At 63.2% G+C, this 111,388-nt stretch carries 107 protein-coding genes and 3 tRNA genes (2 of these 110 running past the window's edge); 71 read left to right on the top strand and 39 right to left on the bottom strand.

What is annotated here, in order from left to right; translation table 11 throughout:
* Window positions 1–825, bottom strand: the 5' portion of a protein-coding gene (guaD, locus tag AC2FNS_RS07910) for a guanine deaminase (protein WP_496685858.1). It extends 465 nt beyond the left edge of the window; 825 of the gene's 1,290 nt are visible here — the first part of the coding sequence; its start codon is at window positions 823–825; its stop codon lies off the left edge, out of view.
* Window positions 826–960: 135 nt separating this feature from the next.
* Between guaD and mgtE the strand changes: the two genes are divergently transcribed.
* Entirely contained in the window at window positions 961–2,355 is a 1,395-nt protein-coding gene (gene mgtE, locus AC2FNS_RS07905) for a magnesium transporter (protein WP_496685861.1), read from the top strand.
* Complete coding sequence (locus tag AC2FNS_RS07900; RefSeq protein WP_496741058.1) at window positions 2,352–2,915, top strand: 5-formyltetrahydrofolate cyclo-ligase; 564 nt, start codon at window positions 2,352–2,354, stop codon at window positions 2,913–2,915. The genes mgtE and AC2FNS_RS07900 overlap by 4 nt, the downstream gene beginning before the upstream one ends.
* On the opposite strand, the gene AC2FNS_RS07895 is transcribed toward AC2FNS_RS07900, so the two are convergent.
* Entirely contained in the window at window positions 2,912–3,136 is a 225-nt protein-coding gene (locus AC2FNS_RS07895; protein WP_496712441.1) for a putative hemolysin, read from the bottom strand. The genes AC2FNS_RS07900 and AC2FNS_RS07895 overlap by 4 nt on opposite strands.
* 130 nt (window positions 3,137–3,266) lie before the next feature.
* On the opposite strand from AC2FNS_RS07895, the gene AC2FNS_RS07890 reads away from it, so the two are divergent.
* The 3 genes from AC2FNS_RS07890 (at window position 3,267) to AC2FNS_RS07880 (ending at window position 6,785) form a co-directional block, all read left to right on the top strand.
* Window positions 3,267–4,079 (top strand): TIGR00282 family metallophosphoesterase, encoded by an 813-nt coding sequence (locus tag AC2FNS_RS07890; protein WP_496685866.1) that lies wholly within the window; start codon window positions 3,267–3,269, stop codon window positions 4,077–4,079.
* 90 nt (window positions 4,080–4,169) lie between these two features.
* The gene (locus tag AC2FNS_RS07885; RefSeq protein WP_496685868.1) at window positions 4,170–5,948 is read left to right on the top strand and encodes an SLC13 family permease; all 1,779 of its coding nucleotides are present in this window, start codon (window positions 4,170–4,172) and stop codon (window positions 5,946–5,948) included.
* A gap of 99 nt (window positions 5,949–6,047) precedes the next feature.
* A complete protein-coding gene (locus AC2FNS_RS07880) occupies window positions 6,048–6,785 on the top strand; it encodes a YbaY family lipoprotein (protein ID WP_496712440.1) in 738 nt (245 codons plus the stop codon).
* Window positions 6,786–6,798: 13 nt separating this feature from the next.
* Here the strand turns inward: AC2FNS_RS07880 and AC2FNS_RS07875 are convergent, their stop codons facing one another.
* The 4 genes from AC2FNS_RS07875 to AC2FNS_RS07860 all read right to left on the bottom strand — a co-directional run bounded on the left by AC2FNS_RS07875 (window position 6,799) and on the right by AC2FNS_RS07860 (window position 11,949).
* Complete coding sequence (locus tag AC2FNS_RS07875; RefSeq protein WP_496712438.1) at window positions 6,799–8,460, bottom strand: FAD-binding dehydrogenase; 1,662 nt, start codon at window positions 8,458–8,460, stop codon at window positions 6,799–6,801.
* Window positions 8,461–8,471: 11 nt separating this feature from the next.
* Entirely contained in the window at window positions 8,472–9,329 is an 858-nt protein-coding gene (locus AC2FNS_RS07870; RefSeq protein WP_496712437.1) for a bile acid:sodium symporter family protein, read from the bottom strand.
* 72 nt (window positions 9,330–9,401) lie between these two features.
* Window positions 9,402–10,136, bottom strand: a complete 735-nt coding sequence (locus AC2FNS_RS07865; protein ID WP_496712435.1) for a glutamine amidotransferase — start codon at window positions 10,134–10,136, stop codon at window positions 9,402–9,404.
* A gap of 40 nt (window positions 10,137–10,176) precedes the next feature.
* Complete coding sequence (locus tag AC2FNS_RS07860; protein ID WP_496712434.1) at window positions 10,177–11,949, bottom strand: SLC13 family permease; 1,773 nt, start codon at window positions 11,947–11,949, stop codon at window positions 10,177–10,179.
* A gap of 110 nt (window positions 11,950–12,059) precedes the next feature.
* Between AC2FNS_RS07860 and AC2FNS_RS07855 the strand changes: the two genes are divergently transcribed.
* Window positions 12,060–12,800 (top strand): YebC/PmpR family DNA-binding transcriptional regulator, encoded by a 741-nt coding sequence (locus AC2FNS_RS07855; protein ID WP_496678717.1) that lies wholly within the window; start codon window positions 12,060–12,062, stop codon window positions 12,798–12,800.
* A gap of 48 nt (window positions 12,801–12,848) precedes the next feature.
* Here AC2FNS_RS07855 and AC2FNS_RS07850 read toward each other — a convergent pair whose 3' ends face one another.
* Window positions 12,849–13,727: a LysR family transcriptional regulator ArgP gene (locus AC2FNS_RS07850; protein ID WP_496712433.1), complete on the bottom strand. Its 879-nt coding sequence runs from the start codon at window positions 13,725–13,727 to the stop codon at window positions 12,849–12,851.
* An 85-nt stretch (window positions 13,728–13,812) separates the two neighbouring features.
* Between AC2FNS_RS07850 and AC2FNS_RS07845 the strand changes: the two genes are divergently transcribed.
* The 7 genes from AC2FNS_RS07845 (at window position 13,813) to AC2FNS_RS07815 (ending at window position 20,314) form a co-directional block, all read left to right on the top strand.
* The gene (locus AC2FNS_RS07845) at window positions 13,813–14,412 is read left to right on the top strand and encodes a LysE/ArgO family amino acid transporter (RefSeq protein ID WP_496712432.1); all 600 of its coding nucleotides are present in this window, start codon (window positions 13,813–13,815) and stop codon (window positions 14,410–14,412) included.
* A 40-nt stretch (window positions 14,413–14,452) separates the two neighbouring features.
* Window positions 14,453–15,361, top strand: a complete 909-nt coding sequence (locus tag AC2FNS_RS07840) for a DMT family transporter (RefSeq protein WP_496685883.1) — start codon at window positions 14,453–14,455, stop codon at window positions 15,359–15,361.
* Window positions 15,362–15,445: 84 nt separating this feature from the next.
* A complete protein-coding gene (gene betI / locus AC2FNS_RS07835; RefSeq protein ID WP_496678724.1) occupies window positions 15,446–16,018 on the top strand; it encodes a choline-binding transcriptional repressor BetI in 573 nt (190 codons plus the stop codon).
* A complete protein-coding gene (gene betC / locus AC2FNS_RS07830; RefSeq protein ID WP_496712431.1) occupies window positions 16,015–17,523 on the top strand; it encodes a choline-sulfatase in 1,509 nt (502 codons plus the stop codon). Before betI ends, betC begins: the two co-directional genes overlap by 4 nt.
* Window positions 17,524–17,609: 86 nt before the next feature.
* Window positions 17,610–19,268, top strand: coding sequence for a choline dehydrogenase (gene betA, locus AC2FNS_RS07825; protein WP_496712429.1), 1,659 nt, complete (start codon window positions 17,610–17,612; stop codon window positions 19,266–19,268).
* Window positions 19,269–19,322: 54 nt separating this feature from the next.
* Window positions 19,323–19,967, top strand: a complete 645-nt coding sequence (locus AC2FNS_RS07820) for a thermonuclease family protein (protein ID WP_496712428.1) — start codon at window positions 19,323–19,325, stop codon at window positions 19,965–19,967.
* Window positions 19,968–20,068: 101 nt separating this feature from the next.
* Window positions 20,069–20,314, top strand: coding sequence for an HP1242/YdcH family protein (locus tag AC2FNS_RS07815; protein ID WP_496678730.1), 246 nt, complete (start codon window positions 20,069–20,071; stop codon window positions 20,312–20,314).
* Window positions 20,315–20,353: 39 nt separating this feature from the next.
* Here AC2FNS_RS07815 and AC2FNS_RS07810 read toward each other — a convergent pair whose 3' ends face one another.
* Window positions 20,354–21,754 (bottom strand): helix-turn-helix domain-containing protein, encoded by a 1,401-nt coding sequence (locus tag AC2FNS_RS07810; protein ID WP_496712426.1) that lies wholly within the window; start codon window positions 21,752–21,754, stop codon window positions 20,354–20,356.
* 64 nt (window positions 21,755–21,818) lie between these two features.
* Entirely contained in the window at window positions 21,819–23,024 is a 1,206-nt protein-coding gene (locus tag AC2FNS_RS07805) for a multidrug effflux MFS transporter (RefSeq protein WP_496712425.1), read from the bottom strand.
* 172 nt (window positions 23,025–23,196) lie between these two features.
* Between AC2FNS_RS07805 and AC2FNS_RS07800 the strand changes: the two genes are divergently transcribed.
* The 5 genes from AC2FNS_RS07800 to AC2FNS_RS07780 all read left to right on the top strand — a co-directional run bounded on the left by AC2FNS_RS07800 (window position 23,197) and on the right by AC2FNS_RS07780 (window position 28,595).
* Entirely contained in the window at window positions 23,197–24,729 is a 1,533-nt protein-coding gene (locus AC2FNS_RS07800; RefSeq protein WP_496712424.1) for an acyl-CoA carboxylase subunit beta, read from the top strand.
* A 65-nt stretch (window positions 24,730–24,794) separates the two neighbouring features.
* Entirely contained in the window at window positions 24,795–25,280 is a 486-nt protein-coding gene (locus AC2FNS_RS07795; RefSeq protein WP_496712422.1) for a DUF6497 family protein, read from the top strand.
* 130 nt (window positions 25,281–25,410) lie between these two features.
* The gene (locus AC2FNS_RS07790) at window positions 25,411–25,764 is read left to right on the top strand and encodes a hypothetical protein (RefSeq protein WP_496685896.1); all 354 of its coding nucleotides are present in this window, start codon (window positions 25,411–25,413) and stop codon (window positions 25,762–25,764) included.
* A gap of 464 nt (window positions 25,765–26,228) precedes the next feature.
* The gene (locus AC2FNS_RS07785; RefSeq protein ID WP_149774774.1) at window positions 26,229–26,432 is read left to right on the top strand and encodes a hypothetical protein; all 204 of its coding nucleotides are present in this window, start codon (window positions 26,229–26,231) and stop codon (window positions 26,430–26,432) included.
* Between the two features lie 117 nt (window positions 26,433–26,549).
* Entirely contained in the window at window positions 26,550–28,595 is a 2,046-nt protein-coding gene (locus AC2FNS_RS07780; RefSeq protein ID WP_496797410.1) for an ATP-binding protein, read from the top strand.
* Window positions 28,596–28,710: 115 nt separating this feature from the next.
* On the opposite strand, the gene AC2FNS_RS07775 is transcribed toward AC2FNS_RS07780, so the two are convergent.
* Window positions 28,711–29,157: a DUF4174 domain-containing protein gene (locus AC2FNS_RS07775; RefSeq protein ID WP_496685900.1), complete on the bottom strand. Its 447-nt coding sequence runs from the start codon at window positions 29,155–29,157 to the stop codon at window positions 28,711–28,713.
* A 159-nt stretch (window positions 29,158–29,316) separates the two neighbouring features.
* Here AC2FNS_RS07775 and AC2FNS_RS07770 point away from each other — a divergent pair, with 159 nt between their 5' ends.
* From AC2FNS_RS07770 to AC2FNS_RS07740, 7 genes are all read left to right on the top strand, one after another.
* Complete coding sequence (locus AC2FNS_RS07770; RefSeq protein WP_496712420.1) at window positions 29,317–30,132, top strand: hypothetical protein; 816 nt, start codon at window positions 29,317–29,319, stop codon at window positions 30,130–30,132.
* Window positions 30,129–32,255, top strand: a complete 2,127-nt coding sequence (scpA, locus tag AC2FNS_RS07765) for a methylmalonyl-CoA mutase (RefSeq protein WP_496712418.1) — start codon at window positions 30,129–30,131, stop codon at window positions 32,253–32,255. Before AC2FNS_RS07770 ends, scpA begins: the two co-directional genes overlap by 4 nt.
* 156 nt (window positions 32,256–32,411) lie before the next feature.
* On the top strand, window positions 32,412–33,014 hold the full coding sequence (locus tag AC2FNS_RS07760; protein WP_496712417.1) for a VOC family protein: 603 nt from the start codon (window positions 32,412–32,414) through the stop codon (window positions 33,012–33,014).
* Window positions 33,011–33,499, top strand: a complete 489-nt coding sequence (locus tag AC2FNS_RS07755; RefSeq protein ID WP_496712416.1) for a GNAT family N-acetyltransferase — start codon at window positions 33,011–33,013, stop codon at window positions 33,497–33,499. The genes AC2FNS_RS07760 and AC2FNS_RS07755 overlap by 4 nt, the downstream gene beginning before the upstream one ends.
* 45 nt (window positions 33,500–33,544) lie before the next feature.
* On the top strand, window positions 33,545–34,225 hold the full coding sequence (locus AC2FNS_RS07750) for a TerB family tellurite resistance protein (protein ID WP_496678751.1): 681 nt from the start codon (window positions 33,545–33,547) through the stop codon (window positions 34,223–34,225).
* A 3-nt stretch (window positions 34,226–34,228) separates the two neighbouring features.
* Entirely contained in the window at window positions 34,229–35,242 is a 1,014-nt protein-coding gene (locus AC2FNS_RS07745; RefSeq protein ID WP_496712414.1) for an endonuclease/exonuclease/phosphatase family protein, read from the top strand.
* A 38-nt stretch (window positions 35,243–35,280) separates the two neighbouring features.
* Window positions 35,281–35,664 (top strand): hypothetical protein, encoded by a 384-nt coding sequence (locus tag AC2FNS_RS07740; protein WP_496712413.1) that lies wholly within the window; start codon window positions 35,281–35,283, stop codon window positions 35,662–35,664.
* Window positions 35,665–35,673: 9 nt separating this feature from the next.
* On the opposite strand, the gene AC2FNS_RS07735 is transcribed toward AC2FNS_RS07740, so the two are convergent.
* The 3 genes from AC2FNS_RS07735 to AC2FNS_RS07725 are packed head-to-tail and all read right to left on the bottom strand — an operon-like array spanning window position 35,674 to window position 39,031.
* Window positions 35,674–37,215, bottom strand: a complete 1,542-nt coding sequence (locus AC2FNS_RS07735; protein ID WP_496803810.1) for a Ppx/GppA family phosphatase — start codon at window positions 37,213–37,215, stop codon at window positions 35,674–35,676.
* A gap of 52 nt (window positions 37,216–37,267) precedes the next feature.
* A complete protein-coding gene (locus AC2FNS_RS07730) occupies window positions 37,268–37,957 on the bottom strand; it encodes an HdaA/DnaA family protein (RefSeq protein WP_496712412.1) in 690 nt (229 codons plus the stop codon).
* Window positions 37,958–39,031, bottom strand: a complete 1,074-nt coding sequence (locus tag AC2FNS_RS07725) for an AI-2E family transporter (RefSeq protein ID WP_496712411.1) — start codon at window positions 39,029–39,031, stop codon at window positions 37,958–37,960.
* 237 nt (window positions 39,032–39,268) lie between these two features.
* On the opposite strand from AC2FNS_RS07725, the gene proS reads away from it, so the two are divergent.
* Entirely contained in the window at window positions 39,269–40,609 is a 1,341-nt protein-coding gene (gene proS, locus AC2FNS_RS07720; RefSeq protein ID WP_496727573.1) for a proline--tRNA ligase, read from the top strand.
* Window positions 40,593–41,486, top strand: coding sequence for a glycosyltransferase family 2 protein (locus AC2FNS_RS07715; protein WP_496711519.1), 894 nt, complete (start codon window positions 40,593–40,595; stop codon window positions 41,484–41,486). Before proS ends, AC2FNS_RS07715 begins: the two co-directional genes overlap by 17 nt.
* Here the strand turns inward: AC2FNS_RS07715 and AC2FNS_RS07710 are convergent.
* On the bottom strand, window positions 41,483–41,842 hold the full coding sequence (locus AC2FNS_RS07710; RefSeq protein ID WP_496711518.1) for a hypothetical protein: 360 nt from the start codon (window positions 41,840–41,842) through the stop codon (window positions 41,483–41,485). The genes AC2FNS_RS07715 and AC2FNS_RS07710 overlap by 4 nt on opposite strands.
* Window positions 41,843–42,155: 313 nt before the next feature.
* Between AC2FNS_RS07710 and AC2FNS_RS07705 the strand changes: the two genes are divergently transcribed.
* The 3 genes from AC2FNS_RS07705 (at window position 42,156) to AC2FNS_RS07695 (ending at window position 45,207) form a co-directional block, all read left to right on the top strand.
* A complete protein-coding gene (locus AC2FNS_RS07705; protein ID WP_496711522.1) occupies window positions 42,156–43,160 on the top strand; it encodes a DUF6492 family protein in 1,005 nt (334 codons plus the stop codon).
* Between the two features lie 81 nt (window positions 43,161–43,241).
* A complete protein-coding gene (locus AC2FNS_RS07700) occupies window positions 43,242–44,528 on the top strand; it encodes a lipoprotein-releasing ABC transporter permease subunit (RefSeq protein ID WP_496678769.1) in 1,287 nt (428 codons plus the stop codon).
* Window positions 44,521–45,207 (top strand): ABC transporter ATP-binding protein, encoded by a 687-nt coding sequence (locus AC2FNS_RS07695; RefSeq protein WP_496711517.1) that lies wholly within the window; start codon window positions 44,521–44,523, stop codon window positions 45,205–45,207. Before AC2FNS_RS07700 ends, AC2FNS_RS07695 begins: the two co-directional genes overlap by 8 nt.
* Here AC2FNS_RS07695 and AC2FNS_RS07690 read toward each other — a convergent pair.
* On the bottom strand, window positions 45,191–45,628 hold the full coding sequence (locus AC2FNS_RS07690) for a DMT family transporter (RefSeq protein ID WP_496797408.1): 438 nt from the start codon (window positions 45,626–45,628) through the stop codon (window positions 45,191–45,193). The two genes, AC2FNS_RS07695 and AC2FNS_RS07690, sit on opposite strands and share 17 nt — an antisense overlap.
* 97 nt (window positions 45,629–45,725) lie before the next feature.
* Between AC2FNS_RS07690 and AC2FNS_RS07685 the strand changes: the two genes are divergently transcribed.
* A complete protein-coding gene (locus tag AC2FNS_RS07685; protein ID WP_496678774.1) occupies window positions 45,726–46,121 on the top strand; it encodes a c-type cytochrome in 396 nt (131 codons plus the stop codon).
* Window positions 46,122–46,124: 3 nt separating this feature from the next.
* Here the strand turns inward: AC2FNS_RS07685 and AC2FNS_RS07680 are convergent, their stop codons facing one another.
* Together AC2FNS_RS07680 and AC2FNS_RS07675 are read right to left on the bottom strand one after the other, a co-directional pair.
* A complete protein-coding gene (locus AC2FNS_RS07680; protein ID WP_496711515.1) occupies window positions 46,125–46,811 on the bottom strand; it encodes a hypothetical protein in 687 nt (228 codons plus the stop codon).
* Window positions 46,812–46,852: 41 nt separating this feature from the next.
* Window positions 46,853–47,515 carry a DNA-3-methyladenine glycosylase I gene (locus AC2FNS_RS07675; RefSeq protein ID WP_496685941.1) on the bottom strand — a complete coding sequence of 221 codons (663 nt, stop codon included), beginning with the start codon at window positions 47,513–47,515 and terminating at the stop codon, window positions 46,853–46,855.
* A gap of 398 nt (window positions 47,516–47,913) precedes the next feature.
* On the opposite strand from AC2FNS_RS07675, the gene AC2FNS_RS07670 reads away from it, so the two are divergent.
* The 7 genes from AC2FNS_RS07670 to AC2FNS_RS07640 all read left to right on the top strand — a co-directional run bounded on the left by AC2FNS_RS07670 (window position 47,914) and on the right by AC2FNS_RS07640 (window position 55,806).
* Window positions 47,914–48,864 carry an ABC transporter substrate-binding protein gene (locus AC2FNS_RS07670; protein ID WP_496685942.1) on the top strand — a complete coding sequence of 317 codons (951 nt, stop codon included), beginning with the start codon at window positions 47,914–47,916 and terminating at the stop codon, window positions 48,862–48,864.
* Between the two features lie 9 nt (window positions 48,865–48,873).
* Window positions 48,874–49,926 (top strand): quaternary amine ABC transporter ATP-binding protein, encoded by a 1,053-nt coding sequence (locus AC2FNS_RS07665; RefSeq protein WP_496795690.1) that lies wholly within the window; start codon window positions 48,874–48,876, stop codon window positions 49,924–49,926.
* A complete protein-coding gene (locus tag AC2FNS_RS07660; RefSeq protein WP_496797407.1) occupies window positions 49,923–51,989 on the top strand; it encodes an ABC transporter permease in 2,067 nt (688 codons plus the stop codon). The genes AC2FNS_RS07665 and AC2FNS_RS07660 overlap by 4 nt, the downstream gene beginning before the upstream one ends.
* Before the next feature lie 103 nt (window positions 51,990–52,092).
* Window positions 52,093–52,758: an NnrU family protein gene (locus AC2FNS_RS07655; RefSeq protein WP_496711513.1), complete on the top strand. Its 666-nt coding sequence runs from the start codon at window positions 52,093–52,095 to the stop codon at window positions 52,756–52,758.
* 70 nt (window positions 52,759–52,828) lie between these two features.
* A complete protein-coding gene (locus AC2FNS_RS07650) occupies window positions 52,829–53,350 on the top strand; it encodes a DUF2478 domain-containing protein (protein WP_496678947.1) in 522 nt (173 codons plus the stop codon).
* 90 nt (window positions 53,351–53,440) lie between these two features.
* On the top strand, window positions 53,441–54,688 hold the full coding sequence (locus tag AC2FNS_RS07645; RefSeq protein WP_496711512.1) for a D-arabinono-1,4-lactone oxidase: 1,248 nt from the start codon (window positions 53,441–53,443) through the stop codon (window positions 54,686–54,688).
* Window positions 54,685–55,806: an alanine racemase gene (locus AC2FNS_RS07640; RefSeq protein ID WP_496711511.1), complete on the top strand. Its 1,122-nt coding sequence runs from the start codon at window positions 54,685–54,687 to the stop codon at window positions 55,804–55,806. The genes AC2FNS_RS07645 and AC2FNS_RS07640 overlap by 4 nt, the downstream gene beginning before the upstream one ends.
* A gap of 3 nt (window positions 55,807–55,809) precedes the next feature.
* Here the strand turns inward: AC2FNS_RS07640 and AC2FNS_RS07635 are convergent, their stop codons facing one another.
* The 6 genes from AC2FNS_RS07635 to AC2FNS_RS07610 all read right to left on the bottom strand — a co-directional run bounded on the left by AC2FNS_RS07635 (window position 55,810) and on the right by AC2FNS_RS07610 (window position 61,524).
* Window positions 55,810–56,565, bottom strand: coding sequence for an ABC transporter ATP-binding protein (locus AC2FNS_RS07635; protein ID WP_093964811.1), 756 nt, complete (start codon window positions 56,563–56,565; stop codon window positions 55,810–55,812).
* Between the two features lie 9 nt (window positions 56,566–56,574).
* Window positions 56,575–57,330: an ABC transporter ATP-binding protein gene (locus AC2FNS_RS07630; RefSeq protein WP_496685956.1), complete on the bottom strand. Its 756-nt coding sequence runs from the start codon at window positions 57,328–57,330 to the stop codon at window positions 56,575–56,577.
* Window positions 57,331–57,342: 12 nt separating this feature from the next.
* A complete protein-coding gene (locus AC2FNS_RS07625; RefSeq protein WP_496678790.1) occupies window positions 57,343–58,548 on the bottom strand; it encodes a branched-chain amino acid ABC transporter permease in 1,206 nt (401 codons plus the stop codon).
* A 3-nt stretch (window positions 58,549–58,551) separates the two neighbouring features.
* On the bottom strand, window positions 58,552–59,583 hold the full coding sequence (locus AC2FNS_RS07620) for a branched-chain amino acid ABC transporter permease (RefSeq protein WP_170340251.1): 1,032 nt from the start codon (window positions 59,581–59,583) through the stop codon (window positions 58,552–58,554).
* Window positions 59,584–59,687: 104 nt separating this feature from the next.
* Complete coding sequence (locus tag AC2FNS_RS07615; RefSeq protein ID WP_496711510.1) at window positions 59,688–61,034, bottom strand: substrate-binding protein; 1,347 nt, start codon at window positions 61,032–61,034, stop codon at window positions 59,688–59,690.
* Window positions 61,035–61,440: 406 nt separating this feature from the next.
* Window positions 61,441–61,524, bottom strand: a tRNA-Tyr gene (locus AC2FNS_RS07610).
* A gap of 116 nt (window positions 61,525–61,640) precedes the next feature.
* Between AC2FNS_RS07610 and rlmB the strand changes: the two genes are divergently transcribed.
* From rlmB to AC2FNS_RS07590, 4 genes are all read left to right on the top strand, one after another.
* Window positions 61,641–62,414 (top strand): 23S rRNA (guanosine(2251)-2'-O)-methyltransferase RlmB, encoded by a 774-nt coding sequence (gene rlmB, locus AC2FNS_RS07605; RefSeq protein ID WP_496711509.1) that lies wholly within the window; start codon window positions 61,641–61,643, stop codon window positions 62,412–62,414.
* Window positions 62,415–62,426: 12 nt separating this feature from the next.
* Window positions 62,427–62,717 carry a hypothetical protein gene (locus AC2FNS_RS07600; protein WP_496678949.1) on the top strand — a complete coding sequence of 97 codons (291 nt, stop codon included), beginning with the start codon at window positions 62,427–62,429 and terminating at the stop codon, window positions 62,715–62,717.
* Window positions 62,718–62,862: 145 nt separating this feature from the next.
* Window positions 62,863–63,270, top strand: coding sequence for a YHS domain-containing (seleno)protein (locus AC2FNS_RS07595; protein ID WP_496678798.1), 408 nt, complete (start codon window positions 62,863–62,865; stop codon window positions 63,268–63,270).
* A 201-nt stretch (window positions 63,271–63,471) separates the two neighbouring features.
* The gene (locus tag AC2FNS_RS07590) at window positions 63,472–63,942 is read left to right on the top strand and encodes a CoA-binding protein (protein ID WP_496678799.1); all 471 of its coding nucleotides are present in this window, start codon (window positions 63,472–63,474) and stop codon (window positions 63,940–63,942) included.
* Between the two features lie 4 nt (window positions 63,943–63,946).
* Here the strand turns inward: AC2FNS_RS07590 and AC2FNS_RS07585 are convergent, their stop codons facing one another.
* From AC2FNS_RS07585 to hisA, 4 genes are all read right to left on the bottom strand, one after another.
* The gene (locus AC2FNS_RS07585) at window positions 63,947–64,522 is read right to left on the bottom strand and encodes a hypothetical protein (RefSeq protein WP_496678800.1); all 576 of its coding nucleotides are present in this window, start codon (window positions 64,520–64,522) and stop codon (window positions 63,947–63,949) included.
* 85 nt (window positions 64,523–64,607) lie between these two features.
* On the bottom strand, window positions 64,608–64,925 hold the full coding sequence (locus AC2FNS_RS07580; RefSeq protein ID WP_496711508.1) for a phosphoribosyl-ATP diphosphatase: 318 nt from the start codon (window positions 64,923–64,925) through the stop codon (window positions 64,608–64,610).
* Window positions 64,922–65,683, bottom strand: coding sequence for an imidazole glycerol phosphate synthase subunit HisF (hisF, locus tag AC2FNS_RS07575; RefSeq protein WP_496678803.1), 762 nt, complete (start codon window positions 65,681–65,683; stop codon window positions 64,922–64,924). The genes AC2FNS_RS07580 and hisF overlap by 4 nt, the downstream gene beginning before the upstream one ends.
* 122 nt (window positions 65,684–65,805) lie before the next feature.
* Entirely contained in the window at window positions 65,806–66,528 is a 723-nt protein-coding gene (hisA, locus tag AC2FNS_RS07570) for a 1-(5-phosphoribosyl)-5-[(5-phosphoribosylamino)methylideneamino]imidazole-4-carboxamide isomerase (RefSeq protein WP_496711507.1), read from the bottom strand.
* 135 nt (window positions 66,529–66,663) lie between these two features.
* On the opposite strand from hisA, the gene AC2FNS_RS07565 reads away from it, so the two are divergent.
* Window positions 66,664–67,071, top strand: a complete 408-nt coding sequence (locus tag AC2FNS_RS07565) for a DUF2147 domain-containing protein (RefSeq protein ID WP_496678805.1) — start codon at window positions 66,664–66,666, stop codon at window positions 67,069–67,071.
* A gap of 4 nt (window positions 67,072–67,075) precedes the next feature.
* Here AC2FNS_RS07565 and hisH read toward each other — a convergent pair whose 3' ends face one another.
* Both hisH and hisB read right to left on the bottom strand, forming a co-directional pair.
* A complete protein-coding gene (hisH, locus tag AC2FNS_RS07560; protein WP_496685963.1) occupies window positions 67,076–67,714 on the bottom strand; it encodes an imidazole glycerol phosphate synthase subunit HisH in 639 nt (212 codons plus the stop codon).
* Entirely contained in the window at window positions 67,715–68,302 is a 588-nt protein-coding gene (gene hisB / locus AC2FNS_RS07555) for an imidazoleglycerol-phosphate dehydratase HisB (RefSeq protein ID WP_496711506.1), read from the bottom strand. It lies immediately after the preceding gene.
* Window positions 68,303–68,457: 155 nt separating this feature from the next.
* Here hisB and AC2FNS_RS07550 point away from each other — a divergent pair, with 155 nt between their 5' ends.
* Window positions 68,458–68,697, top strand: coding sequence for an Lrp/AsnC ligand binding domain-containing protein (locus tag AC2FNS_RS07550; protein ID WP_149774720.1), 240 nt, complete (start codon window positions 68,458–68,460; stop codon window positions 68,695–68,697).
* 70 nt (window positions 68,698–68,767) lie between these two features.
* Here AC2FNS_RS07550 and AC2FNS_RS07545 read toward each other — a convergent pair.
* Together AC2FNS_RS07545 and AC2FNS_RS07540 are read right to left on the bottom strand one after the other, a co-directional pair.
* Window positions 68,768–68,842, bottom strand: a tRNA-Gly gene (locus AC2FNS_RS07545).
* Between the two features lie 34 nt (window positions 68,843–68,876).
* Window positions 68,877–68,951, bottom strand: a tRNA-Gly gene (locus AC2FNS_RS07540).
* Between the two features lie 413 nt (window positions 68,952–69,364).
* Between AC2FNS_RS07540 and AC2FNS_RS07535 the strand changes: the two genes are divergently transcribed.
* Window positions 69,365–70,345, top strand: a complete 981-nt coding sequence (locus tag AC2FNS_RS07535; RefSeq protein ID WP_496797404.1) for a hypothetical protein — start codon at window positions 69,365–69,367, stop codon at window positions 70,343–70,345.
* A 58-nt stretch (window positions 70,346–70,403) separates the two neighbouring features.
* Here AC2FNS_RS07535 and AC2FNS_RS07530 read toward each other — a convergent pair whose 3' ends face one another.
* Both AC2FNS_RS07530 and AC2FNS_RS07525 read right to left on the bottom strand, forming a co-directional pair.
* The gene (locus AC2FNS_RS07530) at window positions 70,404–73,841 is read right to left on the bottom strand and encodes a pyruvate carboxylase (RefSeq protein WP_496711504.1); all 3,438 of its coding nucleotides are present in this window, start codon (window positions 73,839–73,841) and stop codon (window positions 70,404–70,406) included.
* A gap of 120 nt (window positions 73,842–73,961) precedes the next feature.
* Entirely contained in the window at window positions 73,962–75,122 is a 1,161-nt protein-coding gene (locus tag AC2FNS_RS07525; RefSeq protein ID WP_496711503.1) for an alpha-hydroxy acid oxidase, read from the bottom strand.
* Between the two features lie 161 nt (window positions 75,123–75,283).
* On the opposite strand from AC2FNS_RS07525, the gene AC2FNS_RS07520 reads away from it, so the two are divergent.
* Window positions 75,284–77,917, top strand: coding sequence for an ATP-dependent helicase (locus AC2FNS_RS07520; RefSeq protein ID WP_496711502.1), 2,634 nt, complete (start codon window positions 75,284–75,286; stop codon window positions 77,915–77,917).
* Between the two features lie 514 nt (window positions 77,918–78,431).
* Here the strand turns inward: AC2FNS_RS07520 and AC2FNS_RS07515 are convergent.
* On the bottom strand, window positions 78,432–78,656 hold the full coding sequence (locus AC2FNS_RS07515) for a DUF1127 domain-containing protein (protein WP_496685980.1): 225 nt from the start codon (window positions 78,654–78,656) through the stop codon (window positions 78,432–78,434).
* 159 nt (window positions 78,657–78,815) lie between these two features.
* On the opposite strand from AC2FNS_RS07515, the gene AC2FNS_RS07510 reads away from it, so the two are divergent.
* The 10 genes from AC2FNS_RS07510 to AC2FNS_RS07465 all read left to right on the top strand — a co-directional run bounded on the left by AC2FNS_RS07510 (window position 78,816) and on the right by AC2FNS_RS07465 (window position 89,263).
* Entirely contained in the window at window positions 78,816–79,181 is a 366-nt protein-coding gene (locus AC2FNS_RS07510; protein ID WP_496711501.1) for a hypothetical protein, read from the top strand.
* Between the two features lie 388 nt (window positions 79,182–79,569).
* Window positions 79,570–80,073, top strand: coding sequence for a division/cell wall cluster transcriptional repressor MraZ (gene mraZ / locus AC2FNS_RS07505; protein WP_496711500.1), 504 nt, complete (start codon window positions 79,570–79,572; stop codon window positions 80,071–80,073).
* A 4-nt stretch (window positions 80,074–80,077) separates the two neighbouring features.
* A complete protein-coding gene (gene rsmH / locus AC2FNS_RS07500) occupies window positions 80,078–81,073 on the top strand; it encodes a 16S rRNA (cytosine(1402)-N(4))-methyltransferase RsmH (protein ID WP_496711521.1) in 996 nt (331 codons plus the stop codon).
* A complete protein-coding gene (ftsL, locus tag AC2FNS_RS07495; RefSeq protein WP_496685989.1) occupies window positions 81,070–81,438 on the top strand; it encodes a cell division protein FtsL in 369 nt (122 codons plus the stop codon). Before rsmH ends, ftsL begins: the two co-directional genes overlap by 4 nt.
* Complete coding sequence (locus tag AC2FNS_RS07490; protein ID WP_496678824.1) at window positions 81,435–83,222, top strand: peptidoglycan D,D-transpeptidase FtsI family protein; 1,788 nt, start codon at window positions 81,435–81,437, stop codon at window positions 83,220–83,222. Before ftsL ends, AC2FNS_RS07490 begins: the two co-directional genes overlap by 4 nt.
* Window positions 83,223–83,243: 21 nt before the next feature.
* Window positions 83,244–84,725, top strand: a complete 1,482-nt coding sequence (locus AC2FNS_RS07485; RefSeq protein WP_496711498.1) for a UDP-N-acetylmuramoyl-L-alanyl-D-glutamate--2,6-diaminopimelate ligase — start codon at window positions 83,244–83,246, stop codon at window positions 84,723–84,725.
* On the top strand, window positions 84,722–86,116 hold the full coding sequence (locus AC2FNS_RS07480; protein WP_496711497.1) for a UDP-N-acetylmuramoyl-tripeptide--D-alanyl-D-alanine ligase: 1,395 nt from the start codon (window positions 84,722–84,724) through the stop codon (window positions 86,114–86,116). Before AC2FNS_RS07485 ends, AC2FNS_RS07480 begins: the two co-directional genes overlap by 4 nt.
* A 34-nt stretch (window positions 86,117–86,150) precedes the next feature.
* Window positions 86,151–87,233 (top strand): phospho-N-acetylmuramoyl-pentapeptide-transferase, encoded by a 1,083-nt coding sequence (mraY, locus tag AC2FNS_RS07475; protein ID WP_496678829.1) that lies wholly within the window; start codon window positions 86,151–86,153, stop codon window positions 87,231–87,233.
* 150 nt (window positions 87,234–87,383) lie between these two features.
* Window positions 87,384–88,778, top strand: a complete 1,395-nt coding sequence (gene murD / locus AC2FNS_RS07470) for a UDP-N-acetylmuramoyl-L-alanine--D-glutamate ligase (protein WP_496711496.1) — start codon at window positions 87,384–87,386, stop codon at window positions 88,776–88,778.
* Between the two features lie 110 nt (window positions 88,779–88,888).
* Window positions 88,889–89,263: a glycine zipper family protein gene (locus tag AC2FNS_RS07465; RefSeq protein ID WP_496678832.1), complete on the top strand. Its 375-nt coding sequence runs from the start codon at window positions 88,889–88,891 to the stop codon at window positions 89,261–89,263.
* Here the strand turns inward: AC2FNS_RS07465 and AC2FNS_RS07460 are convergent.
* The gene (locus AC2FNS_RS07460) at window positions 89,260–90,441 is read right to left on the bottom strand and encodes a BaiN/RdsA family NAD(P)/FAD-dependent oxidoreductase (RefSeq protein WP_496711495.1); all 1,182 of its coding nucleotides are present in this window, start codon (window positions 90,439–90,441) and stop codon (window positions 89,260–89,262) included. The genes AC2FNS_RS07465 and AC2FNS_RS07460 overlap by 4 nt on opposite strands.
* 129 nt (window positions 90,442–90,570) lie before the next feature.
* On the opposite strand from AC2FNS_RS07460, the gene ftsW reads away from it, so the two are divergent.
* The 9 genes from ftsW (at window position 90,571) to ftsA (ending at window position 99,145) form a co-directional block, all read left to right on the top strand.
* Window positions 90,571–91,734 (top strand): putative lipid II flippase FtsW, encoded by a 1,164-nt coding sequence (gene ftsW / locus AC2FNS_RS07455; RefSeq protein WP_496685996.1) that lies wholly within the window; start codon window positions 90,571–90,573, stop codon window positions 91,732–91,734.
* Window positions 91,734–92,831: a UDP-N-acetylglucosamine--N-acetylmuramyl-(pentapeptide) pyrophosphoryl-undecaprenol N-acetylglucosamine transferase gene (locus tag AC2FNS_RS07450; protein WP_496711494.1), complete on the top strand. Its 1,098-nt coding sequence runs from the start codon at window positions 91,734–91,736 to the stop codon at window positions 92,829–92,831. The genes ftsW and AC2FNS_RS07450 overlap by 1 nt, the downstream gene beginning before the upstream one ends.
* Window positions 92,828–94,237: a UDP-N-acetylmuramate--L-alanine ligase gene (murC, locus tag AC2FNS_RS07445; RefSeq protein WP_496711493.1), complete on the top strand. Its 1,410-nt coding sequence runs from the start codon at window positions 92,828–92,830 to the stop codon at window positions 94,235–94,237. The genes AC2FNS_RS07450 and murC overlap by 4 nt, the downstream gene beginning before the upstream one ends.
* 75 nt (window positions 94,238–94,312) lie before the next feature.
* On the top strand, window positions 94,313–94,561 hold the full coding sequence (locus AC2FNS_RS07440) for a DUF2484 family protein (RefSeq protein WP_490359448.1): 249 nt from the start codon (window positions 94,313–94,315) through the stop codon (window positions 94,559–94,561).
* Complete coding sequence (locus AC2FNS_RS07435) at window positions 94,558–94,800, top strand: DUF2484 family protein (protein ID WP_170371537.1); 243 nt, start codon at window positions 94,558–94,560, stop codon at window positions 94,798–94,800. The genes AC2FNS_RS07440 and AC2FNS_RS07435 overlap by 4 nt, the downstream gene beginning before the upstream one ends.
* A 55-nt stretch (window positions 94,801–94,855) precedes the next feature.
* Entirely contained in the window at window positions 94,856–95,782 is a 927-nt protein-coding gene (gene murB / locus AC2FNS_RS07430) for a UDP-N-acetylmuramate dehydrogenase (RefSeq protein WP_496711492.1), read from the top strand.
* A gap of 104 nt (window positions 95,783–95,886) precedes the next feature.
* A complete protein-coding gene (locus tag AC2FNS_RS07425; RefSeq protein ID WP_496686006.1) occupies window positions 95,887–96,807 on the top strand; it encodes a D-alanine--D-alanine ligase in 921 nt (306 codons plus the stop codon).
* Window positions 96,795–97,802 carry a cell division protein FtsQ/DivIB gene (locus tag AC2FNS_RS07420; RefSeq protein WP_496711491.1) on the top strand — a complete coding sequence of 336 codons (1,008 nt, stop codon included), beginning with the start codon at window positions 96,795–96,797 and terminating at the stop codon, window positions 97,800–97,802. Before AC2FNS_RS07425 ends, AC2FNS_RS07420 begins: the two co-directional genes overlap by 13 nt.
* Window positions 97,803–97,810: 8 nt before the next feature.
* The gene (gene ftsA, locus AC2FNS_RS07415; protein ID WP_496678843.1) at window positions 97,811–99,145 is read left to right on the top strand and encodes a cell division protein FtsA; all 1,335 of its coding nucleotides are present in this window, start codon (window positions 97,811–97,813) and stop codon (window positions 99,143–99,145) included.
* A 6-nt stretch (window positions 99,146–99,151) separates the two neighbouring features.
* Here ftsA and AC2FNS_RS07410 read toward each other — a convergent pair whose 3' ends face one another.
* The gene (locus tag AC2FNS_RS07410; RefSeq protein WP_496803809.1) at window positions 99,152–100,030 is read right to left on the bottom strand and encodes a LysR family transcriptional regulator; all 879 of its coding nucleotides are present in this window, start codon (window positions 100,028–100,030) and stop codon (window positions 99,152–99,154) included.
* A 152-nt stretch (window positions 100,031–100,182) separates the two neighbouring features.
* On the opposite strand from AC2FNS_RS07410, the gene AC2FNS_RS07405 reads away from it, so the two are divergent.
* The 6 genes from AC2FNS_RS07405 (at window position 100,183) to AC2FNS_RS07380 (ending at window position 108,029) form a co-directional block, all read left to right on the top strand.
* Window positions 100,183–100,446, top strand: a complete 264-nt coding sequence (locus AC2FNS_RS07405; RefSeq protein WP_068347630.1) for a DUF4242 domain-containing protein — start codon at window positions 100,183–100,185, stop codon at window positions 100,444–100,446.
* A gap of 380 nt (window positions 100,447–100,826) precedes the next feature.
* Entirely contained in the window at window positions 100,827–102,434 is a 1,608-nt protein-coding gene (gene ftsZ / locus AC2FNS_RS07400; protein ID WP_496711489.1) for a cell division protein FtsZ, read from the top strand.
* A 211-nt stretch (window positions 102,435–102,645) separates the two neighbouring features.
* A complete protein-coding gene (gene lpxC / locus AC2FNS_RS07395; RefSeq protein WP_496711488.1) occupies window positions 102,646–103,566 on the top strand; it encodes a UDP-3-O-acyl-N-acetylglucosamine deacetylase in 921 nt (306 codons plus the stop codon).
* 125 nt (window positions 103,567–103,691) lie between these two features.
* Window positions 103,692–104,555 carry an outer membrane protein assembly factor BamD gene (locus tag AC2FNS_RS07390; protein ID WP_149774745.1) on the top strand — a complete coding sequence of 288 codons (864 nt, stop codon included), beginning with the start codon at window positions 103,692–103,694 and terminating at the stop codon, window positions 104,553–104,555.
* Window positions 104,556–104,591: 36 nt separating this feature from the next.
* A complete protein-coding gene (gene recN / locus AC2FNS_RS07385; protein WP_496711487.1) occupies window positions 104,592–106,241 on the top strand; it encodes a DNA repair protein RecN in 1,650 nt (549 codons plus the stop codon).
* A 102-nt stretch (window positions 106,242–106,343) separates the two neighbouring features.
* Complete coding sequence (locus AC2FNS_RS07380; protein WP_496797402.1) at window positions 106,344–108,029, top strand: chloride channel protein; 1,686 nt, start codon at window positions 106,344–106,346, stop codon at window positions 108,027–108,029.
* A gap of 13 nt (window positions 108,030–108,042) precedes the next feature.
* Here AC2FNS_RS07380 and AC2FNS_RS07375 read toward each other — a convergent pair whose 3' ends face one another.
* From AC2FNS_RS07375 to cobT, 3 genes are all read right to left on the bottom strand, one after another.
* Entirely contained in the window at window positions 108,043–108,387 is a 345-nt protein-coding gene (locus AC2FNS_RS07375) for a DUF427 domain-containing protein (RefSeq protein ID WP_496678854.1), read from the bottom strand.
* Window positions 108,388–108,463: 76 nt separating this feature from the next.
* Window positions 108,464–110,254, bottom strand: a complete 1,791-nt coding sequence (locus AC2FNS_RS07370) for an aminopeptidase P family protein (RefSeq protein ID WP_496711485.1) — start codon at window positions 110,252–110,254, stop codon at window positions 108,464–108,466.
* A gap of 85 nt (window positions 110,255–110,339) precedes the next feature.
* Window positions 110,340–111,388, bottom strand: the 3' portion of a protein-coding gene (cobT, locus tag AC2FNS_RS07365) for a cobaltochelatase subunit CobT (RefSeq protein ID WP_496711484.1). 829 nt of this gene lie beyond the right edge of the window; only the last 1,049 of its 1,878 coding nucleotides appear in the window; the start codon falls outside the window, past its right edge; its stop codon occupies window positions 110,340–110,342.

Raw genomic sequence — 111,388 nt, 5'->3', positions numbered from 1 at the left:
GCGCGGCTCCAGATGGATGGCGTGTCCGTACAGCCCACGCGGGCCCAGCAGGCCGAATCTTTCGTAGGTGTCCAGATAGTCGCGGGCCTCGGGAAACAGCGACCGGACCCATTCTATCTCGTCGGTCTGCTCGCTCAGATGGGTCTGCATCAGGCAGTCGGGATGCTCGGCCCAAAGCGCGCCCATCGCTTCCAGTTGCTCGGGCGTCGACGTGGGTGAAAACCGCGGCGTGATGGCATAAGAAATCCGGTCCACGCCGTGCCATCGGCCGATCAGCGCCTTGGACTGGTCATAAGCCGTCTGGGCGGTGTCTCGCAGGCCGTCGGGTGCGTTGCGGTCCATGCAGGTCTTGCCGGCCACCACACGCTGCCCGCGGGCCTGCGCTTCGGTGAAGAACGCGTCGACGCTTTCAGGATGGATCGTGCAGAAACTGCACATGGTGGTGGTGCCATGCGCCGTGGTCAGGTCCAGATAGCGCCCGGCGATTTCGGCGGCGTGGTTCGGGTCGCCGAAGGTCATCTCTTCGGGGAAGGTATAGGTGTTAAGCCAGTCGATCAGCCGCTTGCCCCAGCTGGCGATGATCGCGGTCTGGGGGTAGTGCACATGCGGATCGACGAACCCGGCCAAAATCAGGCGCGCGCCATGGTCATGGGTTTCGGCATCGGGATGCGCGGCCGCCAGCGCTTCGGCCGAACCGAGCGCACCGATCCGGCCGTCTTCGATCAGAACGGCCTCGTGCAGCCGGGCGGCCCGGTCGGGGTCAGCCTGGAAGGGCGACTGCTCGAAACTCAGAACACGCCCTTTCAAAAGCGTTTTTTGCGCCATCGGCTTCGATCTCCGGCTGATTGGAACGGTGTCGCAGCATAAGCCTGCGAAAGATGCGGGTAAATTGCGCCATTGTCATTGTTTTCCTGTAGCTGCTTCTTTTATTAGGGGCCAATCCAACGGACGGGGCAGCGCATGACCACAGGCAATGACGAAATCGTGATCGACCAGCCCCGCGACGAAGATGCCTACGCGCTGGATCGCAACACCGTGGCGGCAATCCTGCAGGCTGTCGAGGACGGAGACCGCGATCGGCTGGTCGAGCTGATGGAGCCGCTGCACGCAGCCGACATCGCCGACCTTCTGGAACAGATCAGCCCCCATGACCGCTCGCAGCTTCTGCATCTGTATGACCGCGAGTTCGACGGCGACATACTGTCCGAGCTGGACGAATCCGTGCGTGAAGAGGTCATCGCCGAATTGCGGCCGGACGTGCTGGCCGAGGCCGTCCGTGAGCTGGAAAGCGACGATGTGGTCGATCTGCTGGAAGACCTCGAACAATCGCAGCAAGAGGCCGTTCTGGAGGCGCTCGAACACTCGGAACGGATTGCGGCGCAAAAGGCGTTGTCCTACCCCGAACACTCGGCCGGCCGCCTCATGCAGCGCGAAGTGGTCATGGTGCCCGAACACTGGACTGTGGGGCAGACCATCGATTTCATGCGCGCGCACGAGGATCTGCCGGACCAGTTCTATCATGTCGTGCTGGTCGATCCGCGGCTCAAGCCGGTGGGGCAGGTCACGCTGGGCCGGTTGATGGCGGCGCGGCGCGATACGCCGCTGCGCGACATCGCCGAGGAAGAATTCCACATCATCCCGCTAACCCAGGACGAAGAAGATGTCGCCTATGCCTTCAAGCAGTACCACCTGATCTCGGCGCCGGTGGTCGATGATGACGGGCGGTTGGTCGGGGTCATCACCATCGACGACGCGATGGAGGTTCTGGACGACGAGCACGAGGAAGACATGCTGCGCATGGCCGGCGTGGACGAGGACTCGAGCCTGTCTGACACCATTCTCGAGACGGCGCGCGGGCGGGCGACCTGGCTGTTCGTCAACCTGCTGACCGCGATCTTTGCGTCGCTGGTGATCAACATGTTCGCGGAAACCATCGACCAGATGGTCGCGCTGGCGGTACTGATGCCGATCGTGGCGTCAATGGGCGGCAATGCCGGCACCCAGACGATGACGGTGACCGTAAGGGCCATCGCCACCCGCGACCTGACAGCGAATAACGCCCTTCGTGTTCTGTTCCGCGAGATTTCGGTGGGCGCGTTGAACGGCCTGTTTTTCGGATTGCTGATGGCAGTCGTTGCGAGCTTTTGGTTTGGTATCCCGATGCTGGCGGCGGTCATCGGTCTGGCGATGGTGCTGACGCTGGTGGCGGCGGCGCTGGGCGGCATTCTGATCCCGCTGGCGCTGGACCGTCTGAACATCGACCCGGCCTTGGCTTCGGGGCCGTTCGTCACCACGGTGACCGATGTGGTCGGGTTCTTCGTGTTTTTGGGTCTTGCCGCGCAGGTGCTGCTGTGACCGGGTTGGCCGAGATCAAGGCCGCGGCGCGCAAGGCCGCCTTTGCCCGGCGCAAGGCTGCATTCGATACTCGTCCGCCGGGCACGGCCGGCCGCCTGTCCGAGGTGCTGGCGGGGTATCGCGGCGTGCCCCTGTCAGGCTACATGCCGATCCGCACCGAGATCGACCCGCTGCCCGCCATGGCCGAGGCCGCGGCCTATGGGCCGGTCGGCGTTCCGGTTATCCAGGGGGCCGGGCAGCCGTTGCAATTTTCGCGCTGGACACCGGACAGTCCGCTGAAGGACGGCCCGTTCGGTGCGAAGGTGCCCGACGTCGATGACTATTTCGATCCCGAGATAGTGATCGTACCCCTGGTGGCCTTCGATGCCCGTGGCGGGCGGCTGGGTTATGGCGGCGGGTTCTATGACCGGACGCTTCAGCGGTTGCGCGCCCGGCGCGCGACCTTGGCGATCGGTTTCGCCTTTGACGCGCAAGAGGCCGACAATCTTCCGTTGGAACCCACCGATCAGCCCCTGGACATGGTCGTCACCGAGAGCCGGGTTCTGAGTTTTCGAACCTAGTTCTCGAAATGGGCGCGCAGATAGTCCCAGGCATCGACTTCGGTTCCGTCCGCCAGCACGCAGACACCGTATTCCGAGCCGTCGGCGTTCTTTCGGATTTGATAGTCGCCGCCGTTTTCTATGCAGAAGGTGGCCGCCGGATTGGCCATCGTGGTTTTGGTCTGCGCCTGGGCGAAGGTTGCAACAAGAACCACGGTTGCCGTCACAATAAGTTTTTTCAATGATACCTCCCGAGGTTGCAAATCAATGAGGGCACGTTTGCACGTTTCTGAAATATTGCAAGCTGGTGATGGTCGGGCTTTTACACGGTTCCGCCTTGTTATTGCCGTCTGCTGCGCCTAGGACCGCGATATGAGAATTCTGTTTTTGGGCGACGTCATGGGGCGCGCTGGTCGAACCGCCATCAAGACCCATCTTCCACGCCTGCGCGAGGAATGGCGGCTGGATTTCGTCGTGGTCAATGGCGAGAACGCCTCGAACGGCATGGGCCTGACTGGCGACCATGCCAAGCTGTTGCTGGACTCTGGCGCCGATTGCGTCACGCTGGGCGATCATGCCTTCGACCAGAAGGACATGCTGCAATTCATCGAAAGCGAACCGCGCGTCGTGCGGCCGGTGAACTTTGCCAAGGGCGCGCCGGGGCGGGGCCACCGCCTGTTCACCGCACCCGGCGGCCGCAAGGTTCTGGTGGTTCAGGTGCTGGGGCAAGTCTTCATGAAACGGCCTTTCGACGATCCGTTTTCGGCCGTTGAACCGATCCTCAAATCGCACCCGCGCGGCGGGCAAGCGCAGGCCGTCATCGTCGACATGCATTGCGAGGCGACCTCGGAAAAGATGGCCATGGGGCATTACTGCGACAAACGCGCCAGCCTTGTGGTGGGCACCCATACGCATGTGCCCACGGCCGACGCGCAGATCCTGCCGGGCGGTACCGCCTATCTGACCGATGCAGGCATGTGCGGCGACTATGACTCGGTGATCGGCATGGACAAGCAGGAACCGATGCGGCGGTTCATCACCGGCATGCCCAAGGCCCGGTTCACCCCCGCCAATGGCGAGGCCACGCTGAGCGGCGTTTTCGTGGAAACCGATGACCGGGACGGCCAGGCGAAATCGGTCTGCATGGTGCGTGTGGGCGGGCGGCTGCAACAGGCCGGGCCGTGATCGCATGGCGGGCTTGCCCTGTCCGCTGCAATGCTGGAAACTGTGGCTCAGGCACGGTGGCCGGTTAAGGGTTCGGACAGAAGACCACGAATGAATCTCCTTACTTTGTCAGAAACAGGCAGCGCGATTCTGGCGCTGCTGGTCGTCGCGGGCATGTTCATCATGTTCCTGCGCGAGGTCTACCCGGCCGAGGTCGTCGCCATCGGCGGCGTTTCGGTGATGCTGGTCACCGGGATCCTGCCGTATCAGAATGCGCTGGCCGTACTTTCTAACCCTGCGCCGTGGACTATTGCGGCCATGTTCATCATCATGGGCGCGCTGGTGCGCACAGGGGCTTTGGACGCTTTTACAGTGACCGCGCAGAAACAGGCCCAGGTCAACCCTCGCATCGCGATCGGATTGCTGATGACATTCGTGGTGCTGGCCTCGGCCGTGGTGTCGAACACTCCGGTCGTGGTGGTGATGATCCCGGTCTTCGTCCAGATTGCGCGCACGCTGAACGTGGCCCCGTCCAAGCTGCTGATCCCGCTCAGCTATGCGGCAATTCTGGGCGGCACGCTGACCCTGATCGGCACCTCGACCAACCTGCTGGTCGATGGTGTCGCGCGGGCGCAGGGTCTGCAGCCCTTCACGATCTTCGAGGTCACGCCCCTGGGCATCATCCTGGTGATCTACGGTATGGTCTACCTGCGGTTCATCGCGCCCCGGCTGCTGCCGGACCGCGACAGCATGGCCAGCCTTCTCAGCGACCGGTCCAAGATGAAATTCTTTACCGAGGCGGTCATCCCCCCCGACAGCAACCTGATCGGGCGCGAAGTGACCGGCGTGCAGTTGTTCAAACGCCCCGGCGTGCGGCTGATCGACGTGATCCGCGGCGACGAGTCGCTGCGGCGCAACCTTCAAGGTGTCACCCTGCAGGTCGGCGACCGGGTGGTGTTGCGCACCCAGATGACGGAACTGTTGAGCCTGCAGCGCAACAAGGAGCTCAAGCGCGTCGATCAGGTCTCGGCGGTCGAAACGCGCACCGTCGAGGTTCTGATCACGCCGGGCTGCCGGATGGTGGGGCGCACGCTGGGCGCGCTCCGGCTGCGCCGCCGCTACGGGGTCTATGTGCTAGCGGTGCATCGACGGAACCAGAATATCAGCGGTCAACTGGACGACCTCATCGTCCGGGTGGGTGACACGCTGCTGCTGGAAGGCGCGCCGGCCGATATTCAACGTCTGGCAGCCGACATGGACATGGTTGATGTCACTCAGCCGTCAGCGCGTGCATTCCGGCGTGGACATGCGCCGATTGCGATCGCCGCATTGCTGGGGATCGTGCTGCTGGCGGCGTTTGGGGTCGCGCCCATCCTGTTGCTGTCGATCCTCGCTGTTGCATTGGTTCTGCTGACCGGCTGTATCGACGCGGACGAAGCGTTCTCGTTTGTCGAAGGCCGTCTGCTGGCGCTGATATTCGCCATGCTGGCCATCGGGGCCGCGCTGGACAGTTCGGGCGCGGTTTCGCTGATTGCGAATGCGATTGCCCCGTCCTTTGCCAAACTGCCGCCCTTCCTGATCGTCTGGGCCGTCTACCTGCTGACCTCGGTTCTGACCGAGCTGGTCTCGAACAACGCCGTGGCGGTCGTGGTCACGCCGATTGCCATCGGTCTGGCGCAGGCGGTGGGGGTCGATCCGCGCCCGCTGGTGGTGGCGGTGATGGTCGCGGCGTCGGCCTCGTTCGCCACACCGATCGGGTATCAGACCAACATGATGGTCTATGGCCCCGGCGGGTACCGTTTCACGGACTTCATGAAGGTCGGGATTCCGCTGAACCTGACGGTCGGGCTGCTGGCCTCGTTGATCATCCCGTTTCTCTGGCCGCTTTGAGTTTTGGCGTTATTTCGCCGTTTCTGGACAGCTAGGCTTGCAAACGGCTGCGGCGCCACGATCTTCTAGACAGGAAACCGGCGACGAGGGGATCGAAGAATGAAAATCGCACATACCCTTCTGGCGGGCGCTGCGTTGTGGGCTGTCGTTCTGGGCGCTGCCCAGGCCGGGACCGTCGAGGGAACCGCCACCTACCGCGAACGGATCGCCGTTCCGCCGGGGGCGACCCTGTTCGTCGAGCTGCAGGATGTGTCGCGGGCCGATGCGCCCGCCGTTACTCTTGCCGCGCAACGCTATGCGTTGACGGGCGTGCCTGTGCAGTTCGAGCTGACTTATGACGACGCGTTGATTCAAGACCAGCATCGCTATGTGGTGCGGGCCTCGGTGCATCAGGACGGCAAGCTGCTGTTCACCACCGATACCGCTTACCCGGTTCTGACCAATGATGCCGGAAACTCGGTCGATCTGGTCATGGTCAAGGTTCGGGAACGGGGCGCGGCGATGCTTGAGAATACGCAGTGGATCGCAACCGAGGTGAACGGCGTTGCGCTGGACACCGAGAAACGCCCGCAGATTACCTTTGCCGAGGGCGGAGCCTTTGGGGGAACGGGCGGCTGCAACCGGTTCAGCGGACAGGCCGAGATATCGGGCGAGTCGATTTCCTTCCCCGACAACATGGCCGCCACGCTGATGGCCTGCCCGCCGCCGCTGGACGAGGTTGAGCGGGAATTCCTTGCCGCCCTGCCAAAGGTCGCAAGCTTTGTTCAGCGCGGGGACACGCTGGTTCTGCTTGATGCGACAGGCGAGCCGGTTCTGCAGTTCCGCCGCGACCAATAGTGCCCAAGGGCCGTCAGGCGACGGCCCGCGACCGTCCCGCGTTGCGCCCCGAGAAGATGCAGCCGCCCAGGAACGTGCCCTCCAGCGCGTTGTAGCCGTGATAGCCCCCGCCTCCGAAGCCTGCGACCTCTCCGGCCGCGAACAGGCCCGGCACCACCTGGCCGTCCGCACCGATCATCTGACTGTCCAGATTGGTCTGCAAACCGCCCAGCGTCTTGCGGGTCAGCACATGCAGCTTGACCGCGATCAGCGGGCCGTTTTTCGGATCAAGGAACTTGTGCAGTTTGGCGGTGCGGATCAGCTTGTCACCGCGATAGTTCCGCGCCGCCAGGATCGCCATCATCTGCGCATCTTTCGAGAACGGATTGTCCACCTGTGAATCGCGGGCTTCGATCTGGGCGCGCAGATGTGCCTCGTCGATCAGGCCACCGCCCAGATGGTTCATCCCGTTCACAAGTTCGGTCAGCGTGTTGGCGACCACGAAATCCTCGCCCTTTTCCTTGAACGCTTCAACCGGCGCGGTGGCCTTCGACCCGGACAGGACCCGCTGGCGGATGACCTCCTTCCAACTGCCCGAGGTGAAATCGGGGTTCTGTTCAGACCCGGACAGGGCGAATTCCTTTTTGATGACCTTCTGGGTCAGGACGAACCAGCTGTATTCATAGCCGGTCTTCAGAATTTCGCGCAGGGTGCCCAGCGTGTCGAAGCCGGGCAGGCAGGGGGGCTGCAACCGGTTGCCGCGCGCATCGAACCACATGGAACTGGGACCGGGCAAGATGCGGATGCCATGCTCGGGCCAGATCGGGTCCCAATTGCGCACGCCTTCGGTGTAATGCCACATGCGGTCGCCGTTGATGACGTGCCCGCCGGCCTTTTCGCTGATGGCGATCATTCGACCGTCTACGTGGAAAGGCACACCCGCCACCATGTCCTGGGGCGGTTCGCCCAGACGGTCGCGGGGCCAATTCTGGCGCACCATCTCGAAATTGCCGCCGATCCCGCCGGAGGTGACGATGACCGACGGGGCGTAGACTTCAAACTCGCCAATCTCGTCGCGATTGGTCCTGGCGCCGCGCTGCGCCGTATCGTCGGCCAGAACCTCGCCCGAGACGCCCTTGGCCTCGCCGTTCTGCATGATGATGTGGCTGACCTGATGACGGAACTTCAACTGGACCAGGCCGGCACTGACATGGTCGCGGACCCGGCGAATGAAATGCTCCAGCACGCCCGGGCCGGTGCCCCAGGTGATGTGGAACCGTGGGACCGAGTTGCCGTGACCATCGGCATAGGAGCCGCCGCGTTCCGCCCAGCCGACCACGGGAAACCAGCGCAGGCCCATCTGGTGCAGCCAAGGGCGCATTTCGCCGGCGGCGAATTCGACATAAGCCTCGGCCCATTTGCGGGGCCAGGCGTCCTGGTCCCGGTCGAACTGGGCGCTGCCCATCCAGTCGCGCAGGGCTAGGTCGCGGCTGTCGCGGATTCCCATGCGGCGCTGCTCGGGGGTGTCGACCATGAACAGACCGCCCAGGCTCCAGAAAGCCTGACCGCCCAAGAAATGCTCGGGTTCCTGGTCCAGCACGATCACCTTTTTGCCGCGGTCACCCAGCTCGGCCGCCGCGGCCAGCCCGGCCAACCCGCCGCCCACGACGATCGCATCAGCAGTGTTTTCGGTCATGCTCTGTCCTTTCAGCGGTGGCGGTACCAGGCGATGAACGGGATCGCGACGGCGTACATGGTGATCCCATAGACGGCCGAGGGCAGGGCCAGCGGGCTGAAGCCGCTTTCGGTTCCGGTGATCAGAGCCGCCAGCGTGATGCCCAGGGTCGAGTTCTGGATGCCGGTTTCGATCGAGATGGTCTTGGCCTCATTCCACGACAGTTTCGCCGCCCGCGCCAGCCCCAATCCGATCAGCAGCAGCGCGAGGTTCAGCGAGATCAGCCCGGCGCCCATGATGCCCAGATTGTCGACGAACAACTGCCAGTTTCCAGCCAGCGCAGCGATCACGATCAGCACGAACAGGATGGTTGCCAGTTTCGAAAGGGGGCCGTCGATCCGGTTGGCAAAACCGGTTGCAAAATGGCGCAGGCCAACGCCGATGGCGACGGGCAGTGTAGTGATCAGGAACATCGCCAGCGCCAGACCGCTGATCGACACTTCGGGTGCGTCCTCGCCCATGAAGTTGTCGATCGACCAGGCCGCCAGAACCGGCACCGTGACGATCGACAACAGGCTGATCACCGCCGTCAGGCTGACCGACAGCGCCACATCGGCCTTCGCCAGTTTCGACAGGATGTTGCTGGTGACACCACCCGGGCAAAAGCTGAGCAGCATGAACCCGACCGCAATTGCCGGCGGCAGCGCTAACATCTTGACCGTGACGAAGGCCGCGACCGGCAGCAGAACGACCTGGCAGACCGCGCCGATCGCAAACGGATAGCGCCGGTTGATCACGCGCCGGAAATCTGTTGCCTCAAGTCCGATGCCCAAAGACAGCATGATGATGGCCAGCGAAACCGGCAGGCCTACGTTGATAAGAAGATCCAAAACAACCCCTCCCAAAGTCGTTTCGGACCAACCTAAGCGTGCGGTCCCCGGTCAGGCAACCGCGCCGTTGGGTCACCCGTAGCGCTGGGCGAAACGGCGCAGGATTTCGCCGGGCTGCGTGACCTCGGCGGCATGGCAGCGGTCGATCAGCAGTTGGGCGTCCTCGGGGCGGAAATAGCCGTGGTCCTTGTAGATGTGGATGCGCTGTTCAAAGTCTTTGGCGTCGGCTTCGGGGTGGAACTGTGTGGCATAGACATTCTGGCCCCAGCGGATCATCTGGAACGGGCAGGGATCCGACGCAACCAGATGCACGCAGCCCTCGGGCAGGGCCTGCACCGCCTCTTTGTGGCCGACGAAGGCATCAAAGTCGGACTCTAGACCGGCGGTCAGCGGGTCGCGGGCGCCATCCTCGGTCAAGTGGCAGCGCGACGGGCCGACCGGCTCGCCATAACGGTCCTTGCTGACCGGTGCGCCCAGATGCGCGGCCAGAATGCCCAGGCCATAGCAACAGCCCATGAACGGATGATCGCGCGCCGTGATCTGCGGCATCAGCCCCATAATCGCGCCCTCGATCCGGGCATCCATTTGCGATTTTCTGGCCGGGTCGTCGCTGACGCAGCCCGGTCCGCCACCCACGATCACACCAGCATAGTCGGTGACGTCCAGCGCCTCGGGCAAGGCCTCGCAATCCAGACGGATGCGGTGGGTGCGCTCGGGAGTCAGACCGGACCGGTTCAGGATCGAAGCATATTCGGCGTCCGAGGCATCGGTTTCGGGGCGCAGCTGCAGGATCAGAAAGCATTTCATGCGCTGCCCTTAGCGCGCGGTCCGGCGGTCACGCAAGCCCTCACAGCGGCCAGAACACAAGGATCGCCGGGACCGAAACCGCCACGATCAGAATTTCCAGGGGCAGGCCCATGCGCCAATAGTCGCCAAAGTGATAGCCGCCGGGCCCCAGGACCAGAGTGTTGTTCTTGTGTCCGATCGGTGTGAGGAATGCCGCCGAGGCGGCCACCGCCACCGTCATCAGGAAGGGATCGGGCGAAACCTCGAGCGTGCGCGCCATCTGGATGCCCACCGGCGCGGCCACGATGGCGGTTGCGGTGTTGTTTAGCACGTCCGACAGCGTCATGGTCACGACCATCAAAACCGTCAGAATAGCCCAAGCCGGCAGGCCGTCGGTCAGTTGAACCAGCGCATTCGCGATCAGTTCCGTCCCGCCCGAGCTTTCCAGCGCGCTGCCCAGCGGGATCATCGAGCCCAGCAGAACCACGACCGGCCACTCGATCTGATTGTAGATCTCGGAGATCGGGATGATCTTGGTCAGCACATAGGCGATCACCACAAGCCCCAGCGCGATGGGCAGATAGATCAGCCCGACGCTGGCGGCCAGAACGGCAGCGGCGAACAGGCCGATGGCCAGCCATGCCTTGTCATTGGCGGTCACGTTCAGGCCGCGTTGGGCCAGAGGCAGGCAGCCCAGCCACTCGGTCACGTCCGCGCCTCGGTCGCGCGGGCACAGCAGCAGCAGAATGTCGCCCGGCTGCACCTCGGTCTTGCGGACCTGTTCGGTGATGCGCCGACCCTGGCGGGAAATGCCCATCAGGATCGTGTTCTGCCGCCAGGCCAGCCCCAGCCCCTGTGCGGTACGACCCGCGATGCGGGCGCTTTCGGGTACGACGACTTCGATCACTTCCAACCCGTCGCCGGCAGCCGTTAGCAGCTCTTGCCGGCGGGCATCCGAGAAATCCAGGTTCAGCGCGGCGCGGAATTCATCCAGCGCCTCGGGACTGGCTTCCAGCACCAGCGCGTCGCCTTCCTGAAGGATCGCGTTTGCCGCGCGGCCATAGCGGCGTTTGCCGTCCCGGATCAGGCCGATGATGGCGACGTCGGATTTCTCGGCCATCTCGTCCAACTCGGCGACGCGCTTGCCGATATGAGGCGACCCGGCCGGGACCGTCAGTTCAGCGATGTACTCCGCCAGCGTCTCCGAACTCTCGGTCTGTTCGCCGCGGTTTGGGATCAGCCGCCAGCCGATCAGGGCGACGAAGGCCAGACCTGCGATGGCCGCCAGCCCGCCAACAGGGGCGAAATCAAACATCTGGAACGGCTCGCCCAGGGTCTCCTGCCGGATTGACGCGATGATGATGTTGGGCGGTGTGCCGATCAATGTGGCCATGCCGCCCAGAATGGTGGCAAAGCTCAGCGGCATCAGCGACAGACCAACGGGGCGCCCGGCCTTGCGCGCGGTCTGAATATCGACAGGCATCAACAGCGCAAGCGCCGCCACGTTGTTCATGAAGGCGGACAGAACGGCTCCGATCCCGCCCATCAGAGCGATATGCGCACCCAGGCTCCGCGAGGCATCGACCAGCGTGCGGGTGATCAGGAACACCGCCCCCGACCGCACCAGCCCGGCCGAGACCACAAGCACCAGCGCCACGATGATCGTGGCCGGATGGCCGAAGCCGGCAAAGGCGCCTTCAACCGGTACAACGCCCAGGATCACGCCGACCATCAAGGCGGCGAAGGCCACGAGGTCATAGCGGAACCGGCCCCACAACAGCAGACCGAATACGGTAATGAACAGTGCAAAGAGAATGATCTGATCCGTTGTCATTCGGCCACCATAGCGGCGCCGGACCGACGGGCAAGTGGGTGTCTTGATCCTTTGCCCCGCAAACGTCTATATGTGCGCCGAATACCCAATCACGATTACGAGGACGCAACATGGCAGGCCATTCCAAATGGGCCAACATCCAGCACCGCAAGGGGCGCCAGGACGCCGCGCGGTCCAAGCTGTTTTCCAAGCTGTCGAAAGAGATAACCGTGGCCGCCAAGATGGGCGATCCCGATCCGGAAAAGAACCCGCGTCTGCGTCTGGCCGTGAAAGAAGCGAAATCGCAGTCGATGCCCAAGGACAACATCGAACGCGCGATCAAGAAGGCCACCGGTGGCGATGCCGAGGCCTATGAGGAAATCCGCTATGAAGGCTACGGCCCCAACGGTGTCGCGGTCATCGTCGAAACCATGACCGACAACAAAAACCGAACCGCATCGAACGTGCGCTCGACCTTCGCCAAGAACGGCGGCAACCTGGGCGAGACCGGCTCGGTCGGCTTCATGTTCGAGCGCAAAGGCGAGGTGGTTTATCCGGCGTCCGCGGGCGATGCCGACACCATTTTCGAGGCCGCCATCGAGGCCGGCGCCGAAGATGTCGAAAGCTCGGAAGACGGCCACATCATCTGGTGCGCCGACACCGACCTGAACGAAGTCGCCAATGCACTTGAAGCGACGTTGGGTGAATCGGAATCGACGAAGTTGGTCTGGAAGCCGACCACCACGACCGAGCTGGGGCTGGAGGACATGCAGCGCCTGATGAAGCTGGTCGAGGCGCTGGAAGACGATGATGACGTGCAGCGCGTCACCACCAATTTCGAAGCCTCTGACGAGGTGATGGCGCAGCTCTGACGCCACCGCATCACGTTGCCAGAAAACCCGGCCCTTGGGCCGGGTTTTTCAGTTCAGAACCTGCTTTGCGACCTGTTGCACGGCGCGGGTCAGCGGGGTCAGCGCCGGTGCCAGAATACGCCCGACCTGCCAGGTCAGCGGCACGTCCAGCGGGGCGTCCGGCTCGATCTCGCACAGGCGGCCGTCGGCAATGGCGGACCGTACCAGAGGTTCCGGGTTCATTCCCCAACCCAGACCGGCGGCAGCCGCCGTGACGAAGCCGCTCGACGAAGGCAGAAAATGGGTCGGTGGCGACAGGCGCTTGCCGGTCCGGGTCTCGATCCATGCCTTTTGCAGCATGTCCTTGTGGTTGAAGGTCAGGCAAGGCGCGCGAGAGAGGCTGTGCGGCGTCACACCGTCTGCGAACCAGCGCGCGATGAAGGCCGGGCTGGCCGTGGGCAGGTACCTGAGCGCTCCCAACGGCGTTGCCGCGCAGCCGGGAACCGTCTGGCCGCCCACCGTGATAGCCGCGCTGACCTCGCCGCGCCGCAGCCATTCGGCCGAGTGATCCTGGTCGTCGATCTCCAAATCAAACAGCATTCCGTCCACCGCCGCCATGGCCTCGATGAAAAAGGCCGACAAGCTGTCGGCCGGGACGGCGATGCGGACCCGGGCCGGGCCGTGCCCTGCATCCAGGGCCAACTCACGCCGCAGTTGCGCTTCGAGCAGACCGATATCCTCGGCATGTCTGGCCAGTCTTTGCCCGGCCTCGGTGCCCGTGCAAGGAGTTCCGCGTCGGATCAGGGACAGCCCGATCCGATCTTCCAGCGCCTTGATCCGTTGCGAGATCGCCGAAGGGGTGACCCCCAGTTCATCGGCCGCGGCCTCGAAGCTGCCCCGCCGCAGGATGGCCGCAAGCGCCGCCAGGTGATTCCGGTCGATTTCCATTAGAAGTTCTAATTTATAGTTAGCATCTTTAATTTGATAAAAGGCCACTCGGGCTGTAGTCAACACCTGCGACACAGGAGGTTCCATGACGGCATCCATGTTTTCGGGCTTTGCGCTGGGCTTCAGCCTGATCCTCGCCATCGGTGCGCAGAACGCGTTCGTGCTGCGCCAGGGGCTGCGGCGCGAACACGTCTTTGCCCTGTGCCTGACCTGTGCCATCTCGGATGCGATCCTGATCGCCGCCGGTGTTGCGGGCTTTGGCAGCCTTGCGCAGGCCGCACCCTGGTTCGAGCCCATGATGCGTTATGGCGGTGCGCTGTTTCTGACGTGGTACGGGCTGCGCAGCCTGGCCTCGGCCTGGCGTGGCGGAGCGGCACTGGAACTGGCCGAGGTACAGCGCACCAGCCTGCGGGCGGCACTGCTGACGGTTTTGGCCTTCACCTGGCTGAACCCGCATGTCTATCTGGATACGGTGGTGCTGATCGGGTCGATCTCGGCACAATATCCCGACCGGCTGGGGTTCGCGGTGGGGGCGATGTCGGCCAGCTTCGTGTTTTTCTTTTCGTTGGGATACGGGGCGCGGGTGCTTTCGCCAATTTTCGCCCGCCCGCGGGCGTGGCAGGTCCTGGACCTGCTGATTGGGTTGGTGATGCTGGCCATCGCGTGGAAACTGGTGGCGATGTAAGGGCTTGTTCCCCAGCGGCTTTCGGTGTTCAACCAAATCCATGACAGCTCTCGCCGCCCAATCCCGGCCCCTGGCCGGCATGTTCTGGATGTTCACTGCCGGCCTGTCCTTTGTCGGGATGACCGCCCTGGTCAAGTCGCTGGGCACCACGATGGACCCGATCCAGGCCGCCTTCCTGCGCTATGCGTTGGGTCTCGTGTTCCTGCTGCCGGCCGCGCGGGCCATCCTGACGACCCGACTGAACCGCCGCAACCTGACGCTGTTTTCGGTCCGGGGCGCCATCCATGCGGTGGGCGTGATGCTGTGGTTCTTTGCCATGACCCGCATCCCGCTGGCCGAGGTGACGGCCATGAACTATCTTACCCCGGTCTATGTGACGCTGGGTGCCGCGCTTTTTCTGGGCGAAACCATGGCCTTTCGCCGCATCGCCGCCGTGCTGGTGGCCATCATCGGGGCCGCGATCATCCTGCGGCCGGGATTTCGCGAGATTTCCGCAGGCCACCTGGCCATGCTGGGCACCTCGCTGATGCTAGGGGGGTCATACCTGCTGGCCAAGGCGATGGTGCGGGATGTGCGGCCCTCGGTCGTGGTGGCACATCTGTCGATCTGGACGACGATCTTCCTGATCCCTTTTGCGATCGCAGTCTGGACACCGCCCAGCCTTCGTGACATCGGCGTGCTGTTCCTGATCGCCAGCTTTGCCACGGCCGGGCATTACTTCATGACACTGGCCCTGCAGGCCGCACCCGTCGCCGTAACTCAGCCGGTCACCTTCCTGCAGTTGATCTGGGCCACCCTGCTGGGCGCGCTGGTCTTTCACGAAGGTGTGGATATCTGGGTGGTCGCGGGCGGCACCTTGATCCTGGGGGCGGTCAGTTTCATCACTTGGCGCGAGGCCGTGCTGAACCGCAGCGGCTTGACGCCGCCCAGCCTTGCGCCCAAGCTTTGACGGAGGTCGCCTTCCCGTTATTGATTGACGAGTCAATAAAAAGGTCTTAGCGTTTTTCCGACATGGGTCATGTTGGGGGCGCGTATGCCGAAGCTTGGAATGGAGCCGATCCGGCGCGATGCGATCGTCAGGGCGACGATCGCCGAGTTGGGCGCGAAGAAATCGCTGGATGTGACCGTCAGCCAGATTGCCAAGCGGGCCGGCATGTCCAGTGCGTTGGCGCATCACTATTTCGGCGGAAAAGACCAGATATTCCTGGCCGCCATGCGCCGCATCCTGGGCGATTTCGGAGCCGAGGCCCGGTCGGAGCTGAAATCCGCCCCGCCGGACCAACGCGCCCAGGCCATCATCCGCGCCTGTTTTGCGCCGTCCTGCTTTACCCCCGACGTGATCGCCGCGTGGATGACCTTTTACGTTCTGGCTCAAACCAACGATGACGCGCTGCGCCTGTGGCAGATCTATCAGGCACGGATCCGGTCGAACCTGATCCATGCTTTGCGCCCGCTGATGAGGGACCCGGTCGAGGCGGCCGAGAACATGATCGCCCTGATCGACGGTCTGTACATCCGCGCCGCTCTTTCCGCGCCCGAGGAACCGCAACTGGCCGTTTCCCACGCCATGCGCGTCCTGACGACCTTGCTCGAGGCCGAAAAATGACACAGCCCAACATTCTGATCCTGATGGTGGATCAGCTCAACGGAACCCTCTTTCCCGACGGTCCCGCAGATTGGCTGCACGCGCCCAACCTCAAAAAACTGGCCGCGCGATCAACGCGGTTTGCCAACGCTTACACGGCCTCGCCGCTGTGCGCGCCGGGGCGGGCCAGCTTCATGTCCGGCCAGTTGCCTTCGCGCACGGGGGTCTATGACAACGCGGCCGAGTTCCGCAGCGACATCCCCACCTATGCCCATCACCTGCGCCGCGCGGGCTATTACACCTGCCTGTCGGGCAAGATGCATTTCGTCGGCCCCGACCAACTGCACGGGTTCGAGGACCGCCTGACCACCGACATCTATCCGGCCGATTTCGGATGGACCCCGGATTACCGCAAACCGGGCGAGCGCATCGACTGGTGGTACCACAACATGGGCTCGGTCACCGGGGCCGGCGTGGCCGAGATCACCAACCAGATGGAGTATGACGACGAGGTCGCATTTCACGCCAAGGCCAAGCTGTATGATTTGGCCCGTGGCAAGGATGACCGTCCGTGGTGCGTGACCGTCAGCTTTACGCATCCGCATGACCCCTATGTTGCGCGGCAAAAGTACTGGGACCTGTACGAGGATTGCGAGCACCTGCTGCCGCAGGTCCCGGATCTGGGCTACGACAACCAGGACCCGCACGCCAAGCGCATATTCGACGCCAATGACTGGCGCAGTTTCGACATCACCGAAGAAGACATCCGCCGCTCGCGCCGGGCCTATTTCGCCAATATCTCGTACCTGGACGACAAGATCGGCGAGATCCTCGACGTGCTGGAAACCACCCGGCAAGAGGCGATCATCCTCTTCGTCTCCGACCACGGCGACATGCTGGGCGAGCGAGGCCTGTGGTTCAAGATGAACTTCTACGAAGGCTCGGCCCGGGTGCCGCTGATGATCTCGGCGCCGGGCCTGCCGGCCGGCCGCATCAACACCCCGGTTTCGACCGTCGATGTGACCCCGACGCTGGGCGCGCTGGCGGGTGTGGACATGGCCGAGATCGCCCCCTGGACCGATGGTGAAAGCCTAGTGCCGCTGGCCAATGGCGCCGAGCGGACGGCGCCGGTCCTGATGGAATACGCCGCCGAGGCCTCCTATGCACCCTTGGTGTCGATGCGCTATGGTAAGTGGAAATACAACCGCTGCGCGCTGGACCCCGAACAGCTCTTCGACCTCGAGGCCGACCCGCACGAGTTGGAAAACCTGGCCGGCAAGCCCGAACACGCCGGCACGTTGCAAACCTTGCGGGCCAAGTCAGAGGCGCGCTGGGATCTGGACCGGTTCGACGCCGAGGTGCGCGCCAGCCAGGCGCGCCGCTGGGTGGTTTACGAGGCGCTGCGGCAAGGCGGCTATTACCCGTGGGACTACCAGCCGCTGCAGAAAGCGTCGGAACGCTACATGCGCAACCACATGAATCTGGACAACCTCGAGGAAAGCCAGCGCTTTCCGCGCGGCGAATGACCTCTTTCAAGATTTGAAGAAAAACCCACTGGTGGCAACGCACGGGACATCCCGCGCCACCGGTCGGGGCCAATGGAGACACGACCATGGAAGCAGATTTCGTCATCGTCGGCGCCGGATCCGCCGGATGTGCGATGGCCTATCGTCTGAGCGAGGCGGGGGCCTCGGTATTGGTGATCGAGCATGGCGGCACCGATGCCGGGCCGTTCATTCAGATGCCGGCGGCGCTCAGCTATCCGATGAACATGTCGATCTATGACTGGGGCTATCAGTCCGAGCCCGAACCCTACCTGAACAACCGGCGGCTGGCCTGCCCGCGCGGCAAGGTGATCGGAGGGTCGTCCTCGATCAACGGGATGGTCTATGTGCGCGGCCATGCGCGCGACTTTGATACCTGGGCCGATATGGGCGCAGATGGCTGGTCCTTTGCGGATGTTCTGCCTTATTTCAAACGGATGGAGAGCTGGCACGACGGCGGTCACGGCGGTGACCCGAAATGGCGCGGCAGCGACGGCCCGCTGCATGTGTCACGGGGGCCGCGCAAGAACCCTCTGTTCAAGGCCTTCGTCGAGGCCGGGCGGCAGGCTGGCTACGAGCTGACCGATGACTACAACGGCGAGAAACAGGAAGGTTTCGGCCCGATGGAGCAGACCGTCTGGAAGGGGCGGCGCTGGTCGGCGGCCAATGCCTATCTGAAGCCCGCGCTGAAACGCCCGAACTGCGATATCGTACGGGGCCTCGCCACACGCGTGGTGATCGAGGATGGCCGCGCAACCGGGGTCGAACTGATCCGTGGTGGCCGCACGCAGATCGTGCGCGCCCGGCGCGAGGTGGTGCTGGCGGCCTCGTCGATCAACTCGCCCAAGCTTCTGATGCTGTCGGGGATCGGACCGGCTGCGCATCTTGCCGAGCTCGGCATCGACGTGGTCGCCGACCGGCCCGGCGTGGGCGCGAACCTGCAGGATCACTTGGAACTGTATATCCAGCAGGCCTCGCTGCAGCCGATCACGCTGTACAAGTACTGGAACCTGTTCGGCAAGGGCCTGATCGGGGCGCAATGGCTGTTTACCAAGACCGGCCTTGGCGCGTCGAACCAATTTGAAAGCGCGGCGTTCATCCGCTCGAGGCCAGGGGTCGAGTATCCGGATATCCAGTACCACTTCTTGCCCATCGCGGTACGCTATGACGGCAAGGCCGCAGCCGAGGGTCATGGCTTCCAGGCGCATGTGGGGCCGATGCGCTCACCCTCGCGCGGGGCGGTGACGCTGCGCTCGGCCAAGCCCGAGGACGCGCCGGTGATCCGCTTCAACTACATGAGCACCGAGCAGGACTGGGAGGATTTCCGTACCTGCATCCGCCTGACCCGCGAGATTTTCGGGCAGGACGCGTTCAAGCCTTATGCGGGCAAGGAGATCCAGCCCGGCGCTGACGTGCAGACCGACGAAGAACTGAACGCCTTCATCGCCGAACATGCCGAAAGCGCCTATCACCCCTGCGGCACCTGTCGCATGGGGCGGGCCGACGACCCGAACGCGGTCGTCGACCCGCAGGGCCGCGTCATCGGGGTGGATGGGCTGCGCGTGGCGGACAGCTCGATTTTTCCGCAGATTACCAACGGCAACCTGAACGCGCCGTCGATCATGGTGGGCGAAAAGATGTCGGATCATTTGCTGGGCAAAGACCCGCTGCCCCGGGCCAATGACCGGCCTTGGATCCACCCGAACTGGCAGACCGCGCAGCGTTAACCTTTCGTAGCAGCATGGGTTGAATGTCCGGCACCGGCCGGGCATATCGTGCCCATGTTAAGAATTTGTTTAGCATTTGTTCTTTTTGCTGCGACTGCGAATGCCGCTGACATGCTGACGGGCCGTATCAAGGTCATTGATGCCGATACGTGGGACGTGGGCGGCTTGCGTGTCCGCCTGCACGGGATCGACGCGCCTGAACTCGACCAGACCTGCGAGGACCCAAGCGGAGCGATCTGGTCTTGCGGCGCTTGGGTCACGCATGTGGTCCGGCAGAATTTCGGCGACATGCAAGCGGTCTGCATGCGGCGCGATACCGACCGCTATGGCCGGGTCGTCGCGTCTTGCACGGTGCAGGGCGCCGATGCCGGCGCAATGTTGGTGCAGGCTGGTCTGGCCTTCGCCTATCGAAAATACTCGGTTGACTACATCGCCGACGAAAACCGTGCCGCCGCCGCGGGGGTCGGCCTGCACGCCGGAACGGTGCAGGCGCCCTGGTTGTACCGCGGGCAAAAGCGCAAGGTCGCCAGCAAGGGCTGCGACATCAAGGGCAACATTTCATCCAAGGGCGTGCGAATCTATCACATGCCCGGACAAAGGCATTATGCGCGCACCAGGATCAGCCTGGCAAAGGGCGAACGCTGGTTCTGCTCACCCGCAGAAGCGCGCGCGGCCGGATGGCGCGCTGCGCGGCAGTGAAAAAGTCTGCCAGACAATCCGCATCTTGATCCGCGTCAAAGATGAGTCTGATCAGAGGCTTTAGACGTTGATGGCAATATCAAGACAAGGAGCGAAAACATATGTCACATACGCCACATGAACTGGCCGAAGAATTTCCCGACAAGGTCAAGTTGATGAGCCAGCTCAAACAGTCGGACGCGCATTTCGCCCGACTGGCGGATGAATACCATGAGGTCAACCGGGCGGTGCATCGCGCCGAAACCAATATCGAACCGATGGAGGAACTGGCCGAAACCGAGTTGCGCAAGAAACGCGCCGCGCTGAAGGACGAGATTTGGGCGATCCTGTCCAAGGCCACGGCCTGACACCGCGCGGGGCGGGTGACCGACCCGCCCCTCGTATTTTCATGTCACCTCGTAGGGCAGAGTGCCGCGGCTGTTCGCGTCGATTGTCAGGCGCCGTTCCAGCGGCGGCACCGACCGTTGGTGGCACGTCTTGCGTTCGCAGATCCGGCAGGAAATGCCGATCGGCTCATAGGCGCTGGCATTGTTGATGTCGAGATGATCGGCATAGACCAACGCCTCGGCGTGGCGCACCTCGCATCCCAGCGCGATGGCATAGCGCCGCACCGGCGCGCCGAAGGACCCCCCTGATTTCGACACGTCCCGCGCCAGCGAGATATAGCGCACCCCGTCCGGCGTTTCGGCCAGCTGCCGCAGGAAATGGCCCGGAGTCTCGAAGGCCCGGTGCACGTTCCACAGCGGGCAGGCCCCGCCGAACCGCGCAAATTGCAGCCGCGTGGCCGAGTGGCGCTTGGTGATCGTTCCCGCCTGATCGACCCGCACGAAGAAGAACGGAATGCCCTTGGCGCCCGGACGCTGTAGCGTGGACAAACGGTGGGCCACCTGCTCGATCGAGGCGCCGAACCTGTTGCTGAGCAATTCCAGATCGTGCCGATAGTCCCTGGCAGCGTTCAGAAAAGCGCCGTAGGGCATCAGGGATGCGCCGGCAAAGTAGTTCGCCAGCCCGATCTTGGCGATTGCGCGGGCCTCGCCGCTTTGGAACTTGGCAAAATCCAACGTGGCCTCCAGCAGCTTGTCCTGGCTGATCAGGGCGACCTGAAGCAACAACTGAAAGACCTGCGTCTGCGGCGCCGCACGCGATGACAGGCGCAGGGTCTTGGTCTGACCGTCATAGCTGCGCAAGGCCCGGATGTCCTCGAACGCGACTTGAATGCCGCGCTCTGCCAGGCTTTCCAGCGCGGCCTGCCGAATGCCGCCGGGCCCGTCGGCACGGGCGGCAAAGCGTTCAGCGGCACGGTCCACCGCATCGATGTAGTTGTCGCAATAGTGGAAGAAATCGCGAACTTCCTCCCACGGGCTGGCCTGAATACGCGCATCTTCGCGGCCGAGTGCTTCGTCCAGCGAGGCCAGCCGCTCGTGAGTCTGCCGGTAGGCTCTGTGCAGTTCGATGAAGGCCCGCGCCAGGGCAGGGGCGTTAGAGGCCGTCAGGCGCAGATCGGCCAGCGGTGGCGTGGCATCGGCAAAGACCGGATCGGCCAGCGCCTCGCGCATGTCCGAGACCAGACGCTCGCTGTCGCCAGTGCTCAACTCGGTCACGTCCATGCCGAATTCCTGCGCCAGCGCCAGAACGACGGTGGTCGAGATCGGCCGGTTGTTGTTCTCCATCTGGTTCAGATAGGGCAGGGACACGCCCAGCTTGGCGGCGAATTCCTTTTGCGTCAGTGTCAGGCGTGTGCGCATTTCGCGCAGCTTGGCGCCAGCATAGAGTTTCCGAGTGGCCATTGGGTGTCTTTGCAATTATTCTGCTTGGTCAGCCTAACTTTGCAAAGCGAGTCTCGCAAGTCTCTCACAAGCCGATTTGCCTTTCGCGCCAGATGACCGAACTGATGGCGATGATGGCGAGGACCGAGGTGGCGAGCATCAGCCAAAGCAGAGGCATCGCGCCGGTTTCATGCGTCAGCAGGGCTCCAGCCAGCGCGCTGAGTGCCGCCCCGCCGCCCAGCATGATCGCTCCGCTCAACCCCGAGGCGGTGGCCGCCAGGTGTGGGCGCACCGACAGGGCGCCGGCGGTTGCGTTCGGGATGGACATGCCATTGCCGAGGCCTACAAAGGTCATGAAGCCGAAGAAGCTGAGCGCCGAGCCTTTGTCCAAAAGGAACAGGCCCGCCGAAAGGGCGACCCCGATGGCATTCAGCCAGCACCCCCAGCGCACCATCCGGTTGACACCAAAGCGGACCGAGAAGCGCCCACTGATGAAGTTGCCGAAGAAATAGCCCACCGCCGGTGCGCCGAAATAGATGCCGACCTGGGCTGCCGTCAGGCCGAACAGTTCCGAGCCGATGAAGGGTGCGCCCCCCAGATAGGCAAAGAACGCCCCCGAGGAGAATGCCGAGGACAGCGAGTACCCCCAAAAGCGGGGCGACATCAGCAGTTCGGGATACTCTCGGAACTGCTGGAGCAGGGTTTTACCGCTTTTGGCCGAAGTTTCCCCGAAATCCAGATAGGTCAGCCCGAGCGCCAGCGCCGCTAGCCCGAACGGCAACCAGAAATTGGCTTTCCAGCCAAAACTCTCTTCGAGAATGCCGCCGATGGCCGGCCCGATCATGGGGACCACGGCCATGCCCATGGTGACATAACCGATCATCGAGGCGGCCTGATCCTGATCGTACATGTCCCGTACTGCAGCCCGGCTGAGCACGATGCCGACCACGATGACCGCTTGTGCCATGCGAAAGGTCAGGAAGGTCTCGACATTCGGGGCATAAATGCACCCCAGCGTCGCCAGCAGAAACAGCGCGAGCCCCCACAGCAGCACAGGCCGCCGACCGGCCTTGTCCGCGATCGGTCCGATCACGATCTGCAGCACCGCATTGACCAGCAGGTACAGCGCGATCGACAACTGCATGATCTTGTAGTCCGCCCGGAAATACTCTGCCATGAAGGGCAGGCTGGGCAGGAAAAGGTTCATGCTGAGCGCACTGAGGCCGGACAGCAGGACCAGTGTCGCAAGTGTCGGAGGGGAACGATCAGCGGTGGTGAATCTGAACTGCATGGTTCACTCTTAGATCGAAGGTCGCGCAAAGGCCATGCCGCGCTGGTGAGGTTAGCCAATTTGCAATTTAGTTGCCACGCATTGCCAATGGTTTGCAAATTTGCCGAAAAGGGCTTTGGGTGACGCAGAGCTGTCTATATTGTCCCTGCAAAATTCACAGGGGACGATCGAGATGAAGGATATCCTGGCCGAGCTGGAAAACCGCCGCGAGAACGCGCGCCTGGGAGGGGGGCGGAAGCGGATCGACGCGCAGCATGCCCGCGGCAAGCTGACGGCACGCGAACGGATCGAGCTGCTGCTGGACGAAGGCAGCTTTGAGGAGTTCGACATGTTCGTGACCCACCGCTGCACCGATTTCGGTATGGAAAAACAAAAACCTGCCGGAGATGGCGTCGTCACCGGCTGGGGTACGATCAATGGCCGCATGGTCTATGTGTTCAGCCAGGACTTTACCGTGTTCGGCGGGTCTCTGTCGGAAACGCATGCGCAGAAGATCTGCAAGATCATGGATATGGCGATGCAGAACGGCGCGCCGGTGATCGGCATCAACGACTCGGGCGGGGCGCGAATCCAGGAAGGTGTCGCCTCGCTGGCGGGCTATGCCGAGGTGTTCCAGCGCAATATCATGGCCTCTGGCGTAGTGCCGCAGATCTCGGTGATCATGGGGCCCTGTGCCGGTGGCGCGGTCTACAGCCCGGCGATGACCGATTTCATCTTCATGGTCAAGGACACCTCGTACATGTTCGTGACCGGCCCCGACGTGGTGAAAACTGTCACCAACGAGGTCGTCACCGCCGAGGAATTGGGCGGTGCGTCGACGCACACCAAGAAGTCCAGCGTGGCTGACGGCGCTTTCGAGAACGATGTCGAGGCGCTGGCCGAGGTGCGCCGTCTGGTGGACTTCCTGCCGCTGAACAACCGCGACAAGCCCCCGGTTCGCCCCTTTTTCGACGAGCCGGACCGCGTCGAGATGTCGTTGGACACCTTGGTGCCGGAAAATCCCAACACGCCCTATGACATGAAGGAACTGATCGTCAAAGTGGCGGACGAGGGCGATTTCTACGAAATCCAGGAGGATTTCGCCAAGAACATCATCACCGGGTTCATTCGGCTTGAGGGGCAGACCGTGGGCGTGGTGGCCAACCAGCCGATGGTGTTGGCCGGCTGTCTGGACATCGACAGCAGCCGCAAGGCCGCGCGATTCGTGCGCTTCTGCGACTGTTTCGAGATCCCGATCCTGACCTTCGTCGACGTTCCGGGCTTTTTGCCCGGCACCAGCCAGGAATATGGCGGGGTCATCAAGCATGGCGCCAAGCTGCTGTTTGCTTATGGCGAGGCGACCGTTCCCAAAGTGACCGTCATCACCCGCAAGGCCTATGGAGGTGCCTACGACGTGATGGCGTCGAAACACCTGCGTGGCGACTTCAACTATGCGTGGCCCACCGCCGAGATCGCGGTGATGGGGGCCAAGGGCGCCACCGAAATCATTCACCGCGCCGATCTGGGCGACCTAGAAAAGATCGCGCAGCACACCAAGGATTACGAGGATCGCTTTGCCAATCCTTTCGTGGCGGCCGAGCGTGGCTTCATTGACGAGGTGATCATGCCGCATTCGACCCGCCGCCGGGTGTCACGGGCCTTTGCCAGCCTGCGCAACAAGCAGCTGAAAAACCCGTGGAAAAAACACGACAACATTCCGTTGTAGGTTGCGGGGCGCAAGCCCCTTGTCCGCCAGACATTCAGGATTGACCGACACCGCAAAACCATATCATGATCCGCCCGACCCGAAACAGAACCGCGCAGGCAGGCTGCCTTGCGCACGCGACCTCGGAAGGAGGAGCCCGCCCACAGCGGGTCCGAGGTCGCGCTCTGTTCGTTCTGCTTTGGGGGTTGGCTGGCCCCATTCAGGCGCAGCCGGGCAACCCGCTGCCCGTACCTTCGGGGCAACCGGTTGAGTTGAGCGAGGTCCTGCTGGACAACAACCCAGGCGAGCTGTGGCTTCGGTTCCGGTTCATCGCACCCAAGATCGGGGGCGAGGTGGGGCGCATCGGCTATGACGTGGCCGCCAAGGACATGCTGCACCTGTGCCAGACGCTGGTTGTTCCCTATGTCGCGCATCACGATTTGCACCCTGCGCGGGTGGTGATTTCGTTGTCCGACAGGCCGATTCAGTTCGGGGATGTCGCCCCGGACGCAACCCAGTTTTTCGAAGCCTACCGGTTGGAACGATCCACCTGTATCTGGGAGGAGCTTTGACCATGACTCGCCCGATTCATCTGCGTCGAGCCCAACTTTGCACTCTTGCGGCTTTGGAGTTGCCCATGACCCATTCTTCCCGATGTGGACGCCCGCACCGGATTCGCTTGACCGCGGCCCAGGTGCCGCCATGTTGAAACACCGCGGTTTTCCCGGCCGGTTGCCCGGCACCGATTTCCAGTTCACGATTCGGCGCGCAAACCCCAAGGGGGTTACGCCCCTAACGCGGCGCGAGCGGTTCCGTGATCGCAAACCGGCCGATCGTCGCGCCGACGCGGCTTTCATGGAGGCCCTGTGGGAGCATTTCGGGGATCAGCCGTTCGAGCGCGGCAATCTGGATGCCGGTCGCCTGAGCTGGCTGTTCGGCCGCGAAGTCGTTCCGGCCGAAGATCCGTTTGATCCTGCCAGTTATGACGCGTTGTTGAAAATAGATGTCGATGTTGCGCGGCAGTCATTTCCCGACATCTTCGACGGAGCGTCCTAGCTGGTGGATCGGGGTGCCACATATCTGACCCGGGACCATACGCGCGGGTTGGCCTTGGACTGTCTGCCCGGGGCCGGTGCGCGCGCCGTGATCCTTCAGCGCGGACGCAGTCCCTTCGGCGCAAATTCGCGCCCCTGCGCAGCGGATGGGCAGGTTTCAGCCGGAAATGAAATTGGAAACAATGATCGCTTGGTGATCAGAATTGTCCAATGCAGAATTATGGGGCCGTGCGGCTCGACTTTGCCTGCGTCGCACAAGCACCTACTATTCCGTACCCCTTCCTTCCGCGGGCAGGCCGATCCTTCCCAGTTCGACCTGTCCGCGGTCTTCTCCTCGTTACCGGCGCGCCCTTCGCGGCAAATTCCTGCGCAGGATCCCTGCGGGGCAAGTCTGATATTGAATAGCAGGCCCGGTTTCGGGCAACTGAAGGGCAGTTCGTCAAGAAACCAAAAGGGGCAGATCGAATGCGAGCTTCACGAGTCATTCTTGCGTTGGCGGCATGCGCCGGCATCACCGCCTGCGGTGAAACAATCGGAGAACAGGCGATCCTGGGTGGCGGAGTCGGGGCCATCGGCGCCGCCGTCGTCAGCGCGGACCCGATCGTCGGGGCCGCGGTCGGTGCGGCGGGTAATGTGCTGTACTGCAAAACCCAGAACAACTGTTACTGAAACCTTCATTGCGGGGCGCGCGCCGTCCCGTCCACCATTTGACGGCACGCCGTTGCGGGGCACCAGCCCGGCAGCGGCGTTTTCGTTTGTCCAGAACACAAAGACAGAGGACGTTCCATGTTCAACAAGATCCTGATCGCCAACCGAGGCGAGATTGCCTGCCGGGTCATCAAGACCGCTCGGAAAATGGGAATCGGCACTGTCGCCATCTACTCGGATGCCGACAAGCACGCGTTGCATGTGGAAATGGCCGACGAGGCGGTTCACATCGGCCCCCCGCCGGCGAACCAGTCCTATATCGTGATCGACAAGGTGATGGACGCCATCCGCCAGACCGGCGCGCAGGCGGTTCACCCCGGCTATGGCTTCCTGTCCGAAAACGCGAAATTCGCCGAGGCGCTCGAGGCCGAAGGCGTCGTATTCGTGGGCCCTCCGAAAGGGGCGATCGAGGCGATGGGTGACAAGATCACATCGAAGAAGATCGCGCAGGAGGCCGATGTCAGCACCGTTCCCGGATACATGGGCCTGATCGAGGATGCGGACGAGGCGGTGAAGATCAGCCAGCAGATCGGCTATCCGGTGATGATCAAGGCCAGCGCCGGCGGCGGCGGCAAGGGCATGCGCATCGCCTGGAACGACGACGAGGCGCGCGAAGGCTTCCAGTCGTCCAAGAACGAGGCCGCAAGCTCGTTTGGCGATGACCGGATCTTCATCGAGAAATTCGTGACGCAACCGCGCCACATCGAAATTCAAGTTCTCTGCGACACGCACGGCAACGGCTTTTATCTGGGCGAGCGTGAATGCTCGATCCAGCGTCGCAACCAGAAAGTGGTGGAAGAGGCCCCGTCGCCCTTCCTGGACGAGGCGACCCGCCGTGCGATGGGCGAACAGGCCGTGGCGCTGGCCAAGGCCGTGGGCTATGCCAGCGCGGGCACGGTAGAGTTCATCGTGGATGGCGACAAGAATTTCTACTTCCTGGAAATGAACACCCGCCTGCAGGTCGAGCACCCGGTGACCGAGCTGATCACCGGTGTCGATCTGGTCGAACAGATGATCCGCGTCGCCGCGGGCGAGCCGCTGTCGATCACCCAGGACGACGTCAAGCTGACCGGCTGGGCGATCGAGAACCGGCTGTATGCCGAGGATCCCTATCGCAACTTCCTGCCCTCGATCGGGCGGCTGACCCGCTATCGTCCGCCGCAGGAGGTGGCCGCGGGCCCGCTGCTGGAAAATGGCAAATGGCAGGGCGATGCGCCCAGTGGCGAGACAGCCGTGCGCAACGATACCGGCGTCTTTGAGGGCGGCGAGATCAGCATGTATTATGACCCGATGATCGCCAAGCTGTGCACCTGGGCGCCGACCCGCGAGCAGGCGATCGAGGCGATGCGCGTGGCACTGGACAGTTTCGAGGTTGAAGGCATCGGCCACAACCTGCCGTTCCTGTCGGCGGTGATGGATCACCCCAAATTCGTCAGTGGTGACATGACCACCGCTTTCATCGCCGAGGAATACCCCGATGGGTTCAACGGTGTCGAACTGCCCGAAGGCGACCTGCGCCGAATCGCGGCCTCGTGCGCGGCGATGCACCGGGTGGCCGAGATCCGCCGCACTCGCGTTTCGGGTCGGATGGACAACCACGAACGCAAGGTCGGCAAGCGCTGGGTGGTCACGCTGCAGGGGCAGGAATATGCCGTGCAGGTGAATGCAGACCGCGACGGTGCTACGGTCAAGTTCGAGGACGGCGCCGCCCTGCGCGTCAGCTCGGACTGGACACCCGGTGACCAGCTGGCGGTTCTTGACGTGGACGGCAGCCCACTTGTGCTGAAGGTCGGCAAGATCTCGGGCGGGTTCCGCATCCGCAACCGGGGGGCGGACCTGAAGGTGCATGTGCGCCGGCCGCGCGCTGCCGAACTGGCCAAGCTGATGCCCGAGAAACTGCCGCCAGACACCTCGAAAATGCTGCTGTGCCCGATGCCGGGCCTGATCGTGAAGATCGATGTCGAGGTCGGGCAAGAGGTGCAGGAAGGTCAGGCGCTGTGCACGGTCGAGGCGATGAAGATGGAGAACATCCTGCGCGCCGAGCGCAAGGGGGTGGTGTCCAAGATCAACGCCGGTCCGGGCGACAGCCTGGCCGTAGATGACGTGATCATGGAGTTCGAATAACGCCCATGTGCGCTTGCCCGGAAAATGTGGGTTTTGCCCGTTCGGCCGCCATCTGCACCGTCGGTGCGGATGGTGCGGGCGTGGCAGACCCCCTCTGCCGGGCGGGTCTGAGTCGTCAGCGCCCCTCGCGCCGCTCGCGGACTTCGCGTTCGCGCAGGGGGGTCTTGTCGATGGACCGGCTGATCTCGCGCACGCTCCACGGCGTGGGTTTGCGCAGTTTCACCACCCCGTCCTTGTCGACGAAGACCATCGCGAACCCGCGCGGGCGCAGTTGCGTCCGGATTGGGGATCGCGCTGAAGGGTCGGTGTCGGTCAGAACGACGACGTCACGTTCGCGCATCATGTCTTCGCCGTCCTTCAACATCTCGATCTGCTGTTGGAATCGCGGATCGGCCGGGGTGTCTGCAAACACCACGATGGGCCGGTGGGTCCAGAGAAACTCGCTCAGCTCACTGTCGCCGGCGGGGCGGATGAAGGCGTCTTCTTCCGCGGCCGCGCCGTCCGCCGCCCAGGCGGCGAGGGGCAAAAGTGCTGAAAAAACCAAGGTAATCAAGCGTGTCATTGCGTCTCCCGTCATCCTGAATATAGCCTTTGTCCCGGCGAATGCGACCGACGAAATGACTTTGGGCATCAAAAAAGCATGCGCAGCAGCGCAACGATTGCGTGATCGCGGCAGGCACCAATCCAACCGGATGGAGTTTCCTGGTGGCGGGGTGTTGGCATGGAAGTGATTCTGCACTGCGGTGCGCATCGGTGCGCCACGACGAGTTTTCAAGGTTTCATGGCCGCACATGCCCAGGGACTGGAGAACCAGGGGCTAGTGTACTGGGGGCCTGAACGCACGCAGTCCAATGGTCTCAACAGTCTCGACAAACTGACGCCCGACATCTGCGCGGGTTTGCACCAGGAGTTGGATGCATGCAGACGCCAGGGCGCTCGGCAGGTTCTGATCAGCCAGGAGAACTTTGTCGGTTCCATGGTTCGGAACTTCGCCTACGCCTCGCTGTATCCAAACGTACTGGAGCGGGGGCAGCTTCTGGCCCAGGCCTTTGGCGGACGGGTTTCGAAGATTGCGCTGAACATCAGGTCGCTGGACATGTACTGGGCGTCGGCTGCGGATTATTTGCTGACCCGCAAGAACACATCGATAGAACCCGAGCGCTGGCAACGCATCGCAAACGGCAAACGGAGTTGGCGCAATGTCATCGCGGATTTGAGCCGTGCGTTCCCGGGCATTCCTTTTCTGGTTTTGCCCTTCGAGGAGTTCTGCGGGCAACAGCACGCACAGCTTGAGGTTCTGACCGGTCTGTCCGTGCCGGACACGGGCCGGCGCTTTGCGCTCAACGGCACATCCCGGCCGGCCGGGCATGGGCTGAACGCCCAGCAGGCCATGAAGCTGTGCATCGACTATGCCGACGATCTCGCCTGGCTGGCCTCGGGCGCCGACGGCCTTGCCGAATTGATAACCCACACGGGAACACATGATCGCGGGACCGCGCCCGCGCAAACAGGATTGGAACAGAGGATATCGACATGACCGATATGAAGGACTGGCGCGCGCTGGCCGAAAAGGAACTGCGGGGGCGCCCCGTCGAGGACCTGACCAAGACAACGCTGGAAGGGATCGCTGTCAAGCCGCTGTACACGCAGGACGACACCGCCGACCTGCCGCACATGCATTCTTTGCCGGGGTTCGCGCCTTTCACCCGAGGGGTGCGGGCCACGATGTATGCAGGCCGCCCGTGGACCATCCGCCAGTATGCCGGCTTCTCGACGGCCGAAGAATCGAATGCCTTCTACCGCCGCAACCTCGCGGCCGGTCAGCAGGGCGTGTCGGTGGCCTTCGACTTGGCCACGCACCGCGGCTATGACAGCGACCACCCGCGCGTGGTGGGTGACGTGGGCAAGGCCGGTGTCGCCATCGACAGCGTCGAGGACATGAAGATCCTGTTCGATGGTATCCCGCTGGATCAGGTCTCGGTCTCGATGACGATGAACGGCGCGGTGATCCCGATCCTGGCCAATTTCATCGTCACCGGAGAAGAGCAGGGCCATGACAAATCGGTCCTGGCGGGCACCATTCAGAACGACATTCTGAAGGAATTCATGGTCCGTAACACCTATATCTATCCGCCGGAACCGTCGATGCGGATCATCTCGGACATCATCGAATACACCTCGAACGAGATGCCTAAGTTCAACTCGATCTCGATCTCCGGCTACCACATGCAGGAAGCCGGCGCGAACCTGGTGCAGGAGCTGGCGTATACCCTGGCCGACGGGCGCGAATATGTCCGCGCGGCCATCGACGCCGGCATGGACGTGGACAAGTTCGCAGGCCGCCTGTCGTTCTTCTTTGCCATCGGCATGGATTTCTTCATGGAAATCGCCAAGCTGCGCGCCGCGCGTACCCTATGGCACCGGGTGATGACCGAGTTCGGGGCCAAGAACGAACGCTCGAAGATGCTGCGCACCCACTGCCAGACCTCGGGCGTGTCGCTGCAGGAGCAGGACCCCTACAACAACGTGATCCGCACGGCCTATGAGGCGCTGAGCGCGGTTCTGGGCGGCACCCAGTCGCTGCACACCAATGCGCTGGACGAGGCGATTGCGCTGCCCACCGATTTCTCGGCCCGGATCGCCCGCAACACCCAGCTGATCCTGCAGGAAGAGACGGGCATCACCAACGTGGTCGATCCGCTGGCGGGCTCCTACTACGTCGAAAGCCTGACCAACGAGTTGATAGAAAAGGCCTGGGCCCTGATGGAAGAAGTCGAGGAGATGGGCGGCATGACCAAGGCGGTGGCCAGCGGCATGCCCAAGCTGCGGATCGAGGAAAGCGCCGCGCGCCGCCAGGCGATGATCGACCGCGGCGAAGAGGTGATCGTCGGCGTCAATAAGTATCGCAAGGAAAAGGAAGACCCGATCGAGATCCTCGAGGTCGACAACAAGGCCGTTCGCGAGGCGCAGATCGCCCGGCTGGAACGCATCCGCGCGACCCGGGACGAGGCCGCCTGTCAGGCCGCGTTGGACGAACTGACCCGGCGCGCGAAAGAGGGGGGCAACCTGCTGGACGCTGCCGTCGAGGCCGCGCGTGCCCGCGCAACTGTAGGAGAGATCAGCATGGCTATGGAAAAGGAATTCGGCCGTCATCGGGCCGAAGTGAAAACGCTGGCTGGTGTCTATGGCGCAGCTTACGAAGGTGACGAAGGCTTTGCCGCCATCCAGAAATCGATCGAGGAATTTGCCGAGGAAGAGGGCCGCCGCCCGCGTCTTCTGGTGGTCAAGATGGGCCAGGACGGTCACGACCGCGGGGCCAAGGTGATCGCCACCGCGTTCGCCGATATCGGTTTCGACGTGGACGTCGGTCCGCTGTTCCAGACCCCGGCCGAGGCCGCGCAGGACGCGATCGACAATGACGTGCATGTGGTTGGAATTTCCAGCCAGGCGGCAGGTCACAAGACACTGGCGCCGCAATTGGTGGAAGAACTGAAGAAGGCTGGCGCCGAGGACATCATCGTTATCTGCGGTGGTGTCATCCCCCAGCAGGATTATCAGTTCCTGTATGATCACGGGGTCAAGGCGATCTTCGGGCCGGGGACCAACATTCCCGAGGCGGCGCAGGACATCTTGCGCCTGATCCGCGAGGCGCGCCGCTGAACTGTGACTTGGGGGGCTGTCTGCCCCCTCTGCACGATGCCTTCGGCCTCGTGCATTCACCCCCGAGGATATTTGGGGCCAGATGAAGTGTTGGTGTCTGGCGTTTCGTGGTATCAAGTGGGGATGAGGTCGGGGCTGGAAGTTGGAGGCTCGGTCATGGAACTGGATCATCTTGCGGTGGCCGCCGCGACGCTGGAAGAGGCCGTGGCCCATGTTGAGCAAGCGCTGGGCGTGCAGATGGCGCCGGGCGGCAAGCACGCGGCCTTCGGCACGCACAACTATCTGCTTGGGTTGGACGAAGGCCTTTATCTTGAGGCGATTGCGGTAGACCCGCAGGCCCCCGATCCCGGGCGGCCGCGTTGGTTTGATCTGGATCGGTTCGCAGGGCCGCCCAAGCTGAGCAACTGGATCTGTCGGGTTTCCGATTTGCAGGCCGATCTGGATGCGTTTTCGGTTGATGTGGGGCAGGTCCATGACCTTGAACGGGGCGCCTTGCGGTGGAAGATGGCCGTTCCAGAGTCGGGCCGGTTGCCATTTGACAATCTGTTCCCGGCGCTGATCCATTGGCAGGGCGATCTGCACCCGGCGGGGATGCTGCAAGCCAGTGGATGCCATCTTCGACGATTGGTCGTTTTTCATCCGGACGCGCTGACGATGGCGCGATTGCTAGGTCAGCTTGATCGGGTTGTGTTCGACACCGGGCCGGTCGCGTTGCGGGCCGAGTTCGATACACCCCACGGTGTGCGTGTGCTGGAATGATCGTCCGACCGGCTCGGACCCGGGATGCGGTGGCGATCGCGGCGATCACCAATCAGGTGGTTCGGGACACCCTGGCGACCTTTACGACCGAAGAGCGCAGCCCGGCCAGTATTGCCGAGGACATCGCCGCGCGAGGGCCGGCGTTCCAGGTTGCCGAATGGCGGAACCAGGTGGTCGGGTTTGCCACCTATGGCCGGTTTCGCACCGGTCCCGGCTATGACGCCACGCGTGAACACACGATCATGTTGGACCCGCAGGCGCAGGGGCAGGGGGGCGGTCGAAGATTGATGGAGGCTCTGGAACGGGTCGCGCGGGCGGATGGGGTTCATGTTCTGGTTGCGGGGATCTCGGCCGAGAATCCCGCGGCGGTTTCCTTTCATTCGGCTTTGGGGTTCACGCAGGTCGGACGCATGCCCGAGGTGGGGTTCAAATGGGGCCGATGGCTGGATCTTGTGCTGATGCAGAAAATTCTTCGTCCGAAATGATTGGTCGCACCTGACAGTCCGGTTTGGGCGCGTTAGGGTGCGCCCATGTCGATCTGGTCCCGCATATCCGAGGCGCTGAGCGCGCTGGCCAAGGGCGAAAGCTTGGCAAAGGTTTTCGAAAAGCTGCGCACTCCGCCCGAAAAGTCCGTGGCCTTCGCCATCGCCGTGATCGCGCTGGGGGCGAAGATGGCCAAGGCCGACGGTCAGGTGACGCGCGACGAGGTGACGGCCTTCCGCGAGGTATTCCGCATTCCGCCCGAGGAGGAAGCCGGCGCCGCCCGCGTCTTCAACCTGGCCCGTCAGGACGTGGCCGGCTACCAGGAATATGCCAGCAAGATAGCTCGGATGTTCTCCGAGGACAGCACGACCTTGTGCGACCTGATGGAAGGGTTGTTCCACATAGCCATGGCCGACGGGTTTTATCACCCCAACGAAAACCGGTTTCTTGAGGATGTGGCCCAGATCTTCGGCCAGTCCGAGGCGCAGTTCAAGGCGCTGCGGGCCAGGTTCGTGCCCGATGCGCCCAAGGATCCCTATACGGTTCTGGGCGTCACCCCGGATATGCCGTTGCCGGAAATCCGCAAGGTCTGGCGCAAGCTGGTGAGGGACACCCATCCCGACGCCATGATGGCGCGCGGTGTGCCGGAAGAAGCGATCCGTCTGGCCGAGAAGAAGATGATCGACATCAACCGCGCCTGGGACGAAATCAACGGCGCGCGGGCCTGAGCGATGCGGCTGGCGACCTATAATATCGAATGGTTCGCCAACCTGTTCGATCGCCACGACAAGCTGGTCGTCGATGATAGCTGGTCGGGGCGGCGCAACGTCACCAAGGCACAGCAGGTCGAGGCCATCGCGACGGTTCTGACCGCGATCGACGCGGACGCCATCCTGATCGTAGAAGCGCCCAATACCGGCAGCAGCCAAAACACCGTGCGCGCCCTGCAGGAATTTGCCGAGGTGTTTGGCCTGCGCACCTCGCAGGCGGTGATGGGTTTCCCGAATGACACCCATCAGGAGCTTGCCCTGATGTACGACCCAGACAGGCTCAGCGCCCGTCACGACCCGATCGGAGACCGCGAGACGGACGGGTTCGCCGGCGACGCGCCCCGGTTTGACGGTGAATTTCGCATCGACCTGGATATCGACGCGACCGAAGACATCGTCCGGTTTTCGAAACCACCGGTGGAACTGGCCGTCAAAACGGCGGACGGGCTCGAGTTTCGGATGATCGGCGCGCATCTGAAATCCAAGGCGCCGCATGGGGCGGACACGCCCGAGCAGGCGATGCGGATTTCGATTGCCAATCGACGCAAGCAGTTGGCCCAGGCGGTGTGGCTGTCGCATCGGGTCAAGGCGCATCTGGCTGCGCACGAACCGGTGGTTCTGCTGGGCGATCTGAATGATGGGCCGGGGCTGGACGAGTTCGAAAACCTATTCGGGCGATCCTCGGTCGAGATCCTGTTGCAAGCAGGCCTGTTTGACCCCCACGCGGCCCAAGCCTGCCGGCCCCGACCGGGGTGGATCCCGTCGACCGCCCGCTTTCCGCGGCCTGAAGAGGGCCAATATCTCGAGGCGCTGCTGGACTACATCATGGTCAGCCCCGATCTGAAGGCACGTCGCCCGGTCTGGCGCATCTGGCATCCGTTGCGGGACGAGCATTGCTGGAGCGTTCCCGAATTGCGCGAAGCATTGGTCACCGCGTCCGATCATTTTCCGGTCACTCTGGATATCGACCTCTAGCCCTTTCAACCTGATCGTCCGCCCCTTATCTTGGACGCATGAAGCATCTTGTTCTGACCGTTTCGCTCGCTTTGGCTGCCCTGCCTGCCGCCGCGCAGGAGCCTCAAGGCAAATCCCTGATGGAGCAGGGGGCCGAATTGTTCTTTGAGGGGTTGCGCCGGGAACTGGAACCGGCGCTGGAGGATCTGCGCGATCTGGCCGAACAGTTCGGCCCGGCGATGCAGTCCTTCCTGCAGGAGATGGGCCCGGCGCTGGCCGAACTGGCGGCGCAGGTTCAGGATTGGAGCGCCTATGAGGCGCCCGAAATGCTGCCCAATGGCGACATCATCATCCGCAAGAAGCCCGAGCCGCCTTTGCCGGAAAGCCCCGCACCCGAGGCTGAAGAAGACCGACCCGAGGGCGAAGACGTCACGGATATCTGACCGCCCGGGTCATTTCTGGATGATGACGCGCGGTTCGGATTCCAACGCATCGGCCAGCGAGTTGAACCGTGCCTCGGCGACCTCGTTGAACAGCGGGCTGAGCGAACCGGGCAGATACAGTTCAAGCTCGCGTTTCTTTGGGTAGAACCGTAGCTTGCCGATGGCGGCGTCATTCTGCATCCACAGCATTGCCCCGAACCGCATGGCCTTGCCCAGAATCTCGGCCTGTTGCTGGTCTTTCTCGTCGAGCAGCTCATAGAGCGGCGCGAACCGGTTGCCGTGGCGTTTGTTGCGGTATCTGTGTTGCAGCGCCAGACCGATGAAGACCCGTTCGGAATGTTTCAGCCCGCCAAGATTGGCACGGGTCACGTTGTCAAAGCAGACCTCGGCCCGGTAATCAGGGTGGGCGCGCCAGCTGACGTCATGCAGTAGACAGGCGGCCTTGATCAATCGGATTCGGGATTGTGGCGCCGACCGGAACAGCGGCATCACGAAATCGAACAGGTGGCGGCCGAAACCCGGCAGTCGGGCGTCCTTCTGCTCGGAAAACCGGCAGGCCTCGATCAGCGGGTCCCGGTCGCGCAGGATCTGGGGCATCTGTTCATACAGAAGCCCTTCGCGTATGCCATAGCTCGAGATGGCGATGTCCTTGGGTTTGAAGGTGCGGATTAGGCGCGACAGCACATCCATCGCATAGGGAACCAGCGCCATGCGCGAGGCCGACACCCCGGCCCGCGACCGCAGCTTTTCGGCGTCGTTTTTTTCGATGAACTTGATCGTCTCGCGAACCTGCTTGGTGGTCATGCGGTATTCATGCAGCACGTTCAGCGGATAGCCACGGCGCAGCATGTCCAGCCGAGCGAAGGCCCGCCAACTGCCCCCCACAAGGAACAGCCGGTCGCGCTGCGGCCCCAGCTTGTCACGCAGGGCCTCCATGGTTTCCTTGATATGTGCCTTGCGCGCCCGTCGCCCGCCCTTGATATCGCGCAGCTTCAGCGGCCCCAAGGGCGAGGTCACGCAGCGCCCGACAGAGTTGCCGCCGATCTCGGCCAGTTCCATAGAGGCGCCACCGATGTCGCAGATCAGCCCGTAGGCGCCGGGCCAGCCCAGCAGCACGCCCTGAGCGGACAGCCGGGCCTCCTCCTCGCCGTCGATGACCGACACGTGCAGGCCAGTCTCGGCCCAGACCTGGTCGCAGAAATCGGGGCCGTCCTCGGCCTCGCGCACGGCGGCGGTGGCCACCACATGAAGGCCGGGTAGGTCCAGATCGCGCGAAAGGTGTTCGAACCGGCGCAGGGCGGCCAACGCACGTTCACGCCCGCGCGGGTTCAATCGCCCGGTTTCCGACAGCCCGGCGCCCAGTTCGCACATCACCTTTTCGTTGTAAAAGTAGGCCGGCGAGCGCGCCGCGCCGTCAAAGATCACCATCCGCACCGAGTTCGACCCGACATCGACCACTCCGACCCGCGACAGGTCGCGAATCCCCGGGTCGTCGAACAATGGTCTTCCGAATGATCCCCAATCCGGAATCCTGGCTGCAATCTGTTCCATGTTCTTCCCCGGGGTCCCTTCCTGCGCAGGATGCGAAATCAGACCCAAACGGTCAATCGCCGGTGATGGTTTCGTCGACGTCCTTGTTCAGCACGCGGACGGCCAGTGCCCGGGTGATTTCGCGCTTTTCCATCAACGCGACGTGATCCAGTTGGGCCACGACCTCGGCGGCGGTCTCGAACCGGCGGTCCATGTGCTTGACCAGATAGGCGATCACCTCGGGGCCGGGGTTCAGTTGCCGGTCCACGAACAGCTTGGCCAGAACCGCGCCCAGCAGCGCATCGTCGGGCGGGTCCAGGGCCACGTGATGCGCGCCCTCGACCCGGCTTTGCAGATCGGCCAGGGGCAGTTCCCAGAACCTCGGCGCCAACCGTCCGGTCATCAGCAGCGCATGCCCTTCCGCCAGAACAAGGTTGTGCAGGTGAAACAAGGTTTTCTGCCGTTCGATGTCGCCCGCGATCATCGGCACGTCCTCGACCGCGACCGGCGACCGCGCCAGGGCGGGCACCAAATCATGGCGCAGGTCTGCCGCCGACACGATCCGCCCCCCGGTTTCGGCCGCCCAGACATGGGCCAAATGGGTTTTGCCGGACCCGGCTGGGCCGGACAGGACCAGCTTGTTGCCTGGCCATGAATTGGCCGAGATCATAGCCACCGCCAGCGCATTGGCCGGTGATACAAAAAAATCCTCGCGTCCCAGCGCGGTCTTGGCTGGAAGATCGAAACTCAGTTGTCTGGCCATTTACTCGCTTTCCCGGTCCAGCTCGTCATGCCCCCGGTAGAGGCGGCCTGCCAGATATTGCGAAGTGGCGAAACGTGCAAGCACGCCCAGCGACGCCGCGACCGGAACCGCGATCAACATGCCCACGAATCCGAACAGCGATCCGAAGACCGACAGGGCCAGAAGCAGCCACACCGGGTGCAACCCGACCGAGCTGCCCACCAGCTTGGGGGTCAGTAAATTGCCCTCGACCACTTGGCCGATGGCGAAGATCCCGGCCACCAGGCCGATCGATGCCCAGTCGCCCCAGAACTGGAACAGCGCCAGGCCGATGGCCAGCGTTCCGCCGATCAGGGCGCCCAGATAGGGAATGAAGGTGACCAGCCCCGCGATGAAACCCACGATCAGGCCGAACTGCAGGCCTACGATCATCAGCGCTACCGCATAGTAGGTGCCCAGAATCAGGCAAACCGACCCCATTCCGCGCACGAAAGACGCCAGCACCGCGTCGATTTCCGAGGCCAGACGGCGGATGGTCGGCGCATGGTCACGGGGCAGAAGCTGGTTGATGCGGGCAATCATGTGATCCCAGTCCAGCAGCAAATACACCGCCACCACGGGCACGATCACCAACAACAGTACCACGTTCACGGCCGATCCCACCGAGGCGACGACCGTTTCGAGGATGTCGCCGGACTTTGCCTTGAGGGTTTCGCTCAGCGACATCAGGAATTGATGCGTGTTTGACTCACTGTCCAGAAGCGCGGGAAACCGCTGTTCGACAAAGGTGCGTAGTTGTTGGAACAGGGTGGGCAGGGTTTCGACCAGATCGGCCAGTTGCGTGATCAGCGCCGGAACCACCATCAGGATTATCAGAAGAAAGGTCAGCACGCCGATAATCGTGATCGTTGCGGTCGCCGCCGCACGCGACAGACCCAGGCGCTCTAGCCGATCGGCCAGGGGGTCGAGGAAATAGGCGATCGCGCCGCCGATGACGAAAGGCAGCAGGACATCTCCCAGCAGCCAAAGCACCAACACGAAAACGGCCGCGGCCACGCCCCAATATTTCAGCTGGTCCCGAACCGGCAACGCCATCATGGTCTCCTGTCTGCAGGCTTGTGGTTGTTCTTGGACGATGCAACCTTGTGATGCAAGCGCTTCATGAGACGGGATTTTGGCGTGGCGGACAAGCGGTGCACCGGTTTCGACGTGGTTTGATCAAAGGCACAGCCGCCTGGCCACGAACCGGCGATTGGGTCATTGTCCGATTGCCCCCGGCGGGGCTTTCGCATAATCACGTGTCCGTGGAATTCTCACCTGCAAGGTAAAAACATGCGCCTCAGCCGTTATTTTCTGCCCGTTCTCAAAGAGAACCCCGCCGAAGCCCAGATCGTCAGCCACCGGCTGATGCTGCGCGCCGGGATGATCAAGCAGGCCGCCGCCGGGATCTATTCGTGGCTACCGCTTGGCTTCAAGGTGCTGCGCAAGCTGGAAAACATCGTGCACGAGGAGCAGATCCGCGCCGGGCACATCCCGATCCAGATGCCGATCCTGCAATCGGCCGACCTGTGGCGCGAATCCGGGCGTTATGATGACTACGGCCAGGAAATGCTGCGCATGAAGGACCGGCACGGCCGCGACATGCTCTATACGCCCACGGCCGAGGAACTGGTCACCGACATCTTCCGCGGCCATGTCAGTAGCTACAAGGACCTGCCGCTGACGCTCTACCAGATCCAATGGAAGTTCCGCGACGAGATCCGCCCGCGTTTCGGCGTGATGCGCGGCCGCGAGTTCTACATGAAGGACGGCTACAATTTCGACCTGACGAAAGAGGACGCGCTTCACGCCTACAACCGCCACCTGGTCAGCTATCTGCGCACCTACGAACGCATGGGCCTGCAGGCGATCCCGATGCGTGCAGACAGCGGCCCGATTGGCGGTGACGACACGCATGAATTCCTGGTGCTGGCCGATACCGGCGAATCCGAGGTGTTCTATGACAGCGCGGTCACCGACATCCGTCTTGGCGCGCGCGACATCGACTATGACGACAAGGCTCAGTGTCAGGCGATCATGGAGGAGTTCACCTCGCTCTATGCCCGCACCGACGAGACCCATGACGAGGCCCTGTTCCAGCAGGTGCCCGAGGAACGCCGCCGCAGCGCGCGTGGCATCGAAGTGGGGCAGATCTTCTATTTCGGCACCAAGTACTCCGAGCCTATGGGCGCCACCGTGCAAGGTCCCGACGGCAAGCAGGTTCCGGTGCATATGGGCAGCCACGGCATCGGCGTCAGCCGCCTGATCGGTGCGATCATCGAGGCCAGCCACGACGACAAGGGCATCATCTGGCCCGAGGGCGTGACTCCGTTCCACTGCGGCATCGTCAACCTGAAGCAGGGCGATGACGAGGCCGACGCGGCCTGCGACAAGATCTACAAGGCGCTGACCGCGCTGGGGCTCGAGCCGCTCTATGACGACCGCAACGAGCGGGCAGGGGGCAAGTTCGCCACGATGGACCTGATCGGCCTGCCCTGGCGTATCACCGTCGGCCCGCGCGGGCTGAAGAACGGAGTGGTCGAGCTGACCAACCGCCGCACCGGCGAAAGCGAAGAGCTGAGCCCCGAGGCCGCCGTAACCCGCATTGCCGAGATCTATGAGCGCACCGCCTGATACCGGTGACTCGCCGCTGATCTCGGTGATCACGGCAACTTGGAACCTGCTGTCCCAAGGGCGTCAGGGCACGTTTCGTCGCGTCATCGAATGCATGGCGCGGCAGAATTGCGACCGTTCCGAGCACATCATTCAGGACGGAGCATCGTCGGACGGGACGGTCGAATTTATTCAGGACTTGATCGTCAACGCTCCGCGCACGCGCCTGATCAGTGAACCGGACCATGGCCTGTACGACGCAATGAATCGCGGCGTCGAAGCGGCACGCGGCGAATATGTCCTGTTCCTCAATTCCGACGACTCGTTGGCCGCGGATGATGTTCTGAACCGGGCGGCCGAGCGATTGACCGCGACCCGTCCTGACTATCTATTCGGATCAACCCTTCATCGGTCCGCGGACGGCGGCGAAAAGATGGAAAAACGGATGTCGGTCAAGGCCATCCTTCAGCGTATGCCGTTTTGCCATAACTCTGTTTTTCTGCGGCGAGATGTTTTTCAGGAATTGGGGGGACACGACACTCAGTTCCGCATCGCTGGTGATTATGACCTGATGCTGCGGTTGGTTGCCGGGGGCTATCGCGGCGAAAGGATGGATGAACCGATTTCATTGTTCTGGGACCGCGGCGAGACCAGCGACCAGCAAGCGACGGGACGGGATTATGCCCGCGTCTGGCAACGGTTCTTTGCCGATTATCGCGCGGCACAAGGCTTGGATCTGGATGATTTTGCAGAGTTCTATCGCCGCGGGCATATGCCGGCAAACCTGCTTATCGAGGTGCTGAGGCGCCAGGAAACGCCGCTGCCGATCCGGCGGGCCGCAAAACACAGCCTTGCCAAATCTCTGCGCCGGTCCGTCCAGTTCTGGCGGCGATACTAGGACCCGCCCGTCGCCGGACGCGCGCGAAGCAGTTCACCATCCGCCCTGTCACCTCGGGCGACTACGACGGGGCGACCCATACGACGGACCAGATCCTTCAATTCGATGTCCAGAAACCGCAACCCGCAAAGCCGTTTTCCGGTCGCTCGGTCCATCAGGCACATGCGCCCGCTTTGGAATGCCAGGCGATAGCCTTTTTCGCGCAGCGTGTCGGCAAGACCGGCCCAACTGGCCGCGCCGGCAAATAGCGGTCGGATGACGGCCCGCAACAACGCTGCGGTTTCGCAATCCATGTCCTGAGATATGATCGTCGTGGCTGGCGCACCAACCTGTTCAATTTCCTCTTCAATATTCATGAGCGACCCCCCGCTCTTCAAAATGTATTCCCCCACAATCAGGGTGCCAAAATTTCTCAAAAGAAGCAAAATGCGAAACAAAGTTGCTGTGAAAATGTTGCATTTCAAGTTCAGTATAATGCCTGAGCCTCACATTGACTTCATACCTGAAACAATTAAGGCCTGTCTGAGATGGGCTTCACAACCAGCGGTATAATCGTCTTTCACATATCATCTGTTACTGGAATTTGCGCCCGACGGCTGATTCTGCGCCAACGCGGAAAAGCAGATTTGGCGGCAGGTCGAGAAGCTGATACAGCGGCGCCGAGTGATTATGAAAGGCAACCCGACCGTGCTGAGTTTTGCCACGATAGTGTATTCCAAGGATTACCCGCTGCTCGAGTTGCAGGCGCGTTCCTTTGCGCGATTTGCTGATCCGGCCAAGGTTGCTTCCATCCATGTGGTTCTGAACGACGTGGACGAAACCGCATTGCGGGCGCGTATCGAGCCCATATTAACGGCCTATGGCCCTTTGCAATCCAAGGTTCGGGTCGTCGGGGGCGATGACATTCTGCTTGGGGCTGGTCAATGCGTCAGGCGTTCACTGGGCGACCGGCTTCTGATTGAAGGACGGCACCGTATCCCTTTCGTGCGAAAGGGGGGCTGGCGCGGCAACAACGGATATCGCACGCAACAGGTGCTCAAGCTGGGCGCCGCACGGATCGCCGAGGCGGAGCAGATGGTTATCCTGGACACCAAAAACCTGTTTCTGCGGTCTTTCAATGAGGCAGAATTCTTTGCGGATGGCGGAGCCGCCCGGATCCCGTTCATATCGGTCAACAGCGACTTTCACCGCAACTGGCTGCGGCAGAGCCTGGACGCTTTGCAGGTCACCGTCCCGGACATTGAGGCGTTGAAGACCACGACGTTTTCGACGCCGTTCCCAGTGCGCAGGTCGTTGGTGTTGGAGGTGTTGGACGAGATCAACGAACGCTACGGTTCGGTGCAGTCGCTCTTCGGGTCGCGCCGAAGACCCTCGGAATTCATGCTGCTGAATGCGTTTTGCCTCCGGTCGGATCTGACTTTGCGCCCGTGGTTCGAGGACGCACCCAGCACCGCGCTGGGGCTGTGGCCGACCTATTCGCAACAGAAGCTGGAAGGCCTGATTGCCAGGATCGACGAACCGGAACTGTTGAGCCTCGGCCTGCACAACCGGGCGGTTTCCATGCTGACACCTGAAACCCGAGATCGCTTGTTCGAGGCCTTGGCGCGACGAGGGATTAGTGATCGTGAGACGACCCAGTCTGTGCTGGATGCAACTTCGTCGCTAACCGGTTGAACGGGCGCGCGCATCCAGAACCGGCTTGACCATCCAGCCAAATCCCGAAAATGTCCCCACCACAGATTTGCCGGAGCAGGAATGGCCAGAACACCCCCTCCCTTTGCCGCCTTCGAATGGAAGATCGCCTGGCGCTATCTGCGCGCCCGGCGTGCCGAGGGCGGTGTAAGTGTGATGACATGGATCTCGTTGATCGGGATCACTCTGGCCGTTTTCGCGCTGATCGCAACGCTGGCGGTCCGGTCCGGGTTCCGGTCCGAATTCGTGGGCACCATTCTTGGGGCCAACGCTCACGTTACAGTTTACTCGGCCGGAGAACTGGACGCGCACGGGCAGGTGGATCGCACCATCGTTGAATACGACGCCATGGCCGAGCGCATCGCGCAGGTGCCGGGCGTTCAACGCGCCGCGCCGTTGGTCAAGGGGCAGGTCCTGATCACAAACCGAGATCGCAGCAGCGGCGCCGAGGTGTTCGGCATCCGCCCCGATGACTTGCTCAACCTGCCCGGCATCGCCCAAAGCGACCAAGCCTATGGCGATCTGTCCCGGTTCGAGGAGGGAATCGCCATCGGCTCGGGCGTGGCCCGCGCCATCGGCGCCACGGTTGGTGATAGGGTCAAGCTGACCACGCCCAACGGGGTCAAAACCGCCTTTGGCACCTCGCCCCGTGTGAATGCCTATGAAGTCGTCTACGTGTTTTCGGCCGGGCGCTATGACATCGACCGCACCCGCGTCTACATGCCGTTTTCCGAGGCGCAGAGCTTTTTCAATCGCGAGGGCGTCGCCGACGAGATCGAGGTTATGGTCGACGGTCCCGAGGACCTGAACCCGATCCTGATCCCGATCCTCGAGGCGGCGGGCGAGCGGGTGCAGATCTGGACGTGGCTGGATGCGTCGGGTGGTTTTCTGCGCGCGCTCGAGGTCGAGGACAACGTGATGTTCATCATCCTGTCGATACTCGTGCTGATCGCGGCGATGAACATCGTGTCAGGCCTGATCATGCTGGTCAAAAACAAGGGCCGCGACATCGGCATCCTGCGCACCATCGGCCTCAGCGAGGGCTCGGTGCTGCGCGTGTTCTTCATCTGCGGTGCGTTCACCGGGATCATCGGCACCGCGATGGGCGTCATTCTGGGCTGCCTGTTCGCGCTCTATATCGACCCGATCTTCTCTTTCGTGAACTACGTGATGGGCGGTGGAGTTTGGGATCCAGCGATCCGCGGCATCTATGCCTTGCCGGCCGAGCTGCACCTGTCGGACGTGCTCAAGGCGGTTGGGATGTCGCTAGGCCTGTCCTTCTTCGTCACCTACTTCCCGGCCCGCCGCGCGGCGCGGCTGAACCCGGTCGAGGCGCTGCGCTATGAATGATGTGACCCTGCGTCTGACCGGCCTGACCAAGACCTATCTGAAAGGCACGCCCGCCGAGGTGCAGGTGCTGCGCTGCGCCGATCTGGAACTGCGCGCCGGCGAGGCGGTGGCACTTGTGGCACCCTCGGGGGCGGGCAAGTCGACCCTGCTGCACATCGCCGGTCTGCTGGATACGCCGGATTCCGGGACGGTCGAAATCGGCGGGCAGGACGCGACCGGCAAAGGCGACCGCACCCGCACCGCGATGCGGCGGCGGGATGTGGGTTTTGTGTACCAGTTCCACCACCTGCTGCCGGAATTCACCGCGCTGGAAAACGTTGTGCTTCCGCAATTGGCGAATGGCGTATCCGAAAGGGCGGCCAAGGCCCGCGCGATGGATTTGCTGGGCCTTGTCGGTGTCGCCGAACGTGCCGACCACCGCCCGGCGGCCCTGTCGGGTGGCGAGCAGCAGCGGGTGGCCTTCTGCCGGGCCCTGGCCAATGAACCGCGTGTCCTGTTGGCGGACGAGCCAACAGGGAATCTGGACCCGGATACCTCGGATCAGGTCTTTGCCGCGCTGATGGATCTGGTGCGCGAGTCCGGCCTGTCGGCGTTGATCGCCACGCACAATGTTGACCTGGCGGCGCGCATGGACCGGATGCTGCGGCTGGACGGGGGTGTGCTCAGGCCAGCTGAGTGATCGCGACACCCACGGCCATCACCGCGATCCCGCCGGCGCGCAATAGGGTCAACGGGGTGATCTGCGCACCGAAAAGGCCGAAATGGTCGATGGCCGCGGTGCTGATCAACTGCCCCAGCAGCACGAAGAACACCGCGTTGCCCACACCGAAATGCGGCGCGACATGGGTGATCGACAGGACGTAGAAGGCAATAAGAACCCCGGCCAGCAACAGGTGCTTCGGCGTGTGCGCGACTTTGGCCACAGCCTGCGTGCCCGGCCCCAGCAGCATCACCATCGCCGAGGCGGCAAAGGCCACGGCAAACAGGATCACCGCCGCGACGGTCGGCGACCCGATCAACTTGCCAAAGGCCGCATTCAGCGCCGCAAGGATTGGCACGCCGATCCCGGCGGCCAGCATGATGGTTGCGTATTGTGTCATTGCCCCGGTCCTTGTCGCCTGTTTCGTTGATCTGGATCATTGCGGCTTGCACCGGTCCGGGCAAGTCTGCATTTGCCGGACTGGATGGAGGAACGCGATGAAACTGCTGACATTTGCAACGCTGGCTCTGTTGGCCGCCCCGAGCGTCTGGGCGCAGGACGTCGGGACGGGCGAAGAGCTGTACCTGCATCACTGCGCCACCTGTCACGGGCTGGATGCAACCGGCCATGGCCCGATGGCCGGCGTGCTGGTCATCCAGCCCACCAATCTGACGGCGTTGAGCGGCTCGGACGGCGTTTTTCCCACCGAACGGGTGGTTAAACGCATCGACGGGCGCGATCCGCTGGTCAGCCATGGCAGTCCGATGCCGGTCTATGGCCCCTATTTCGAAGGGCAGGACACCGCGATCAAGGCGCCGACCGGCCAACCGATCCTGACCAGCAAGCCCATTGCCGACCTTGTGGCCTATTTGGAGACTTTGCAGGGCGGATGATTCTCAGCGGCAGATGCCCTGAACCTTTGCGCCGCTCCAGGGAAGGATCACGTCGCTCTCGCGCCGGTCGCCGGGCAGGGCGGCAAGGTCGAGATACTTGTCCAACATCTCGTGCAGGCGTCGGGTGCGCGGCGCGTTAGGGTCCAGCGCGCGGCAGCAGACATATTCCTCGACGATGGCCCCCTGCTGTTCAAACCCAAAGTCCAGAAAGTCCGCCGAGTTGTCCAGGTCGAACAGGTATGGATCCTTGCGCCCGCCATGCTCGGCCGCGGCGCGCAAGGGGTTATAGCCTGTCACCGCGCGGTTCTGCCACTGCCAGACATGGGTCAGCTCATGCGCCAGCAGCATCGCGGCCACCAGGTTGATCCGATCGGGATAGCTGGCCATGTAGTCTTCGAGATACCAGTCCCGCGTAAAATACACTTGGTTGAACAGGGCCACGGCCGCGGGTTTTCCGGTAACGGTCTCGGTCTTTATGGGGGGCAGAATGCGTTCGCGGCAGGCCAGCCGAGGGCGGGCCTTGCGCTCATAAGTGATCGCAGCCACCGGGGCACCCTGGACCAGCCGCACTCGATCCAGGTCCAGCGTGTCGCCCTGCACCTGTGCGGCAAAGGCCTTTTCCCGCTCGCTCAGCGGACGACCGCAGGACAGAAGCGTCAGCGCGACAAGGATCAGAGCCAGCCGGATCATGATGTAAGCCTAGCCCGGCAGGGCAGGGCCGCAAGCGGTTTTCAAAGGCTCATGGCCAGAACCCGGCTGATTTCCGTCAGCGACCGGCCCGATTGATCCATCCATGTGTTGAACGCCGTTTGCACGGCGGTCATCGCCCTTTTCGAGGTGGTGGGCTTGTCAATCACCCCTTCGGCGATCAGGCGGGCCGTGACGTCGCGCGACAGGATGAAACTGTCGCGCCCGGCGAACCGCATCGCGTACTGGGCCGAGGCACCGCCCAGCCGAGATCCGCGCCGGGCCAGCATCTCGAGCAATCCGACATAGTCGGTCGAGGGCCAGCCGCCCAGCACCTTGCCTGCGCCGCCCTCGGCGCGTAGTTCCAGCAGAAAGGCGGCGTTGTCGCGCACCGTGGCGATCTTGGCTCCATTGCGCACGATGCGGGTATCCTGCAGCAACGCGTCGAATTTTTCGTCATCCATGAAGGCGCAGCGCCCTACGTCGAACCCATTGAAGGCGGCTTCGAATCCGTCCCACTTGGCCTCGATGACCTTCCAGTTGAACCCGGCCTGAAAGATGCATTTGGTCAAGATCGACAACCAGCGATCATCGGGCATCCGGGCCAGTTCGTCCGTTGATTTGGGGCGGGTCAGCTTCTGCTCGAGCGCGTCGATCCCGCCGTGCCGATCAGCCGCCAGACCATAGATTTCGTCGAAATGGTGCATGTGTCGACCCTCCGGCCAGAATGTTGCCCGTTTGTTCCTATTTGTGCAACCCTGGCCTGAATAGGGAGGATATTCAAACGGGCTGAGTCCGGGAAAACCCGGTATTTTTTCATGCGCTGCGAAAGAAATGCTCGACAAATGACGGGAATCGGGTTTGTGATTGACTGGTCAATCAATAACTTGCCGTACCGAAACCGGACGCGCGCGGCAGGATCTTGATGTTCCAACCGGCACGGAGGGGAGGCGGGACCGGCAAATGTTTCAAGTCAGTCCAAGTGTTCACTTTTCTTTTCCGGCCAAATTTGTGCATGTTGCGACATGGTAATGTCACCAAGCATGTCAGCCGGCGGGCCAATCCTGCCGGGGTGGGCAAAACAAGGAAGACAGGGAGCAAATCCATGAAAAAACTCAGTGTTAGTCTGCTGGCGGTGGTTGCCGCAGGCGCAGTTCACGCGGCCGAGATGGGCGCGGTGGACGAGCCGATCAAACTGGCCATCAACGAATGGACCGGCCAGCACGTGACCACGCATGTCGCGGGCGAGATGCTCGAGGCCGCCGGCTACAAGGTCGAATATGTGACCGCAGGCATGATGAACCAATTCCAGGCGCTGGCCGATGGTGACATCGACGCAACGCTCGAAATCTGGTCGTCGAACGTGTCGGACGAGTATGCCAAGAAGATCGCCGAGGGCACCGTGGTCGAGATCGGTGATCTGGGCCTGGATGCCAAGGAAGGCATCGCGTATCCGGCGCATGTGGCTGATCTCTGCCCGGGCCTGCCGGCTTGGGAGGCGCTGAATGACTGTGCGCAGGTCTTCGCCACCGCAGAAACGCTGCCGATGGGCCGTCTGGTCGACTATCCGGCCGACTGGGGCACCCCTGGCGCCGATCGTATGGCGGGACTGGATGTGCCGTTCAAAGCCGTGCCCGCCGGATCCGAAGGGGCGTTGATCGCCGAGCTTCGTGCCTCGACCGAGCGCAAGTCGCCGTTGTTGATCACCTTCTGGCAGCCGCATTGGGCGATGTCGGCCTATGACGTGAAATTCGTCGATCTGCCGCCGGGTGAAGAGGCCTGTTTCACCGATCCGGCCTGGGGCCCGAACCCCAATGCCGTGAATGACTGCGACTTTGCGCCCTCGCGCATCTTCAAGGCCGCCTGGAACGGCATGGCCGACAAATGGCCGGCGGCCTATGAGATCCTGTCGAACTATCAACTGAGCGTCGAGGATCAGCAGCCGATGATGGGCGCGATCGATGTAGATGGTGGCAAGGTCGAAGAGGTCGTGGCCGACTGGATGGCCCAGAATGAAGACAAATGGCGTCCGGTCGTGGACGCGGCAACCAAGTGAGCCGCCTAAGTGACTGACGCGAATACGCCAGCCATTGCCTGCCGGAATCTCTGGCAGGTCTTTGGCCAAGGTGCAGAGAAAGCCCTGACCGACGCGCTGGCTCGGTCAGGGGACGACGCTGAAAAGGCCGCCGCCGAGCTGCGCGAACACGGGTTCATTCCCGCCGTGCAGAACGCCAATTTCGACGTTCGCGATGGCGAACTGTTCGTCATCATGGGGCTGTCGGGGTCGGGCAAGTCGACCCTCATCCGCTGCATCTCGCAGCTGTTGCCAGGGACGGGCGGTGAAATCCGCATTGACGGCGACAACGTCCGCGGTGCGCCCAAGAAGAAACTGACCGAGCTGCGCCGCAGGAAGATGGGCATGGTGTTCCAGCATTTCGGCCTGTTTCCGCACATGACGGTGGCCGAAAACGTGGCCTATCCGCTGCGCGTGCAGGGCGTGGGGCGCAAGGAACGTTTGGCCCGCGCGCAGGAGGTCATCTCGCTGGTCGGTCTCGAAGGCCGCGAAGAGAGTTTCCCGCGGCAATTGTCGGGCGGGCAGAGGCAGCGCGTGGGCATCGCCCGCTCGTTGGCGGTGAACCCCGATATCTGGTTCCTGGACGAGCCGTTCTCGGCGCTGGACCCGTTGATCCGGCGGCAGCTGCAAGACGAATTCCTGCGCATTCAGGCGACGCTGAAAAAATCCATCGTCTTCATCACCCACGACATTGCCGAGGCGCTGAAGCTGGCCGACCGCATCGCGATCATGCGCGACGGCAAGATCGTGCAGATCGGCACGCCCTCGGACATCGTTCTGCGCCCGGTCGACGATTATGTGCGCGAGTTTTCCAAGGACGTTGCCAAGGGCCAGCACGCCAAGGTCGCCTCGGTCATGCATCCAGGCGATGCCGAGCGCGGTCCGGATGACCCTGGCCTGACCGTCAACATGACGCTGGACGCGGCGTTGGCCCGCTGCATGGCCTTGTACGAGCCGGTGCCGGTGCATGACGAAACCGGCGCGATCGTCGGCACGGTAAATCCTTTGGACCTTGCCGCCGCTTTGCAGGTGGATGACGCATGACCGTTGCAGCTGATGTTCCCACGCCCGCGCGGGCGCACCTGACGGCAGGGGCGCAGGCGGCGCTGATCACGCTGATCATCGGAGCGCTGTGCCTTGCGCTTGAGCCGCACGCGCCCTGGCTGGTCAAATGGCCCACGTCGTGGGAGGTGCCGGCCACGCAATGGGTGGGTGCCTTCCTCGACTGGTTTCTGAACGCAATCAAACCGGCGGCCCGGCTGTTTTCCGACCTGATGGCCTATCCGATGAACTGGGCCAATTTCGTGCTGGGCCACACGCCCTGGCCGATCCTGATCGGGCTGGTGACGGCACTCGGCTGGTATCTGGGTGGGTTGCCCATGGCGGCGCTGGGCTTTCTGGGCCTAAGCTTCGTGCTGGCCTCGGGCTATTGGGCCGAGAGCATGAACACCTTGGCGCTGGTGGCTGTTTCGGTCCCGGTCGCGCTGATCGTTGGCAGTGCAATTGGCATTCTAGCCAACGAAGTGCCTCGGGTGAAATCAGTGGTTCAGGCGGTGTTGGACATCATGCAGACTGTACCGACCTTTGCCTATCTGACGCCGTTGCTGCTGCTGTTCGGGTTTGGCCCGGTGGTGGGGCTGATCGCCTCGGCCATCTATGCAGCGCCGCCGATGGCGCGCAACGTGATGCTGGGGCTGGAGCGCGTGGAGCCCGAGATCAAGGAAGCCGCCATCATGTCGGGCGGCACCCGGTTCCAGCAGCTGTTCCAGGTGGAAATCCCGGCGGCGGCGACGCAGATCATGGTGGGTGTGAACCAGTGCCTGATGGCGGCCCTGTCGATGGTGATCATCGCAGCGGTCATCGGCGGGTTCAATGACATCGGTTGGGAGGTCCTGCTGACCATGCGCAAGGCGCAGTTCGGTGAATCTCTGCTGGCCGGCATGGTGATCGTTGTCTTTGCCGTGGTGATTGACCGCATGAGCGGCACCCTAGCCACTGAACGCAATCGTCACGACAACCGCGTTGTCTGGGCGGTTATTGGCTTTGCGGTCCTGTTTACGCTGCTGTTCTGGGCGCGGCTGCCCAACCCGTCCGAGCTGACGCTGCTGGATCCGGTCGCGAAGGCGGTGGACACCGGCCTGACAGCCTTTACCCAGAATAACGGGCCGTGGCTGGATTCGCTCAAGAACAACTCGATGTTCTATGTGCTGCTGCCGTTGCGGATCGGTCTGAGTCAGGCGGTTCTGCCCTTTACCTGGGGGTTCCAGTGGACCCCGGGCATGAGCTATGGCCTGTTCGCCGCCGGTGCGGTGATCGCCTTGCTGATGGCGTGGCGTGGGCACCTGACCGGCGGTCTGGTCACGCTGATCCTGATCGGCATGCTCGAGACGGGCATCGCGAATCTGCCATGGCCCTTCGTCCTGACTGGCGCGGCGGCGTTGGGCTGGGTGGCGGGCGGTTGGCGTCTGGCGGCGCTGTCTGTGGCGCTGCTGAGCACGATCCTGATCTCGGGCCTGTGGGAGAGGGCGCTGCTGTCGCTCTATCTCAGCGGTGCGGCGGTGTTCTTCTGCGCCGTTGTCGGCGGGCTGATCGGCCTCGCCAGCGCGGTCTGGTCGCCAGTCTGGAGGATCGTGCGCCCGATCTGCGACATGCTGCAGACGATTCCCCTGTTCGTGTTCCTGATCCCGGTGCTGATGGTGTTCCAGATCGGCGAGTTCTCGGCCTTTCTGGCGATCTGCGCCTATGCGATCGTGCCGATGATCCGCTACACCCGTCACGGGCTGGTCAACACCCCGGACGAGATGATGGAGGCCGCGATCGCCAGTGGAGCGACCGAGTGGCAGATCATGCGCGACGTGCGTGCGCCCTATGCTGCGCCCACGATCCTTCTGGGGCTGAACCAGACCATTCTCTATGCCTTTGCTATGCTGGTGATCGCGGCGTTGATCGGCACGACCGGTCTGGGCCAGTCGATCTATCTGGCGTTGGGGCAGGCGGATGTGGGGCTGGGCATTTCGGCCGGGGCAGCGATGGCCATTCTGGCGCTGATCGCCGACCGCATGGTTCAGGGATTTGCCGAGGAACGCCGCAAGGCGCTGGGCCTGTAACCCCGGATCGGGGGCGGCGCAGCTGCCCCCGACCACACTTGATTTCGGACAAGGCGGGGCCGTTTTCCCCGGTATTCCGGGTGCAAAACAGGCGGATATGACCATGGCCGGTTGGGGCGCTTTTGTTGCTGCACTTCTGATCTTTCTGCTCAGCCACGCCATTCCGGCGCGTCCGGCAGTGCGCGGGCGGCTGATCGGGTTGATGGGGCGCGGACCCTATTTCGCGGTCTATTCCGCGCTGTCGCTGGCGGTTCTGGCCTGGCTGATCGTGGCCGCGGCCAACGCGCCCTATGTCGAGGTCATCCCGCCGCTGGCGATCCTGCGCTGGGTGCCTCTGCTGGTGATGCCCGTCGTCTGCTGGCTGGCGGTGGCCGGGCTGGCGGCGACCAACCCGTTTTCCTTCGGCGGGCTGGGAGGTCGCCCGTTCAACCCCGAGCTGTCCGGTCTCCTGCGGACCACCCGCCACCCGATCCTGTTGGCGATAGTGTTGTGGGCGCTGGCGCATCTGCTGGCCAATGGCAGCTTGGCACATGTGGTCCTGTTCGGCCTGTTCGCGGGTTTCGCCTGGATGGGCATGGTCCTGATCGACAGGCGCAAGGCGCGCGAGATGGGGGCCGATTGGCCGCACCTGTCGCGCAACACAGCACGCCTGTCGCTGCGGCTGCCGCGCCCCTGGCCGAGGCCCTGGGTCTGGTTGGTGGCAGGGCTGGCCTATGCCGCGCTGTTGCACCTGCACGCGCCGGTGATCGGAGTGTCTCCGCTGCCTTGATGCGGTGCTGGAAGGGGCGCCTCATGCGTGCTAATTGAAACAACACGATGAAACCCAGAGAGGTCTGCCGATGCACCTGGCCTATGTCACCACTACCGATCGCGGCGCAACCGACCGCCTGCTGAGCGCGGTTGCTGAACGTCTGCTGGCCAAGGGCGCCCGTCTGGCCGGTGTGGTTCAGACCAACTCCGAATGCGCCGACAGCAGCAAATGCGACATGGACCTGCGCGTGCTGCCGGATGGCGAAACCATCCGTATCTCGCAGTCGTTGGGCAGCCAGTCGCGCGGGTGCCGACTGGACCCGGCGGCGTTGGAGCAGGCGGTGGGCTATGTGACGGCGTCTTTGGCCAACCGTCCGCAATTGCTGATCGTCAACAAGTTCGGCAAACACGAGGCCGATGGCCGCGGGTTCCGCCCCGTCATCGCCGAGGCGCTGTCGCTTGACATCCCGGTTCTGGTCGGGGTCAACGGCCTGAACCGTGACAAGTTCGTGGAATTCACCGATGGTGCGGCGCAGGCGCTAGAACCCGATCTGGACGTCATCGAGGCCTGGTTCGACAGCGTCGCCAACCTGCGGCCTGCCGCCGAATAACAGTTTTCCCGACGTAACGTCCTGAAAACCGGTATTGTTCGGTTTCGCCCCGGCTGCAATCCTCTGCTCCGGATGGGAGGAGGATCAGCCATGTGGCAGAACTGGGCAGGCAACCAGACCAGCCAAATACGGCCCAAGCGGCTGACCACGACCGAAGACCTTCAACAGTTGATCGCCTCGGCCGAAACCCTGCGTCCGGTCGGGGCAGGGCATTCCTTCACCCCGCTGGTTCCGGGCGCGCAGCATATCATTGACCTGACAGCCTTGAACCTGCCCCCCGTGACGCGGGTCGAAGGGGAGCGGGCTTGGGTCAACGCCAATGCCCGGCTGCGCGATCTGTCGCCGGCACTGGCCGAGCACGGCAGGGCCTTCCGCAATCTGGGTGATATCAATGTGCAGACCCTGGCCGGCGCGGCAGCCACGGCGACCCACGGCACCGGGCGCACCCTGCCGTGCCTGTCTGCCGAAATCACCGCGGCCCGGCTGATCGGCGCTGGCGGGCAGACCCTGACCACCGACGATATTCCGCTGAACATGGTGCAGGTTTCGCTGGGTCTGCTGGGCATCGTGATCGAGGCACAGATCAACGTCCTGCCGAAATACAATCTGCGCCGTCGGGTGCGTCTGTCCGACCTGCAGGACACACTGGAGCGCATGCACCAGCATTGGGACGAGAACAGGAATTTCGAGTTCTTCTACATCCCCTTCACCGGCAAGACCGTTGAAATCCGGCACGATATCACCGACGCGCCCAAGACCCGCGCGCCGCGCGATCTGGACATGATCGCCGTCAAGGTTCTGAAGCTGGCGCGCAATGCGGGTCGGTTCAGCCCCGGCTCGCGGCGCGCCCTGCTGCGTCTGCTGACGCTGGCCCAGTCCGACGAGGACTACGTCGGTGAAAGTTGGCGCGTTCTGTGCAGCGACCGGCACATCCGGTTCAAGGAAATGGAATACCACCTGCCGTCCGAAACCGCGGGGGACGTGCTGTCCGAACTGATCCGACGGTTGGAGTGCGACCATGGCAACATCTATTTCCCGATCGAGGTGCGGCAGACCGCAGGCGACGACGCCTGCCTGTCACCTTTCCAAGGGGGGCCGCGCGTATCGGTTGCCATCCACACCGATGCGAAGGAAGGCCATCTGCGCTATTTCGAGGCGATGGAGCCGCTGTTCCTGCAGGCTGGCGGCCGCCCCCATTGGGGCAAGCTGCACAGCCTGACCTATTCCGATCTGTCGCGCCTCTATCCCGATTTCGATGCCTTCTGCGCATTGCGCGAAAAGCTGGACCCAAAGGGCAAGTTCCTGACACCAGCGCTGGCCCGGATGTTTCGCCCATGACCGAGGGCTATCTCGAACATTTCGCTCAAGCGCTGCGCGATCACGGTGTCGACCGGCCGGTCGCCGTCGTCGATCTGGACCGGGTCGAGGCGAATTGTGACGCCGCCCGCGCAGGGTTGGGCCACGGCCTGCAGGCCCGGTTGGTGGCCAAGTCTCTGCCGTGCCTGCCACTGCTGGATCATATCCGTAGCCGGACTCAGACATCCGGCCTGATGAGCTTTTCCGAATCCATGCTGTCGGCCCTGCTGGCCGCCGAGCCGGACACCGATCACCTGCTGGGCAAACCGCTGCCGGTCACCGCCGCCCGGCGGATTCTTGAGACGCATCCCGACGCCACCCGGCGGGTGCAGTGGCTGATCGACACGCCACAGCGGCTGGACGCGTATCTGTCGCTGGCCGCTGACACGGACCAAACCCTGCGCCTGTCGCTCGAGATCGACGTGGGCCTGCACCGCGGTGGCTTGGCCGCCGATCAGGTCGCAGGCGTTGCGGCGCGGATCGCGGGTCATGCCCATGCCGCTCTGTCGGGGCTGATGGGGTACGAGGTGCATTTGGCCAAACTGCCTGCGTTGCTCCGACGCCGCGCGCGGCGAGCCAGTGCGAAAGCCTATGAGCAGGCGGTCGCTGCGCTTGGGCAGGGGGCGCAGGGGCTGTGCCTGAACACCGGCGGCAGCCTGACCTTCCAAGATCCGGCCACGCGGAGCCTGGCGACCGAGGTCGCCTTTGGGTCGGTTTTGGTGAAACCTTCGGATTTCGACCACGCATCGACGCAGGCGTTTTCGCCCGCTCTGTTCCTGGCCACGCCGGTTCTCAAGGTGATGCCGCGCAACCCGGTGCCGGGGATCGACCTGCCCGGACTGCGCCGGACCAACCTCGCCATTTCCGGTGGGCACTATCTGGCCAGCCCCGTCTGGCCCGACGGGTTCGGCTATTCCGGCGTGTTCGGGCGTTCAAGCAATCAAGAGGTCTGGGTGGGTCCCAAAACAACCAAGGCGCAGCCCGGAGATATCGCCTTGCTGCGCCCCAGTCAGAGTGAAGCGGTTTTGAACCAGTTCGGCACGGTTCTGGCCCTGCGGCAGGGGCAGGTCGTGGCCGAATGGGCCTGCCTGCCCAATTGACGGTCAGATCGCCAGATATTCCTCCCGCAGCTGGGTGTTTTCCAGCACTTCGTCCGCGGTGCCGTCAAACACGATGCAGCCGGTGTCCAGAATGATTGCCCTGTCGGCCAGTTGCAGCGCGCGTACGGCGTTCTGTTCGACGATGATGGTGGTCATGCCCTGCTGCTTGATGTGGATCAGCGTCTTTTCGATCTCGTCCACGATCACCGGGGCCAAGCCCTCATAGGGTTCGTCCAGCAGCAGCACCTTGATGTCCCGGGCCAGCGCGCGGGCGATCGACAGCATCTGCTGTTCGCCGCCCGAAAGAGTCACACCCTCTTGCTTGCGCCGTTCGCCCAGACGCGGGAACAGCTCGTAGATCCGTTCCAGCGACCAGCCGATCGGGGGGGCGATCTGGGCCAGCTGCAAGTTCTCCTCGACCGTCAGGCCTGGGATGATCCGCCGATCTTCGGGCACAAGACCCAACCCGGCGGCGGCGGCCTCGTAGCTGGTCATGTTGTGAAGAGGCTTGTGGTCCAGCCAGATTTCGCCGTGGCGCACCTCGGGCTCGCCCACGCGCGCGATCGAGCGCAGAGTCGAAGTCTTGCCGGCCCCGTTGCGCCCCAGCAGGGCGAGGATCTCGCCCTCGTGGACGTTGAAGCTGACGCCTTGGACGATGTAGCTTTCGCCGTAGTACGAATGCATGTCCCACACCGACAGGAACGCGGGCGCGGTGCTGGCCATGTTGGCGTTTTTCGAAAAGTCAGGTTTCTCGTTCATAGCTTTTCCTCACGCCGCCTCGCCCAGATAGGCTTCTCGGACCTTGGGGTTTCCGCGGATGTTTTCGGGGGTGTCTTCGACCAGCGGCGTGCCCTGCGCCAGAACGGTGATCCGCTCGGCCAGGCTGAACACCACATGCATGTCGTGCTCGATGATCGCGATGGTGATGTCGCGCTCATCCTTGATTTGCTTCAGCAGGTCGATGGTGTTGTTGGTGTCGGCCCGTGCCATACCGGCTGTGGGCTCGTCCAGCAGCAGCAGGCGAGGCTTCTGGCTGAGACACATGCCGATCTCGAGTCGCCGCTTGTCACCGCGCGAGAGCGAGGCTGCATGCATGTGCCGTTTGTCGGCCATGTTCATCTCTTCCAGCATGACCTCTGCCTGTTCGACCACCTCTTTCTCGTTGGCGATGGTCTCGTAGGCGTGCATGCGGAATGCCCCGTCTCGCATCGCGAAGATGGGGATCAGCATGTTCTCCATTACGGTCAGTTCGCCAAAGATCTCGGGGGTCTGGAACACCCGGCTGATGCCCATCTGGTTGATCTGGTACGGCTCGCGCCCCAGCACAGACTGGTTGTCGAACAAGACCGAACCGGTATCCGGGATCAGCTTGCCCACCAGGCAGTTCAGCAGGGTGGACTTGCCCGCCCCGTTGGGGCCGATGATCGCATGGACCGAGTTCTCCTCGACGCTCAGGTTCACGTCCGTCAGGGCCTTGAGGCCGCCGAAGCGCTTGCTGACATCTTTTACTTTCAGAATTGCCATTGACGCGTTCCCTTATTCTGCCGGCTCGGTTTTGCCTTCGCGGGTGTCGTCCCCGCCAACGCTTTTGCGGCGGATCCAGTTCAGCAACCGCTGACCGCCCTCGACCAGCCCGCCGGGCAGGTAGATCACCACCAGCATGAACAGGATGCCCAAGGTCAGGTGCCAGCCCTTGCCGATGAACGGGTGGATGATGAACACCACCGCGTCCTCGAGCCCGTCGGGCAGGAAGGCGAACCAGCCGTGCAACACGTTGTCGTTGATCTTCGAGAAGATGTTCTCGAAATACTTGATGAAGCCAGCACCCAGAACCGGTCCGATCAGAGTACCGGTGCCGCCCAGGATGGTCATCAGAACGACCTCGCCCGAGGCGGTCCATTGCATCCGCTCGGCGCCGGCCAGCGGGTCCATCGCGGCCATCAGGCCACCGGCCAGGCCGGCATACATGCCCGAGATCACAAAGGCTGCCAGCGTGTAGGGCTTGGAGTTCAGCCCGGTATAGTTCATCCGCTGCTGGTTCGACTTCACCGCTCGCAGCATCATGCCGAAGGGCGAGCGGAAGATGCGGATCGCCAGGTAGAACACCACCATCATGATCACCGCGCACAGATAGTAGCCCGCGTTGAAGTCAAAGCTCCACGCGCCGACATCCATCGTGTAGGTCGCGCGCATCGGCAGGCCGAACAGATGCGGCAGATCGGGCGCATTGGCCCCCTGCAGGATCTGCGGATCGTCGGCATAGACCTGCAGGCCGGTTTCCCCGTTGGTCAGGTTGAACTTGGGGTTCGACAGCACCGAATAGGCCAGCGCAAAGCTCATTTGCGCGAAGGCCAGCGTCAGGATCGAAAAGTAGATCCCCGACCGGCGCAGGCTGACATAGCCGATCAGAACCGAGAACAGCCCGGCGACCACGACGCTCAGCGCGATGGCTGGAATGACGTTGTAGCTGAGCAGCTTGAACATCCAAACGGCCGAGTAGGAACCCACACCCAGAAAGGCCGCGTGGCCAAAGGACAGGTATCCGGTCAGGCCGAACAGAATGTTGAACCCGATCGCAAAGATGCCGAAGATCACGAACCGCTGCATCAGGTCCGGATAGCCCGCGTTGAACTGCGCCATGGCGCTGTCAGTGGGGAAGGGGTTCAGGATGAAGGGGGCCAGCAGCGTCAGGATTGCGACGACGATCAGCAGGCTTGTGTCTTTCTTGTTCAGTCCCAGCATGGGTTATTCCTCCATCACGCCTTTGCGGCCCATCAATCCCCGCGGACGGGTCAGAAGAACGATGATCGCGACCAGGTAGATGATAATCTGGTTGATGCCCGGGATCGTGGTGGTCGCCCAAGTGGTCGAGGCAAAGCTTTCAAGGATGCCCAGAAGGAACCCGGCCAGAACCGCACCGGGTAGCGAGCCCATGCCGCCGACGACCACGACCACGAAGCTGAGCACCAGAAAGTCCATTCCCATGTGATAGTTGGGCGGGTTCAGCGGCCCGTACATCACGCCCGCGAGGCCAGCCACCGCGGCGGCGATGCCGAACATGATGGTGAACCGGCGGTCGATGTTGATGCCCAAGAGGCCCACGGTTTCTCGGTCGGCCATGCCGGCGCGCACCACCATGCCGAAGGTGGTGAACTGCAGGAAAGAGAACACGCCTCCGATGATCACGACCGCGAACAGGAAATAGACCAGTCGCCAGATCGGATAGATGATGGCATTCGGGTCAAAGCCAAGCGCCACGCCCAGATCGACAGACCCGCTCAGCGCGGCAGGCGGCGGGGTCTGGATCGGGTTGGCGCCGAAGAAATACTTGATGATTTCTTGCAGAACGATGGCCAGGCCGAAGGTCACAAGGATCTGATCTGCATGGGGACGCTTGTAGAAATGCTTGATCAGGCCGCGTTCCATCACGTAGCCGACCATCAGCATGATCGGGATCGCGAACAGGATGGCCAGTGGCACGGACCAGTCGATGATGGTCGCGCCCAGCTCGGGGCCGAACCAGCTTTCGACATAGGGGGTCTTCACCTTCAGCGGGTTGCCCAGAAAGTCGGTCTGGGTCTCATCGACAACCTCGTAGCTGAGGTTGAAGATCTTCTGAAGCGTGACGGCACAGAAGGCGCCGATCATGAACAGAGCCCCGTGGGCGAAGTTCACCACGCCGAGCGTGCCGAAGATCAGCGTCAGCCCCAGCGCGATCAGCGCATAGGCCGAGCCCTTGTCCAGCCCGTTCAGAATTTGCAGTAGGATTGCGTCCATTGTCCTTACCTTTGACTGGTCCCGGCAGCTCTTCCCGGTCATGAGACCGGGAAGAGCCGTGTTGCGGACTCAGAGATTTCCTTGTGGAAAATCTCGTGCCGTGGTTATGCGCCCGGGTTGCACTTGCCCAGGTCGCCGCCGGCGAACATCGGGTGATCCGGTGCGTACTCGACCTGCGCCCGCGGGGTGATCTCGACGATCTCCAGCGTGTCATAGGCGTTGGTCGGGTTCATATTGCCACGCACGACCAGCACGTCCTTGAAGCACTGGTGGTCGTCGGCGCGGTACAGGGTCGGACCATTGCCCAGCCCGTCGAACTCAAAGCCTTCCAGGGCCTCGACGACGCCGCAGGGGTTGAAGGTGCCGGCGCGCTCGCACGCATCCGCGTACAGCAGAACCTGGGCATAGCAGGTCTGGGCCGAGTTCGACGGCGGTTTGCCGTATTTCTCGCCGAAGGACTTCACGAAGGCCTTGGTGCCCTCATCCTGCAGCTGCCAGTTCCAGTTCATCGAACCCAGCACGCCTTTGATGTTCTCGCCCGCACCGGCGGCCATCAGTTCCGAATACAGCGGAACGACGATCTTGAAGTCCTTGCCGTTCACGACCTTGTCGAGCAGGCCGAACTGGATCGCGTTGGTCAGCGAGTTGACCATGTTGCCGCCGTAGTGGTTCAAAACCAGCACGTCCGCGCCCGAGTTCAGAACCGGCGCGATGTAGGACGAGAAGTCGGTCGATGCCAGCGGGGTCTTGACGGTGTTGACCGTCTCCCAGCCCATCGCCTCGGTCGAGGCCACGATCGACTCTTCCTGGGTCCAGCCCCAGTTGTAGTCGGCGGTCAGGTGATAGGCCCGACGGTCGGAACCCATTTCCTTGGCCAGCACCGGCGCCAGCGCCGCGCCCGACATGTAGGCGTTGAAGAAGTGACGGAAGCCGTTCGCCTTCTTGTCCTTGCCGGTGGTGTCGTTGGCGTGGGTCAGGCCGGCCATGAAGATCACGCCCGCCTCTTGGCAGAGGCCCTGAACCGCCACGGCCACGCCCGAGGACGAGCCGCCGTTGATCATGATCGCGCCATCTTTTTCGATCATCGACTTGGCCGATGCGCGCGCCGCGTCCGACTTGGTCTGCGTGTCGCCGGTGACGAACTCGACCTTCTTGCCCAGGATGCCGTTGCCTTTCAGCGCCTTCGACGTGAAGGTGTTCAGGCAGCCGCCGTCGCCTTCGCCGTTCAGATGCTCGACCGCCAGCTGCTGCGCCAGCAGTTCGTCATTGCCTTCTTCGGCATAGGGGCCGGTCTGCGGCACGTTGAAGCCCAGCGTGACCGATCCGCCCGTGGGTTCGTTGGTATAGGCCGCGGCCGACGAGGCGGTGAAGATCGTCGGCAGAGCCAGACCGGCGCTTGTGACGGCACCAGATTTCAGCACGCCGCGACGCGTGACAGATTTGTTTGACATGAATTCCTCCCATTCAGCGGGTTGCGCCCTCGGGCTCCTCTTCCGTCGGGTAAAACACAACCTCGCAAGCCGAGTATGGGGGGCAGAAGGAAAATTCCCCAACAAGTGGCTGGAAAGGAAATATTATTTTGTAAAAAAGTGAACTGTCCATCGAGGAGAGTTGTAAAGATCGGCAAGAGGATTCGGATTATCCCGCTGTTGCAAATCGGTTTCCTCGAAAACTTTTGTGCCGTCCGGCGACAGAACGGTCGGTGCCTTCCTACAAGCTTGGCAGGCATTTTGCGGTGTGCAACCGCATGCTTTGCCGCGGCGCGCATGTTTTCCCGGCCATTGACGCAGTGTCGGGCGGATTCGCGTCATCCAGACGGGCGCCCCGGACACCATTTCCAACAAGCTCGAGTGGAGATGGTGGGCGACCCTGGAATCGAACCAGGCGTGCGTCTCCGCGAGGGAGTTACAGTCCCCTGCCACACCTTGCGGCCTGTCGCCCACTGTCAGGCGTTGCACCTGACGTGGAGGCGTGATTACTAGCGCTCAAAAGCAGCGTCAACAGGAAAATTTCGCGTTGGCGCAGGAAACATCCTTCCCGGCCCGGAGGCCAGCAAAATGAAGAAACCGAAGTGGGTGATCGAGAAAGAACAGGCGCGCAAAGCGGCGGCGTCTGAAACAGTCTGGCTGTTCGGATTGCACGCCGTGCGCGACGCGCTGATGAACCCCAAGCGGCAGAAACTGCGCCTAATCGTGACCCGCAACGCGCAGGACAAGCTGGCGGATGCGATCTCGGAGGCCGGACTGCAGCCCGAGGTCGTCGACCCGCGCAAGTTCACGGCACCAATCGACCCGGGCTCGGTGCATCAGGGCGCGGCGCTTGAGGTCAAGCCGCTGGAATGGGGGGGGCTTGCCGAGAATTGCATCGGGCGCAAAAACCCTCGGGTGCTGCTGCTGGACCGCGTGACCGATCCGCACAATGTGGGCGCGATTCTGCGCTCGGCCGAGGTTCTGGGCGCCAGCGCGGTCATCGGCACACGCCATCACTCGGCGCCGGAAACCGGTGCCCTAGCCAAGACCGCCAGCGGGGCGCTGGAGCGCCAACCTTACCTGCGGGTGCGCAACCTTGCCGACGCGATCGTCGAGTTGCAGAATATGGGGTTCCTGGTTCTGGGCTTGGATGGTGAGGCCGATCAGACCATCGAGGCGGCGCTGGACGGCCGGCGCGATCAGCCCGTGGCCCTCGTGCTGGGGGCCGAGGGGCCGGGGTTGCGGCAAAAGACCAAGGAAACCGTGGATAAACTTGTCAAAATCGATGCGGCGGGCGGTTTTGGTTCGCTGAACGTCTCAAATGCTGCGGCGATTGCCCTATATGCGTCTCAGCCGCACTGAAAGGAGACAGCCATTCCCGCCCCGTCCAAGATTGCCACATGCTGTTACTGCGGCACACGCGCCGCACTGGTCCTGAAAGGCCGCGAGCGGCATGAGTTGAGCTGTTCCAGTTGCGGCGCCCCGCTGCATGAGCTCAAGATGCTGCCGCGCAAGAAAGCACCGGAACCCGAGCCGCGCAAGACGGACAGCGTGGCAGTGCGGCGCAACGTGCCGATCAAAAACAAGCGCCGAAAAAAGAAAAAAGGCCTGCTGTATCGTGTGCTCGACGAAGCCTGGGATGTTATCGAGGACGTTTTCGATTGAACGCAGCGTGACACGCGGCTTCACAACTGCGTCAAGGGGGTTTCGCGGCGCGAAAAAAGTTGCATCTTGAAGCGCCTATTGCCCTCAAACTGTGACTGCTATGCTGACTCGACGCTCTGTCCTTACCGGTCTTTCCCTAGCCTGCATGGCCCCGACCACGCTGTGGGCGCAAAAGCGACCGGTGTTCTTTGAAACTGCAAGCGGCGCGATGGCGGGCTTTGATACCGTGTCCTATTTCCGGGATGGTCGCCCCGTACGTGGCAAGCCAGACATCGTGGTGATGTGGAAGGGAGCGGCGTGGCATTTTGTTTCTCAAGAGAATCGAGAGGCGTTCGAAAGCAATCCACGGGCCTTCGCTCCGCGGTTTGGCGGCTATTGCGCCTTCGCCATGGCACACGGTCAGCTTAGCAGCACGGACCCGACAGCCTGGAAAATTGTGGACGGGCGCCTGTACCTTACACATTCACCCGAGATCGAGAGGGTATGGGAGGCGAACATGGCGGAATACATCCGCAAGGCCGAAGTGAACTGGCCTGACATCTTGTATCGATGACTGGAGAACGTGCGCCGAGATCAAGCTGTCATCACAAAATTGTTCGCAGCCCCTTTTTTTTCCTCAACTCGTGCCTAAATGTCACAGTGACCGCGGAATGGAACTGCCGCGGGTCATTTCACTGTCCCTCGTTCCAACAACTGGCGCTCAAGGTATCCTTGGGCGCTTTTTTCTTTTCCGAGTCACGGCTAGGCTGCAGCCATGACTGACTATTCCGATGACTTCCTCAGATCCGTCCTGAAACGCACCAAGGTGGTAGCGGTCGTTGGCGTGTCGATGAATCCGGTGCGGCCCAGCTATTACGTCGCGCGCTACTTGTCGCTCAAGGGGTACAGGGTGATTCCAGTCAATCCCGGCCATTCCGGAGCTGATCTTTTCGGTGAAACCGTTCGGGCTTCGTTGGCCGAAATCTCGGAACCTGTTGACATGGTGGACATTTTCCGCAGGTCCGAAGCCGTTCCCCCGATCGTGGACGAGGCATTGGCCACTTTTCCCGACTTGCGCACGATCTGGATGCAGATCGGTGTCGAAAACGCCGAGGCCGCCGCGGTGGCGCAGGCGCGCGGGGTTGATGTGGTGATGAACCGCTGCCCCAAGATCGAATATCAACGCTTGTTCGGAGAGCTGCGTATGGGCGGGTTCGCCACGGGGATCATCTCGTCCAAGCTCTAGCTGCTCAGTTGACCGCCGCCGGTCTCAGCCGGGCCACCTGCTCTTGCCGTCGTTTCTCCAGCACGATGTCGCGCGGGACCCATTCGTACCGCGAGTCCTTGCGCAAGGGCGCCCAGAAAAGAATCCCGCCATAGCGCCAGGGGTCCAGGACGACTCCATCATACATCGAAGTGCCGCGGCGGCTGATGATCGCCGTGCTGTGATCTATTCGGAACGGGTTGTCGGCATTGGCGATCGCGCGGTGGAGGGTCAGCGTGTGAAACTTCTCTTGGTTCAGGCGGCGTTCCATGTCCTCGGCCCAGTGCCAGCACAGCCCGCGCGGCCGCAGCCCCTTGTTGACCTTGGCATTGTGGATCAGCGGCGGATCGGTGATCTGGTATTCCTGCGCCAGCTGCGCGGTGTAGGCGTAGGCGATTCGAGCCGCGCGCTGGGCCTCTTCGGGGTCCACCTCGGGCCCCAGCGCCCGGATCTGGGCTGCCAGACGCGCGACATCGTCGCTGCGGGCGGGCGGCGCGGACGTGCATGCGCCCAGCCCCAGAATGGCCAGCATCGTCATTGTCCAGATCATGGGTTTGAACATGCCTGCGTCCCTTGTCGACCCTGCGCCCGACGGGCGCTTCGGTCAACCAGTATAGGGCGCGGACGCTATTGGTGAAAGCCGGGTGTCAGCCCCGGTCGCGTGCGGCCTTTTCGGCGATGCCGCTGGTGCCTTGCCGCCTGGCAAGCTCGGCCAGAACGTCTTCCAGCGCCACGTCGCGCGCGGCCAGCATGACCAGCAGGTGATACAGCACGTCGGCGGCCTCGGATGTCAGCCGGTCGCGGTCGCCCTTCACGGCTTCGATGATCGCCTCCAAGGCTTCCTCGCCGAACTTCTCGGCGCATTTCTCGGGGCCTTTGGACAGCAGCTTGGCAGTCCAACTGGATTCGGGGTCCGCGCCCTTGCGGGATGCGATCGTGGCGGCCAGATCATCCAGTATGCTCATGTCAGCCTCATGGGGATACCCGCAGCGGCCATGTGTTCCTTGGCCTCGCGGATCGTGTATTCGCCGAAATGGAAGATCGACGCCGCAAGCACCGCGCTGGCCCCACCTTCGGTCACGCCTTCGACCAAGTGGTCCAGATTACCCACGCCGCCCGAGGCGATCACCGGCACGTCGACCGCGTCCGAGATCGCGCGGGTGAGGGGAATGTTGAACCCCGCCTTGGTGCCGTCGCGGTCCATCGATGTCAGCAGAATTTCGCCAGCGCCCTTGGCGACGACGGTTTTGGCAAATTCGACGGCGTCGATGCCGGTAGGTTTGCGCCCGCCGTGGGTGAAGATCTCCCATTTGCCGGGGCTGACGGTTTTGGCGTCGATGGCGCAGACGATGCACTGGCTGCCGAACTGGTCGGCAGCTTCGGCGATCACGTCGGGGTTGGACACGGCGGCCGAGTTGAAGCTGACCTTGTCGGCCCCCGCCAGCAGCAGCGCGCGCACGTCATCCTTGGTACGCACGCCTCCACCCACTGTCAGCGGTACGAAGCACTGCTCGGCCGTGCGCTGAACCACGTCGAACATGGTGCCGCGGTTTTCGTGGGTGGCGTGGATGTCAAGAAAGCAGATCTCGTCAGCGCCGGCGGCGTCATAGGCCTTGGCCGATTCCACCGGATCGCCCGCGTCGCGCAGGCCCACGAAGTTCACGCCTTTGACTACGCGGCCATCGGCGACATCCAGACAGGGAATGATGCGGGTTTTCAGCATGGGGTGGTTATAGCCCTGGGGATTCTGTCGGCGCAATTTGTTTTGGCGGGGCAGAGGGCTGTCGGCCCCCTCTTGGCCTGCGGCCAATTCACCCCGAGGATATTTCGGGCCAGAGTAAGCGGTCAGTCGCGCAATGCTGCCAGCGCTTGGCGCAGATCCAGCGCTCCGTCATAAAGCGCGCGACCTGAAATCGCGCCGTTCAAGTTTGCGCCGCAGTCGCGCAGGGCGATCAGGTCGTCCAGCGAACTGACCCCACCGCTGGCGATCACCGGGATCGAGACTGCCCGGGCCAGTTCGGCCGTGGCCTCGACATTGGGGCCTTGCATCGCGCCGTCGCGGTTGATGTCGGTGTAGATGATCGCCGCCACGCCCGCGTCTTCAAAGCTGCGCGCCAGGTCGGTCACCATCACGTCGGTTTCCTCGGCCCAGCCCTTGGTGGCGACGCGTCCGTTGCGTGCGTCGATGCCGACGGCGACCTGGCCGGGAAAGGCCTTGGCCGCCTGACGGACCAGATCGGGGTTTTCCACCGCAACCGTGCCCAGAATCACCCGGGCCAGCCCTTTGTCCAGCCAGGTCTCGATCGTGGCCATGTCGCGGATGCCGCCGCCCAGCTGGGCCGGTACCTCGCAGGACTTCAGGATCGCCTCGACCGGGGCGGCGTTCACGGGTTCCCCGGCGAAAGCGCCATTCAGGTCCACCAGATGCAGCCATTCACAGCCGGCTTCGACAAACGCGCGGGCCTGGGCGGCGGGGTCCTCGTTGAAGACTGTGGCCTTATCCATCTCGCCGCGCAGAAGGCGCACGGCCTGGCCGTCTTTCAGGTCGATTGCGGGGTAGAGGATCATGTCGGGCGGCCTTCTCGTGACTGGTACTGGCGCGGGATATGGCACAGGCGGGGCAGGGGATGCAACGCGACGCAAAGTCAATCTTGCCGGAACGGGTGCCGGCGGTCAGACTGCCTGCAAAACAGGGAGGACACCATGAACAAACTTGCTCTGGCCGCTGCTGCGGCGCTGGTCACCATGGCCACTGGCGCACGTGCCGATGACCCGGTCGACGGGCTTTGGAAAACCCAGCCGGGGGATACCGGCGGATATCTGCACGTTTCGATCAGCCCTTGCGGCAGCGCCGTTTGCGGCATCATCGACAGCGCGTTCGACAAGGACGGAAACCAGCAGCTGGATTATGAGAACCTGGGCAAGAACATCATCTGGGACATGGTCGCGGATGGCGGAGGCAGCTACAGCGGCGGCAAGATCTGGGCACCGGACCGGGACAAGACCTACAACTCCAAGATGTCGCTGGACGGTCAGAACAAGCTGACGGTCAAGGGTTGCGTTGCGGGCGGCCTGATCTGTCGCGGCCAGGCCTGGACCCGCGTGCAGTAACCGGTCAGGGGGCCCAAGTCAGGAAGTTTCCGATCATCCTCAGGCCCACATCCTGGCTTTTTTCAGGGTGAAACTGCATCCCGATCATCGTGTCGCGGCCGATTACGGCCGTGACCGGCCCGCCATAGTCCACATGGGCCAGACGCTGCGCCGGATTGGCGACGCGGAAATGGTAGGAGTGGACGAAATAGACGTGATCGCCTGAGTTGACGCCGTCGAACACCGGGTGCTCGCTCTCGATCACCAGATCGTTCCACCCCATATGCGGAACTTTAAGCGCTCGGTCCGTGGGCTCGATCCGCACCACGTCTCCGGTCACCCAATTCAGGCCTGGCGTGTCGGTATATTCGCGGCCCGTGGTCGCCATCAGCTGCATGCCGACGCAGATACCTAGGAATGGGCGGCCTTTCTGCTCGACCGCTTCGACCATCGCATCGTGGATGCCCTTGTGCCCGCGCAGCTCGGCCGCGCAGGCGGGAAAGGCGCCGTCGCCGGGCAGCACCAGCCGATCGGCGCGCGCCACCACATCGGCGTCCGAAGTCACGACGACCTCGCCCGCGTCCAGCTCGCGCGCCATGCGTTGAAACGCCTTTTCCGCCGAGTGCAGGTTGCCGCTTTCGTAGTCGATGATCGCGGTCAGCATCTAGAGCGCGCCCTTGGTGGATGGAATCGCATCCCCCTTGCGCGGATCGGTCTCGACCGCTTGGCGCAGGGCGCGGGCGACGGCCTTGAACGCCGCCTCGGCGATGTGGTGACTGTTGAGGCCGTGCAACTGGTCGATATGGAGGGTGATGCCGCCATGGGTGGCCAGCGCCTGAAAGAACTCGCGCACCAACTCGGTGTCGAAACTGCCGATCTTGGGTGTCGGCAGGTCCACGTTCCAAACCAGAAACGGTCGGCCCGACAGGTCCAGCGCGCAGCGCACCTGCGCGTCATCCATCGGCAGGTGGCACTCGCCATACCGCCGGATGCCTTTCTTGTCCCCCAGCGCCTGCGTCAGCGCCTGACCCAGCGCGATGCCGGTGTCTTCGACGGTGTGGTGGTCGTCGATGTGATAGTCGCCCTTGGCCCGGATCGTCATGTCGATCAGGGAATGCCGCGCCAACTGGTCCAGCATGTGATCGAAGAACCCCACGCCGGTCTGGTTGTCATAGGTGCCGGTGCCGTCGAGGTTGACCTCGACCGAAATCGCGGTCTCGGCGGTCGTGCGGCTGATCGAAGCTGTGCGCATTGGCGAAATCCTCTTGCTACAGGGGCGCTTATAGACGGGGACGGGCGGGGGATTCCAGTCAGATCGTTTCGGTCGCGGCCAACTGTTGCAAGGGATTGCACCCGGCTGCCCGGCGTGCCAGCTTGCGCGCAAGGAAACAAACAAGGTCATTGCAAATGTCCACCTGCGTCTTCATCCAGATCCGCTGCAAACCCGGCACCACCTACAAGGTCGCCGAAGAAATCGCGCTGCGCGAGATTCATTCGGAGCTGTATTCGACCAGCGGAGAATGGGACTTGCTGCTCAAGCTCTACATCCCCAAGGACCAGGACGTGGGGCATTTCATCAACGAACGGCTGCTGGACATTCCCAACATCGAACGGTCGCTGACCACGATGACGTTCAAGGCGTTCTGAAAACGCACACCGATCCGGCCTATATGCGGCTGGGTCGGACCCGACTATGTGTTCGGAAAAAGCTGACATCTGGAGCGGGCGATGAGATTCGAACTCACGACCCTTACCTTGGCAAGGTAATGCTCTACCCCTGAGCTACGCCCGCAAACAGATATCTTGTATGACCTTTCGGTCCTCGTTGGAGCGGGCGATGAGATTCGAACTCACGACCCTTACCTTGGCAAGGTAATGCTCTACCCCTGAGCTACGCCCGCGCCGTCGAGTGAGGCGTGAACTATAAATTCTGGCGGAAAGCTGCAAGAGGAAAAACGCACGAAAACCGAAAAAATTTTCCGACGGAACAGCGCCGCGCGGCCGTTCAAAACCTGAAACACCCGGCTGAGACGATAGTGGAGGCGAAATGAGGGGCAGGGTCGAGAATTTGAAGCTTGTGGCCTTGGCAGGCGCAATCCTGCTGGCGTTGATGGCCGGTCAGCCGGACAAACACCGCCAAGAGCACAGGGAGTCAATGGTTGTGATGCAAGTCCGGACACTGGCGTCCAACGGCTGACAGGGTTTCGTCGTCAGACTTTTGCCACTTTCTAAATTTAGTGTATTCGTTAATCTCTATTTGTCCGCAATCCGTGTCGTGATGCGTTCGTCCCGGATAGCTCGGAAGGAGTTAGTGATGCATAAGATTTCTTCAATTTCGCGGGTCGTGGCGACATCGATATTGCTGGCCGGGGCGGTCGGCTTCGTTGCGGTTGTGGCCACGCCTGACATTGCGATTGCCAAGAACGGAAATGGCAACGGCAACGGTGGGGGCAAAGGCGGCGGCAACGATGGCGGCAACGGCAAAGGAGCCGACAAGGCCGGCGACCGCGGAAGCGCCAAGAGCGGCAATTCCGGGCGCAGCAACGCCAGCAAAGGCAAATCGGGTCAGGGCAAAGGTTTCCTGTCCGGATTGGGGCTGTCCAAGCCCAAAACCGAGCGCAAGTCAGCCAAATCGAATAACCGCAGCACCGGGCAGAACGGGTTCGTGGCGAAACTGGACAACCTGTTCAAAGGGAAAAAGAAGGCCGAGATACCGGTCCGGAAGGCAAGAGCCGCGCCCGTGACTACGGTGGTGGAAGAACCCTATGTCAAACCCAGCAAACACGGCAAGATCGCGTCCGAACTCAAGGGATTGAATGCTGCTCATGCCAGCCAGACGGCTTTGATGAACGCGGCCCCGAACAGCATGCCGGGCAAGCTTTACAGCTATCAGCAGAGTATACTTGGTTTCTCTGGCGCGGCCGAGGATCTTGAACAGCGCGAACGGGAATTGGCCGACCTGCAAGGCTTGACCGACTCCGAGATCGAAGACCAGTTCGCGCCGACCGAGGAAGAAGCCGCCGAAGGCATCACCGCGCAGGAAAAGTATGAAGCCGCCGTGGCCGAGGCCGAACAGGCCGTGACCGAGGCCGAAGACGCGCTGGCCGAGGCTGATGATCCGCGAGAGGCGCTGGACACGCTGACCGGCGGCCGCGACCTGTCGGATCCGGCGTTGCATGAACTGCACGACCTGTTGGGCCTGCCTGCGCCGATCGATCAGGAGGACGAGGTTTCGATCGACGACACGCCGGACCAGTTGCCGCAACAGCCCGTCGCGGAAACCAGCGACGGCTGAACGGGTAGAAACGAAAAAAGGCGCGCCGTGGGGCGCGCCTTTTTTGTGACGATACTGGTCACTCCAGTTCGATCAGCAGGTCCTTGGCGTCGATCTGGCCGCCGGGCTGGACATGCACCGCCTTCACGGTGGCGTCGCGCTCGGCATGGATGCCGGTTTCCATTTTCATCGCCTCGATGGTCAGCAGAAGGTCGCCTTCCTTGACTTCCTGGCCTGCGGTCACGGCCACGGTCGACACCACGCCCGGCATTGGTGCGCCGACATGGTTGGCGTTGCCCGGCTCGGCCTTGGGCCGCTGAATGGTCGAGGCCTGGACCATCCGGTTGGGCACCCGGATCACGCGGGGCTGACCGTTCAGTTCGAAGAACACCTTCACCTCACCCTTTTCGTCGGTCTCGCTGATCGCCTGGCACCGGATTTCCAGCGTCTTGCCGGGGTCGATCTCGGCCGAGATCTCCTCGCCCGGCTCCATGCCGTAGAAGAATGTCTTGGTCGGCAGGGTGCGCACCGGGCCATAGATCCGGTGACGGCCCATGTAGTCCAGGAACACCTTGGGATACATGAGGTATCCGTTCAGGTCCTCGTCATCGACCTCCTTGCCCTCCAGTAGTTTCGATAGCTCGGCGCGGGTGGCCTCCAGATCGATCGGCGGCAGGTGTTTGCCGGGGCGCTCGGTATTGGGTTTTTCAACCTTCAACACCTTCTTGACGATCTTCTCCGGGAAGCCGCCCGGTGGCTGGCCCAGGTTCCCGCGCATCATGTCGATGACCGAGTCGGGGAAGGCGACATCGACATCGGGGTCTTCGACCTGCTCACGGGTCAGGCCCTGGCTGACCATCATAAGCGCCATATCGCCCACCACTTTCGAGGACGGCGTCACCTTGACGATGTCGCCGAACATCTGGTTCACGTCCGCATACATCTGCGCCACCTCGTGCCAGCGTTCCTCCAGCCCCATCGACCGCGCCTGCGCCTTGAGGTTGGTGAACTGGCCGCCTGGCATCTCGTGCAGATAGACCTCGGAGGCGGGGGCCTGCAGCCCGGATTCGAAGGCCGCGTATTGGCCGCGCACCGCCTCGAAATAATCGCTGATCTCGCGGATCGCCTTGATGTCCAGCCCGGTGTCGCGGTCGGTGTGGCGCAGGGCCTCGACCACAGTGCCCAGCGTCGCCTGGCTGGTATTGCCCGAGAAGCTGTCCATCGCGCAGTCCACCACGTCCACGCCCGCCTCGCTGGCCGCCAGGATGGTGGCGCTGGCGATGCCGGCGGTGTCGTGGGTGTGGAAATGGATCGGCAGGCCGACCTCTTCTTTCAGTGCGCGGATCAGAACCCGCGCGGCGGCGGGTTTCAAGAGACCGGCCATGTCTTTAAGGCCCAGAACATGGGCACCGGCATCGCGCAGTTCCTTGGCCATGCCGACATAGTATTTCAGGTCATACTTGGCGCGGTTCGGATCAAGTATATCGCCGGTATAGCAGACGGTGCCTTCGCAGATCTTGCCGTTCTCGATCACCGCGTCCATCGCCACGCGCATGTTCTCGACCCAGTTCAGAGAGTCGAACACGCGGAACACGTCGATATTCTTGGCGGCCTGGCGCACGAACTCCTGCACCACGTTGTCGGGATAATTGGTATAGCCCACCCCATTGGCGCCGCGCAGCAGCATCTGGGTCATCAGGTTGGGCATGGCCTCGCGCAGGTCGCGCAGGCGCTGCCACGGGCATTCCTGCAAAAAGCGATAAGCCACGTCGAACGTTGCCCCGCCCCAGCATTCGACAGAGAACAGCTGCGGCAGGTTCGCGGCATAGCTGGGTGCCACGCGGATCATGTCGATCGAGCGCATGCGGGTGGCCAGAAGCGACTGGTGCCCGTCGCGCATGGTGGTGTCGGTGATCAGCAACTGGCGCTGGGCCTTCATCCAGTCGGCCACGGCCTGCGGGCCTTTCTGTTCCAGCAGGTTGCGTGTGCCCATCAGCGGTTCGGCCTTGGGCGCGGGGGGCTTCGGTTCTTTCAGGTCGGCACGCGGGCGCGGGCGATCCTTGGTCTCGGGATGCCCGTTGACCGTGATGTCGGCGATATAGGTCAGAACCTTGGTGCCCCGGTCGCGGCGCTTCTTGAACTGGAACAGCTCGGGCGTCTCGTCGATGAACTTGGTGGTGTATTCGTTCGACAGGAAGGTCGGGTGCTTCAGCAGGTTCTCGACAAAGGCGATGTTGGTTGAAACGCCGCGCACGCGGAACTCGCGCAGGGCGCGGTCCATGCGGGCGATCGCCTTTTCCGGCGTGGGCGCCCAGGCGGTGACCTTGGTTAGCAGCGAGTCGTAATACCGCGTGATCACCCCGCCGGCATAGGCCGTGCCGCCATCCAGCCGGATGCCCATGCCCGTGGCCGAGCGATAGGCCGTGATGCGTCCATAGTCGGGGATGAAGTTGTTGAGCGGATCCTCGGTGGTCACACGGGTCTGCAGCGCGTGGCCGTTGAGGCGAATCTCGTCCTGGCTGGCCTTGCCGGTGGCCTCGGCCAAGGTCTTGCCCTCGGCGATCAGGATCTGCGCCTGCACGATGTCGATGCCGGTGACCTCTTCGGTCACGGTGTGTTCGACCTGGACGCGGGGGTTCACCTCGATGAAGTAGAACTTGCCGGTCTCCATATCCATCAGGAATTCCACCGTACCGGCGCATTCATAGTTCACATGCGCGCAGATGCGGCGGCCCAGGTCGCACAGTTCGACGCGTTGTTCTTCGGTCAGATATGGGGCAGGGGCGCGTTCCACGACCTTCTGGTTGCGGCGCTGGACCGAGCAGTCGCGTTCATACAGGTGATAGATCTGCCCGTGCTTGTCGCCCAGGATCTGCACCTCGACATGGCGGGCGCGAGTGATCATCTTTTCCAGATAGCCCTCACCATTGCCGAACGCGGCCTCGGCCTCGCGGCGGCCTTCCAGAACCTTCTCCTCCAACTCGTCTTCGGAATAGATCGGGCGCATCCCGCGGCCGCCGCCGCCCCAGGACGCCTTGAGCATCAGCGGATAGCCGATCTCGGCCGCTTCCTTGCGGATTGCGTCCATGTCATCGCCCAGCACCTCGGTCGCCGGGATCACCGGCACACCGGCGGCAATCGCCACCTTGCGGGCGCTGGCCTTGTCGCCCAGGGCGCGCATGGTTTCAGCTTTGGGGCCAATGAAGGTGATGCCGTTTTGCACGCAGGCATCCACGAAATCGGGGTTTTCCGACAGCAGGCCATAGCCCGGGTGGATGGCGTCAGCGCCGCTTTCCTTGGCGACGCGGATGATCTCGTCGATCGACAGATAGGCCGCGACCGGGCCCAGACCCTCGCCGATGCGATACGCCTCGTCCGCCTTGAACCGGTGCAGGCCCAGCTTGTCCTCCTCGGCATAGACGGCAACGGTGCGTTTGCCCATCTCGTTCGCGGCGCGCATTACGCGAATGGCAATCTCACCCCTGTTGGCGATCAGGATTTTCTTGAAGTCAGTCATGGCAAGTCCCGGTCTTTTGCATTTGGCCGTGTTAATAGACCGAGTTTGCACGCAGATATATCTGTAGTTCTGGGTAGAACCGGCATGTTATCGCTCGCAAACGCCGCCTATTGCGGCGTTTTATGGCACGTGCTGCATCGCGGCATCAATGTTTGCGGTAACATCCGGAAGATCTTTTAGCGTTGCGGCGCCCAATTGTCCCATATTTGCAAGCATATCCTGCCGCAGAATGTCGATGACATGGGCCGGGCCGCGCGCGCCCAATGCTGCAACGCCATAGAGGAAAGCCCGCCCCAGCATGACCAGATCGGCGCCCAAGGCGCGCGCCCGCAGAATATCCAGCCCGCCCGAAACGCCGCCGTCGAAGATCAGCGGCAGGTCGGTCGCAGCGCGGATTGCGGGCAGCATGTCGATGCTGGCCGGCGCGCCATCGAACTGGCGGCCACCGTGATTCGACACCCACAGAGCGTCGATCCCGGCCTTCTTCAGCCGCTCGGCATCATCGGGGCGCAGCACGCCCTTTATGATGAGCGGCCCCTGCCAGTGGTCGCGCAACCACTTGACATAATCCATGCCCGGAGAGGTCCTGAGCAGGTATCCGATATGCGCCGTGGGCGGCAGGTTGGCGGTGCCGTCGATATATTTGTCCAGCGTGCGCATCCGGGGCTTGCCGTGACGCGCCATGCCCCAGGCCCAAGCCGGGCGGGCGGCGATCTGCGCCAGCAGGCGCGGCGTCAGGCGCGGCGGATGGGTCAGGCCCGAGCGGGTCTGCCGTTCCCGGCGCGAGGCCACGGGCACATCGACCGTCAGCACAAGAGTGCCGAACCCGGCGGACCGGGCGCGGTTCAGCAGGTCGGTACGAATCTCGGGGTCCTTGGGCGGGTACAATTGGAACCAGGCGTCTGGGCCGATATGCGGGGCCATGTCCTCGGGGCTTTGGCTGGCGACAGTGGACAGAACATAGGGAATGCCCGCCTGCGCGGCGGCGCGGGCCATCAGCGCTTCGGCCCCAGGCCAGACCAGCCCGCACATCCCGATCGGAGCCATGCCGAAGGGCAGGGGGTAGTCGCGCCCCGAAAAGCGGGTGCCGGTGTCGAATTCCAGCGGGCCTTTCAGGATGGCGGGCAGAAACCCGATGCGGTCCAGCGCCGCCCGGTTGCGTCTGAGCGCGGTCTCAGCCCCGGTGCCGCTGTCGACATAGTCCCAGACAAAGCGCGGCAGCCGACGGCGTGCGCGGCGCTTCAGATCCTCGATCCCCGGATAGGTGCTGTGCAGGTCCATGTCGATTGATCCGACCTGAGGCCCGATTCGGCAAGGGTTTCAGACAGATGCACCCCAAGCCCCGCAGCAATGCAGCCATCGGGTGGAAAATCTGAAAGATCGTGCGAACAAGCCGTGAACAAACCCTTTCCCTCGGCGCGCTTCCGGCTTAGTTTGGGCGCATGAGCAGTTTCGATGAAAATGACGCCTTCGAAGGCGCTTCGCTGTCGGCCCGCGCCATGGCCGCGCTTCGGCCCGAGGCGGACTACTTGAATGAATTGAACCCGGCCCAGCGCGAGGCGGTCGAGCTATTGGATGGCCCAATCCTGATGCTGGCCGGGGCGGGCACCGGCAAGACCAAGGCCCTGACCACCCGCATCGCACATCTGCTGAACACCGGGCGGGCCCGCCCGAACGAGATTCTGGCCGTAACCTTCACCAACAAGGCCGCGCGCGAGATGAAGGAACGGGTCGGCCGCCTGCTGGGCCAGCCCGCCGAGGGAATGCCGTGGCTGGGCACCTTCCACTCGATCTGTGTCAAGCTGCTGCGCCGCCATGCGGAACTGGCGGGGCTGAAGTCGAACTTCACCATTCTGGATACCGACGATCAGCTGCGCCTGCTCAAGCAGCTGGTGCAGGCGGCGAACATCGACGACAAGCGCTGGCCCGCGCGGATGCTGGCCGGCATCATCGACGACTGGAAGAACCGTGCCCTGACGCCCGACAAGGTCCCCACCGCCGATGCCGGGGCCTACAACAACAAGGGCGTCGAGCTTTATGCCCAATACCAGACCCGCCTGCGTGAGCTGAACGCAGTGGATTTTGGCGACCTGCTGTTGCACATGGTCACCATCTTCCAGACCCACGCGGACGTGCTGGAGCAATACCAGCGCTGGTTTCGCTACATCCTCGTGGACGAATACCAGGACACCAACATCGCCCAATACCTGTGGCTGCGGCTGCTGGCGGGCGGGCACAAGAACATCTGCTGCGTGGGCGACGACGACCAGTCGATCTATGGCTGGCGCGGGGCCGAGGTGGGCAACATCCTGCGGTTCGAAAAGGACTTTCCCGGCGCCCATGTGGTGCGGCTGGAACAGAACTACCGCTCGACCCCGCACATTCTGGCTGCCGCCTCGAACGTCATTCGCGGCAATGAAAGCCGTCTGGGCAAGGAGTTGTGGACTGCTGCAAAAAACGGCGAAAAGGTCCGACTGATCGGCCATTGGGATGGCGAAGAAGAGGCCCGCTGGATCGGAGAACAGATCGAAGACCTCGTTAGTGGAAATTCTTCAATAGCTAAACGCAGGCAAAACTCTCGATCAGAACAAATGATGAGGGAAGTGGAGCGTCTTGATGAGCTGGGTGCACTGCGAAAGCTAAATAGCAGAGAGCAGGTACTTGAGCAGTTAAAGGAGCACGACAGCTTCTTTGCGGACGAAGGCTTTTGGGCGGAAGAAAACAACAAGGACCTCGTTTGGGAATTAACAATGCGGAAACGGGAAGGGCTTTCTTTGGAGGAGCCTTTCCAAAAATTTGATCTCGATGAAATCGCCATCCTCGTGCGCGCCAGCCACCAGATGCGCGCCTTCGAGGACCGATTCCTGACCATCGGCCTGCCCTACAAGGTGATCGGCGGCCCGCGATTCTATGAACGAATGGAGATCCGGGATGCCATGGCCTATTTCCGGCTGGTGGTTTCCCCCGAGGACGATCTGGCCTTCGAGCGGATCGTGAACACCCCCAAGCGCGGCCTGGGCGACAAGGCGCAGCAGACGATCCAGCGTACCGCGCGCGAACATGGCGTGTCACTGGTTCAGGGCGCGCGGATGGCGGTGGAACAAGGGCTGATCAAGGGCAAGGGCGCCGCTGCCCTGCGCGAACTGGTCGACGGGCTGGCGCGCTGGAACGCGATGACCCGCGGCCCGCGGATCGAGATCGAGGATGATGCGGTCATCGACGACGGCACTGCACCTGTTCGCTACGGCCCGCCCGAGGTGTCGCATATCGAACTGGCGCAGATCGTGCTGGACGAATCCGGCTATACCGCGCACTGGCAGAACGACAAGACACCCGAGGCGCCGGGCCGGCTGGAAAACCTCAAGGAACTGGTCAACCAGCTGGACAATTTCGAGAATCTGCAAGGCTTCCTGGAACATGTCAGCCTGGTAATGGACAACGAACAGGACAGCGGTGGGCCCAAGGTCTCGATCATGACCCTGCACGCAGCCAAGGGGCTGGAGTTTCCGGCCGTGTTCCTGCCGGGGTGGGAGGACGGGCTGTTCCCCTCGCAACGGTCGATGGACGAATCCGGTCTCAAGGGGCTCGAGGAAGAACGGCGGTTGGCCTACGTCGGCATCACCCGCGCCGAAGAGGTCTGCACCATTTCCTTCGCCGCCAACCGGCGCGTGTTCGGGCAATGGCAGAACGCGATGCCCTCGCGCTTCATCGACGAGTTGCCCGAGGATCATGTCGAGGTGCTAACGCCTCCGGGCCTCTATGGCGGCGGTCAGATGTCGGCAGGCATCGAAACGCGCGCGGCGCAGGCCAACGTCTACAACTCGCCCGGCTGGAAACGGATGCAGGCGCGGCAGGGCCAATACGGCATGTCGCAGCCGCGCGAATCCCGCGACACCGTGATCGACGTGACGGCCGTGGCCAGCTTCACGCTGGGCGAGCGGGTGTTCCACCAGAAGTTCGGCTATGGCGGCGTGGTCGGGATCGAGGGGGACAAGGTTGAGGTCGAGTTCGACAAGGCCGGGACAAAGAAGGTCGTCGCCCGCTTCCTGACCGCCAAGGACGACGTGCCGTTCTGATCCAGCGGAATGTGCCTGCCGGCACATGCTAGATTTGTTGTTTTGCGCCCGGGCATGCCCGTGGCGCCTTTTTCATGCCCGAAATAAAAAACGGCGGTTCCCAGGGAGGAGGAGGGGAACCGCCGTTCTTGGCAACATCAGAGCAGGGAGGAGGAGAGCCCTGATGCATCCGAACCCGGGTTTTGCCCGGTATCTGAAGCGCGCGGTGACACCAGGGAGGAGGAGGGGTGCCACCGCGCTCTTTTCACATCGGGAAGGGAGGAGGAGAACCCGATGCATCCGTTCCCGGGTCTTGCCCGGTATCTCGAAGTGCGCGGCGACGTCAGGGAGGAGGAGGACGCCGCCGCGCGCTTTCAACATCAGGGCAGGGAGGAGGAGAGCCCCGATGTATCGGCTTCCGGCAGGTTGGGGCCGGTATAGGGTGCGGCAGCACCAGGGAGGAGGAGAGATGCTGCCGCTGAAATACAGGTCCTATGGGAGGAGGAGTGGACCTGATCTCGGTATTTCGTTGCGCTCAGCGCGCGTACTGTTCCTCGGCGGCCTGCATGGCCAGGCGACGGATCATCGAGCGGTGCAGGCCCAGGTCGGCCAGTTCGCGATCCGACAGCTCGGACAGTTCGTTCAGAGTCTGGCGGTACAGGCGGTACCGTGCGAAACGGGTTTTTGCAGCTTCGATCAGCGACGCGAAGCGGAATGCCGAGGCGCTTTTGACTGCGCTGTTGGTGGATGCGACTGCCATGTTCGTTACCTAATCCGTTTGAGTGACTGCCGCGTGTCCACGGCGTTTTCTTGAAACCGAAAATAAGCGAATGCTGCGGGTGCACAATACCGAGCACCCTCAATGCCGCTATGCAGCAAATGCATAGATTGACGGGAGAATCCTCACTGCAGCCCAAAGATGCCAATAAAATATGGGTTTTTCGCAGATGCCCTGTGTGTGTCACGACGTGGGGCAAAAGCCGCCTTGTCAATTTTGCCAAAAATTTACGCGCGAAAAGTTGAGATTTCAGCGTTCTTGAGATGCCTTGAACTCGGGCAGGCCACATCAATGGGTGTGCATGGGATCAAACGGGAGATGCGGGATTTCGTGGGATCGACCTGGAAAACGGCTTGGTCTGCCGGGCTGAGAGGCGCAGTGATTCGGGTCGATCAGGGAGATTTCGCTAAAAAATCCGGTTTTGGTGATGAGCATCCGAAAAAAGTTGGGAATTCATGGGAAAAAGTCTTCAGTGAAGAAATGGTCTATATATTGTGTGCGTTTTGAAGATAGCTACAACTAGCGGTGCAAATGAGCTGTTTGTAGATTGGCGGAATGAGTGGTATTCCAGTGTGGATCTGGATTCGGGGAAAATTTCTCATTGATTTCCATGAATTCCCATGGCATCCCTTATTCATCCGATGAGGACGAGGCACATGGGGCGCCAAACGACCCCGAACCAAATAACAAACAGGTTTCATACAGGCATCTCGCTTTCATCACTCAACAGATCCGGCGCGCGGGCGAGCAGACATCCCCCCAGGTGGCGCGCGCAGCTGGACATCCCGCAAAGCGGGTCAATGCGGCGGGTTGATCAGTGGCAGCAGATCAACCCGCCGTTTTTCATCCGGGGGATGCGATTTTTGGTGGGGCGCAAGCGAAAGGGACAGTCGTCTTGGCGCGCAGGTTCAGAGGTGAAAGCCACCACAAGGTGGACGCGAAGGGCAGGGTGTCGATCCCGGCCTCATTTCGCCGCGTGCTCGAGGCCTCGGACCCCAACTGGCAGCCCGGCGGCAATCCCGAACTGGTGATCGTCTATGGCGACCATCGCCGTAAATACCTTGAATGCTATACGATGGAGGCGATCGACGAGGTCGATGCCAAGATCGACGCGCTGCCGCGCGGTTCGATGCAGCGAAAGATGTTGCAGCGCCTGTTCCACGGACAGTCCTTCCCGACCACAGTCGATGAAACCGGACGCCTTGTTCTGCCGGCCAAGCTGCGCAACAAGATCGGGCTTGAGGGCGAGGCGTTCTTCATCGCCGCGGGCGACACGTTCCAGATCTGGAAGCCTGAGACTTACGAGGCGGAGGAACTGGCCGCTACCGAAGAATGGCTGGACGACCTGCCCGAGGATTTCGATCCGATGCAGTTACTTGATGGCATCGAAGGTGCGTGACGGCATGGCCGGCGCGGATCACACTCCCAGCGACAAGCCCCATATTCCCGTTCTGCTGCGCCCCTTGCTGGACGCGGTCCAGCCGGTTTCGGGCACTTGGCTGGATGGTACCTTTGGTGCGGGCGGATACACGCGAGGGCTGCTTGAGGCCGGCGCCGACAAGGTGATCGGTGTCGATCGGGACCCCTTGGCGTTTGAAATGGCGGCGGATTGGGCAGCGGAATATGGCGACCGGCTGGTGATGCAGCCGGGTGTTTTCTCTCGAATGGATGAATATGCCAGCGACCTTGACGGCGTGGTGCTGGATCTCGGCGTCTCGTCCATGCAGCTGGACCAGGCCGAGCGTGGCTTTTCCTTCATGAAGGACGGCCCGCTGGACATGCGCATGAGTCAGGAGGGCGAAAGCGCAGCCGATCTGGTCAACACCGCCACCGAGACGCAACTGGCCGACATCCTGTTCCACTATGGCGAAGAGCGCGCCAGCCGTCGCATCGCGCGCGCCATCGTCAAAGCCCGTGCCGAGGCACCCATCACCACCACCCTGCGTCTGGCCGAAATCGTCGAATCCTGTCTGCCGCGCGCCAAACCCGGGCAGTCCCACCCGGCCACGCGGTCATTCCAGGCGCTGCGCATTGCGGTGAATGCCGAATACGAGGAACTGTTTCAGGGCCTGATGGCCGCCGAGCGAGCGTTAAAGTCGGGCGGGCAACTGGCCGTTGTCACCTTCCACTCGGTCGAGGACCGCATGGTCAAACGTTTTTTTCAATCGCGCGCGGGCAAGACCGGCCGTGCCAACCGCTATGCGCCCGAGATCCGGCAGGATCAGCCGCAATTCACGTTGAAGACCCGCAAGGCCATCGGCCCCGATGCGCAGGAGTTGCAGGACAACCCGCGCGCACGCTCGGCCAAGTTGCGGGTTGCTGTTCGTACCGATGCTCCGGCGGGGGAAATTGATGCCCGCGCCATCGGCATGCCCATAATCGGGGGAAAGGCAAGATGAAGAGTATTCTGTTTGCGTTGACTGCCTTGGGCGTTTTCGGGTTGGCCCTGTGGGCCTATCAGGAAAACTACCGCACCCAGCAAGTATTGAAGGAAACCCAGTCCTTGCAGCGCCAGATCGGCGCGGCGCAGGCGCGACTGGCAATATTGCAGGCCGAATGGGCCTATCTGAATCGCCCCGACCGCCTGCGTGAATTGGCCGACTTGAATTTCGAGCGTCTGGGCCTGCTGCCGCTGCGCGCCGAGCAATTCGGGCGCGCCGACCAGATCGCCTATGCCGAGGATCCCGACCTACCCATCGCCGACCCGATCGAACTGCAGGCGATCACCGACACTCAGGCCCTGGGCGAGGTGCAAATCCCATGACACGCACACCCCTCCGCCCGCTTGCCCGCATCCTTGAGGCCCGCGCCCGCGGTGAAAACCCCAAGGTGATCGAGCGCGAGAACATCCGCCGCCGCCATGAAGAGATGAAAGACCGCGCCCGCGCCCGCGCCGAGGGGCGGTTGTTGGTTCTGGGCGTGTTCTTCTTTTTGGCCTTCGGTGTCGTGGGGTTCCGCATGGGCGTTTTGGCCACGTCCGAGGCGCAGGAACCCGTCGCCAGCGCCCCCGGCGCCTCGATCGCGATGCAGCGGGCCAATATCGTCGACCGGCACGGGCGGATCCTGGCCACCAATCTGGATACCTATTCCGTTTATGCCCAGCCGCCGCTGATGATCGACCCGATCGGCGCCGCGGAAAAGCTGGCCGCGATCTTTCCCGATCTGGACAAGGACCGCCTGATCAAGGACTTCACCGGCAAGCGCAAATTCCTCTGGATCAAGAAACGCATCTCACCGGAACAAAAGCAGGCAGTTCATGACATCGGCGATCCGGGGATCCTGTTCGGCCCGCGCGAGATGCGGCTCTATCCCAACGGCCGGCTGGCCGCGCATATCCTGGGCGGGTCGGGCTTTGGGCGCGAAGGCGTCTCGGCTGCCGAGGTGATCGGTGTGGCCGGGGTGGAAAAACAGTTCGATGACTATCTGCGCGACCCGGCCAACGGCAACAAACCGCTACAGCTGTCGCTGGACCTGACCGTTCAGGCGGCGGTGGAACAAGTTCTGGACGGCGGCATGAAGATCATGAACGCCAAGGGCGCTTCGGCCGTGCTGATGAACGCCCATACCGGCGAAGTGATCGCTGCTGCGTCGCTGCCATCGTTCGACCCGAACGACCGTCCGCGCCCGCCGACCTCGGGGTTCGATCCTTCGGACAGCCCGCTGTTCAACCGCTATGTGCAGGGTGTTTACGAGCTGGGCTCGGTTTTCAAGATCTTCACTGCCGCGCAAGCGGTCGATCTGGGTCTGGTCAATGCCGACACGATCATCGACACCTCCGGTCCGATGAAAATCGGGCGTTTCCCGATCGGCGAATTCAACGGCAAGAATTACGGCAAGATCAGCGTCGCCGATGTGATCGTGCACAGTTCGAACCGCGGCACGGGGCGGTTGGCGCTGCAGATCGGTGCCGAGCGCCAGCAACAGTTCCTGGACGCGCTGGGCATGTTCGACCCCACGCCGTTCGAGATCGTCGAGGCCAAGGGCGGTGTACCGCTCAAGCCCAAGAAATGGGGTGAACTGAGCACCGTCACCATTTCCTACGGCCACGGCCTGTCGACCAGCGCGATGCATCTGGCGGCGGGCTATGCCGCAATCGCCAATGGCGGGCATTATGTCAGCCCCACGATCCTGCGCCGCAATGGGCCGCAATACGGGCCGCGCGTGATGTCGGAAAATGCCGCACAGCAATCGCTGATGATGCTGCGCAGGGTGGTAACGGACGGAACCGCCAGCTTTGGTGACGTGCCGGGTTATGCCGTGGCCGGGAAAACCGGAACCGCCGACAAGCCCAAGCCGCGCGGCGGTTACTATGATGACAAGGTGATCGCTACCTTCGCCTCGGTCTTTCCGGCCTATGATCCGAAATATGTACTGATCGTTGCGCTGGATGAACCGTCGATCCTGGCCTACGGCGAAAAGCGCCGCACGGCAGGCTGGACGGCGGTGCCCGTGGCGGCCGAGCTGATCGGCCGCATCGCGCCGCTGCTGGGCTTGCGTCCGCGGCTTGAGCCTGAGGATCGCGCTGCTATAACGCTGACCTCGAATTAGGCAGTCCGACAGAGGTGGGTCATGGGCGCAAGGTCAAAGAAACTCAGCCAGCTGGCCCTGACCGCGCGCGGCGGTGCCGACCCGGAGATTACCGGGCTGGCCGTGGACAGCCGTCAGGTCAAGGACGGCTTTCTGTTCGCGGCGCTGCCGGGGACGCGCGTGCATGGGGGCGAATTCATCCAATATGCCCTGCGTATGGGGGCTGCCGCCATCCTAACCGATGCCGAGGGCGCGCGGATCGCCGCTGATGAACTGGGCGCCTCGGACGCCGCCCTAGTGGTGGTGCAGGACCCGCGCCAGACGCTGGCATATAGCGCCGCATTGTGGTTCGGGGCGCAGCCGCGCACCATGGTGGCGGTCACCGGCACCAACGGCAAGACCTCGATTTCGACCTTCGTGCGACAGATCTGGACCGAGCTGGGCCATATGGCCGTCAATCTCGGCACTACAGGAGTCGAAGGCGCCTGGACGGCACCGCTAGCCCATACCACGCCCGAACCCATCACCCTGCATCGCTGTCTGGCCGAGGCCGCCGAGGCGGGCGTGACCCACGCCGCGATGGAGGCCTCGTCGCATGGGCTGGACCAGCGCCGGCTGGACGGCGTGCATTTGACGGCGGCGGGGTTTTCGAATTTCACCCAGGATCACCTGGACTATCACGCGACGTTCGAGGCGTATTTCGCCGCCAAGGCCGGCCTGTTCGACCGGGTTCTGCCGCAGGACGGAACGGCGGTCATCAACATGGATGACCCGAAAGGGGGCGCGATCCGTGATATGGCGCAAGCACGCGGTCAGACAGTTCTGACCGTGGGCAGCGGGGATGTTGACCTTTGCCTTTTGAATCAACGGTTTGACGCCACCGGGCAGGATTTGCGCTTTGCCTGGCGCGGCAAGACCTTCCAGACCCGGCTGAACCTGATCGGCGGGTTTCAAGCCGAAAACGTTCTGCTGGCCTGCGGGCTGGTCATCGCCAGCGGAGACGAGGCTGAGCATGTCTTCGACACCCTGCCGCATCTGACTACGGTGCGGGGGCGGATGCAGTTGGCCGCGACGCGCAGCAGCGGCGCGGCGGTGTTCGTCGATTACGCACACACGCCCGACGCTGTGATCACCGCCTTGCAGGCGCTGCGCCCGCATGTGATGGGCCGGTTGATCGCCATCGTCGGCGCGGGCGGCGACCGGGATGCGACCAAGCGCCCGCTGATGGGCCGCGCCGCGGCCGAGAACGCCGATATCGTCTTTGTCACCGACGACAACCCGCGCTCGGAAGACCCCGCCGCCATCCGCGCCGCGGTGATGGCCGGGGCCCCCGACGCGACCGAGGTTGCCGACCGGGCCGAAGCCATCCTGCGCGGCATAGATGCATTGCAACCGGGCGATGCGCTGCTGATCGCGGGCAAGGGGCACGAGACCGGGCAGATCGTGGGTGACCAGGTTCTGCCGTTCGATGACGTGGAACAGGCTAGCATCGCCGTGGCCGCACTGGACGGGAGGGTCGCATGACACTCTGGACTGCATCCGAGGCCGCCGCCGCGACGGGCGGACGGGCCACGACCGATTGGCAGGCGCGCGGCGTGTCCATCGATACGCGCACGCTGCAACCGGGCGACCTGTTCGTGGCGTTGAAAGCTGCGCGCGACGGGCATGATTTCGTGGCGCAGGCGCTGGAAAAGGGGGCCGCCGCCGCGCTGGTCTCGCGGGTGCCCGATGGTGTGGCCCACGATGCGCCACTGTTGATCGTCAATGACGTACAGACCGCCCTCGAGGCGCTGGGCCGCGCCGCCCGTGACCGGTGCAAGGCCCGCGTGGTCGGGGTGACGGGCAGTGTCGGCAAGACCTCGACCAAGGAGATGCTGGCGACCATCCTGTCGGATCAGGGCCGCACCCATGCCAGCGTCGCTAGCTACAACAACCATTGGGGTGTACCGCTGACTCTGGCCCGGATGCCGCGCGACACCGAATATGCGGTGATCGAGATCGGCATGAACCACCCCGGCGAAATTGCACCCCTCGCGCGGCAGGCCCGCCCGCATGTGGCGCTGGTCACCACGGTCGCCGCGGTTCACCTCGAGGCGTTTGAGTCGGTTGCCGGCATAGCCCACGAAAAGGCCGCCATCTTCGAAGGATTGGAGGCCGGCGGCGCCGCAATCGTAAACGCCGACCTGGATCATACCGACATCCTGCGCACCTGCGCCGCCCGACATGGCGCTGTGATCGTGGACTTCGGCCGCACCGCGTCGGATTACCGTTTGATTGACGTTACCCAGTCGCCCACAGACATCCACGTGACCGCCGAGGCCTTCGGCCGACCTATTTCCTTCGGCGTGCAATCGGCGGGGACGCATTTTGCCATGAACGGCCTGGGCGCGCTTGCCGCCTGTGTCGCGCTGGGTATCGATCTGGACGCGGCCATTGCCGGCCTGGCCAAATGGGCGCCGGTTACGGGGCGGGGCGTGCGCGAGATGGTGACATTGCCGGATGGCGGGCAGATCGAACTGCTGGATGACAGTTACAACGCCAATCCGACCTCGATGGCGGCGGCGCTGGATGTGCTGGCGGCGGCGCAGGGCGCACGGCGCATCGCCTTTCTGGGCGACATGAAGGAGCTGGGATCACAAGAGCGCGCCATGCACGCAGGGCTGGCGGATGTGCCTGCTATGGTACGGATCGACAAGGTGCATTGCATCGGGCCGCTGATGCAGGCGCTGCACGGGGCCTTGCCCGAGGGCAAGCGTGGCCTGTGGTTCGAAACCAGCGCCGAAATGGCCCGGCATCTACCGGGTCTGGTTCAGGCGGGCGATGCGGTTCTGGCAAAGGGCTCGCTCAGCATGGCGCTGGCACGGATTGTTGACGGACTGCGGAAAATGGGGCAAGTGGGCGCGCTTGACGCATGACCACCCATGACCGCCGTGTGAGAAAGGCTTTTGGATGCTGTATTGGTTGACCGCCCTGTCGGATGGAGGGGATTTTTTCAACCTCTTCCGCTATATCACGTTCCGCGCAGGCGGCGCCTTTCTGACGGCACTGATCTTTGGCTTTCTATTCGGCAAGCCGCTGATCAACGTGCTGCGCCGGAAACAGGGCAAGGGCCAGCCGATTCGCGATGATGGCCCCGAAGGGCATTTTTCCAAGGCCGGCACACCCACGATGGGCGGGCTGCTGATCGTGGGGGCACTGGTGACGTCGACCCTGTTGTGGGCGCGTTGGGACAACCCCTATGTCTGGATGGTTCTGTTCGTGACGCTGGCCTATGCGGCCATCGGATTCGCGGACGATTATGCCAAGGTGTCCAAGCAGAATACCAAGGGCGTTTCCGGCAGGATGCGCCTGGCTTTGGGCATCATCATCGCCGCGCTGGCCGCGCTGTGGGCGACTCTGCACCACCCGGAGATGCTGCAGAACCAGTTGGCCGTGCCGATCTTCAAGGACACGCTGATCAATCTGGGTATCTTCTACATTCCGTTCTCGATCGTGGTGATCGTGGGGGCGGCGAATGCCGTTAACCTGACCGACGGGCTGGACGGGCTGGCCATCATGCCCGCGATGATCGCGGCCTCGACTTTGGGTGTGATCGCCTATGCGGTCGGACGCGTCGACTTTACCGAATATCTGGATGTACACTACGTCCCTGGCACGGGTGAGATACTGATCTTCACCGCCGCGCTGTTTGGCGGCGGGCTTGGGTTTCTGTGGTACAACGCGCCGCCCGCCGCGGTATTCATGGGGGATACCGGATCGCTGGCCTTGGGCGGCGCACTGGGCGCCATCGCGGTCGCCACCAAGCACGAGCTGGTTCTGGCCATTGTCGGCGGCCTGTTCGTGGTCGAGGCGCTGAGCGTGATCATCCAGGTGCTGTATTACAAACGCACCGGGCGGCGGGTGTTCCTGATGGCGCCGATCCATCACCACTATGAGAAAAAAGGCTGGGCCGAACCGACCATCGTGATCCGATTCTGGATCATCTCGCTGATCCTGGCGATGATCGGTCTGGCGACGCTGAAAGTACGGTAAGGCTCCCGCCGGGCGCAGCAGGCCTGCGGCCCGCCTGTACCCGTTGGGCCCGGCTCGCGCCAAGGGCGCGAGCCTGACGCCGCCCTTGCCAAGGGTCAATTCTTCGGTACAGGGTGGCGGCGCATTGGCAGATGGAAGAAGGTGCGCGGCATGATCCCGGTCAAAGGGTTTTCAGGACATAAGGTTGCGGTTCTGGGGCTGGGGCGGTCGGGCCTGGCCACGGCGCACGCATTGCGGGCTGGTGGGGCCGAGCCGGTGTGCTGGGATGACAACCCTGCCGCGCGCGAAAAGGCCGAGGCCGAGGGGTTCATGTGTCAGGACCTGCGACGGCAGGGCGCCTTTGACGCGATCGCCACCTTGATCGTTTCGCCCGGCATTCCCCATCTTTATCCCGAACCGAACCCGGTTGTTGCCGCCGCACTGCAGGCTGGCGTACCGGTCGACAATGACATTGGTCTGTTCTTCCGCTCGTTGGGCGGTGCCGAATGGGACAAGTTCGATGTGCCGCCGCGTGTGGTCGCCGTCACCGGTTCGAACGGGAAATCGACCACGGCCGCGCTGATCCACCACATCCTGACCCAGTCGGGGCGCGAGGCGCAACTGGCGGGCAATATCGGGCGCGGGGTGCTGGATATCGAGCCCTGCGGCGATGGATCTGTGGTGGTGCTGGAGCTTTCCAGCTATCAGACCGAGCTGGCGCGTGCGCTGACGCCCGACGTGGCGGTGTTCACCAATCTCTCGCCCGACCATCTGGACCGGCACGGGGGCATGGGCGGCTATTTCGCCGCCAAACGCCGCCTGTTCTCCGAAGGCGGTCCCGACCGCGCCGTGATCGGCGTGGACGAGATCGAAGGCGCTTTTTTGGCAGGGCAACTTGCCGAAGGGCCGGGCGACGACCGGGTGATCCGCGTCTCGGTGGCGCGCAAATTGGCCGGCCCGGGCTGGCAGGTCTTTGCCCGCAAGGGGTTCCTGTCGGAATACCGCAAAGGGCGGCAGGCCGCTTCGATCGACCTGCGCGGCATCAAGGGCCTGCCCGGCACCCACAACCATCAAAATGCGTGTTCGGCCTATGCTGCCTGCCGCGCGCTGGGGCTGGCGCCCAAGATGATCGAGGACGCGATGCACAGCTATCCGGGTCTGCCGCACCGCAGCCAGATCATCGCTGAGGCGAATGGCGTGACCTTCGTAAACGATTCCAAGGCCACCAATGTCGACAGCGCGGTCAAGGCGCTGGGCGCGTTCAGGAAGATCCGCTGGATCTGCGGCGGGCTTGAGAAAGAGGGCGGCATTGCCGCGCTGAACGACGCGACCGACGAGGTTCTGTGCGCCTATGTGATCGGGCGCGAGGCGGCCGCGTTTGCCATGCAGTTGTCGGTCGAAACCCGCGTCTGCACCACCATGGCCGAGGCGGTGGAGCAGGCCATGTGCGACGCCGCGCCGGGTGAAACTGTACTGCTAGCCCCCGCGGCGGCCAGTTTCGACCAGTACGACAATTTTGAACAGCGCGGCGATGATTTCGTGGCGCAGGTGAAACAGCGGTTGTGATCCCGACATTTGCAATGAACCGCCGATTGCGCCAAGGTGAACCGCCATCGGCTTGACGCGCCTCAAAAATCCAGATTTGCGTCAGGCGAAACAGACACGAGGTCAAAACGATGCCGAACCGTAAGCTTTCCCTGATCCTGCCCGCGCTTCTGACTGTGGCGGCCTGCGCCGATGTCGGCGCGAACTACCAGCCTATCGTCGATGGTCCGGTCAGCCCCAACTACAACGCTGACCTGGCCCAGTGTCAGGCCCTTGCGCGCCAGCAGGGCACCGTCGACGCCAATACCGCGCGCAGTGCCGCGGTCGGTGCGGCCGGGGTGGCCGGCACCAAGGCCATCATCGACGACAGCGCCAGCGATCTGGGCCGTGCGGCCGTGGCCGGTGCATTGGTGGGCGCGGGCGCCAGCGCCATCTCGAACACGCAAAAGCAGGAAGTCATCGTGCGCAACTGTATGCGCGGCCGCGGCTACAACGTCGTAGGCTAAACGCGAGCGGCGATTGCTTTTCCGGCGGCGTGGCCCGAGGACCACGCCCACTGAAAATTGTATCCCCCTAGCCATCCGGTGACATCCACCGCTTCGCCAATCGCAAAGAGGCCGGGGACATCCCTGGCCTCCATCGTTTTGGACGACAGGCCATCCGTGTCGATGCCGCCCAAGGTGACCTCGGCGGTGCGGTACCCTTCGGTGCCCGCAGGGGTCAGCGCCCAGTCGGACAGTACATCGTTCAGTGTCTGCAGTGCCGCGTCCGATTGATCGGCCAGATTGCCGTGCATCGGGATCTGGGCGCTCAGATACTCGACCAGGCGGGCGGGCAGGTGGCGCGCGAGTTCCGTGGTCAGGGCCTTCCGGCCGGCGCTTTGTCGCCGTTCGCGCAGCAGGTCCAACAGGGACAACTCGGGGATCAGGTTGACCCGGATCGCCTCGCCCTCGCGCCAGTACGAGGAGAGTTGCAGCACTGCTGGCCCGCTCAGGCCGCGATGGGTGAACAGCAGCGCCTCTTCGAAACTTGCGCGCGTATTCGACAGTCGCGCGGGGACGGAAACTCCGGACAGGTCCTTGAACCGCCCATCCGGAAAGGTGAACGGCACCAAGGCCGCGCGGGTTTCTGTCACGCGCAGGCCGAACTGTGCAGCAATGTCATAGGCCAGCCCAGTCGCACCCATCTTGGGGATGGATTTGCCCCCTGTGGCCACCACCAGGTTGGCACAGCTCAGGTCGTGCCGCGCGCCCTCGCGCTCGACCGATAGGGAAAATCCGGTTTCGGTCTTTCGCAGATCGCGCAGCGACGTATGCAACCACAGCTCGGCGCCCGCGCGGTCCATCTCGGCCAGCAGCATGGCGATGATCTGCTTCGATGAGCCGTCGCAGAACAGCTGCCCCAGCGTCTTTTCATGCCAGGCGATGCCGTGGCGGCCTACGAGGTCGATGAAGTCCCACTGGGTGTATCGTGCCAGGGCCGATTTGCAGAAATGCGGGTTCTGCGACAGAAAGTTCTGCGGCCCGGCGTGGAGGTTGGTAAAGTTGCACCGCCCACCGCCCGAGATGCGGATCTTTTCCCCCGGCGCCTTGGCGTGGTCGATCACCAGAACACGACCGCCGCAATGGGCGGCGCACATCATGCCGGCGGCTCCGGCGCCCAGTATGATCGTGTCAAATCGCATCCCCCGCCCTTGGCGCGGATTGACGCCAATGACAAGAGGAAGAGGCTGGCCTGAGGTGCATTTTCCCTGTAGACTCTTGAACAGATCCCGAAAACGGGACGGTAACGAGGCAGATAGTGGCGGTATCTCATGACTGAGATGGTGTATGGCGCGGTCCAGGACCAGCGCGGTGAACCGATCCTTCCGAAATGGTGGCGGACGATTGACCGCTGGACGATGTCCTGCGTGCTGATCCTGTTTGCGATCGGGCTTTTGCTGGGGCTGGCCTCATCGCCGCCGCTGGCGCAGCGAAACGGGTTCGATCCGTTCCACTATGTCGAGCGGCAGGCGTTGTTTGGATCGCTGGCGCTGATCGCAATGCTGCTGACCTCGATGATGTCGCCCACGTTGGTGCGACGGCTGGCGGTTCTGGGCTTTCTGGCGGCCTTCGTGGCGCTGGCCTTTCTGCCGATCTTCGGGACCGATTTCGGCAAGGGGGCGGTGCGCTGGTATTCGCTGGGCTTCGCCTCGGTCCAACCGTCCGAGTTTCTGAAGCCCGGCTTCATCGTCGTGGCCGCCTGGCTGCTGGCCGCGGCGCAAGAAATCAACGGTCCGCCGGGGCGGCTGTGGTCCTTCGCGCTGTGCCTGTCGATCGTGGGCATGCTGGTGATGCAGCCTGATTTCGGTCAGGCCTGTCTAATCCTGTTCGGCTGGGGCGTGATGTATTTTGTGGCCGGCGCGCCGATGTTTCTGCTGTTGGGTATGGCGGGGGCGGTCGTCTTGGGTGGCATGTTCGCCTACGCCAATTCCGAACATTTCGCCCGGCGCATCGATGGTTTCCTGAACCAGGAAGTCGATCCGACCACCCAGTTGGGTTATGCCACCAACGCCATCCGAGAGGGCGGCCTGTTCGGCGTTGGCGTGGGAGAGGGGCAGGTAAAATGGTCGCTGCCCGATGCGCATACCGATTTCATCATCGCCGTGGCGGCCGAGGAATACGGCCTGATCCTGGTGCTGATCATCATCGCGCTTTATGCGCTGATCGTCGTGCGCTCGCTGCTGCGGTTGATGCGCGAACGTGACATGTTCATCCGTCTGGCGGGCACCGGTCTGGCCTGCATGTTCGGTGTGCAGGCGATGATCAACATGGGCGTCGCCGTGCGCCTGCTGCCGGCCAAGGGCATGACACTGCCCTTCGTCAGCTATGGCGGCTCGTCGCTGATCGCGGGCGGCATCGCGCTGGGCATGCTTCTGGCCTTCACCCGCACCCGCCCACAGGGCGAACTGGGCGACATTCTGCGCGGACGGAGCTGATGACGAACCCTTATTTGCTGATCGCGGCTGGTGGAACCGGGGGCCACATGTTCCCCGCTCAGGCGCTTGCTGAGGCCATGGTGAACAAGGGTTGGCGCGTGCGCCTGTCCACCGACGCGCGCGGCGCGCGCTATACGGGCGGTTTCCCGCATTCTACCGAGATTGTCGAGGTGTCCTCGGCCACATTCGCCCGCGGCGGGCTGGCGGCCAAGGCGCTGGCCGGTCCCCGGATCGCGGCCGGAGTTGCCGGGGTGACGGCCCAGTTGCTGCGCAGCAGGCCGGACGTGGTGGTGGGGTTCGGCGGCTACCCGTCGATCCCGGCGCTGAGCGCGGCGGTGATGCTGCGTCTGCCCCGCATGATCCACGAACAAAACGGCGTTCTGGGGCGTGTGAACCAGCTGTTCGCCACCCGCGTTGCGCATGTGGCTTGCGGCGTCTGGCCCACCGACCTGCCCGAGGGCGCCCACGGTATCCACACCGGCAACCCCGTCCGGGCCGCCGTGCTGGAGCGCGCCGCCGCGCCTTACATCCCGCCCGGAGATTACCCGATGTCGGTGCTCGTGATGGGCGGCAGCCAGGGCGCCCGCATCCTCAGCGACGTGGTGCCCGGCGCCATCGCGGCACTGCCCGAGAGCCTGCGCCGGTACATCCGCGTTTCGCACCAAGCGCGCGAGGAGGATGCCGAGCGGGTCACCGCTTTCTACGCCGAACACGGGATTCTGGCCGAGGTCCAACCCTTCTTCCACGACGTCCCCCGCCGCATGTCCGAGGCGCAACTGGTGATCAGCCGCTCGGGTGCGTCGAGCGTGGCTGACATCTCGGTGATCGGGCGGCCCTCGGTCCTGATCCCCTTTGCTGCCGCAGCAGGCGATCACCAGACCGCCAATGCGCGCGGGCTGGTACAGGCGGGCGCGGCGATCATGATCCCCGAAAAGGCCCTTGACGTTCCCGCCCTGACCGAGCAAATCGCACTGGTTCTGACCAACCCCAAAGCCGCACAGAAAATGGCCCATGCCGCCCTGTCTGTCGGGGCGCCCGACGCGACCGAGCGTCTGGTGGCCCTTGTCGAACAGCTGGCGCAGAAGGAGACCCCATGAATCCAGCAACCAAACTGCCGCAGGATGTCGGACCGATCCATTTCGTGGGCATCGGCGGCATCGGGATGTCGGGCATTGCCGAAGTGCTGCTGAACCTTGGGTATCAGGTGCAGGGATCAGACCTTAAAGCCTCGAAGATCACCGACCGTCTGGCGTCGCTGGGGGCTGAGATTTTTGTGGGTCAGCGGGCTGAAAACCTCGACAATGCCGCCGTGGTTGTCGTTTCGACCGCGATCAAGCCGGGCAACCCAGAACTGGACGGCGCCCGTGCATTGGGCCTGCCGGTGGTGCGCCGTGCCGACATGCTGGCCGAGCTGATGCGGCTGAAATCCAACATTGCCATCGCCGGTACCCACGGCAAGACCACGACCACCACGATGATGGCCGAGCTGATGGTGGCGGGCGATTTCGACCCAACCGTCATCAACGGCGGCGTAATCCATGCTTACGGCTCGAACGCGCGGATGGGGCAGGGCGAGTGGATGGTGGTCGAGGCCGACGAATCCGACGGCTCGTTCAACCGGCTACCCGCGACCATCGCCATCGTGACCAATATCGACCCTGAGCACATGGAGCATTGGGGCGATTTCGACCGGCTGCGCGCGGGCTTCCACGATTTCGTCTCGAACATCCCGTTCTACGGTCTGGCGGTGTGCTGCACCGACCATGCCGAGGTTCAGGCACTGGTGGGCCGCATCACCGACCGCCGCGTGCGCACCTATGGGTTCAACGCCCAGGCCGACGTGCGTGCGGTCAACCTGACCTACAAGGGCGGCATTGCGCATTTCGACATCCACCTGCAATACGAGGACACGGTGATCGAGGGCTGCACCCTGCCGATGCCGGGCGATCACAACGTCTCGAACGCGCTCTCAGCCGTGGCCGTGGCCCGTCATCTGGGCATGAAGACCGCTGAAATCCGCGATGCGCTGGCCAATTTCGGCGGCGTCAACCGCCGCTTTACCAAGGTGGGCGAGGTTAACGGCGTCACCATCATCGACGATTACGGCCACCACCCGGTGGAAATCGCGGCGGTGCTCAAGGCTGCGCGTCAGGCGACCGAAGGCCGCGTGATCGCCGTGCATCAGCCGCACCGCTATTCGCGTCTGTCCAACCTGTTCGACGATTTCTGCGCCTGTTTCAACGACGCCGATGTCGTGGCCATTGCCGAGGTCTTCTCTGCCGGTGAGGATCCGATCGAAGGCGCCAGCCGCGATGATCTGGTGCAGGGCCTGATCCGTCACGGCCACCGCCACGCGCGCGCGCTGCTGGACGAAGGCGACCTGGAGCGTCTGGTACGCGAGCAGGCCCGGCCCGGCGACATGGTCGTCTGCCTGGGCGCGGGCACCATCAGTGCCTGGGCCAATGCGCTGCCTGGCCGGCTGAAGGTAAAACAAGCCGTTTGACGTTAGCAGGCATTTGGGTGCACAACTTGCGGATGTGTTCCTGCCCTGGCATGTGACTCATTTGCGGAGAGAGCCATGGATTATTCCGTTTTCTTTGCCGCCCTTTGGGTGATCTGCGCCACTGTCGTGGCGCTGTTGCCGATGCGCCTGCAATTTCCGCCGGGCATCGTACTACTGATCTGCGCACCAGTTCTGATCGTCTGGCTTGGCGTGGCCCATGGCTGGTTGATCGGAGCGCTGGCCTTTGCTGGGTTCGTATCGATGTTCCGCAACCCCATCCGGTATTACTGGCGAAAATGGTCGGGCCGCGAGGTGGGGCAATGAGTTGGTCGATCGCACTGGCCGCCCTTTGGGGCATCGCTGCCAATGTGCTGGCCATGATCCCCAGCAAGGACAACCACTGGACCCGCGCCTATGCGCTGATCGCGGTGGGCATCCCGATCCTGGGCTATGTCACTTACGAAAACGGCCCGTGGGTCGGCCTGTTCGTTCTGGCCGCCGGCATGTCGGTGCTGCGTTGGCCCGTGATCTACCTTGGGCGGTGGCTGCGGCGGCGGATTTGAACCTGCGTCTTGGAACGGGCTTGCCACGCCCCACCGAATCCGCGATCTAGCCTCAATGACCACTTTGCCAACGCCTCAAGGCCGCCTGACGCCGAACCGATCTCTGAACGACCTCACCTGGCTGCGTGTTGGCGGCCCGGCGGATTATCTGTTTCAGCCGGCTGACCTTCAGGATTTGCAGGCTTTCCTGCGCGATCTTCCGTCCGAGGTGCCGGTGTTCCCGATGGGCGTCGGCTCGAATCTGATCGTCCGCGACGGCGGGCTGCGGGCCGTGGTGATCCGACTGGGGCGCGGCTTCAACTGCATCTCGGTCGAAGGCACCACAGTCACCGCAGGGGCGGCCGCACTGGATGCGCATGTCGCGCGCAAGGCGGCGGATGCGGGGGTGGACCTCACCTTTCTGCGCACCATCCCCGGTTCCATCGGTGGGGCCGTGCGGATGAATGCCGGTTGCTACGGCAGCTATACGGCGGATGTTCTGAAATCGGCCACCATCGTCACCCGGCAGGGCGAGTTGGTCGAGCTGACGCCGGCCGACCTGAACTTCCGCTATCGCCAGTCCGACCTGCCCGAGGGTGCGGTGTTGGTGTCGGCCACGTTCCAGGGCCCGGCGGGTGACCCGGCTGACCTGCACGCCCGGATGGAGGCGCAGCTGAAAAAGCGCGACGAGACCCAGCCCACCAAGGACCGCAGCGCCGGGTCGACCTTTCGCAATCCGGCCGGGTTTTCCTCGACCGGGCGGGCCGATGATGTGCACGACCTGAAGGCCTGGAAGGTGATCGACGACGCCGGAATGCGCGGCGCCCGACGCGGGGGCGCACAAATGAGCCCCAAGCACTCGAACTTCCTGATCAACACCGGAAACGCCACCGCCGCCGACCTCGAAGGGCTGGGCGAAGAGGTGCGAAAAAAGGTTTACGAAACAAGCGGGATCACGCTAGAGTGGGAAATCATGCGGGTCGGTGATCCGCTGACAGATTAAAGCCCCGACCGTCAGACCAAAACAGGCAAATTCAGGCGACGGATCAAAGGCATAACGAAATACGGACCACCAGATAAGGTCCGGGGACATTGAGGCGCACGAACGTGGGTAGGTCGAGCAGGACAAACCCCAAAGTGGCGGTATTGATGGGCGGCCCCTCGGCGGAACGCGAGGTGTCTCTCAGCAGCGGGCGCGAATGCGCAGCCGCCCTTGTGGGAGAAGGGATCGAGGTCGTCGAACTGGACGCCGGTCCTGACCTTTGTGCGCGCTTGCAGGACATCAAGCCCGACGTTGTCTTCAACGCCTTGCATGGCCGCTGGGGCGAGGATGGTTGCGTGCAGGGTCTGCTGGAGTGGCTGCGAATTCCCTACACGCATTCAGGCGTGTTGGCTTCGGCGTTGGCCATGGACAAACAGCGCAGCAAAGAGGTCTTCCGCGCGGCCGGCCTGCCGGTGGCCAACAGCTTGATCGTTCCGAAATCGGACGTGATGGCGGGGCACGTCATGCCCGCGCCATATGTGGTCAAGCCCAACAACGAAGGATCGAGCGTCGGGATCTACCTTGTTTTCGAGGGGTCGAACGGCCCGCCGCAGCTGTCGGATGACATGCCCGAACAGGTCATGGTCGAGCAATACGTGGCCGGGCGCGAGCTGACGGTCACCGTGATGGGCGACCGCGCCCTGACCGTGACCGAGATCCTCACCGACGGCTGGTATGACTACGACGCCAAATACAAGCCCGGCGGGTCGCGCCACGTGCTGCCCGCCGATATCCCGCCGCGTATCTTCGAGCTGTGCATGGATTATGCCCTGCGCGCGCATCAGGTTTTGGGGTGCCGGGGCGTCAGTCGCACCGACTACCGCTGGGACGACGCCAAGGGCGAAGACGGCCTGTTCCTACTAGAGACCAACACCCAGCCGGGTATGACCCCCACCTCGCTGGTGCCTGAACAAGCCGCGCATCTGGGCATGACCTTCGGTCAGCTCTGCGCCTGGATGGTCGAGGACGCTTCATGCGATCGTTGACCGCCTCGCGCGCGCCAGACGTATATCGGCCCAAACCCCTTGCGGGGCCGGATGCAACATTTCAGGCTGGCGGCAATGCAAAGGCCCAGTCTGATCCCAAGCTGCGCCTGCGCGGTGGGCGTCTGTTCCGCCGTCGCACCGGGCGTGCCGATCCCGCCCCTTCGCGCCTCAGCTACCGTCTGCAGCGCTGGATGCTGACTCCAGGCATCCGGCGCGGCCTCAAGATCGGCCTGCCTCTGGGCGCTCTGGCCGCCGCCGTTGGCCTGTTCTTTGCCGACGAGACCCGGCGCGAAGCACTGACTGCGCAAGTCGACGGCGTAATCACCGCTTTCCAGGAACGTCCCGAATTCATGGTCAAGCTGATGGCGATCGACGGCGCGGGTTCCGACCTGTCCGATGACATTCGAGAGGTGGTGCCGCTCGATTTCCCCATCAGTTCGTGGGATTTGGATGTCGAGCAGATCCGCGAAACGATCACCGGGCTGGATCCGGTGAAGTCGGCCAGCGTGCGGATCCGGCCGGGCGGTATCCTGCAGGTGGACGTGGTCGAGCGTCAGCCGGTCGTCGTATGGCGCACGCGCGAAGGCCTCGAGCTGCTGGACGAAACCGGCGCGCATGTGGCGTCGATCGCTCGCCGGACGGAGCGGCCCGATCTGCCGCTGATCGCGGGCGAGGGTGCTGACAAGCATGTGGCCGAGGCGCTGGAACTGCTGCGCACCGCGCGCGGCCTGGGCGACCGTGTGCGCGGCCTGCTGCGGGTGGGCGAACGGCGCTGGGATCTGGTTCTGGACCGCAACCAGCGCATCATGCTGCCGACCGAGCGCCCGGTGCGTGCGCTGGAGCGGGTTCTGGCAGTGAACGAGGTTCAGGATCTTCTGGAACGGGACGTGGCCGTGGTCGATATGCGGCTCGGGTCGCGCCCGACCATTCGGATGACCGAAGCCGCCAGCGCAGACTGGTGGAATACAAAAGTGACAACGGGTAACGGGCAGTGAATACGATGATGACCGATCTTTATCAGTCTCAGCGCGCGATGCGCCAGATGCGCCAGCAGGCCATGCAGCGGGGGGTGGTCGCGATCCTCGATGTGGGGACATCCAAGATTGCCTGCCTCGTGCTGCGGTTCGACGGGACCGGTCGGCTGAGCGAGGACAATTCGATCGGCTCGCTGGCCGGGCAGACCGGGTTTCGGGTCATCGGCGCGGCCACCACCCGGTCGCGTGGGGTGCGGTTTGGCGAAATCACGGCCATGCAGGAAACCGAACGCGCCATCCGTACAGCGCTGCAGGCGGCGCAGAAGATGGCCGACATCCGGGTCGATCACGTGATCGCCTGTTTCTCGGGGGCCAATCCGCGCTCGTATGGACTGGACGCGCAGGTGGACCTGGACGGGCACGAGGTCACCGAGGCCGAGATCGGTCGCGTTCTGAATGCTTGCGACGTGCCCGACTATGGGGCGGGGCGCGAGGTGCTGCATGCCCAGCCGGTGAATTTCGCGCTCGACAACCGCTCGGGCTTGATCGACCCGCGCGGGCAGATGGGGCAGACGCTGGCCGTGGACATGCACATGCTGACCGTCGATGCGGTCGCCATCCAGAACCTGGTGCGCTGCATCAAGCGGTGCGATCTGGAGTTGGCGGGCATTGCCAACTCGGCTTATGTGTCGGGAATTTCGGCGCTGGTCGAGGACGAGCAGGAACTGGGCGCCGCCTGCATCGACATGGGCGGTGGATCGACCGGCGTGTCGATCTTCATCAAAAAACACATGATCTATGCCGACAGCGTACGCATGGGCGGCGATCACGTCACCAGTGACATTTCGATGGGGCTGGGGGTCTCGACCACCATCGCCGAACGGATCAAGACCTTCAATGGCGGCGTTCATGCCACTGGCGCCGATGACCGCGACATGATCGACATCGGCGCGGACACCGGCGACTGGGAACACGACCGACGCACCGTCAGCCGTGCCGAACTGATCGGCATCATGCGCCCCCGCGTCGAAGAGATTCTGGAAGAGGTCCGCCTGCGGCTGGACGCCGCCGGGTTCGACCACATGCCCAGCCAGCAGATCGTGTTGACCGGAGGAGGCAGCCAGATTCCCGGCCTCGATGGGCTGGCCAGCCGCATTCTGGGCCAGCGGGTCCGCCTGGGGCGGCCTCTGCGGGTGCACGGCCTGCCGCAATCGGCCACGGGGCCCGGCTTTTCCTCGGCGGTCGGATTGGCCCTGTTTGCCGCGCATCCGCAGGACGAATGGTGGGATTTCGAAACCCCGGTCGACAGCTCGGCCGTGCGCCCGTTCCGCCGTGCCGTGCGCTGGTTCAAGGACAACTGGTAAGGATGCTCAGCCCGGCCAGGCAAAGCTTCTGGCCGAGCGCATCATAGCCTCCATCGGGGGCGAGAACTTGCGGCCGGAAACGGTGATCATCGCCACCTCCCGGCTCACCTCGGGCTCAGTCAGCGGGCGCTGGACGAGGCCGGGCAGGGTCACCGAATATTCCGGCATGAAGGCAAAACCGATCCCGGCCAGAACCATCGCCTGCACCCAGTCCTCGCGTTCCGAACGAAACCGGGCATACAGCTCGACCCCCTTCGAATCGCAGACCGACATGACCATTTCGCGCAGTTCGCAGGCCAGCCGGTCGACGTAGTCCTGCCCCGAAAGCTCGGCCAGCGTTATGGCGTTCTTGCGCTGCAGCCGGTGCTCGGGCGGCAGAACCACCACGTAGCGTTCGGAATAGAGAGGGTGGACGCGGAACCTGTCGCGGATGTCGTCGCCCGCCGTCATCACCACCGCGTCCAGCTCGTCATCGGCCAGAAGGCTCTCCAACTCCGATACTGGGGCTTCCCTGACCGCCAGTTCCATGCCGGGGTGGTCGTGCTTGAAGGCGGCCAGAAATCGCGCCAGCCGCACATGCCCGATCGTCGGCATCACGCCAAGGCGGATCGGTGTCTTTTCCAGCAGGCGAAAGTTGCGGGCCAGAACCCGCGTGGCCTCGGTCTCTTCGAGGATGTGTTCGAGATGCGGCAGCATCGAACGGCCGAACTCGCTGAGAAGGATGCGCCGCCCCTCGCGGTGAAACACCGGCGCGCCCAGCTCCTCCTCCAGCGCCTTGATGCCCTTGGTCAGCGCCGGTTGCGACACGTCGCATTCCTCGGCCGCCTTGGTGAAATTAAGCGTCCGCGCCGCGGTCAGGACATAGCGGATCTGGGACATCTCCATGGCAACCCTCCCCTCGAAAACCACAGGGCAAGGATACAACACCCGGGCCAAACCGTCAGTTATCGAATGATAACGGTGCGCCCATAGTCCCGTGCGCCGGGTTCTGTTGAAATGCCCTCATTGACAGAAACGGTTTGTGAGAGGAGCACGAAATGCCTGTATTCATGGTGGAAAGAAATCTCAAGGGCATCAGCATGGAGGACCTCGCAGGCGCGCAGAAGGCAGCGATCGGGACGGCCGAGACCATGCGCGCCGGCGGTGACCAGATCCGCTATATCCGCTCGACCTTCTCGCCGGGCGACGGCCGTTGCATGTGCCTGTTCGAAAGCGACACGCCCGCCCAGGTGGCGCGGCTCAACGACACTGCCGGCCTGCCATATACCCAGATCGTCGAGGCGCTGGACCTGACTCCCTGAAAAATCAACGATGTGCGGCGGTTTTCGCCGCGCATTTGACCCGATTGCACGGTGACAGGATCAAGAGGCCGTGTTAGAGATTCACTCAGCACCCGGACAAGAGGTGCAGACCGAAGGCCGAGCAGGCTTTCTGAGAGTTCGGATACGTGACCTCCCCCCGCAACCCGGCGTTGCGGGCCGTTGGCGTGTTGTGTTGCCTCAGCTTCAACCCGCAACATCTGCCAGAGTCGGCGAAATACTGCAAGCGCGGGTCTGTTTTCTTCCATATTTTGTGGCAATTTTGCGTTTTTGGCGTGACGTTTGCCAATTCGGATTGTAGGATTGCAGATGGATAGGCAAGAAAATCCCGCATTGGCGGACATATAACAGGCGGACAGAGCATGACATTAAATCTTTCGATGCCCGGGCAGGATGAACTGAAGCCACGGATCACGGTATTTGGCGTTGGCGGGGCAGGCGGCAATGCCGTCAACAACATGATTGAAAAGCAACTCGACGGCGTGGATTTCGTGGTGGCCAACACGGACGCGCAGGCACTGCAGCAAAGCCGCTCTTCGGCGCGGGTGCAGTTGGGCATCAAGGTGACCGAGGGGTTGGGCGCGGGCGCCCGGGCTTCAGTGGGTGCCGCCGCCGCCGAAGAAAGCATCGAGCAGATTGTCGATCACCTGGCCGGCGCGCATATGTGCTTCATCACCGCCGGTATGGGCGGGGGCACCGGCACCGGCGCCGCTCCGATCATCGCGCAGGCCGCGCGTGAACTGGGCGTGCTGACCGTGGGCGTGGTGACCAAACCCTTCCAGTTCGAGGGCGCCAAGCGCATGCGTCAGGCCGAGGACGGCGTCGAGGCGCTGCAGAAGGTTGTTGACACGCTGATCATAATCCCCAACCAGAACCTGTTCCGTCTGGCCAACGAAAAGACCACGTTCACCGAGGCTTTCTCGATGGCCGATGACGTGCTGTACCAGGGCGTCAAGGGCGTGACCGACCTGATGGTACGTCCGGGCCTGATCAACCTCGACTTCGCCGACGTCCGCGCGGTGATGGACGAAATGGGCAAGGCCATGATGGGTACCGGCGAGGCCGAGGGCGAAGACCGCGCCATACAGGCCGCCGAAAAGGCCATCGCCAACCCGCTGCTGGACGAAATCAGCCTCAAGGGCGCCAAAGGTGTTCTGATCAACATCACCGGCAGCCATGACCTGACCCTGTTCGAACTGGACGAGGCCGCCAACCGCATCCGCGAGGAAGTGGACCCAGAGGCCAACATCATCGTCGGCTCCACTCTGGACCCCGAGATGGAAGGCAAGATGCGCGTATCGGTCGTGGCCACCGGCATCGACGCCAGCGACAGCGCCGCCGAGGCTCCGGCGCCGCGCCGGTCGATGGCAGCGCCGCTGAGCCGCGCAACCTCGGCCGAGCAGGAAGTCCCTGAAATCGAGGCCCAGCCGCGTCCGGCCGAAGTTGCCGAGGCGGCCGAGAACATCGCGCCGACCCTGTTCGAGTCGATCGAGGAAGTAGAGTTCAAAGAGAGCTTCTACGACTCGGGCACCGAAACCGCGTCGGATGACGATGATCTTCCGCCGCCGGCCTACCAGCCAAGCGCAGCCGAAACCGGGCCGGTGCCCCAGCCGGTCGAAGCCGCAGCCGATCCGGTGCATTCACATGCGCCGGGCACCCCTTCGCCGCAGGCCATGCAGCGGTTGCAGGCCGCGGTCCAGAAAGTTCCGAGCGAGTCGCAGCGCCTGAACGCGCAGCGTCCGCAGGCGTCGGCACAACCGCCGCGCTCTGCGGCTGAGGAACGGCCGCGTTTCGGCTTCAACCGCCTGATCGATCGGATGACCGGACATGCCTCGGACACCCCCGCGCAACCTGTCCGTCAGCAGCCCGCATTGCGCCAGACTGACGCCACGGCACCTGCGCAAGACGCGGCCGACCCGGATCAGGAACGGATCGAGATACCGGCCTTCCTGCGGCGTCAGGCCAACTGATCGCGGTAACAAATTCTGAGGAAGGGTCGCCGGTTGGCGACCCTTTATTTTTTGTTTTCAGATATTTACATGCGGATCGGCAGGCTTTTGCCGATCGTTCGCAAAACTGTTTCATTCGGTTACAAAGAGTGAGTTGAGGTGCCTCCGGTGCTTCCTTAACTGAGTGGCAACACGGCCGTTTCAGGTCGGACACCGCTCACTGAGGTCCCTTTTGCAACAGACGCTCAAATCTTCGGTCACGTTCAAAGGCGTGGGTTTGCATAGCGGCAAGCCCGCGACGATGGTTCTTAAGCCGGCTGCCGCCGGGCACGGTATCTGGTTCAAGCGGACCGATATCGAACTGGGCAATGCAATGATCCCGGCGATCTATGACGTTGTTGAGCGGACCCAGCTGTGCACGCGGTTGGTCAATGATGCGGGCGTCTCGGTGTCTACTGTCGAACATATCATGGCAGCCTTGGCCGGATGCGGCATCCACAATGCCCTGATCGAGATCGACGGCCCCGAAGTCCCGATCATGGATGGCTCGTCGATTGAATTCGTGCGCGGCATCATGTCCAAGGGTGTGCGCCGCCAGGCCAGCCCCGTTCTGGCTTACGAGGTGCTCAAGCCGGTCGTCGCCGAGCGCGAGGGCGCGCGTGCGTCGATCCGTCCGGCGGAAGGCTTGATCATCGAGTTCCACATCGATTTCGAAGACGCGGCCATCGGACGGCAGACCAAGATTCTTGACATGCGCAACGGTGCCTTTGCCCGCGAACTGTCCGATTGTCGAACGTTCTGCCGCCGCTCTGATGTCGAAGCGATGCGCGAAAGCGGTCTGGCTCTGGGTGGCACGCTGGACAACGCTGTCGTGGTGCAGGGCGACTCGGTTCTGACTCCGGGCGGCTTCCGCCGTGCGGACGAAGCCGTGCGTCACAAGATGCTGGATGCGCTGGGGGATCTGTATCTGGCCGGCGGCCCGATCTTCGGCCATTTCGTCGGCGAGAAATCCGGCCACGCGATGACCAACACGCTTCTGCGCAAACTGTTTGAAACGCCCGGCGCGGTGCGCCCGGTTCTGTGCACGCCTGAACAGGCAATGCAATTGCCGGGGCAGGGTCTGGCCTTTGCGGAAATCCCGCAGGTGGCCTGATCTGTCCCGTCTTGGCGACAATTCCGTCGCGGGTCGTTTAAGGCGTTTTGCACCGGAATTTTATATGCTAGACCAAAGCCCAATCCGGGGTTACCCAAAGAGACAAGACGACTAGGATGGGCGGTATGGTTGGCTTCAAGGCGGCAGTCAGGCTTGCGGGCGTGATTCTTCTGGCGGCTACTTTGACGGCATGCGGCAATGCGGGCGGCTTGTTTGGAAACAAGGGGGCCGACCGGTCCCAAAACCTCGAAGGCTATACCCCCGAACAGATTTTCACCCGTGGCGAATTCGAGTTGTCGCAGAATAGGCCGGATGACGCCGCCTGGTACTTCTCGGAAGTGGAGCGCCTGTACCCCTATTCCGAATGGGCCAAGCGGTCGCTGATCATGCAGGCCTTTGCGTTCCATTCGGACAAGAATTATGAGGAAAGCCGCGCCGCCGCGCAGCGGTATATCGACTTCTACCCCACCGACGAGGACGCGGCCTATGCGCAATACCTTCTGGCGCTCAGCTATTATGATCAGATTGACGAGGTCGGCCGCGACCAGGGCCTGACCTTCCAGGCGCTACAGGCCCTGCGAACGGTGATCGAGGTCTATCCCGACAGCGAATATGCAACCTCGGCGGTTCTGAAATTCGATCTGGCTTTCGACCATCTGGCGGGCAAGGAAATGGAGATCGGGCGCTATTATCTGCGTCAGGATCACTATACCGCCGCAATCAACCGCTTCCGAGTAGTGGTCGAGGATTTCCAGACCACCACCCACACCGCCGAGGCGCTGTACCGCCTTGTCGAGGCCTATCTGGCCTTGGGGCTGGTTGACGAGGCGCAGTCGGCTGGTGCGATCCTTGGCTACAACTACCAGTCGTCCGAATGGTATGATGCGGCTTACAAGCTGCTGACGTCGCGCGGGCTTGAACTCAAGAGCCGCGGCAACAACTGGCTCAGCCAGATCTACCGCCAGACGATCAAGGGCCAGTGGTTGTAATCGCCATGGTCACAGGCTTGGGACGCTGACGACCCGATGCTGCGCGCCCTTGATATCCGCGACATGCTGATCATCGACCGGCTGGAACTGAACTTTCAGCCGGGCCTGAACGCGCTGACCGGCGAGACGGGCGCCGGCAAGTCGATCCTGCTCGACTCTCTGGGCTTCGTGCTGGGCTGGCGCGGGCGGGCCGAACTTGTCCGGCAGGGGGCCGCGCAGGGCGAGGTCGTGGCCGAGTTCGAACTGCCTGAGGGCCATCCCGCCCATGCGATCCTGGCCGAGGCTGGTTTGCCCGGCGGGTCGGAACTGATCCTGCGCCGCGTCAATACTGCCGATGGGCGCAAGACCGCTTGGGTCAACGACCGCCGCTGCTCGGGCGAGGTGCTGCGCGCGCTGTCGGAAACCTTGGTCGAACTGCACGGCCAGCATGATGACCGCGGCCTGCTGAACCCGCGTGGTCATCGCGCTATGCTGGACGCCTATGCCGGGGCCGAGCCGCAATTGACAGCTGTGCGCGCCGCCTGGGCTGAGATGGCGCGCGCCCGCAAAGCCCTGGCCGAGACCGAGGCCGCCGTGGCCGCCGTGCGCAGCGAAGAGGAATTTCTGCGGCATTCCGTTGCCGAACTCGACAAGCTTGATCCGCAGCCGGGCGAGGACGCCGAACTCGACGCCCGCCGTCGGATGATGCAGGGGGCCGAGCGCATCCGCGACGACGTGGCCCGTGCCTTTGCCCTGCTGGGCGGTGACGGGGCCGAAGGGGCGATGGCGGATGCCGTGCGCTGGCTGGAAGGTGTCGCCGACCGGGCCGAGGGCCAATTGGACGAGCCGATCGCCGCCCTGGGGCGTGCCCTGATCGAATTGGGCGAGGCGCAGGATGGCGTAACCTCCTGCCTCGAGGCGCTGGATTTCAACCCTGTCGAGTTGGAGCAGACCGAGGAACGTCTGTTCGCCATCCGCGCGCTAGCCCGCAAACATGACGTGGCGCCAGATGACCTGAGCGGTTTCGCCGACACGCTACGCGCCCGTCTGGGCCAGCTTGAGGCCGGAGACGCCGACCTGGCCGACCGTCGCGCTGCGGTTCAGGCCGCGCAGGCAGCCTACGACGCGGCCGCCGAGGCACTCAGCGCTCTGCGGCGCGAGGCTGCCGGCCGGCTGGACGCGGCGGTAATGGCCGAGCTTGTGCCGCTCAAGATGGAGCGTGCGGCGTTCCAGACCCAGATCACACCCACCGAGTCCGGACCCGAGGGGCAGGACGCCGTGGCCTTTACCGTCGCCACCAACCCGGGCGCGCCGTCGGGTCCGCTCAACAAGATCGCCTCGGGTGGGGAGCTCAGCCGCTTTCTGCTGGCTCTCAAAGTGTGCCTGTCGGGCGACGACAGCGCCCGCACCATGATCTTTGACGAAATCGACCGCGGGGTGGGCGGCGCCACCGCGGACGCCGTGGGCCGCAGGCTTGCGGCGCTGGCGCAGGGCGGGCAGGTGCTGGTGGTAACCCATTCGCCGCAGGTTGCGGCTCGCGCGGCTCATCACTGGCGGGTTCAGAAACACGTGACCGACGGGCAGACCCTGTCCACTGTCCTACCGCTGTCCGAGCCGGACCGGATCGACGAGATTGCCCGCATGGTCTCGGGCGACACCATAACGCCCGAGGCCCGTGCCGCCGCCCGCGCGCTGCTGCAGGCCTGATGCCATCCTGCCGCTGTGTGCCGCGGGCTTCACCAGCTTGCGACTTTTCTCTGCGCAGTGCGTGCGTTACCAAGGGTCATCACCCAACCCCGCCGAGGGACAATGACCCAGTCCACCCGTTCCGTGCTGCACTACCAGCTCCAACAGGCCTTGGCCGCGCTCAAGGACGCCTGGCGGGTCATGCGCCGTCGTGGTCCCAGCCAGGTCCAGTTCTGGTTCATCGCGCTGGCCATCGGCATCGCCGCAGGGTTCATGGCGTTGGGGTTTCGCAAGGGCATCACCGCCTTGCAGGCCTATGTCTACCAGACCGAGGACATCCTGCGCCTGCACAGCCATGCCGAAGGGCTGCCATGGGTCATGATCCTGGTCATTCCCATCGTGGGTGGACTGGTGGTGGGGGTAATCCTGCACCTGTTTACCGATGACGGCCGCGTGCGCTCGGTTGCCGACGTGATTGAAGGCGCCGCCGTCAACGATGGTCGGGTCGAAACCAAGGCCGGCATCGCCTCTTTCCTCGCCTCGCTGATCACGCTCAGCACCGGAGGTTCGACCGGGCGGGAAGGGCCGGTGGTGCACATGGCCGGCGTGATCTCGACCTGGGTCAGCAACCGCATCCATGCCGACGGCATCACCGGGCGCGACCTGTTGGGCTGTGCCGTCGCTGCCGCCGTCTCGGCCAGTTTCAACGCCCCTATCGCCGGGGCGCTGTTCGCGCTCGAGGTGGTGTTGCGCCATTTTGCTGTCCATGCTTTTGCGCCGATCGTCATCGCCTCGGTGGCGGGCACGGTCATCAACCGGCTGGAGTATGGCGACGTGACCGAATTCATTCTGGAAACGCCGGGATCGTTGCAATTCTACGTCGAGCTTCCGGCCTTCCTGATCCTCGGACTGGTTTGCGGGCTGGTGTCTGTGGTGCTGATGCGCGCAATCTTCTTTGCCGAGGATTTCGGTAACCACGTCCAGACGCGCCTGTCACTGCCGCGCTGGCTGCGGCCGGCGGTGTCCGGGGCGATGCTGGGGGTTCTTGCCATCTGGTTCCCGCATATCATCGGCGTGGGCTACGAAACCACGATCCGCGCCCTGACCGGCGATCTGGTGCTGACCACCGCTATCCTGTTCGCGATGGTGAAAACCGCCGCCGTCGCCATTACCATGGGCGGACGCATGGGGGGCGGTGTGTTCTCGCCCTCGCTGATGATCGGGGCGCTGACCGGTCTGGCCTTCGGGCTGATCGCGACCGGTCTGCTGCCGGACGTGTCCGGCACGCACACGCTCTATGCCTTCGCGGGCATGGGGGCGGTGGCGGCGGCGGTGCTGGGGGCGCCGATTTCGACCACGCTGATCGTGTTCGAGCTGACCGGAGATTGGCAGATCGGGCTGGCTGTGATGGTATCGGTTTCGATGTCCACCGCGCTGGCTTCGCGGCTTGTCGACAGGTCGTTCTTCCTGACCCAGTTGGAGCGCCGGGGCGTGCATCTGGCGGCCGGGCCGCAGGCCTATCTGCTGGCGATGCTGCGGGCCGGTTCGGTGATGCGCCCGCTGGGTGATCCGCGCTCGATCACCGAAAAACAGGCGCGGGAGCTGATGGATCAGGGGCTTTGCATTCCGGCCAGCGCCACGCTCGAGGCGGCGATGCCTTATTTCGACCGTGACGAGATCGCCTGTCTACCGGTGGTGGTGCCCGAAGACGACGGATCCGAAACCCCGGTGGGAGCGCTTTATCATGTCGATGCACTCAAGGCGTACAACCGCGCGCTGGCCGCCACGGCAGCCGAGGAACATTCGTGACCCTGCGTGGGTGTCAGATTTGCTCGACCTTCACCGATTCGAGCCGGTAGAACGCGATGTAGTCCTTGATTTCGGACACGGCCGGGATCGGGTTCTCATAGCTCCAGGCCGCGTTTTCGGTGACCGAGGATTTGTTGACGATCGAAAAATGCGTGGCGTCGCCCTTGTGCGGGCAGTGGGTCACCTTGTCGGTCTTGTCCAGAAAGGCCATCGCGATGTCGTCGCGCGGGAAATAGATGACCGGCGGCAGATCGCCCTCCGACAGCTCCAGTGCGTTGGTGGTCTCGCCCAGAATGGCGCCGCCTGAACGGACGCACCATTTTCCGGGCGCCTTGCGGATCGTGATATCTGCGGTCATTTCTGCTCCTTCCCTCGTCGTCGCGGCCTTTGATCATTCCGGCCTGAAGTCTACCCGTCCATGTAACACTGTCATGTCACAAAGGTGCGGTCGCGGCATCCAACCACAGTTGCGCGTCGGGCGACAGCCTTGGGCGGATCTTTTCCGCAACGTCCCGATGGTAGGCGTTCAGCCAGTCGCGTTCTGCCGCGGTCAGCATGTCGGGCACGATCAGGCGCCGGTCGATCGGGACATAGGTCAACGTACGCCAGCACAGCATCGCCCGTTCGCCGTCACCGCCGGACAGGGCGGGCGCTTCTTCCACGACCACCAGGTTTTCCAGCCGGATGCCGAACGCACCCTCGCGGTAATAGCCCGGTTCATTGGACAGGATCATGCCGGGCTGCAGCGGCACATGGCTGACGCGCGACAGGCGCTGCGGGCCTTCATGAACGCTGAGATACGCGCCGACACCGTGACCGACGCCGTGGTTGAAATCCTGACCCGCCTGCCACAACGGAGTACGCGCCACGCATTCGATGTCACGCCCGGCCAGCCCCACCGGCCAGCGCAGCATCGACATGGCGATCATTCCTTTCAGCACGCGGGTGAAACAGGCCTTCTGCTCATCGCCGACGCTTCCGATAGCAATCGTGCGGGTGATGTCGGTGGTACCGTCCAGATATTGCCCGCCGCTGTCCAGAACCAGCAGATGCCCGTCTTCAAGCCGGCTGTCGGTGTCCTCGGTCACCCGATAGTGCATGATGGCGCCATTCGGCCCGGTGCCCGCGATCGTGTCGAACGAGATGTCCTGCAGCGCGTTGTCGCGCCGCCGGTTTTCCTCGAGCTGGGTGACGACCTGGGTCTCGGTCACGCTGCCCGGTGCCTGCTCATCCAGCCAGCACAGGGTCTCGATCACCGCCACCGCGTCGCGCAGATGCGCGGCGGCACTGCCCGCGATTTCAGCCGCGTTCTTGCAGGCCTTGGGCAGGGCGCATGGGTCGCCGCCATCCACGGCGCCCTCGGCCAGCACGTCGATCACGGCCTGAGGCACGGTGCCCATGTCCACCTGAACCGCGCCTTCCAACGCGCCGACGGCCTCCAGAAACGCTTCGGGCGGGTGCACCGACACCTGCGGCCCCAGATGTTGGTCCAGCCCGGTCAGCTTCTGCGCCGCCATGAACAGGTCCACCCGCCCATCGACGTGCAGAATGGCAAACCCGTGCGCTACCGGATTGTAGGCGATGTCAGACCCGCGAATGTTCAGCAGCCACATGATCGAATCCGGCAAGGTGATCACGGCTGCGCTGCGCCCCGCGTCCGCCAGGCTTTTTGCCAGGCGCGTGATCTTGCTCTCGGCGCTTTCGCCCGCGAAGTCCAGCGGATGTGGCTTTGCCGGGTTCATCGGCGGCGCTGGCTGGTCCACCCAGATGCGGTCGACAAGGTTGTCACAGCGCACCAGCTCGATCCCGCTGCCGGCCAGCGCGGCTTGCGTGTCGTGGATCTGTCCCGCCGCGTGCAGCCACGGATCGAACCCCACCTTGCCGCCCTCGGGTAGGTGCCGTTTCAGCCAGTCGGCCAGAGATACTTCGGGCCAGGGCACCGGCGTGAACTCCTCGGCCACCTGCGCCTTGACCTGGGTACGGTAGCGGCCGTCGACGAACACCCCGGCAACGTCGCGTAATGTCACGCAGAACCCAGCTGTTCCAGTGAATCCGGTCAGCCAGGCCAGCCGCTCGTCATGAGGGGCCACATATTCGCCCTGATGCGCATCGGCGCGCGGCACAAGGAACCCGTCCAATCCTTCGCGCGCCAACTCGGCCCGCAACGCCGCCAGTCGCGGTGGCCCCTGTTCCGGCCGCGCCGTCACTTCGAAGGATTGGAACATTTGCATCTCCCTCAATCCGAGGCGGGCCATGGCCCACCTCAGTTTGGTTTTTTCAAGAAGGGTCCCGCCCGGGGCAAGGCCTGGCTCAGCCGGCCTTCCGAATGCCCATCACGCGGGCCCGCGCGCGCGGATCGCTGTCGAACAGGGCGGCCAATTGCTCGGTCATCGCCCCGGCCAGCTGTTCCACATCGGTGATCGTCACCGCGCGGTCGTAATACCGGGTCACGTCATGGCCGATCCCGATGGCCAGCAATTCGACCATCTTGCGCTTTTCGACCATGGCGATCACGTCGCGCAGGTGTTTTTCCAAGTAATTCGCCGGATTTACGCTCAGCGTAGAATCATCCACCGGAGCCCCGTCCGAAATCACCATCAGGATCTTGCGCTGCTCGCGCCGGGCCAGCATCCGCCGATGTGCCCATTCCAGCGCCTCACCGTCGATGTTTTCCTTCAGCAGGCCTTCTTTCATCATCAAGCCCAGATTGGCCCGCGCCCGCCGCCAGGGCGCATCCGCCCCCTTGTAGACGATATGCCGCAGATCATTCAGGCGGCCGGGCTGCTGTGGGCGGCCATCGTTCAGCCACGCCTCGCGCGCCTGTCCGCCTTTCCAGGCCCGGGTGGTAAAGCCCAGAATCTCGACCTTCACGTTGCAGCGTTCCAGCGTGCGTGCCAGAACATCGGCACAGATCGCCGCGATGGAAATCGGGCGCCCGCGCATCGACCCCGAGTTGTCCAGCAGCAGCGTCACCACGGTGTCGCGGAATTCGGTGTCTTTCTCGACCTTGAAGCTCAGCGGTGTCGTCGGGTTCGCAACAACCCGCGCCAGCCGACCGGCATCCAGAATGCCTTCCTCGCGGTCGAACTCCCAACTGCGGTTCTGCTGCGCCTGCAGTCGGCGTTGCAGCTTGTTGGCCAACCGGCTGACGGCGCCCTTCAGCGGCTCCAACTGCTGATCCAGATAGGCCCGTAGCCGTTCCAGTTCGGCGGGTTCGGCCAGCTCCTCGGCGGCGATCTCCTCGTCATGAGTGTTCAGATAGACCTTGTAGTCCGGGTCGGCCTCGGACGCCGGCGGAGGGGCGGGCGGCTCCAGCGGCGCTTCGCCCTCGGGCATCTCGGCCTCTTCGCCCATCTCGT

It is taken from the genome of Ruegeria sp. BHSA191 (assembly GCF_059613325.1).
The sequence above is the reverse complement of the archived record's forward strand: the minus strand, read 5'-3'. Positions and strand labels throughout refer to the sequence as shown.

What these genes read in the sequence shown, in the direction of transcription:
- AC2FNS_RS07460 (WP_496711495.1), bottom strand. Translation starts at nt 90,441, where the DNA reads ATGCGATTTGACACGATCATACTGGGCGCCGGAGCCGCCGGCATGATG.
- betC (WP_496712431.1), top strand. Translation starts at nt 16,015, where the DNA reads ATGACACAGCCCAACATTCTGATCCTGATGGTGGATCAGCTCAACGGA.
- AC2FNS_RS07730 (WP_496712412.1), bottom strand. Translation starts at nt 37,957, where the DNA reads ATGGCCAGACAACTGAGTTTCGATCTTCCAGCCAAGACCGCGCTGGGA.
- AC2FNS_RS07625 (WP_496678790.1), bottom strand. Translation starts at nt 58,548, where the DNA reads ATGCTGGGACTGAACAAGAAAGACACAAGCCTGCTGATCGTCGTCGCA.
- hisB (WP_496711506.1), bottom strand. Translation starts at nt 68,302, where the DNA reads ATGCGCACAGCTTCGATCAGCCGCACGACCGCCGAGACCGCGATTTCG.
- AC2FNS_RS07650 (WP_496678947.1), top strand. Translation starts at nt 52,829, where the DNA reads ATGCACCTGGCCTATGTCACCACTACCGATCGCGGCGCAACCGACCGC.
- AC2FNS_RS07435 (WP_170371537.1), top strand. Translation starts at nt 94,558, where the DNA reads ATGAGTTGGTCGATCGCACTGGCCGCCCTTTGGGGCATCGCTGCCAAT.
- AC2FNS_RS07670 (WP_496685942.1), top strand. Translation starts at nt 47,914, where the DNA reads ATGAAAAAACTCAGTGTTAGTCTGCTGGCGGTGGTTGCCGCAGGCGCA.
- AC2FNS_RS07655 (WP_496711513.1), top strand. Translation starts at nt 52,093, where the DNA reads ATGGCCGGTTGGGGCGCTTTTGTTGCTGCACTTCTGATCTTTCTGCTC.
- AC2FNS_RS07530 (WP_496711504.1), bottom strand. Translation starts at nt 73,841, where the DNA reads ATGACTGACTTCAAGAAAATCCTGATCGCCAACAGGGGTGAGATTGCC.
- AC2FNS_RS07380 (WP_496797402.1), top strand. Translation starts at nt 106,344, where the DNA reads ATGACCCAGTCCACCCGTTCCGTGCTGCACTACCAGCTCCAACAGGCC.
- AC2FNS_RS07795 (WP_496712422.1), top strand. Translation starts at nt 24,795, where the DNA reads ATGATCCGCCCGACCCGAAACAGAACCGCGCAGGCAGGCTGCCTTGCG.
- AC2FNS_RS07565 (WP_496678805.1), top strand. Translation starts at nt 66,664, where the DNA reads ATGAACAAACTTGCTCTGGCCGCTGCTGCGGCGCTGGTCACCATGGCC.
- betI (WP_496678724.1), top strand. Translation starts at nt 15,446, where the DNA reads ATGCCGAAGCTTGGAATGGAGCCGATCCGGCGCGATGCGATCGTCAGG.
- AC2FNS_RS07515 (WP_496685980.1), bottom strand. Translation starts at nt 78,656, where the DNA reads ATGGCAGTCGCATCCACCAACAGCGCAGTCAAAAGCGCCTCGGCATTC.
- AC2FNS_RS07770 (WP_496712420.1), top strand. Translation starts at nt 29,317, where the DNA reads ATGGAAGTGATTCTGCACTGCGGTGCGCATCGGTGCGCCACGACGAGT.
- scpA (WP_496712418.1), top strand. Translation starts at nt 30,129, where the DNA reads ATGACCGATATGAAGGACTGGCGCGCGCTGGCCGAAAAGGAACTGCGG.
- AC2FNS_RS07660 (WP_496797407.1), top strand. Translation starts at nt 49,923, where the DNA reads ATGACCGTTGCAGCTGATGTTCCCACGCCCGCGCGGGCGCACCTGACG.
- AC2FNS_RS07875 (WP_496712438.1), bottom strand. Translation starts at nt 8,460, where the DNA reads ATGACCGAAAACACTGCTGATGCGATCGTCGTGGGCGGCGGGTTGGCC.
- AC2FNS_RS07485 (WP_496711498.1), top strand. Translation starts at nt 83,244, where the DNA reads ATGGGCGCAAGGTCAAAGAAACTCAGCCAGCTGGCCCTGACCGCGCGC.
- AC2FNS_RS07885 (WP_496685868.1), top strand. Translation starts at nt 4,170, where the DNA reads ATGAATCTCCTTACTTTGTCAGAAACAGGCAGCGCGATTCTGGCGCTG.
- AC2FNS_RS07850 (WP_496712433.1), bottom strand. Translation starts at nt 13,727, where the DNA reads ATGGAAATCGACCGGAATCACCTGGCGGCGCTTGCGGCCATCCTGCGG.
- AC2FNS_RS07620 (WP_170340251.1), bottom strand. Translation starts at nt 59,583, where the DNA reads ATGGACGCAATCCTACTGCAAATTCTGAACGGGCTGGACAAGGGCTCG.
- AC2FNS_RS07490 (WP_496678824.1), top strand. Translation starts at nt 81,435, where the DNA reads ATGACACGCACACCCCTCCGCCCGCTTGCCCGCATCCTTGAGGCCCGC.
- mgtE (WP_496685861.1), top strand. Translation starts at nt 961, where the DNA reads ATGACCACAGGCAATGACGAAATCGTGATCGACCAGCCCCGCGACGAA.
- AC2FNS_RS07890 (WP_496685866.1), top strand. Translation starts at nt 3,267, where the DNA reads ATGAGAATTCTGTTTTTGGGCGACGTCATGGGGCGCGCTGGTCGAACC.
- AC2FNS_RS07615 (WP_496711510.1), bottom strand. Translation starts at nt 61,034, where the DNA reads ATGTCAAACAAATCTGTCACGCGTCGCGGCGTGCTGAAATCTGGTGCC.
- recN (WP_496711487.1), top strand. Translation starts at nt 104,592, where the DNA reads ATGCTGCGCGCCCTTGATATCCGCGACATGCTGATCATCGACCGGCTG.
- AC2FNS_RS07640 (WP_496711511.1), top strand. Translation starts at nt 54,685, where the DNA reads ATGACCGAGGGCTATCTCGAACATTTCGCTCAAGCGCTGCGCGATCAC.
- AC2FNS_RS07760 (WP_496712417.1), top strand. Translation starts at nt 32,412, where the DNA reads ATGGAACTGGATCATCTTGCGGTGGCCGCCGCGACGCTGGAAGAGGCC.
- AC2FNS_RS07785 (WP_149774774.1), top strand. Translation starts at nt 26,229, where the DNA reads ATGCGAGCTTCACGAGTCATTCTTGCGTTGGCGGCATGCGCCGGCATC.
- ftsL (WP_496685989.1), top strand. Translation starts at nt 81,070, where the DNA reads ATGAAGAGTATTCTGTTTGCGTTGACTGCCTTGGGCGTTTTCGGGTTG.
- AC2FNS_RS07690 (WP_496797408.1), bottom strand. Translation starts at nt 45,628, where the DNA reads ATGACACAATACGCAACCATCATGCTGGCCGCCGGGATCGGCGTGCCA.
- proS (WP_496727573.1), top strand. Translation starts at nt 39,269, where the DNA reads ATGCGCCTCAGCCGTTATTTTCTGCCCGTTCTCAAAGAGAACCCCGCC.
- AC2FNS_RS07680 (WP_496711515.1), bottom strand. Translation starts at nt 46,811, where the DNA reads ATGATCCGGCTGGCTCTGATCCTTGTCGCGCTGACGCTTCTGTCCTGC.
- AC2FNS_RS07790 (WP_496685896.1), top strand. Translation starts at nt 25,411, where the DNA reads ATGTTGAAACACCGCGGTTTTCCCGGCCGGTTGCCCGGCACCGATTTC.
- AC2FNS_RS07815 (WP_496678730.1), top strand. Translation starts at nt 20,069, where the DNA reads ATGTCACATACGCCACATGAACTGGCCGAAGAATTTCCCGACAAGGTC.
- rlmB (WP_496711509.1), top strand. Translation starts at nt 61,641, where the DNA reads ATGAAGAAACCGAAGTGGGTGATCGAGAAAGAACAGGCGCGCAAAGCG.
- AC2FNS_RS07810 (WP_496712426.1), bottom strand. Translation starts at nt 21,754, where the DNA reads ATGGCCACTCGGAAACTCTATGCTGGCGCCAAGCTGCGCGAAATGCGC.
- AC2FNS_RS07580 (WP_496711508.1), bottom strand. Translation starts at nt 64,925, where the DNA reads ATGAGCATACTGGATGATCTGGCCGCCACGATCGCATCCCGCAAGGGC.
- AC2FNS_RS07525 (WP_496711503.1), bottom strand. Translation starts at nt 75,122, where the DNA reads ATGGACCTGCACAGCACCTATCCGGGGATCGAGGATCTGAAGCGCCGC.
- AC2FNS_RS07800 (WP_496712424.1), top strand. Translation starts at nt 23,197, where the DNA reads ATGAAGGATATCCTGGCCGAGCTGGAAAACCGCCGCGAGAACGCGCGC.
- AC2FNS_RS07590 (WP_496678799.1), top strand. Translation starts at nt 63,472, where the DNA reads ATGACTGACTATTCCGATGACTTCCTCAGATCCGTCCTGAAACGCACC.
- AC2FNS_RS07745 (WP_496712414.1), top strand. Translation starts at nt 34,229, where the DNA reads ATGCGGCTGGCGACCTATAATATCGAATGGTTCGCCAACCTGTTCGAT.
- AC2FNS_RS07535 (WP_496797404.1), top strand. Translation starts at nt 69,365, where the DNA reads ATGCATAAGATTTCTTCAATTTCGCGGGTCGTGGCGACATCGATATTG.
- AC2FNS_RS07685 (WP_496678774.1), top strand. Translation starts at nt 45,726, where the DNA reads ATGAAACTGCTGACATTTGCAACGCTGGCTCTGTTGGCCGCCCCGAGC.
- AC2FNS_RS07740 (WP_496712413.1), top strand. Translation starts at nt 35,281, where the DNA reads ATGAAGCATCTTGTTCTGACCGTTTCGCTCGCTTTGGCTGCCCTGCCT.
- AC2FNS_RS07585 (WP_496678800.1), bottom strand. Translation starts at nt 64,522, where the DNA reads ATGTTCAAACCCATGATCTGGACAATGACGATGCTGGCCATTCTGGGG.
- AC2FNS_RS07595 (WP_496678798.1), top strand. Translation starts at nt 62,863, where the DNA reads ATGGCCCCGACCACGCTGTGGGCGCAAAAGCGACCGGTGTTCTTTGAA.
- AC2FNS_RS07450 (WP_496711494.1), top strand. Translation starts at nt 91,734, where the DNA reads ATGACGAACCCTTATTTGCTGATCGCGGCTGGTGGAACCGGGGGCCAC.
- murC (WP_496711493.1), top strand. Translation starts at nt 92,828, where the DNA reads ATGAATCCAGCAACCAAACTGCCGCAGGATGTCGGACCGATCCATTTC.
- hisA (WP_496711507.1), bottom strand. Translation starts at nt 66,528, where the DNA reads ATGATCCTCTACCCCGCAATCGACCTGAAAGACGGCCAGGCCGTGCGC.
- AC2FNS_RS07700 (WP_496678769.1), top strand. Translation starts at nt 43,242, where the DNA reads ATGGCCAGAACACCCCCTCCCTTTGCCGCCTTCGAATGGAAGATCGCC.
- AC2FNS_RS07375 (WP_496678854.1), bottom strand. Translation starts at nt 108,387, where the DNA reads ATGACCGCAGATATCACGATCCGCAAGGCGCCCGGAAAATGGTGCGTC.
- ftsW (WP_496685996.1), top strand. Translation starts at nt 90,571, where the DNA reads ATGACTGAGATGGTGTATGGCGCGGTCCAGGACCAGCGCGGTGAACCG.
- betA (WP_496712429.1), top strand. Translation starts at nt 17,610, where the DNA reads ATGGAAGCAGATTTCGTCATCGTCGGCGCCGGATCCGCCGGATGTGCG.
- murD (WP_496711496.1), top strand. Translation starts at nt 87,384, where the DNA reads ATGATCCCGGTCAAAGGGTTTTCAGGACATAAGGTTGCGGTTCTGGGG.
- AC2FNS_RS07465 (WP_496678832.1), top strand. Translation starts at nt 88,889, where the DNA reads ATGCCGAACCGTAAGCTTTCCCTGATCCTGCCCGCGCTTCTGACTGTG.
- hisH (WP_496685963.1), bottom strand. Translation starts at nt 67,714, where the DNA reads ATGCTGACCGCGATCATCGACTACGAAAGCGGCAACCTGCACTCGGCG.
- hisF (WP_496678803.1), bottom strand. Translation starts at nt 65,683, where the DNA reads ATGCTGAAAACCCGCATCATTCCCTGTCTGGATGTCGCCGATGGCCGC.
- AC2FNS_RS07725 (WP_496712411.1), bottom strand. Translation starts at nt 39,031, where the DNA reads ATGGCGTTGCCGGTTCGGGACCAGCTGAAATATTGGGGCGTGGCCGCG.
- AC2FNS_RS07845 (WP_496712432.1), top strand. Translation starts at nt 13,813, where the DNA reads ATGACGGCATCCATGTTTTCGGGCTTTGCGCTGGGCTTCAGCCTGATC.
- AC2FNS_RS07675 (WP_496685941.1), bottom strand. Translation starts at nt 47,515, where the DNA reads ATGCACCATTTCGACGAAATCTATGGTCTGGCGGCTGATCGGCACGGC.
- AC2FNS_RS07715 (WP_496711519.1), top strand. Translation starts at nt 40,593, where the DNA reads ATGAGCGCACCGCCTGATACCGGTGACTCGCCGCTGATCTCGGTGATC.
- AC2FNS_RS07750 (WP_496678751.1), top strand. Translation starts at nt 33,545, where the DNA reads ATGTCGATCTGGTCCCGCATATCCGAGGCGCTGAGCGCGCTGGCCAAG.
- AC2FNS_RS07840 (WP_496685883.1), top strand. Translation starts at nt 14,453, where the DNA reads ATGACAGCTCTCGCCGCCCAATCCCGGCCCCTGGCCGGCATGTTCTGG.
- AC2FNS_RS07635 (WP_093964811.1), bottom strand. Translation starts at nt 56,565, where the DNA reads ATGAACGAGAAACCTGACTTTTCGAAAAACGCCAACATGGCCAGCACC.
- AC2FNS_RS07775 (WP_496685900.1), bottom strand. Translation starts at nt 29,157, where the DNA reads ATGACACGCTTGATTACCTTGGTTTTTTCAGCACTTTTGCCCCTCGCC.
- AC2FNS_RS07420 (WP_496711491.1), top strand. Translation starts at nt 96,795, where the DNA reads ATGCGATCGTTGACCGCCTCGCGCGCGCCAGACGTATATCGGCCCAAA.
- AC2FNS_RS07440 (WP_490359448.1), top strand. Translation starts at nt 94,313, where the DNA reads ATGGATTATTCCGTTTTCTTTGCCGCCCTTTGGGTGATCTGCGCCACT.
- AC2FNS_RS07510 (WP_496711501.1), top strand. Translation starts at nt 78,816, where the DNA reads ATGCCAATAAAATATGGGTTTTTCGCAGATGCCCTGTGTGTGTCACGA.
- AC2FNS_RS07710 (WP_496711518.1), bottom strand. Translation starts at nt 41,842, where the DNA reads ATGAATATTGAAGAGGAAATTGAACAGGTTGGTGCGCCAGCCACGACG.
- AC2FNS_RS07865 (WP_496712435.1), bottom strand. Translation starts at nt 10,136, where the DNA reads ATGAAATGCTTTCTGATCCTGCAGCTGCGCCCCGAAACCGATGCCTCG.
- AC2FNS_RS07390 (WP_149774745.1), top strand. Translation starts at nt 103,692, where the DNA reads ATGGTTGGCTTCAAGGCGGCAGTCAGGCTTGCGGGCGTGATTCTTCTG.
- AC2FNS_RS07805 (WP_496712425.1), bottom strand. Translation starts at nt 23,024, where the DNA reads ATGCAGTTCAGATTCACCACCGCTGATCGTTCCCCTCCGACACTTGCG.
- mraY (WP_496678829.1), top strand. Translation starts at nt 86,151, where the DNA reads ATGCTGTATTGGTTGACCGCCCTGTCGGATGGAGGGGATTTTTTCAAC.
- murB (WP_496711492.1), top strand. Translation starts at nt 94,856, where the DNA reads ATGACCACTTTGCCAACGCCTCAAGGCCGCCTGACGCCGAACCGATCT.
- rsmH (WP_496711521.1), top strand. Translation starts at nt 80,078, where the DNA reads ATGGCCGGCGCGGATCACACTCCCAGCGACAAGCCCCATATTCCCGTT.
- AC2FNS_RS07880 (WP_496712440.1), top strand. Translation starts at nt 6,048, where the DNA reads ATGAAAATCGCACATACCCTTCTGGCGGGCGCTGCGTTGTGGGCTGTC.
- AC2FNS_RS07860 (WP_496712434.1), bottom strand. Translation starts at nt 11,949, where the DNA reads ATGACAACGGATCAGATCATTCTCTTTGCACTGTTCATTACCGTATTC.
- AC2FNS_RS07480 (WP_496711497.1), top strand. Translation starts at nt 84,722, where the DNA reads ATGACACTCTGGACTGCATCCGAGGCCGCCGCCGCGACGGGCGGACGG.
- ftsA (WP_496678843.1), top strand. Translation starts at nt 97,811, where the DNA reads ATGACCGATCTTTATCAGTCTCAGCGCGCGATGCGCCAGATGCGCCAG.
- AC2FNS_RS07550 (WP_149774720.1), top strand. Translation starts at nt 68,458, where the DNA reads ATGTCCACCTGCGTCTTCATCCAGATCCGCTGCAAACCCGGCACCACC.
- AC2FNS_RS07705 (WP_496711522.1), top strand. Translation starts at nt 42,156, where the DNA reads ATGAAAGGCAACCCGACCGTGCTGAGTTTTGCCACGATAGTGTATTCC.
- AC2FNS_RS07855 (WP_496678717.1), top strand. Translation starts at nt 12,060, where the DNA reads ATGGCAGGCCATTCCAAATGGGCCAACATCCAGCACCGCAAGGGGCGC.
- AC2FNS_RS07735 (WP_496803810.1), bottom strand. Translation starts at nt 37,215, where the DNA reads ATGGAACAGATTGCAGCCAGGATTCCGGATTGGGGATCATTCGGAAGA.
- AC2FNS_RS07695 (WP_496711517.1), top strand. Translation starts at nt 44,521, where the DNA reads ATGAATGATGTGACCCTGCGTCTGACCGGCCTGACCAAGACCTATCTG.
- AC2FNS_RS07780 (WP_496797410.1), top strand. Translation starts at nt 26,550, where the DNA reads ATGTTCAACAAGATCCTGATCGCCAACCGAGGCGAGATTGCCTGCCGG.
- AC2FNS_RS07370 (WP_496711485.1), bottom strand. Translation starts at nt 110,254, where the DNA reads ATGTTCCAATCCTTCGAAGTGACGGCGCGGCCGGAACAGGGGCCACCG.
- AC2FNS_RS07645 (WP_496711512.1), top strand. Translation starts at nt 53,441, where the DNA reads ATGTGGCAGAACTGGGCAGGCAACCAGACCAGCCAAATACGGCCCAAG.
- AC2FNS_RS07410 (WP_496803809.1), bottom strand. Translation starts at nt 100,030, where the DNA reads ATGGAGATGTCCCAGATCCGCTATGTCCTGACCGCGGCGCGGACGCTT.
- AC2FNS_RS07755 (WP_496712416.1), top strand. Translation starts at nt 33,011, where the DNA reads ATGATCGTCCGACCGGCTCGGACCCGGGATGCGGTGGCGATCGCGGCG.
- AC2FNS_RS07405 (WP_068347630.1), top strand. Translation starts at nt 100,183, where the DNA reads ATGCCTGTATTCATGGTGGAAAGAAATCTCAAGGGCATCAGCATGGAG.
- ftsZ (WP_496711489.1), top strand. Translation starts at nt 100,827, where the DNA reads ATGACATTAAATCTTTCGATGCCCGGGCAGGATGAACTGAAGCCACGG.
- AC2FNS_RS07820 (WP_496712428.1), top strand. Translation starts at nt 19,323, where the DNA reads ATGTTAAGAATTTGTTTAGCATTTGTTCTTTTTGCTGCGACTGCGAAT.
- AC2FNS_RS07630 (WP_496685956.1), bottom strand. Translation starts at nt 57,330, where the DNA reads ATGGCAATTCTGAAAGTAAAAGATGTCAGCAAGCGCTTCGGCGGCCTC.
- AC2FNS_RS07520 (WP_496711502.1), top strand. Translation starts at nt 75,284, where the DNA reads ATGAGCAGTTTCGATGAAAATGACGCCTTCGAAGGCGCTTCGCTGTCG.